Origin of the sequence: Granulicella sp. dw_53 (genome assembly GCF_018449545.1) — a bacterium.
GTDB lineage: Bacteria > Acidobacteriota > Terriglobia > Terriglobales > Acidobacteriaceae > Edaphobacter.
This window is the reverse complement of sequence record NZ_JAAVUR010000012.1, coordinates 1-115,343: the sequence shown is the minus strand read 5'-3', so window position 1 is coordinate 115,343 and position 115,343 is coordinate 1. Positions and strand designations below refer to the sequence as shown.

The following is a 115,343-nucleotide window of genomic DNA, read 5'->3' as shown; positions in this document are numbered from 1 at the left end:
AGCAATTTGATGAGCTACTCCAACGCGCCAAAGACCACTGGGAAGATTTCGAGAAGCGATCCAGCGTATTGGCTGTGCTCTACAAGAGTTCGCGGAAGAACGCAGAGCATACTCTGAGGAATGGAGCCTATCGTCGCGCGTTAGAGTTTGCACGCGCCGCCGAAGCGCTATCTCATGCGCGACAAGACGATCAACGAAAGCTCGGACTCGGCTTTAAGAAATTACAACTGGAAGGTGCCTGATTGTGATGTTCGCTTTGCTCCCTGCACAATACGCCATCGGGTGTGGGGATCAGAAGCCATTACAACGGGCCATCAGCATTCGCCATGGACATCAATTCCGACAAGAAGCAAAGCCTGCGCGCGCTGCAGGCAACAAACTTCTTTCTCGCTGACGTACAAACCGGGTTGGGACCTTTTCTTGCGGCATATCTGGCTGGAGCGGGATGGGAGCCCGGTCGCGTCGGAATGGCATTGACGCTCGGTGGCATCATCACGGTTCTGCTGCAAACTCCCGCGGGCGCCATCGTGGACCAGATGAAATCGAAACGTCTAATTCTCGTTATCGCGTGTGGCGTTTTGGTGGTTGGAGCGACTCTCCTGAGCATCACTGCCGCCCCCGTGGGCGGTGTACACATCCCAGGTTCTTATCGGGGGCGCCGGACCATTCCTCGCACCGACGTTGGCCGCAGTTACGATGGGAATAGTCGGCGTGAACCTCTTTGATCGCCAATTCGGAAAGAACCAATCGTTCAACTCAGCCGGAAACGTAGCATGTGCGCTCCTGATCGCTGGTGTCAGCCACCTGTTTGGCAACCGCGCGATTTTCATTACCGCTGCGGTACTAACCATTCCTACCGTCCTCGCCATCCGAGCGATCAAGGGCAGCGATATCGACTATGACCTCGCAAGAGGCGGAGCGAAGCTGGTCGGCGGAAAAGAGGTTCCAGCACGATCGTCTGCGATGCAAACCCTGTTGGGTGACAGAATACTGCTCGTCTTCCTGGCTTGCGCTTTTCTCTTCCACTTTGCCAATGCAGCGATGCTGCCACAACTTGGCGAGATGCTGTCGCACGGGGCACGGGCGACTGCGGCCCCATTCATGTCCGCCTGCATCATCGTAACCCAGGTAGTCATCATGTGTTCAGCCCCTGCTATTGGTCGATTTGCCAACTTGCACGGTAGGAAACCTCTTCTGCTTCTCGGCTTCGGCGTCCTGCCAATGCGAGCTGTTTTGTACACCCTCACCCACAACAGCGGAGGTCTGATTGCAATTCAACTCCTCGATGGAGTTGCAAACGCCATCTTCGGTGTCGTCTCCATCCTTGTAGTAGCTGACCGAACTCGGGCTACCGGCCGGTTCAATCTCGTCCAAGGCAGTCTTGCAACAGCAGTGGGACTTGGGGCCGCTCTCAGCACGACGTTTGGCGGAAAGCTAATTCAGCACTTCAGTTATCGCATCTCGTTTCTGTCGCTGGGAGCTATCGCTACGATTGCGTTCGTCCTGCTTTGGACCGCAATTCCCGAGACGCTCCCAGACCGACACGAATCCGGCACCGATATTTCTAGCCCGACCACTTCTCAGGAGTTTCCAGCATGAACACGTTTGCATCGAAGCGTTCTTTGAACCCCAATCGCCAGAAGTTGCCGGTGTGACTAGTTGGGTTCACTTTGGGCGATCTCCAAATGACTAAGGTCGTGAACAGAATCAACTTGACATCGCAAAGATTGTGAATGAAGTCAATGAAGCCTTTGGCGATTCTGTGAGCTTCGTCTTCCTGCCTGGAGACGTAGCCGATGATGGCAGCCGCTCGGCCGACGCAGTCGTGCGTGGCGAGCTGGACCGTCTGGGGGTGGTGGTGTCGGTGGTGACCTTGCGGCTCATGGTGTTGTCTCCTTTGGTCTGCTTTTGCACTTCCGCGTCGAACGCGGCATGTACATGCCGAACGCCACCTGGCGAAGGTGTAACGTGATGTTCATGTAAATGATAATAAAGGAGTTATCCACCGATTGAGTGGGTGAGAACCGGCGTTCTGGGCGTTGTTTGCTACCAAAATGCTACCAACTTCAAGAGTGGGCGGAGGGCTGACCGTGGCGGATCAGCCCTACTCATTTTGGGCAAGAATCTCATAGGTGAACGGGCCAGCATGCCAGTTCTTAGCGAACTTGCATTGGCATCAACCGGCGGAGCGCTCGTATGACCACCTCGGAGGGCGACGGCGGGACGGACGATCCTTATGGTCGAAGAACGGATCTGCCGCAAGAGGAAGGAAGTTGGACCAATTGACCGAGGCATCAGGATTCGAGGCGGAGACGTTGTGCGACGGAAAGGGAACGGAAACCGCTGTCCGTTGTCGACGCCTGTCGCAGCCGAAATAAATGGCTTGGCCAGCAGAGGCCGCCCAGGGCTGAGATAGTTAAAACCGAAGGGAGGAACAGCGTACATGATGCCCGCCGACAAACCCTGAAACGCAGTATAGAAGAGGCCGTAGCTCGCTCGGATGCTGCTTTGTCCGTTGCTTCCGAAGATTCTACTCAAGATTCCTTGTTCAAACCGTGGTGAATACGCCAGGCCGATTCTGGGCGCAAAGTTTGCGTAGTCGGTAGGCGCGACTGTCTTGGGCACACCGGGGTCGCCGGCGACAACCAGTCCTGAAGGTGCTCCGGGGTAGAGAGTCGACTGTGCGCCGGGTATATAGCTCTGGAGTTGGTTGAACTTTTCCCACCAAGGCATAATCAGGTCCCAACCAAGGCCGGCATTGATTGTCAGATCCTTTCGCGCGCGCCAAACGTCCTGCGCATACATGCCGAAGTAGCGATTCCGAAGATAGAACGGCTGACCAGAGGATTGTGTGTAATTGCTCGGAGTGCCCAACAGAAAGTCTGCGTACGGATTCCCCGTCTCGGTGCCGTTTGAAAAATAATTCAAATCATGGCCTATTGAAACTATAAAGTGGCCACCGCATCTCCTTTGCTGTGATGCCATTCTTCGGCGCCGCTAGCAATTTTTACGACTATAAGTTGGCCGAAACATTTCTAACGGACCATAACCTGGCACATTCGAAACCGAGTGGCGCTGATGGATTCCTGGATAGGCTTCGACTTTAGTTCAATGAGTGACTCGGCCCGTTTGTGTTAGTGGAGAATTATTTTCAATTCGGGAGCGATATCAGAACAGAAACCTCGGTTCGAAGCTACTTGCCGAATTGCATACGATTGTCGAGACTTGTGAGTTCGGGAAATGCGTCAGGGATGGCATACCGCAAGAACTCTGTCTTACTTGTCCCGTTCTGATCGAATGTATCTTGTCGCACGAATTTATTCCTCTGATAGTGGAGATAAATGACATCGAGATAGCTCAGCAGAGTAACGGACTTAGTTACGCTATGAATTTCACTAAGGTAATCGGAGAGTGGAAAGCTTTCTGGCAAACCGAAGTACTCTCTCGTTGCCGATCGATCCCCAATTGAAGTTCCCAATGCAATCCCCTTATAGAGTGGCAGTAGTTCATTTGTGTGCACTCAATTACCGCGCTTCGATCCGTTGACACTCAGTGTGAACAAGTGACCGTCTGGTCCATAAGTGGCGCATACCACCATAAATTCTGGCGGGGCACGAAAGACCCGAACAATAGTAATCGCGCTCAGTTCTCCCGGCCGATCTACTGCTCCAATCATCTTTACAGGTCCTGAAGCTGTCCCGTTAGACGATAATTCCACGTCGAAGGAGATAGGTTATCCGCGCATAAACCGTTCCATAGACGCCTTTCATGAGAACCTGCAGGCTACTTTTCGTCTTGACGAACGAAGCCGGATCGGTGAATAAGATCGGAGAATCGACTGTTTCATCTGGACTAAAGTGAAGAATCACGAAGCCGTTCACAGCATTCCTGCGTTGATAGAAATTTAGTCCATGCGGCGGAGACTGCTGAAGACGACCTTCAAAAGTGACCTTCAGAGTATCGGGGTTAATATGGACAATGCTGAAATTTTGGGTCGGCCCCGTACAGTCGACCAGACCAAGCAATGTCAGAAATACAGCCGTCACAATTGCTTCACGGGCGCTAGGCTTGTTCATTTCATGTCTTCCCGTATTCCTCAGCGACCGCCGTGTCTAAACAATCAGATTCTTGCACCGAAGCGGCTGCACGGACCCATTGCCTCAACACTGTTCATCTACGCTAACTCAACTCACAGATCTCTCCGCAATTGTCAGATTGACCCCGCTGGAGCTGGCTGATGCGCCACTTATCAGCATGATAGACAAAACGAACTGCAAACAATATGAGGCCCGGACAGCATAACGCGCGGGATGAATCTGTAAGCTGCCACCGGAGTCTCCAGGATTCACGAATCCGAGGTAGATTAGTAGAATTAGTACAGTGGAGTCCGTCCATCTGCTTTCGCAGCTCGAAGAGCTTTTGCGCTTTCCGGGGGAACGTATTTGTCGACGGTTTGCTGGGCAAGAGGATCATCAACATATGCAAGAGGTTGGGCCATCGTTCTTGCTACCGCCGCCGGAGCTTTTCTAATAGCCGCAGCTATCAATGCAATCGAATCTTTATCCTGAATATGAATTAGGCCGCGTGTCGCTGCAACCTCGATGAAATAGTTCGGCGACAAAAGGGCTTGCCTAAGCAATGGGATCGCTCTTGGATCTCCCGTCGCTCCCAACACGGAAACTTTTCCCGGAGAAATAGAAAGTGCCTCCTACAGCGCATCCTCCGGCGACAGTTTGTGTGACTCAACCCAAGCAGTAAATTCAGGCGAAAGCTCGTTCTTAGCTTCACCTTTCGTGTCGAAACTCATGGGACATGGCGTGTCGCTTTCGACTGCCGGTGTGACATATTGCACCAGTGAATTCCAATACGATTCGTCTGAATGTTTAAATCTCACCAGTACTTGAGCGATCTTCGCTTTATTGTCAGGATCCGGACTTTGCGCGAATTGATGTTGTAAATCAGGGATGGCTTCTGTAGCGCCTGCATGTGCGATCTGTTCAAGGTCGCGTATAGACTGCGTACCGGTTTTTACCTTCGCTAGTGCATCGGACACCCTCGCCTTGTCGACGGGCCTGGCCTGCGTGCCCGGCGAACTCTGGACTTGTCCATTGACGGTACTGGCTAACAGGGCGCACCACATGAATAAACGCACGACGTTGCTTGCGGTATTTCGGTCACGTACATTTCTCTTTGCTAACATTTGGATCTCCCTCCCATGTTGAAGTCCAGACTATATCAAGGTATTTGAGCAGGTACGATTTGATAGGACTGGTCAAGTTGAACGAAATCACTGACGTTGGCTTGAGGCACTACGGCGATCCGTTGCCCATTCTGATATATGGAGTAGGTTGGAAAAGTACCATGAAGACTCACGTCAGGGTTTCCCGCCGCATCGAAAGAGATCACACTCCAGATCCAAGGCACAGTCCTACCATTATTAATAGTTTGGCTTGCGGATTGACCATATGTGCCGAGTCTCCCCTCAACGAGCTGATAGGATCTTCCGGAAGGAGATGTACTGGAAATCCCATTGCTTGGGTGAGCCTGACCTGATCCTATTACGCGGCTTAGAATCCCTCCAAGAAAGTTACACGGGTCAGGAGTAATACCGAGCCTGTAAGATCTCCGAAGTGAAGGAGCCCAGAACTCCATCCATTCGTGCCACGAGGCAAATATTGAAACGACTCCAACCTAATGGCCATCAGCTCCGAACCTCGCTTTCACTCTTTCTTGGCTGATACGAAGCTGCCTCATTAATAGGCCGAGGTCGCTCTCTTCCCGCATACCACCGTCGATCTGCTTTTTCCCTCCGTCGGTCAATGCCACGGTACGATCCCGATCATCCGACACCGAAACGAGTTTTGAGGCTTCTAAGAAGGCGAGAGCGTCGGCGCATCTGCGCCGGAGGGTGATCGACGTCTCCAAGCCATGAGTAGACCGCCGCAACGCGGAGAAATGCTGCACGAGAAGTGCCGCGACGCAGCGCCCCAGTGCTACCGTACAAAATGGTGTTCGTCGCGCAATGATCATCACCGATATCGCGAGCAAGGGCATATAAAAGAGCGTCCATCGTCTCCGGTGCGTTGCGGCGTGGTGCGACGTCATTGGCTAAAGCCAAACGAACGTCCGACGTGGCAGCGCTCACTAGGAACTCATCTACGTTCATGCCGTACTCACGTTAACGTTGGTGATGGCCCCAGATTGGGCAGCAAGCGAGAAGAGCAGTCCCATTACGTGCTCTGGAGTTAAGGGCGTACCCGTAATTCCGGAGAATTGCTTCGCCACTTCCTTTGCTTCCTCCACCATCCGATCAATCGTTAGTCCTGCTTGCAAAAGTGTAGTAGTTTTCTGTTCCAGAAGGATGTAGTCCGTGCTCGCCAGGAAGTGCCGCTCGACCGTTCGCCAAATATCCCAACTTGTCTTGAAATCACAGATCGGGACGATGAGGTTGTCCAGGCCGTTCTTGGAGCAATACCGTTGCAACCGAGACAGCGTCTTCACGGTGTCTCTGGTTGTTCCCACCTTGAGTTGCTCATACGCCTGGGCGGACAGACTCAGGATGCCCAGCAATTCCGCAACGACGACGCCCTTGTCGCGTTGCAACTGTGCCCTCCGGGGTAGGAACGACGGTCGATGAGTGTGCCACTTTAGTCCATACTTTCCCCACGATTTCTCGCGCTATCTGCTTTGCCTGTCGTTGGAGAAGCTCGATTTCGCTGAACTCTACTACCACGTCGGCCAATTCAAGGAGTGCAAGCTCCACATTCTCCAAGTGCCCCTGATCGATATGGACTTTCAGTCCACGCAACCATTCGAACAATTCAGTTGCCGAAGACGCGATCTGTGGATCGGCAGCTGCGTATGCTCTCGCAATGTGCTCCAGGTCGAGACGCGCGGTGGCCGTGAGAGCACTTTCGACCGCCGAACGGCCAATCTCTTCGAGGAACTCGGAGAGTATTGGATCCAGGCCGGCGTTTGTGACGAAGGCCAATCCTGCACAAGCCGTGGAGAAATTCTTATGATGCAACAGCATCAACGGCAGGATCCCGTCGAGCCTAACTGCGACGGGCTTTTTGGGAAGGGTTTTCGCTTTGGTCTTCGACACTCCGAAGAACTCTCGGAACGACCACGGTCCCTGTGAGGATTTCCGCCCCTTTACCTGATGAAACTCGTAGCAGGTGGGCGGCTCGCCAATTTCGATCACGTAGTCGTCGTGCCAGTCACAATAAACGCAGACATGCTTCGGACCGTCGACCAAGAGACCGAGCGCGGCACGCGCCGTACGCTCATATTGATATTCGTATTTGCGTCCAGTTTGGGCACCGACGCGTTCTCGTGGTTCAATCTCGCCGAGTCGTGCAGCTCCGATCGCCATTTCCGCCATGCCTCCGTTGCCGCCACTGGGTACAAACGATGAAGCGATAAAAGCGCCGGGCTTCACCGCCTGAAACGAGAAGTTTTGATTGCGAAGTAATTGTAACGTTCGCTGCGACCCTGGAGAGGCCCGTTGCCGAACTGACGGGCGTTATAACGGCCGAGAGCCTCCAGTGACCTGACCTTCTAAAGGCCTAGTTCAAAGTTCCGATGCAAGCAGAAGGAAGGTATCGCCATGGATACGTCTCCCATTCGGCAGTAAGCTAGGCTCGCCGGAGGCGCTTACCGAATCGCGTCTACTCGAGGGACTCGCGCTCTGCGCCTGGTCGACTGAGAGCTTCCATAGTCGTGGCACGAACGTTTTTTGCCACTGTTGGAGTCAGCGAGTGGCCGCGCAGGATGTAATCACGATAGGGCTTGATGACGAGCTTTAACATCTTGGCTTGTGTCTTCGGTCAGCGAGGCTGCTTGGCTAACCTGATAGTTTCGCTAGAAAAATTTAGTCCGGACAATTTTCTGTGCTCAGCATTGAGATAGAACCTGTAAAATTCGGAATCAACATCCGCAGAAACTATTCAGAACGCCTCCATGACCATAAGGATGAGGTTCGTAATGAAATTGTCAATCATGGTGCTGCTAGCAATCGCCACTGTGACATGTTTCAGCTCCGCAAGCTACGCTCAGGTAACGGTGAAGCGGGCCGGAATCATTTTCGAGACTGGCGATGACGACAAGGATCAGGACTCCAGGCTCCAAATCTCGATTGCGGATGAACAGAACGCAGTTTTTGGAACGTATAACCTCCTTGAAAGTGCCGGGATCTTCAATGACCATTCCACTCGCACCTTCACGCTTCAACTGAGCAAGCATCCTCTCAAGAAAGCTCTCAAGAAGGGTCACCTATTTCTCAGCTATCTCCCCAGCGGCACTGATCAGTGGAAATTCAAGTGCACCATTGTCATCGATTGGTCTGACGGAACTGAGAGTAAACAGACCTTCGAAAATCTCCAGTTGAAAGACAAGCAGAAACTCGATCTCGTCTTCGACAAACTTAAGTGACGGCCTCTACCCATGAGAACGAAGCTCACAATTCTGGCGATTCTGCTGCTCGGGCTCTCGTGGCTCCTGTCCAAGAACATCGGGCCGACACTGACAGGAGTTTGGGCGAAAATCTTATGTCCGAACGTCCCGACGGGTCAGCCCGTCGGCATGACGATCGCTAAGGGACTTCGGCAAAACTCCGTCGACGGCCATGTGAAACCTGGCGCTGTTGTCCCGCTTATCAGTTTGGTTCGGGCGGACGGCGGGACCACCACGATAACGCTCCTCGAGGGAGATCTGCAGGATACAGGAATAGAACCATCCGACACATGGAGCAAATTATCCCGGCCGATGGCGATTTTCAATTCCGTCGACGAGAAACAGTCGCTGTCCGGCGGCATCAGCGGAAAAATCGGAACAGGGTGCGCCCTCGAATCTCAGGGCGACCTTGGAACCCTTCAGAAGGGACAGGTCAACTACCTTCCCTGCACGGGACCCTACACCAAGCTGGGTGTGACGACGGTGATCAACTCTGCCGTCGTCGTCTGGACGAACCCCGAGACAGAAGACCGCGCTTGCTGGAATACCGTTACGGATTCGAAGGATTCTTACGAAGAATGCATCCAGACGGCGGTTTCTGATTCGCTCAATGCGGCGTTCTCGGCTTCAGGAGCCCACAAGGACATACATGCTCTCGTAGTCCCCGCGCTGGGTACAGGCGTCGGGAAATTAAGCAAAGAGCGCTTTTACAAGACGTTGAGCTCAAACCTGCTCGACGTTCTCACGGCGAAAGATGGGCGCTCTCTCCCGCAGACGATTTACCTCCTGACCTGGCGAAATGAAGATGCCGCTACGTGGGGAGAAACGCGGACAGGGATATCCAAGAGCATCGCCACCATCTACAACACCTGGATTGAATCCGCACACACCACTGCGGGAGACGACCGACTTCAGCTTTGCGGTGTGTTCATCGGTATGGCTCTCCTGCTTTTGAGTGCGGCCTGGATACCTCACTCCACGCAGGTCTATGCTGACCTTCAGCAATTGCGCGGCCAGAACGCGATTACCTACTCGTTCGGATGGATCGCAGCCGCCTTGGGTCTGACAAGCGTCCTCAAGTACCTGTCAGCCGGCGTTGATGACCCCACAATTGCAGCTTGGATCACCCTCGGCATCGGATTCGCCGCCGTTTTCCTGTGCGGGCCTCTGCTCAGAATATTTAAGCAAACAAAGACGGCACTTGAAACACCAGCAGTCGACCCGCCTGCCCTCCCGGTCGATCCGCCCGGAATCATATAATTTCACCCATGCTGACTGACATACTTATGGGCGTCGAGATGGTCGCAAAGGCCGTGACGCAATTTTCGTCGCCCGATGCAAAGAGACAGCGAATTGCGCGGGAGCTTCTGCGTCTCTACATGGAACCGTTGTCTATCTCAACGAAAACTCGGAAGCTCCCTACGCGAAACTTGCCCAGGCGTGGGATGCGTATCGTCAAGCAAGCCTGTCGTCTGCAGCGGAGGTCATGTTGTCGCCAGACGCCGCTGCCGATATGGAAACCGTGCTGCAAGAGAAGAGGTCAACCCCTACCTACCCGTAATCCGTATGAGCGAAGGTGTCCTTCGCTACCGCGTGAGCGAAGTTGAAGAGTTCGTCAAAGAACGGGAACGCCTCTCCTTATTGGGCCGCAAACGTCGGTAAAATAGGAGCGGCCCACTGTTTCCCGCACAGAAACAGAGGAATTATGGGTAAATCGCAACAGGCAGGATGGGTCTCGATTCGCGGGAGGTACTGGTACGGGTATTACCGCGAGACTGTACTTGATCCGGAGACCAATGAAGAGCGGGTTAAGAAGATCCCGATCCGACTTGGTCTCAAAACACAACTGAACAAGCTCAAGGCACGTCTCGTGCTGCGAGAGGAAATTACCAAACGCAATGGGCAGATCCCCGAAGGTCGAGTTCTCAAAGATGGCTCTGTGACCTTCGAGTGGTTTGTCCGAAACCGCTATTTTCCGCTACGGAAGGGAGACTGGCGGCCAGAAACGGCGGTCACCAAGATGGACCAGATAGAAATCGACCTTATTGGCAAGTTCGGCGAGTATCCGTTGGATGCGCTCGATAAGTTCGTGCTGCAGACGCATCTGAACGCGCTTGCAGAACGCTATTGTCAGGACCGGGTCAAACAGGATCGGTCCTACTTGAAGTCGATTTTCGATGAGGCCATTGAGCAGGAGTATCTCACCAAGGACCCGACCCGCAAGCTGAAGACCCCAAAGAATCTTCGTCCCAAGGACAAACAGGTGCTGAGTTGGGAGCAACTTTGGTCGATTCTGGAGATCGCTTCCCGAAGAGACCGCCTCCTGCTGGCGCTGGATATGACGGAGGCGCTTCGGCCGAGCGAGTTGTTCGCTCTGCGCTGGCGTTCCTTCGATGACCAAAACACGCTGACTCTCACCGAAACCGTGTACCGGAGAACGCTCAGACCCTTTGGGAAGACTCCGGGAAGCCTCACAAAGGTTCATCTGCCGGACGGATTAGCCAACGAACTTCTCCTCTGGAAGGTGGAGTGCAAGAAGGCCTCTTGTAAGGCATCGTCCTGCCAAGAGGCCAAGCATCGGAAGAGTTCGCCGGATGCGTTCATCTTCCCGAACGCAGATGGCGGATTCATGGATGCGGACAACTACCGCTTCCGGGTCCTGAAGCCACTGGCCGAAGCTCTGGGCGTTCCGAAACTCAACTTTCAGGTGATGCGCCGAACAATGGCGACGCAGGCACAGAAGATGGGATCGGTGAAGGACATCCAGGCGCACTTGCGGCATTCACGACCGGATACCACGGCCAACGAATATATGCAGTCGTTGCCAGCAAGCGTCCAGGAGATGGTCGGCTCGGTGTACTTGATGTTGATGAAAGGAGGGGAGGAAAAACAGTCAATTACGGATTTGCCACAAAATGCCACAAACTTTTCTGAAACGTTGCCTGTAAGTTATTGATAAATATGGTGGGCACAGCAGGATTCGAACCTACGACTTCCACCGTGTGAAGGTGGCACTCTACCGCTGAGTTATGCGCCCATCTTCTTGCAGCTCCGCTCATCTGGTCATCTGACAACACCGGAGATAACGACAAACGAAAAACCTGCTCCCAAAGAATACCATCACTATCCCACTCCAACTAGCGCTCGTTTAGCAGCTTAAACCGTTCGCACAAGAGCATATCCCTACCCCGCCTGACCTTCGGACGGCATACAATCGTTTGGAAGAATGCCCTCCCCTCCCCCCAGTCCCCGCCGTCCCATCCCACCTCCGACGCCTGCTCGAGAGGAAGAGGACAATACGGCCGAATTTGACCCGGAAACGCAACCTGGGACCGAAGACGGTGTTATGGAGGATATGGCTTCGCTGGCATTCAACCCGACGCATTCCGGCCATGAGGCAGACAAAGCGCTCCTCGAAAACCTGGAGACTGTTGAGAAACTCCATCTCCAGGGCGACTTCGGAGAGATGGACGATGCCGCGATCATGCTGGAACTCAGCGCCGGGAACATGGCCGGCTTCGACTTTCTCATCCAAAAATATCGGAAGCCGATCATTCATTTCATGTACCGTATGGTTCGCAACCAGGCGGTAGCTGAAGAGTTAGCCCAGGAAGTCTTCCTTCGCGTCTACCGCTCACGCGAGACCTACCGCGCTGAAGCCCGCTTCAGTACTTGGCTCTACCGCATTGCCACTAATCTCGGCGTCAACCATGCTCGCGATAACCGTCACGAACGCAATGCATCGACCGTCTACCTTGACGAGGCTGACTCAGAGACCGGAACGACTCCAGACGTAGCCGATACTACCCCTGGAGCCGAGGCTAACCTCCTCCGACGCGAGCGTCTCAACGCGATTCGTCAGCACGTTCTCGCATTGCCGGAGCGGCAACGTGTTGCAGTACTTATGCATAAATACGAAGGCATGGACTACCGTCAGATTGGCGACGTGCTCAAATTAAGCGAGTCGGCCACAAAATCTTTGCTCTTTCGCGCCTATCAGACACTGCGCGAAAAGCTTAAACCATTTGTATAGTTTCGCCACGTCTCGGTTGAGCGACCTCGCTCCGACCTTGAGGACAAAAGACGGGTAATACGCGCTGGCTGCGCAAAAGGAAGGGACCATGATGAACTGCAAAGAATGCAAGACCTTGCTGCCGGATCTCCTGCTGGATCCTACCGCGCCCGGGAATGCTGTGGCACGCGCACACTTGCAATCCTGCCCGAACTGCGAGGAGGAGTTCCATTCCCTCCAGGCCACCTTCGATCTTCTCGACGTCTGGCAAGCACCTGAGCCCTCGCCTTACTTCGATCAGAAGCTTGCCGTCCGCCTCCGGGAGGCGCAGACAGCTCCGCCCGCTGGCTGGTTTGAGCGGCTCCGCGACCGCTTGCTTCTGAACACCGGTCGTCAGTTTCGCCCTGCTCTTACCGGAGCTCTTGCCCTTGTTCTCGTCCTCCTTGTTGGAGGCGGCACCGTCGCGGATCTCTCCAGCCACCATGCTCCGAAACCCTCTGCCACGATCAACGATCTTCAGATCCTCGATAAGGACGCACAGGCGTTACAGACTATGGATCAGCTTCTCCAGGAAGATAATTCGACCGACGATTCTGCTACTCCACCACTTACCTAGTGGAGAAGAAACTGCGATTCTCAGCAAATATTCTATGCAGAGAGGAGTCCACGAAGTAAGCTCGTAATCGGACCTATCATCTTCTTCCATTTCGGGACCCCTCGCTCGCGCCTTCGAAAACCCCATATGCAGCCAAACGTCCCATACCGGCGCATCAATTCCTCGGCACTTGTGTCTTCGGCCCTTGTGGTCCTGTTATTGCTTTGCTCCTCTGTTGGATTTGCAAGACAGCCCCAGCAGGGAGGACGATCCGGCGGGGCCAAAAACTACGGCGGACCCAGACCAAACATGGGTCCCCGGCAGAATCAGGAACATCTGGCACAGTGGATGGCCAGGCATAACAATATGCCCCTCGAGCGCCAGCAATCTGAGCTTCAGAAAGAGCCCGGATTTCGCCAGCTTCCCCGGCAGACCCAGCAGCGCATGTTGGACCGCCTCACTCAACTTAACAACATGCCCGACCAGCAGCGCCAACGCATCCTTGAGCGCAATGAAGCCATGGAGCGCCTCACCCCTCCACAGCGTCAGCAGTGGCGCGATGCAATGCAGCAATTCAGCGGTTTACCCCCCGACCGCCGTCGCCTTGTAGGCCGTACCTTCCGCGATCTGCGTGAATTGCCCGACCAACAGCGTCAGGCCGTTCTCGGCTCGGATCGCATTCGCAGCCAGTTCACGGACCAGGAGCGTTCCACCCTTGGCAGCCTCTTGGCTGTGGAGCCTTACCTCCCCGCCCCGCATTCGACTGACAACATTCCCCCCGGCAGGTAGATTTCCCTTTTCGCCCGCTTGACGTACACCGCTAACACGTTTACTATCACGCCTGTGACCCCTCTTATCCACTTCTGTTGTTGCAGCCGCCCTCAGCTGGCTCACACGGACGTGTGTCACACCCTCTAATTATTCCCTCTAAATAGAGCATTTCCAGGCCTCACCCCATCCAATAAGAAGTAAGAATCGAGTCCTTGTATGAAGCTCTTTGCCAGCTTTTTTCTGCTGTCCGTTCCCTTCTTGGCCCATGCCACCTCACCTACAATCGCTGGCACATGGCGAGGAACCGCTACAGTACACGGGCAGCAGGTTCCACTCACCCTGAGTATCGCCGGAAGCGGCAATAACCTCAAAGCCGCCCTGATTAACGGTCCCGAGCAGTCGCAGGCCTCCAGCGTTACATTGGAAGGCAATCATCTTGTCGTCGCCTTCAACTACTTCGCCCGCAAATTCGACGCGACCCTAATCGACGGAACGCTCTCCGGCACCTTCGGCACAGTGGCCGCCAACTACCCCGTCACAGCAAAGCAGGCTGCAAAACCCGTCGCTGCAAAACCCGCCCCCAACGCCCCGGACATCCACGGCGAATGGGAGATCGCAACCAAAAGCTCCAAAGGGGAGGCCGCCTGGCAACTCCGCGTAAGCGGCGATTCCAAATCTGAAATACACGCCGTCATCCAACGCATCGACGGCGACACCGGTTCGCTCTTTGGCACATGGGATGGGCAGACCTATGCAGTCTCGCACCTCAGCGCCGCCGGTCCCGCGCTTTACTCTTTAACGCCCCAGCCTGACGGCACGCTGCTCGTCTCCAACCTTCTGCGCGCCGACATCAAGCCCAAGCCCGAACAACAGAATCTCGTCGCCCGACGCCCCGCTGAAGCACGCAAACAGAATCTTCCCGCCCCCACCGACTCCGCGCAACAGACCTCCGTCAAGGACCCGTCCGTACCTTTCGCCTTCAGCTTTCCCGATGTCTCCGGCAAGATTGTCTCCAACACCGATCCCCAGTTCGACGGTAAGGTCGTCATCGTCGCCATCGGCGGCTCCTGGTGCCCCAACTGCCACGATGAAGCGCCCTTCCTCGTCAATCTCTACGAGCAGTTTCACTCCCGCGGTCTGGAGATCGTAAGCCTCTCCTTTGAGGAGGAAGAGCACCTCAAAGATCCAGAGCGCATCCACGCCTTCATCACCCGTTACGGCATCCCTTATAACGTCTTGCTCGCGGGACAGACCGACCAGCTCAACGAAAAGCTCCCCCAGGCAGTAAATCTCAACTGCTGGCCAACCACCTTCTTCCTGGGCCGTGATGGCTTAGTCAAAGAAGTCCACGCTGGATTCGCCGGTCCCGCCAATCCGCCTGCCCACGAGGCACTTAAGCAGGAGGTCACAGATCTCATCGAACACCTGCTCGCCGAGCCCGTCCCCGTCCGCACTGCAAGCGCGACGCAATAACTCGAAACGGGCTGAGTGCATCGACTCAGCCCGCCTCGTTCCCTCAATTTTTAAAGAAGTTCTTCGCCAGAAACAACACATTCGCAGGCCGTTCTGCCAGCCTTCGCATGAAGTACGGATACCACTCTGTCCCGAACGGAATATACACCCGCACCCCAAAACCCTCCGCTGCAAGCCTCCGCTGCAAGTCCCGCCGCACCCCGTACAACATCTGGAACTCGAAGGCTGCCTTGTCGACGCCCTGCTCCTGCACGAATCTCCTCATGGCATCGACAATCACTTCATCATGCGTCGCAATCCCGCAGAAGACCCCCGACGTCACCAGCCGCTTCATCAGCTCCACGTAGTTCGCGTCGACATCCGCCTTAGACGGATACGCATGATCCGGCCCTTCCTTGTAGGCCCCTTTGCAAAGTCGTATGCGAATCCCCTCGACGAGCAGCCTCTCAGCGTCCGCCGCCGTTCGATAGAGATACGCCTGCAACACCGTCCCAACTCGTTCCGGAAACCTCCCATACAGCCGTTCCGTCATTGCGATCGTAGCCTCGGTATACGGAGTCCCCTCCATATCGATCCGCACAAAGGAGTCCGCCTCTACCGCGTGAGCCACCATCTCTCCAACGATTTGCTCAGCCAGCAATGGATCAATATCCATTCCCACCTGGGAGAGCTTCACACTCACATTCGCATTCAACTTGCGCTCCGCAATCGCGTCCAGCAGCCGGTGATAAATATCCGCCGAAGCCCGTGCCTCCGCCTCAACGGTCACACTCTCGCCCAGGGAGTCCAGGCTCACCGCAATCCCTTCGCGGTTTACCTGTTCGCACGCAGAGAGCGCCTCCTCCACCGTCATCCCGGCAACAAAGCGGCCAGACATTCTCCGTCCCAACACGGACCGCTCCGAAAACGCACGCAACCTCTTATTTTGTGAAAGTGCAATAAACAACGAACGCAGCAAAAATACCTCCGAGCTCAGGAGCTTGGCCTCATTCATCCGAGGTCAACTCATAGACCAAGAGGTATTCTCCCACGCTGCTCTACCGTTCTAGATATCGAAATGCTAAAACCCAAAGCTGTGTGTCTTCCATGAGACCGCTGGCGGCATACCGTATCCATACCAACGTTTACGCCGCCACGAAGGAACGATCCTTACCGTCTGGCTTCGGCGCTCACCTTCACCACCTGCTCCACCTGCGGAGTCACCATCGCACTGGTGTCCTTCATCGCCGCAATGGCTGCATCGTAGCGTCCAGCGACCGAGTTGGCGCGAATGATTGCCATCTCCTCGAGCATCTTCATCCCATCCTTCAGATAGCTCATCCGGCTGCGCTCGTCGTGCCCCCAGGTCACCGGCACCTCACGGATCGTGTACTTCAACTTGCGGGCAATGAACAAAATCTCCGGATCAAATCCCCAGCGTTCGATCGTCTGGAGCCGAAAGATCACCTGCGCCGCCTCACGCTTGAAAGCCTTGAATCCGCACTGCGTATCCTTGAACGGCAATCCCATGATCGTTCGCGTGATCCAGTTGAAACATCGCCCGAAGAACTGACGATATAGCGGCTGGTGGATCGTTTGCCGCGTCCGGTCCATCCAGCGCGATCCAATCGCTACATCCGCCCCGGCTACAATCGCTGCGATCAACCGTTCCGCCTCTTCCATAGGAGCGGACAGGTCAGCATCAGTAAACATCACAATATCGCCCGCCGCCTGCAGCAGTCCGTTCCGTACCGAATAGCCTTTACCGCGATTTCCAGGATTTCTCACCAGGTGGAGCCGTGGATGCACACTCATCCATCGCTGCACAATCTTTACAGTATCGTCCTTGGATCCGTCGTCCACCACCAGGACTTCGGCATCCCACCCTTGCTCGGCAACGCAACCCATCACCCGCTCTAGAGTCTGCTCAATCCTTGCGCTTTCGTTGTAAGCGGGAATCACGATACTTAATCTTGGATGCGCCATAGGAATCGCCAAACCAAACCCTGCCGAAACTTCGTCGGACCTCTCTGAAACTCACAAGCAATGATAGGGGAATCGGCGTTGCGAGCCGAGCTTCATCATACTTTACCTATTGGACGATTCACCAATCTTTTAGAGACAATTTATTCTCTGTTGCTCTCTCGTCTAGCCGGAAAGACCTCAAGTCCCGCAGTCGAGCCAGTCTCCACACGAAACCCTGAACTGCTCAACCCTGTTCTCATCGCGCTTTTGCTACACTCCACACCATGGCCGAAGAGTTTACGCCCCAGCCCCCGCCACCTCCCCCCGCCCCCTATCCGGGGTCCGGTCCGGTCTACCCAGGACCATATGCGGTTCCTCCATCCGCGTACGCGCCCCCTCCCTACGCGCCGAATCCATACGCTCAGGCCGCCTACGGCCTCCCCCCTCGGCCTCGCCGATCCGCATGGTTCTACATCTCGGTCATCGGCGGCTCCGTCGCAGCCATCTTTCTCGTCATGACTCTCATGATCTGGGTGACCATGCGCTCCGTCTCAGGCTCCCCGACCACGCTAGGTCTCAGCGGAAGCCAGATCGCTGTGATGGATATCGACGGCGTCATCCTCGATGCCGAAAAAATCGACACCCAACTCCGCAAGTTCGGCGACGACTCCAACGTCAAGGCCATCATCCTTCACATCAACTCCCCCGGTGGCGGGGCCGCCGCCTCACAGGAGATCTACCACGAGGTCCTTCGCATCCGTCAGGAGAAGCATAAGAAGGTCATCGCCTCTGTAGAGTCCGTGGGAGCCTCGGGCGCCTACTATATCGCCAGCGCATGCGACAAGATCTACGCCAACGACGCCTCCGTCGTTGGCTCCATCGGCGTCATCATGGAATGGACCAACTACGGAGAGCTCTATCGCTGGGCCAAACTCAAAGCCATCGTCATCCACGCTGGAGAGCTGAAAGACGCCGGCGATCCCACGCACGACGTCACCCCCCAGGAGCAGGCCTACTTCCAGGGTCTCGTCGATAACATGTACGCCCAGTTCATCCACGACGTCGCAACCGGCCGGCACACCACCTACGAAAAAATTAAGCCGCTCGCCACAGGCCAGGTCTGGACCGGCCAGCAATCCCTGACGCTCGGACTAATCGATAAAGTAGGCGGTTTCCGTATCGCCCTCATCGACACCGCCCGGGACGTTGGAATCTCCGGCGAGCCCTCTATCCTTCGTCCGAATAAAGAAAAAAGAGGACTTATCGCCGCCCTCTCTGACAGCGAGGACCTCTTCCCCAACCCCAGTCAATTTCTCAACCACGCGCCGGGTTTTTATTTTATGTGGAAGTAAGTCTCTTCGCCTCTCCATTTAGCTATGATTCAAAAGGAGATGCTGTGGCCTATAGGAAGATTTTTTCCGCTTTCCGCATCCTTTTAGGGTCGCTGTCGCATCTCACCTTCTGACGAAAGGTCTGGTTTGACTTGACTCTTCCGTTTCCATAACCCGCGCATCCCGTCTACAATCAACATCATAGTCAAAACACGACGAGCCAGGCACACTGAAGTACTGAAACATTGCATCCCTCACCCTCCAATCTCCCAATTGCCCCGGCTTGCACGAAAGGACTCTTTATCATGACCAAAGCTGATCTTGTCGACAAAGTAACCGCACTCGGTGACCTCACCCGCCGCGACGGAGAAGTCATCGTCGACACTCTTTTCGAGTCCGTCATCGGCGCTCTACAGGCCGGAGACAAAATTGAGATTCGCGGCTTCGGTAGTTTTCGAACCCGTCAACGCAACGCCCGCATCGGCCGCAATCCCAAGACCGGGGAAAAGGTCGACGTCCCCGCTAAGCGTGTGCCCTTCTTCAAGCCAAGTAAAGAGCTCCGGGACACAGTGAACCCCTCCGGCGCAAAGTCTGCGCCGACTTCAAAAGCCTCTTCTTCAGAGGTCGACCCCCATCATCCGCCCGCCATGTAAGTAGCTTGACCGCAAACTGAATTCATCTTCACCATCGGTCCTTCCCGGCATTTCCGCTCTTGGAGGACCGTAACTTTCTTCGCCACATCGTCCTCTCAAACGACCCGTGCCCTAGCCCCTCTGAGGGACGTGAGCCCTTATTCTTCGACTACCCCCACCACGCTCAACATCCGTCCTGTAAAGCCCTTCTCCGCCCGGTGTGAGAAATATCTGCGCCTTCCCGAAGCATCCACCGCGCAAGCCGTACACTCCCCAACAACTGCGATTCTTTCTACCCCTGCCTCAGCCAACTGCCGCCGATTTGCCTCCCATAGATCGAGCCGCACCTCTCCATCCGCCTCTCGAAACAACGCTTCCGCATATCCAAACGCTGCGTCGAACTTCCCCCGAACCTCATCCCCTACCGCATAGCAGCAAACCCCAATGCTCGGTCCGACGGCTCCTACAAGATCCCCCACCTCACACCCGTACTGAGCTCGCATCGCCTCAACCCCTCGCTCGACGATCCCCGCAACCGTCCCCCGCCACCCCGCATGGATCGCCGCCACGACCCTCCGCTTCACATCTACCACCAGCACCGGAACACAATCTGCCGTCTGAATGCCCAACAGAATTCCCGGAACCCTCGTCCTCAGTCCATCTCCCTCCAAGACAGCTCTACCCTCCGCGGTCTGGAGCCTGCCCTCCGCCGCACCATCTCCCTCTCCGACCGGCACCGTGACCGCCCCATGCACCTGCCGCACCGTCACCAGATCCAGATGACCCTCGCCCTCCACTGCCCGCACCAACCGCCGGCGATTCTCTGCTACTCCAGCGTCGTCATCCTCCTTCGTCCATCCCAGATTCAGTTCGCCCGGCCCATAAACCATCGAGACTCCCCCACCGCGCGTACTGAACCCATGCCTGAGCCATCCGTACTGCGCCCATTCAGCTACCTGGACCAATTCAACCTCTTGGCTCACGAGAAACCCTTTCCTTTCAACACAAAATCTACAATTTGACTTTAATCAGAGGATTTTTGCGCTCCCAGTCCATTCTATTGTCAACTTTCCAGAGCTTTTTTTCTCCGAGCTCCCCTCTCAGGGGGAACGATCTGCAATAATGGCGCGTACTGCATAGGAAGTTGAGCTCTAAAAAGCTGAAAGAATGCCGAATACCGGGAATAAATCGACGAAGCGCTCTGCTAAGCACGTATTAGCCGTTTTTCCGACGATTTTGCTCGAAATCTCTAACTTTTCAGTATCTTCACACGTCTAGTCCAGATGCTACGGCGAAATTCGCCGCATCCAATACCAGAGCGATACGGGCCCCGCGCCGGAACCGACCGGCACGCCCACACACTGCTCATAGATTTGAATCCTAACCGGCGGGTCCGTACTATACCGCGACTGTACTCATGAGATCGAACGTGCCAACTGTTGTCCCCCAGTTTCTTCGTCCCCGTATCGGCAAAGTCTGTGTCGCGATCATTGGAACCACCCCCGCAGAGATGCTCGAAAAAGCCTCTGCCGTGATCAAGGACACCCCTTTCCTCGAGTTCCGTTTGGATTACCTCGAGAAACCCCTCCTTGCGTTGCCCAAAATCAAGCAGTTCCTGGCCGACAACACCGCCGTCACAGCCATCGCCACCTGTCGACGCACCGCCAACGGCGGCAAGTTTGATGGAGCTGTCGCCGCCCAGCTCGACGTCCTCACCAAAGCCGCCGCCTCCGGCTTCCAGATCGCCGACATCGAGATCGAGTCCGCCGAAGCCCTCAAAAAGGGCGACCTCCAGAAACTCCGCGAGACCGGTATCGCACTCATCCTCAGCTACCACGACTTCGCCGGCACTAAGGATCTGGACGCCACCTTCGCCCGCCTCCAGCCCTTCGAGCCTGACTTCTACAAGATCGTTCCCACCGCCAAGACCCTCTCCGATAACGTCACCCTCATCCGCTTCCTGGAGCGCATGAGCGACCACACCAACATCATCGGGATCTGCATGGGCGACGCCGGAGTCATCTCCCGCGTTCTTGGCGTCCGTGCCGGCTCAGCCTTCACCTTCGCCGCCGCCTCCCCAGGGGAGGAGACTGGCCCCGGCCAGATCGCCTCTCGCACCCTCCTCGACACCTACCGTATCGATCAGGTCGACACAGCCACCAAGGTCTACGGAGTCGCCGGAAATCCCATCCGCAGCTCCCTCTCGCCCATCATGATGAACACCGCCTTCCGCCGCGAGACCGTCAACGCCGTCTACCTCGCGCTCCAGGCCACCAAGCTGCCCGATCTTCTCAAGCTCGTTCACGAGATTCCCATCCAGGGCTTCAGCGTCACCATGCCCCTCAAGCAGGAGATCATGGCCCACCTGGAGAAGACCGATCCCCTCTCCGCCAAGATCGGAGCCTGCAACACCGTCCTCCGTCAGGAGGGCAAGCTCTACGGCTTCAATACCGACGTAGCCGGCATCACCGGCCCGCTCGAGAAGCGCCTCTCCCTTCGCGGAGCCAAGGTCCTCGTCCTCGGTGCCGGCGGAGCAGCCCGCGCCGCCGTCTTCGGCGTACGCGACAAGGGTGCCGACGTCTTCATCCTCAATCGCACCCCCGAGACCGCCCAGAAGCTGGCTCGGCAGTCCGGCTCCAAGACCATCAAGAAAGAAGCGCTGCCCAAAACCACCTTCGACGTCATCATCAACGCCACTCCCATCGGCATGGCCGGACAAAAGGGGGCGCAGATGCTGGAAGCCAAGGATCTCAACACCAAGCTGGTCTTCGACCTCGTCTACAACCCACTCGAAACCCCGCTCCTCCGCCTGGCCCGCCAGCAGAACATCCCCATCATCACCGGCATCGAGATGTTCGTGCAGCAGGGCGCTCGCCAGTTCGAGATCTTCACTGGAAAGCCAGCTCCTGAGGAAGAGATGCTCCGGGTGGTCATCCACGCCCTGCGCCAGCAGGCCGAATCCACCACCGAAGCCGCTCCCGCCGTAAAAGCCAAAAAGAAGGCGTAGCCTCCACCTTCAAGCACCACTGCGGATCATCCACCCTACGTCGCCTAACGGCGGAGGGTGGGATCTATCTGAGCACCTGCAACCTCATCCCCCTCCCGATAAAAACTTCGAAAAATCTATCGAATCACCTGACAGCGCTTCACCCTCACAAGTAAGCTGCCAGCAGCCGGACTTCGCTTGCCTCGTCCGGCCCGGGCCTCCCATACCTCCGATGTGAAAGGAAATACCATGGCAAACCCCTTCGTGCATCTCGAACTCAACACCCCCGACCTCGCCAAAGCCAAAGACTTCTACGCCCAGCTCCTCGGCTGGAAGTTTGAAGATATGGATATGGGACCGGCCGGAACCTACAGCACCTTCAAACCCGACAACGGCCCCGGCGGAGGCATCATGTCCATGCCTGCAGCTCCTACCGCCTGGCTCGCCTACGTCGGCGTCGAAGACATCCACACCGCGACCGACAAGGCTCGTTCCCTTGGGGCTCAGGTCATCCGCGAAGCTCAGGAGGTCCCCGGACACGGAGTCTTCAGCATCGTCATCGACCCTACCGGAGCCTCTATCGCCCTCTGGCAAGCGAAATCCGCCTAACCTCACCCAATTCACACAAGGTGTCCCACACTTCGCGGCTACTCACGGAGAGTTGGGACACCATGTTTTTATCGCGAAGAAGGCCTCAAACGAAGCAGCACCGCATGATACGCTGCGAGAATCATGGCTGAAATCGCAGTGCGGGAGGCAGTTGGGGCAGAGGAGATCGCTGCAGCCCGCAGACTGATGCAGGCCTACGCAGCCTATCTCGCAGCAAATCCGGCTGGAGCGGCGAACATCAATATCCAGAACTTCGAGCGGGAGTTGGCAGGTCTGCCAGGCCAATACCAGTCTCCCGAGGGAATCCTCCTGCTTGCCTGGGTCGATGGGGTAGCGGTGGGCTGCTGCGCAGTGCGGATCGTCCGCAAGCATCGAGTTCCGGAGCGGGGGTGCGAGATGAAGCGGCTCTGGATAGAACCCAGCGCTCGTGGTCTTGGGCTGGGACGGCGGTTAGTAGAGGCGGCGATAGCTTGGGCAACCACGGCAGGCTATGAGGCCATGTATCTCGACACCGTTCCCGCAGCGATGCCTCAGGCGAACGGAATGTATAAGGCGATGGGCTTTGAAAGCGTAGAACGATACAACGACAACCTGGCGGAGGATGTCGTCTTCTTTCGCCGGAAGCTCTAGCAGTCTGAAGCGGGTATCCGCATCTTCAGGCCACGGGGAATTCCTACGGCCAGAAGCTGTTTAGTCACTAATTATTAATCCACAAAGTATTGCTCTCTTTGGTTCAACGTCCCAATGGGGTTCAAGTAAAGGTTCAAGAAGGGAAGGGCGAAATCACTGAATCGAGGGGAGATGTACCTGCGCTGGTACAAGAATCGGTAGTCGCTTGAAGTTTCTCATTGACCCGGGCGTTGCGGGTAGTTACTTTGTGGTCAATGGCTGATACGCAAACAATCTCTTCTGTCCTGGCGAGTAGCACACCTATGGATAATGGCTCCATCTCAATGAACATCGGAACAACGATCCGAGGATACCGGCTACAGAAAGGGATGTCTCAGGGTGACATTGAGAAGAAGACCGGACTCCTCCGTTGTTACCTGTCCCGGGTAGAGAACGGCCACACCGTCCCCTCGCTGGAAACCCTGCAAAAGATCGCGCGAGCATTGGACCTCCAACTCTCGGAGTTCTTCGCCGAAGAGGTCGTGGGCAAGGAGATGTCCGGCCTCAACCTGAACGAGGATGAAATTAGGTTTCTAACCCAGGTACAGCGCTACTCCGCCCACCTGAGCGAGAGCGACCGCCGACTGCTGCTGGCGATGGTACGAAAGTTCGCCCAGACCTCCCTGAGCTAACCATCAAGGGAAGAGGCTGAAAAAACGCCGCCTCCAGGGCGGCGTCTTCGTGTGAGCTAAACTCTGGGTGCCTACTACTTGAGGTTGGAGATCCAGTACCCGAACAGAGCCAACAGAAAAGTCGACACGGCAAAGGTAAACTTCTGCCTGCGGAGATAACGCACACGCCCTGAGGTCATCCGCGGAACGAGGGGAACTCCCATCGCCAATCCCGAGAGAAAGCCTCCGAGGTGGGCGAAGTTGTCGATACGAATGATGTTCGTGAAGACCGTCGCCAAGCCGATCACCAGATTGAGACCAGCGAACTGCATCACCGAACGCCGAAGACGTTTAAGCTCAGTCCACGGAATGGGCAGCTTATGGTTTGAAAGCAGAACGATGAGAATTCCGGCGATACCGAAGACAGCTCCCGAGGCACCCGCACCCACCGACTCATGCTCGCGGAAGATGACGTTGATCGCGAGCGAGAGCAGATTACCGGCGACCCCGGTAAGGACATAGACAGCAGCCAGCCCGAACGGCCCCAGCAGCGGCTCACCAAGCAGCCCAAGGTTCCAGAGGCACCACATGTTGGTGGCGATGTGGATCAGGCCGACGTGAACGAAGATAGCCGTCAGAAGACGCCACCATTGGCCGCCAAGAATATAGTCAGGATTCGTCGCCCCGTATTGAAGCAACTGATTAGTAGTGGGCTCCTTGGGGGAGACGCCATGCAGAACCATCCAGACGAAGACGGCAACATTGATGCCCACCAGGATATAGGTCGCAGGAGCCGAGAGCAGATTGCGGCCCCGGGACTGAGTCCGCTCGACCGGACCAACGTTCCCCTGAGCGCCATAGGCGTCCGTCCCCTCACGAGGGGGAAGAACTTCGCCTTGAGGATAAGAGGAGGGAGACATCTTCGTTATTAGTACGCTAACGCGGTAGGCAGCGGATTACAAATTCCCAACCGGAACCAAAGCTTAGTGGGATACTTCTCCCGGATTTAAGCCGCAATCTGCGCCGGTCGGGTATCTCGTCCTAAGCCGCGTTCTTGTTGAAGCGATCGCGAAGGTCGGTGAGGATGTGAGGCGGAATCCGCTGCTGGACCAGTTGGCCCAGAAAACCGGGAAGCGGTGTAGCTACGGCGACCAGAACCCAAAGCAGCGTCGAAAAGACAAGACCGGTAATGGCGATGGCTTCCAGCGAGATGGCGACAACATGGGCCTGATGGAGCGGGATAGGAACATGCAGCGTTCCCCCATGCGTGACCAGCTCCACGCGATGGATAACCACAGCAGCAAGAAAGAACGCCAAGATGGAAAGGGTGCTTACACTGAGGAGCAGAACGTCGATCGTGCGTGCGACTCGCTGGCGGCGGCGGCAGGAACTGCACTCTGAGAGATGCAGCTCATAATCCCGACCCATGGCCGGAGAAAGACCCGAGATATCGTAACGCCAACCGGCGAGGATGTCACCGACTACAGGATCGGTGCAGGAGAGTGCGCGTGTACGCACAACGCGACTGTTCCCTTCGTACTTTTCCTCCCGATTTGGCTTAGGCTCGGGAAATGCTAGTGCGGATTTTCGCATCGTTGTAATGTCTCAATTCTATCTCTTTTGATAACGAGGAGGGAGGGAAAGATGCACTTCCTTGGGGGGTATCTTGAAGGATATAGGCAGAAAGATCGGCTCTAACCTACTCAATTAGAGGCAGATAGATTCAAGCGGAGCGCCCTGCTGTGCCAGCAGCACACGATTCCCTAAGAGGGAAGGATGCCCAGTAAGAGCCTGTTCCGCAGCAAGACGGGCCAACTCAGGGACATTATTGCTCTCCGAAAGATGGCCAAGCACGATATAAGCCGCTCCCCCGTCGTAGTCCTTCTGGAGAAACTCAGCTGTGGCGTCGTTGGAGAGGTGGCCAACGCGGGAGAGCACCCGCTGCTTCACCGACCAGGGGTAAGGGCCATCGCGCAGCATCTCCAGGTCATGGTTGGACTCCAACAGCAAAACATCGATGCCCTTGAGGGCAGCCTTGACGTTGGGAGGCATGTAGCCAAGGTCGGTAGCAACAGCCATGCGAATATGCTCAGTCCTCGACTCGAAGACGAAGCCGCAAGGGTCGGCAGCATCGTGGGGAATAGTGAAAGGGGTAATGTCCAGATCCCCGATGGAGAAGTTCGTCCCCGCGTGAAAGTACTCCACTGCGGGCAGAGCCGCAGGATTGGCCTTTACCTTCGGCGCGGAAACAGGATCACAGTCAGCATCCGCTTCGTCAGGATCGGGAGGAAGCTCCAGGGTAGGGTTGGGGTCGTCAGAGCGCAGCGAATCGCAGGCTACAGCAGCTTCGGCTGAGATCTGTGCGATAGCCTCTGCCTCCGCAGAGGCGGATTCGGCAGCCGCGGCACTGGACGCAACCAGCGCGGCGCGAGCCTCTTTTTCCTGCTGCAGATGATCGAGCCATTTGGCATACGTCATCGTAGTGCGTGGAGTCACCATGCGGACCCAGGCACGATGAGTAGGCTCAGTAAAGAAGACCGGAATATTGAGCCGGCGCGCCAGCACAGAGAGCCCGGTAACGTGGTCGATGTGCTCGTGAGTGATGAGGATGGCATCCAGCGTATCGGGATCCTCACCGACAAGAGCCATGCGGCGGAGAAGCTCCTTGCAGGAGAGGCCGGCATCGACCAGAACCCGTGTGCGAGCGCTGGAGATGACGGTGCTGTTGCCTTTGGAGCCCGAGGCTAGCACGGTCATGCGCATTTAGTTAACATACGCCCCGTCCTTGTGGGAATGGGGGCGTATCGGCAGGTGGGAATTTGGATGGGTACTGTCTACGCCTTCGGCCGGACCGGAGCCAGAAAGTTCACCGTGCTGCGCAGAACCACCTCATTGCGCTGATTGAAGGCCAGCGTGCGAGTCCGGACGATTCCATAGTCGGCACGCGAGCTGGACTGGCGTACGCCCAGAACCTCGATCTCGGTACGGATCGTGTCACCAGGCCGAACCGGCAGAGTCCAGCGCATCTCTTCAACGCCGGCGCCGATCATGCCGCCCGCAACGGTAATCGACTGCACCCGAAGGCGCATGACGATCGCGGCAGTCAGCCAGCCGGACGCGGCCAGGCCTTTGAAGAAGGAGTTCTCGCCGGCGGCCTCGTCGAGGTGAAAGGGCTGGGGATCGTACTTCTGGCCAAACTCCTTGATCTCCTCGGCGGTCACCTTCGCGCTGCCGATGGAGTTCATGGTCTGACCTACGTAGAAGTCTTCGAAGTAAAGCTCTTGCGGCATGATTTCTCCCTGAGACTGCTACCCAGTGTACCGATGCAGGTTAGTAGGTGTAAAAGCCGCGGCCCGATTTTCGGCCAAGCCATCCAGCGTCGACCATCCGTACCAGAAGTGGACAAGGGTTGTACTTCGCGCCTCCCAGGCCTTCGGCAAGCACGCGCATGATATCGACACAGACGTCCAACCCGATAAAATCCGCCAAAGTAAGCGGCCCCATCGGATGCGCCATCCCCTCACGAAAGATGGTGTCGATCGCCTCCGGAGTCGCAACCCCCTCCATCACCGCGTAGCAAGCCTCGTTGATCAGCGGCATCAGGACGCGATTAGAAACAAACCCCGCCGCATCGTTGACCTCCACCGGAATCTTGCCAAGCTGCTCGGAGAGCGCCTTGACGGCATCGAAGGTAGCCTGAGAGGTCTGGAGGCCTCGTATGATCTCGACCAGCTTCATCACAGGAACCGGATTGAAGAAGTGCATGCCGATGACCTGCATCGGACGCCGTGTCGCCGCGGCAAGCTTCGTGATCGAGATGGAGCTGGTATTTGACGCGAGAACAGCCCCAGGAGCGAGAAACGAGTCGAGAGTACGGAAGATCTGCGCCTTGACATCGAACTTTTCAGTCGCCGCCTCAATCACAAACTCGCAGGGCGCCAACGCCTCAAGGCTGCTCGCCGGAAGAATGCGAGCCTGCGCGTCAGCGGCCTCCTGAGAGGTGAGCTTCGATTTAGCCACCTCCCGGCCCAGATTACCGGCGATGGCAGCAAGACCACGCTCCAGCGCCGGCTGAGAGACCTCGCACAGAATTACATCGAAGCCGGCCCGAGCGCAGACGTGAGCGATGCCATTCCCCATCGTCCCCGCTCCGATGACACCGATGGTCTGCATGACGGCTGAGTGTACCAAAAGAGCGGCTTAGGACGAATGCAGCTTACGGCGGTCAGGCCCCGCAGGAAAGGCCAGAAGCAGCACCGTGATATTGTCCCGTCCGCCGTGCTGGTTGGCAGCCGCAATCAGAGTGCCGCAGGCGGCAGCAAGATCAGGCTCCGTCGCCGGCGAGGGGACATCGGCGAGAATCGTAGCAATCTCAGCATCGGTAAGCTCCCGATTAAGCCCATCCGAGGCCAGCAGGTACAGATCGCCGGGACGAACACGCAGACCCCGAATATCGGCATCGGCGGAGGACTGCGACCCGACCGCCCGCGTAATCAGGTTACGCATCGGAGAGCGGGCAGCCTCATCCGCCGTAATCTGACCCGCCCGCACCTGCTCCTCCACCAGAGAGTGATCCTCAGTGAGTTGCGCCAGCTCCCGGTTACGGTAGAGATAGCAGCGACTATCCCCGACGTTCGCAAGCCACAGAGTGGGAGGAGTCGGGCGAATGGTAATGCCAGCAGACTCCGGATCGACAGCAGAAGTGGCAGCAGTCGCCGCCGGGACATGCAGCAAAGCCACCAGAGTAGTCCCCATACCGGCCAGCTTCGGATCCTGCCGGGATTTTTGGAAGACAGCGTGATTGGCCGCCTGCACGGCAGCGTTCAACCGTGCCTGCGACGACTTGGCAGAGACAGACACAGGCTCCGCGGAAGAGACCGCAGCGATGAACGTCTCGACCGCGAGTTGACTGGCCACCTCTCCCGCCGCGGCTCCGCCCATACCGTCGCAGACGACGAATGCGCCGCTCTCCGGCGAGGCGGCACAAGCGTCCTCGTTGCCGTGGCGGACGCGGCCGGGGTGCGAGAGCATGGCGTAAATGGGATGGCTAACAGACAAGGTCAACAGAGATAAGGCTCGCAGAAAACAATACACGTTCCCGCGCCTGAGACAAAGGCTGGGTTAATGTTGAGAGGGGTCGAGGAGCAAAAATGGAACTGAGTACAAACCGAATCGTGCACGGAGACAACCTGCAGGTTCTACGCGAAATGGAGACGGGATCGGTCGATCTGATCTACGTCGACCCGCCCTTCAATACCGGGCGAAGACAAACGCGTCCGCAGATGAAGACCATTCAGGATGACGCCGGCGACCGTGTAGGCTTCGGCGGCAGACGCTACCGCACGGAGCTGGTAGCCGTCGCCGAGACAGGCACCGCCATGGAAGGCTACGGAGACCGCTTCGACGACTTCCTGGGCTTTCTGCGCCCGAGGCTGGAAGAGGCACATCGGATCCTGACCCCACACGGCAGCCTCTTCTTCCACATCGACTACCGCGAGGTGCACTACTGCAAGGTAATGCTCGACGAGATCTTCGGGCGCGCCTGCTTTCAGAACGAAATCATCTGGGCCTATGACTACGGCGCACGAGCCACCAAACGATGGCCCGCCAAGCACGACAACATCCTCTGGTACAGCAAGGACGCTGAACGCTACACCTTCAACCTCGAAGCCACCGACCGAATTCCCTATATGGCTCCCGGCCTGGTGGGAGCCGTAAAGGCGGAGAGGGGCAAAACCCCGACGGACGTCTGGTGGCACACCATCGTCTCCCCGACAGGCAAGGAGAAGACCGGCTACGCCACCCAGAAGCCTCTGGGAATCCTGGAGCGGATCGTGCGCGTGCACTCCAACCCCGGAGACCGTGTGCTGGACTTCTTCGCCGGAAGCGGAACCACCGCCGAGGCCGCAGCCAAAAACGGACGCTGCTTCTGCATGGTGGACGAGAGCGCGGAAGCGATCGCGGTAATGCAGAGGCGACTCGCTCAATGGCTATAGCCTCTCGCGTCTGCACGGGTAGAATTCTGATATGAAGTATTTGATCGCGTTACTGGCCTTTGCAGGAATGGTGGTGAGCGGATTGGCGCTGCGGGTGCACTACCAGGATCCAAGTCAGGCTCCCCCCTGCGCCGTAACCGAAAACTTCGACTGTGGTGCGGTCAACCATAGCCGCTTCGCGGTCTTCCCTCCCCGAACCTTCGACGAAGACCCCAAGGCCGGCAAACACATTCCCGTAGCCCTGATCGGCATCCTCGGCTACGCGCTGATGGCCGGCTTCGCCCTCTGGGGACGGCTCTGGATCGTGCTCGAACTCGCCCAGATCGGATTCTTCTGCGCCGCCCTGCTCACCTACCTCGAAGCCTATGTGCTGGAGAAGTGGTGCATCTACTGCCTCTGGTCGCAGGCCATCGTAACGGCGATCCTGCTCGTGACAGCAGCGACACTCCTCGTGCGCTGGCGGCAGCGTCGGGCGGCGGTCGTCTAGACTAGTTCCCTATGTGGCCAAAACTATTAGCGCAGTTGTTTGAATTGCTTCCGCATATCACACGGCTCGTGCCGATGGCGGACAAATACTTCTCCTCGAAGGCCGCAACCGAAAGAGCCAATGAGGCAGCCCTGGCGGCCATGGCCGAGGGAGTCCGCGGCGATCTCGGACAAGTCACCAAGGCCCACGTAGGCCTCTACCGGCAGTTGCAGGAGCTCAGCGCGCAACTGGCGGTCGTCGGCGAATCGGCGGAGCAGGCACGGAAGGCAGCGAGCGGGCAGGAAGACCGGGTTCAGGCCCTGGAACGTCAGGTAGCCTCCATCGGCATCTGGATAAAAACCGGAGTATCTCTCCTGATCGTGATGCTGGGAGTCGTGATCTATCTGCTGGCACGGCCGCACTAGCATTTCCGCTTCATGAAGAGGTGAGTGTACCAGGAACTCCGTTACAGTCCCTTGTGGATGTGGCTGGTCTTTGCCGTTGCTCCTAAACAACTAACCCACCGTCGAGGCCCTGGGAGCGGCATCAGAATGCGAAGGTTGCCGAAATCCCCGTTTTGCGGGAACTAGAGAAGGCCGCCATCAGGATGCTGAATGAGAAGACGTTCGATTGGAATTTGGGTGCTACAAATCACTTGATCACATGCAGCGTTCGATTCCAACGGGTCTCGTCGAAGATGTGGATGAGGATGTGACCCACGAAGCCGATGCGCTCGCCTATACTTTGCTTGTTCATCTGGTCGGCTGGGGTCTCGAAAGACCAGTAGACGAACATGGGGCGGCCAACGATGTTCTCGCGTGGAACGAAGCCCCAGTAGCGGGAGTCGGCGGACTCGGTGCGGTTGTCGCCCATGGCCCAGACCATGCCGGGGGGTACGACGATATCGCCGTCGATAATGTGGTTCGGGAGGTCGACGGCCCATTGTGCGGCGTGGTTTGCGGTGGCTACTTCAGCGATGCCTGCGATGTCGGCGGGAAAGTCGTCGCGGGAATGCTGGAAGGCGTGCTGGGGGTTGTCATCGTATACAGGCATTCCGGCGTACGGCTCGTTTTGTGCCACTCCGTTAAGGTAGACAACTCCGTTGCGAAGGTGAAGGTGATCGCCGGGGAGGCCGATGGCGCGTTTGACGAGGAAGAGGTTGGGGGTTTCGGGATTAGGCTTGAGGAAGACGATGATGTCGCCGTGATGCACGTCGCGATAGAAGGTGAAGGGTGCCCATTTGCTGGGCGGGGCCAGTGCGATGCGATCGACGAGAACGTGGTCGCCGATTAGCAGGGTCTTGACCATCGAGCCGGAGGGGATCTCGAAGTTCTGAAAGACGAAGGTCATGACAAAGAGGCCGATGGCGAGGACAGTGCAGATGGAGGCGAGGGATTCAAGGGCGGTCTCGTGCTGCTCTTCAGGTTGCGCAGTTCCGGTAGCAGCTTCGAGTTCCACTTGCGTGCTGTTCATCCATTTCTCCGGCGGCTGCTGGTAAGCCAAGTGTATCGCTGAATGGGTTTGCGGTTCTATTGTTGTACCCAAAAGATTGACTTTCGATCCACTTCCCCAAAAGTCACGTTTTCGGCAACATCTTTAGCTTGGATTGCCTGCGGCGGGATTTGAACCCGCATGACCGAGAATAGTCGGCGGCGGGAACCGCTGTGTCTGCCATTTCACCACGCAGGCCGTTCGAGTATATTCCGTTAGCAGTTCCCCGCAAGTCAGGTTTTCGGCAAGTTCGGTCTATACGATGTAACGCATGTCTTTCGTCTGTTTTGCACCAGAGGCATCGCCGTTGTGAGGCCGGCGGAACGGCCTTCAGCGTAGAATTATGAGATGGGAATCAGCCGGGAACAGGCGCTGGACTGCTTTGCGAGCGACGATCTGATCGGGATCGGGATGGAGGCCGACGCAGTACGGCGGCGTCTGCACCCCGAGGGCGTGGTCAGCTACATCATCGACCGCAACATCGACTACACGCACTTCTGTACCGAACACTGCACCTTCTGCGCGTTCGATCATCCCTTAACCGGAAAAATGACGGGCAAGCTGGCCGCTGAAGATTACATCCTCGAGTTCGACACCCTCTACGACAAGATCCGCGAGACCGTGGAGATGGGCGGCACCGGCATCCTGATGCAGGGCGGAATCCATCCCCACCTGAAGATCGAGTGGTTCGAGCAGCTCTTCACCGGCATTAAGCAGCGCTTCCCTTCCATCTGGCTCCACTGCCTCAGCGCCAGCGAGATCCTCGCAATCGCCGAATACTCCCAGCTTTCTGTGCTCGAGACGATCATGCGCCTGCGCGATGCCGGTCTGGACTCCATCCCCGGAGGCGGCGCGGAGATTCTGGACGACGACGTACACATCAAGATCGCACGCCTGAAGTGCCGCACCGAGGACTGGGTCAACGTCCATCGCACCGCGCATTCGCTCGGAATGCGCACCACCGCCACGATGATGTTCGGCGTAGGCGAGAACATGGAAAACCGCGTGAACCACTTCGAGGTGGTCCGGCGGCTCCAGGAAGAGACCGGCGGCTTCACCGCATTCATCCCCTGGAGCTTCCAGCCCCAAAACAACGCCCTTGGCGGCCAGGGCTTGGAAGAAGCCACCTCCGTGGAGTACCTGAAGACCCTGGCCATCAGCCGCATGTACCTCGACAACATCGAAAACGTGCAATCGAGCTGGGTGACCCAGGGTCTCAAAGTCCTTCAAATGGGCCTGCGCTTTGGGGGAAACGACGTAGGCAGCGTAATGCTCGAGGAGAACGTGGTGAAGGCCGCGGGAACCTCGAACGCCACCACCGAGGAAGAACTGCGGCGGATCATCCGGGACGCCGGCTTCAAGCCGGTGCAAAGGGATACCCTCTACCGGACGATGTTCCTCAACTAGCCATTGCATCGATAATTATGCTGCAAATTGTGAAACCCCGGGCAGCGCAACTCTATCGCGTAGAATCGTATGGATTCTGGATGTGATTTTCGGAGCCGTCTCCCTGTCCTCACTTATCTCCATATTGCCGGCCCTGGTCGGAATCTTCGCTGCCCCCAAGGGGTTCACGCACTATCTGAAGACCCACTACGGCGACCGCACGTTTGAGAACCTGTATCGCTGGAACGCCTTCGATACAGGACTCCTGATCCCCTACTTCATCGTCATGGTGATCCTGGCCTTCTACGGCATCCACCGCTACCAACTGGTGTGGCTCTACTACAAGAACAAGAAAAACGCCCCAAAATGGGACGAACCGCCCGCTACATTTCCCGAAGCCGATCTTCCCTTCGTCACCATCCAGCTCCCCATCTTCAACGAGCAGTTCGTAATCGGGCGTCTGATCGAGGCGATCTGCCGCCTGGACTACCCGCGCGATCGCTTCGAGATCCAGGTACTCGACGACTCCACCGACGAGACAATCAAGGTAGCCAGCGAGATCGTAGAGCGATACGCAGCCGGATTCGTAGGAATGCCGCCACAGCCCATCGTCTATCTGCACCGGACAAACCGCAGCGGCTACAAGGCCGGAGCCCTCGACAAAGGCCTGGACGTAGCCCGTGGCGATCTCATCGCCATCTTCGACGCCGACTTCGTCCCTCCACGCGAATGGGTGATGCAGGTCGTCCATCACTTCGCCGAGCCGCAGATCGGCATGGTGCAGACCCGCTGGACGCACCTCAACCGCGAGTACAGCTTCATGACCCAGGTCGAGGCCATCCTCCTCGACGGCCACTTCGTGCTGGAGCACGGCGGCCGCTCCCGCGCAGGCGTCTTCTTCAACTTCAACGGCACAGCCGGAATGTGGCGCCGGGAGACCATCTCCAGCGCCGGCGGCTGGCAGCACGACACCCTCACCGAAGACACCGACCTCAGCTACCGCGCCCAGATGGTCGGTTGGAAGTTCAAATACCTGCAAGACGTCGAGTGCCCCGCCGAGCTCCCCATCGAGATGACCGCCTTCAAGACCCAGCAGGCCCGCTGGGCAAAAGGCCTGATCCAGACCGGCAAGAAGATCCTGCCCCGCGTCATGAAGAGCGACCAGCCCTGGCGCACCAAGCTGGAGGCCTGGTATCACCTGACGGCAAACATCAGCTACCCCCTCATGATCGTGCTCAGCGTGCTGCTCATGCCCGCCATGATCATCCGTAGCTGGCAGGGCTACATCCAGATGCTCCTCATCGACCTGCCGCTCTTCATCGCAAGCACCATGTCGGTCTCGACCTTCTACCTAGTCAGCCAGAAAGAACTCCACCCAAAGACCTGGTACAAGACATTTCTGTATGTGCCCTTCCTCATGGCTCTCGGCGTCGGTCTGACGATCACCAACACCAAGGCCGTCCTGGAAGCTCTCTTCGGCATCAAGAGCGCCTTCGCCCGAACCCCCAAGTACAGCGTGCAAAAGAAGGGCGAGAAGAGTCAGGCGCAGAAGTACCGCAAGCGCCTGGGCATCGTGCCCTGGATCGAGCTCGCCATCGGCTGCTACTTCGCCTGGACGGTCTACTACGCCGTCTCCACCGAGAACTTCTTTACCGTACCCTTCCTCTTGCTGTTCGTCCTAGGCTACTGGTATACAGGCCTGCTGAGCCTGCTACAGGGCCGCTTCGAACGCAACGGCACCAGCGGTCAGGCCATGCACGAGAAGCCGTATCCGGTGGGGATCTAAGATGTCATGGCATGATCGACTCTATCTAACGCTCGGAATCTTTCTTGCAATATTTCCGCTCGTCGCGAACGTGTTCTTCCTGGAGAAGCGAAAGACCTACCTCCTCGTGGAAGGACGGCGCTACCGGGTCGCCCTCGCGGGACTCATCCTGGCGCTGATCGCCTCCATCCCTTCCCCGCTGTTCTTCATCGCGCTGGAACTCCCCTGGGGCCTCAAAGGCGAATGGCTGCCATTGGTAGCTGCCTTCTGCATGCCGCTCGGTCTCGTCTCAGGAGTGATTGCCATTGGAATGCTGGCATTCGCCAGCGGCAAACTGCGATGGATCGGAATTGCCACCTCCCTTATTAGCGTTGTTCTGCTATACGTGATTCTGCTGGGCCTAAGTAACTAATCTCGCAACACAACAAATCTAGCCCGCGTCGAAGGGATGTCTGCCTGTGCAAGTTCTTCTAGGAAGAGTCTGTGGTGGTCTGTTGGCGTTAGCTCTGGCGTCAGGAAACGCCGCCTCCGCATTGGAATCCGTACCTAAGCCTGAGTACCACGCACGCCGTCAGGCGCTGGCCGAAAGCCTGAAGGGCGGAGCCGCCATAGTCTTCGCAGCGACAGAGCCCGTCCTGGACTTCATGTCCTACCGCCAGGACTCCGACTTCTACTACCTCACCGGCTGGAACGAGCCTGGAGCAGCTCTGGTCGTCATCGGTCCCGGTCCCGAGACGAAGACGCGCCTGGGAGACGTAGTTCCCGCGCACGGATATCGCGAGATCCTCTTTCTTCCAGCGCGCAGCCTGGTCACAGAGAAGTACACCGGCATCAAGATGGACGAGGCCACACCAGGCGTCACCGGCGCAACCGGAGTAGCCGAAGTGATGGCCGTAGCCTCCCTCCCGACGGTGCTCACCAAATTCATCGGCGAAGATCGCCGCCGCGGGCAAAATCTTTGGACGCAACTGGACGTCACCGCATCCCGGGCCAGCATCGACTTCGTCGCGGCTTCGCTAGGCATCACAGCCTCCACCGTCAACGACGTGCGAACCCTGACCATGGGACTGCGTTCAGTAAAGTCCGAGGCAGAGATCGCCCTGCTGCGTAAAGCCGCCGACGCCTCGATCGCCGCGCAACGCGCCGGCATGAAGTCCATCCGCCCCGGCGTCCGGGAGCGCACCATCGCCGGAATCGAAATCGAGACCATGATGGCAGAGGGATGCGAGCGCCCAAGCTACGCTCCCATCGTAGGCTCCGGAATCAACTCGACCACCCTGCACTACGCCGCCAACGAAGACCTCATGAAGCCCGGCCAGGTAGTGACGATCGACGCAGCGGGCGAGTACAGCATGTACGCCAGCGACATCACTCGCACCATGCCCGTAAACGGAAAATTCACCGCCCGCCAAAAGGAGATCTACGACATCGTCCTGGGCGCGCACCGAGCCGCTGCCGCTGCCTTCGTCGCAGGCAAGATGAAGATGGGCAACGTAAGCGAACGAACTCCAGAAGTAACCGACACCTTGGACAAGGTGGCCTACGACTACATCAACACCCACGGCAAAGACCTGAAAGGCGAGCCGCTGGGCAAGTACTTCCTGCACGGCCTGGGTCACTCCGTTGGAATCGACGTACACGATCCCATGGACTACACCAAACCTCTCGACAAGGGAATGGTCTTCACCATCGAACCCGGAATCTACATCCCCGAAGAGCAGATCGGAGTGCGCATCGAAGACGTCTACTACGTCGATCAGACAGGCCATTTGGTGGACCTGATAGCCAAACTGCCTCACGAGCCGCAAGAGGTCGAAGCAGCCATGCACCACTAGAGCAATTCTCCTGTGGGTGTATTAGGAGAGGCGTCGAATCTATGGCCGTTTTTTATCAAGAAAAACGGCACTTCTAAGTTTCATCCACTCCACAGCAACAGGAGAATTGTTCTAAACAGCATGCCCGGCCTCACTAAGGCGAGGTCGAAGGCGGACTCGAAGGTGTACTGGGACTCGTAGTAGGAGATGTGCCGCTGGTAGGCGTCGTAGCCCCACCCAACCCCGGACTGACGTTGGACTGCGCCGACCCCAGGCTGCCGGCACTCGTCGAAGCTGGCCCGCCGCCAAACAGACTCGACTTCGCCTTCAACTGTTCGATCCGCGGATCGTAGATAAACTCCCAGGTCCCATAGGTCGTCTGCTCGTTCAGAACCAGAATCGAGTTCCCCGGCGCGGCACTTCCTATCCCCACAAAAGGCGCCCCGCTTCCTTTGAAATCCGTAGCCGATTGACTCGAGATTCCCGAGCCCCCAGTTGAGCTGGAAGACCCCGGCTGCGATGATCCCGGATTGGAACTCCCCAGCCCGGAGTTCCCAAACGCAGAAGGGGAACTTCCCGGATTCGATCCAAAGCTGGAAGACCCCGCACTACCCGAACCGAAAGCCGAAGACCCAGAGCCCGAAGAACTGCTCGAACTCGATCCCCCCAAACCACCCGTCGGATAACTCGACGACCCGCCGCTAGTGGAGCCCGTGGCTCCCGCCCCAATCGATCCACCGGAAGCCAGCCCCGCCGCACTCCCTAGCCCGGACGCCAGCCCCGACAGCGGCTGTCCAAAAAATCCCTTCACCGTAGTCTTTGCCTCGCCCACATGGATCAGCCGCCAATCCGACTTCCCCGTCATGGGGTCGAGATACTTCTGCCGCAAAAACCGGATATTGTTGCTCTTCTCCAACTGGTCGATCGAACCCGGATAATTTCCGAACTTCTTGTAATAAAGCTGCACCGCCCGCACATACTGGTTTCCGCGATGTACCGCCTCCACCTCGCGCTCCCGCCGCAACTGCTGCGCCACCCTCGGAGCCGCAACCCCTAGCGCCAGCAGTACCAGGAAGATCGCCACCACCAGTGCGATCAGCGCAAATCCATCCTCATTTCCATCTCGGCGCATCCTGCACCTCTCAATTCATCTGCAGTGGGAGCGTCTGCCGATTGTTGTTGGTCATATCTTCAACCACAATCGAGCTCGCCGCCACCGAGATCACCTTGTACCTGCGTTGCACGATATCTCCCGCCGAAGCGACAAACACATCCTCGCCATGCAGCAAAAACGCCTGCCGATTCCCGTTCCCCGACGTCGCCGTCCCAAAGAACTTCAGGTTGATCGGCGGTGGCGGAGGAGGTCCGCTCGGGGCGACATACACCGGAACCACCGGCCCCTTCGGACGCGCCGCCGCAATCGCCTTGGGAATCTCCATCGGCACCGACGTCGCCGAGAAGATATTCCTTCCGCCTCCCGAATACACCAACGCCTCCGTCACCAGCATCGGCCCCATCTTCAGCGTTGGATCGAGCTGCAACGACGCCGAAGCCACCTGCGGAACCTTCCCCGCCGTCTTCGCACCCGCGGCAGCCGGAGCCGAAATAACTACGGGAGCCGGAGCCGCCGTTGGCGCGGAAGACCCCAGCATGTCCCCCAACTCGTAGTACAAAATCCCTATCGCCAGCAGGGCAAACGCTCCACCCGCAATCGCCTTCTTCTTATCGTCTGGAGTCAGCTTCATCGTGCTCCGCCTCCCGCCGGTGCAGCATCGGAACCATCCGTAGCCGCCTCATCCCCCTGCTTCGCCACACCCTCGGTCCCAATGGGAGCCCGCAGATACGTCGTCAACCCCATACGCACCCCGACCGCTCCGCTCTGCTGTCCCGTCAGCGATACGCCCCGGATCAGGAAGAACATCTTGTCCCGCTCCAGTCCGTTGATAAACAGCACCAGCGACCGGTAATCTCCGGTAAGGCTCGCATCCATCCGAACCTCGGTCAGTGGGCCGATTCCCCCCGCCAGCACCGGAGCCTCCGCATATTGGCCGCGAGTCAGCTTCACATTTTGCTTCTTCGATAAAACTCCCAACTCTCCCGCAACCTCGCTGTAAGAGAAGGGCAGCCGATGACTGTAGAACTGATCCGCATCCAGCGTCGCCTGCTTCAACTTCTCATCCAGCCCAGCCAGCGGCTTCGCAGCGGTCTCGGCGGAATGCATCGCCGCGGTCTGCTGCGCCAGCGCCCCGGCATCCTGGCTCTTCGCCGCCTGCCACGCAAAACCCATGCGCACCAGCAGGTAGACGCAGATTACCCCCAACGCGGCAACCCCCGCGATATGCAGATTCTTGAGCGTCAACAGCTTCTTGGTACGCGCCGTCATTCGCTGCGTACTCGCCGCCGTCTTGTCCAGCGTCACCGTCATCGGCGCACTCCCTTCTGCTTCGGAGCCATCGGCGTCTTTACGGTGTTGCGCGACTTAGCCACAGTCATCTTCGTATCAGCCGCCTTCAACACCTTTGCAGATACAGTCGGCAGAGGGTTATAGCCGCTGAAGATCTCGAACTCCACAGATCCAGGAGCAGTCACCGTAGCCACGGAACTACGCCCGGTCTCAGCCGCCTGCGCAGCCTCACCCGCCAAACGCGCTGCAATAAATCGCTGCGAGGTCTCCAGGTTCCTCAACAACTGCACCGCCCGGTCGCGGTCGCCGCTCACCCTCAACCGGATATTCACCGTGCCGTCCTTCGCGATCTGCGGCTCCAGACTCGTCACCTGAACCCCGGTCGGCAGCACCTTCTCAAGGTCCATCATCACCGCCGTCCAACTAAAGCTCTTCCGCGCAAACACCGCATTCAAAAACTGCGATCGCTCCAAGACCCCTTGGTTCTGCGGCTGTCGCATCCGCGCCTCGTTGGCTTGCTTCTCCTGCTGAAAGGCGAGCGTCTTGGCCTTCAACGCATCCATCTGCGCCTGCGCCACCTTGGCCTTCGCTTTCAGCGCATGCAGCCCGAAGCCCATCCCGATGGCCAGCACCGCCAGCACACCCATCGTCAGCCGCAGCCGCGCAATCAGGGGACGTAGCTCGACAAACGGTCGTGTCGCGAGATTGACAGAGATCCGCATCAGCTCGTCAACGCTCCCCTCACCCCTGCCAACCAACCGCGTGGCACAGTCGCCGTAGCCGCGCCCGCCGCAAACATCCCCGGCTCCATCATCTCCCGCACTCGCAATCCTTCCAGTCCATGCGTCTCCAGCACCCGCTCCAAAGTCTCGGCGCTCCGTGTTCCCGCCGAGAGCAGCACCTGCGGCGCAAACGATAAAGTGTCCTCAAAATAAGCCGCCGCCACGCTGACCGCCTGCGCAATCTCCCCGGCAGCCGAAAGCTCAACCGCCACCGCAAGCATCCCGGCCTGCATCTCCGCCTCGACCTCAATCCGGTCGCGCTCTACACCCTCTACCTCAACAGCCTTCGTCTCCGTCGAAGCGCTCATCTCCAGCGTCCGGTGCAGCAGCAGCACGCCGCCTCGAACAATCGCCGTCGTCACCTGTTGCGTGCCGGCATTCACCAGCAGCGTAGCCGACTCCGCATCCTCCCCGGAGTTCGACCCAATGCCCAAACCAGCCAGCGCCGCCAACGTACTCGGGATTACCGCCCCAGGCAGATACCCCGCCGAAGTCACAACACCCTCATACTCCGCCAGCACCTCGCGCGGAATCGCCACTGCAACCACCGTAACCAATCCCTTCGCGGCCGACATCGTCTGATAGCTCACCACCGCGTCGTCCACCTCGAACGGCAGCAGCTTCTTCAATCGGAACCGTACCACCGGCAGCGCCTCCGCAATCTTTCCCGGCAACGAGTCGAAGTCCAGCAGCAGAACCCGTACCGCCGCATCCGGAACGATCACCGTCACATGCCTGCTTCGCCCCGCTCCCGGAGTCGTTCCACGTCCCGCGACCGCATCCAGCGCCAGTCGAACCGCGGCCGAAACCTCCGCCCGGTCGACGATATTTCCCGCCTTCAACCCCGGCGCCAGCGCACTCTCAGAGACATTCGCCCGCGAAACCGCCGTCAGCAGCCCCGCCGCATCCTCCGCGCGCGCAGCCACTACACCTTCCGTACGAACCTCGACCGCCAGACGCGGCCGCGTCCCCAATGCCTTCGGTAAAAAATCCATGCCGTCCTAGACTATCCTGTTCCGGAGCCCGTAAGCCCCGGACCTTCATTCCGCCAGTCGCCTCAAGTCATTCTCCTGTAGGTACACAAGAGAGCTGCTCTAGCGCCCCGCTTCGATAAACGTAACCTTGTTAATCTCCCGTAACGTGGTGATTCCCGCCCGGACCCTCTCCAGCGCAGAGTCTCGCAAGAACCCCATCCCCTTCTCCTTCGCCTTCTTCCGAATCTCCGATCCCGGCTTCTTAGCCAGCAGCATCTCGCGAATCTCGTCATCCAGCTCCAGCAGTTCATGGATCGCCGATCTTCCGCGATACCCCGTTCCGCCGCACTCGATGCATCCCGCTCCCTCGCGAAAATCGAAGCCTCGCCAATCCGCCGGCTCCAGTCCGCTTGCGATCAGCTCCTCATCGTTATATCGGACATTCTGAACACAAAAATCACACACCTGCCGCACCAACCGCTGCGCCAGGATGCAGTTCAACGCGGACACGAAGTTATACGGCTCCACACCCATGTTCAAAAAACGTCCCAGCACGTCGACCACGTTATTCGCGTGGACCGTCGTAAACACCAGGTGGCCCGTCAGCGCCGAGTTGATCGCAATCTGAGCCGTCTCCGCATCGCGGATCTCGCCCACCAGAATCTTGTCCGGGTCGTGACGCAGAATCGACCGCAGCCCCCTCGCAAACGTGAGCCCCTTCTTCTCATTCACCGGAATCTGCGTGATCCCGCGAATCTGGTACTCCACCGGATCTTCGATCGTGATGATCTTGTCCTCGTCGCTCTTGATCTCATTCAACGCCGCATACAGCGTCGTCGTCTTACCCGAACCCGTCGGCCCCGTCACCAGCACCATCCCGTACGGCTCCTTGATGTACCGCCGGAACCGCGTCAGATCCTTCTCCGCAAACCCCACCACATCCAGCGAGAGCTTCGTGAACTTCTCGCTCATCGACTCCTTATCCAGCACGCGAAGCACGGCGTTCTCGCCATGCACCGTCGGCATGATCGACACACGAAAGTCGATCAGCCGCCCCTTGTACCGCACCCGGAAACGCCCGTCCTGCGGCACGCGCCGCTCCGCGATATCCAGCTCGCTCATGACCTTGATACGCGAAAGAATCGTCTGATGATGCTCCCGCGCAATCGGAGCCATCGCCTGCTGCAGCACGCCGTCGATGCGGTACTTCACCAGCAGCGAGTCGTCGAACGTCTCCAGGTGAATATCCGAAGCCCGCCGCTCCAGCGCCGTAAAGATCGTCGTATCCACCAGCCGGATAATCGGCGAGATATCCTCATCCGCCGTCAGCCGTTCGATCGAAATATTGGCGTCGTCATTTTCATCGTTCGACAACACATCAAACGCCAGACCCTCGCTCGCCTCATCGAGAACCCGCTGACTCTGCTCCGTCTTCTTCAACAGATCCGTAATCTGCGAGAGCGTCGCCACCCGGGTCACCAGCCGCTTCCCCAGCAGCCCCGAGATCTCGTCCAGCACCATCAACTTCGACGGATCGCTCACCGCGATCGCGAGCCGCCCCTCCATCTGCTCCAGCGGCACGAAGTTGTACCGGAACATCATGTCCACCGGCACGCTCTTAAATAACTCGTGCTGAATCTTGAAGTTCTTCAGATCGACAAAGTCGGCATGATAGCGCCGCGCCAGCGCCTGAGCGCGCTCCACTTCATCACTTCCCGTCTCATGGATCGGTATCGCTAAAGGTGTGGCCATATCTCGTAAGACTCCCCGCCGTCCGCTTTGGACAGCAAAATATCACAGCAACCTACAGTCATACTCACCCTCGGCGGCCTCCCCGTCCATTCCCTCCGGCCCCGTATCCCCTTACGGAACATACTCAGGAGCGCCAATCGGGTGCAGCGCCGTCACTTGCGGCAGATAGATCATTGCATCGAATGCGTCCGCCGGAACCGTCCAGTTAGGCTTCGTCGCATCTCCCGCCTCATACGTAATCGCTGGATACAGATGCGTCGCCTGCATCGTCTCCAGCCACTCCGACCACGCAGACCCATCCTGCGGGTCCCGCAGATCCACCAGCAGCGGTCCCGCCTCCCCCAGCGCCGCCGCAATGCTCCCCGCCGCCGGAGCATCGAACTTCGCCGCATGCAAACGCCTCGTCGCCATCGGACCTGTCGTCGGCTCAAACGCCCGCATGTACCCCGTCCCATACTCTTCGCCCAGGAAGAAAGCCCTATCCCCCAGCGTCCGCGCCAGATGATACCCCACCGTCTGCACCTTATCGCCCGCCAGCCGCCCCGGCCTCAGATGAACCGTATGCGTCACGATCACGCTTGGCGCACTCGACTCCGCCACCGCCGCCAACGCCATACGTCCCATCTCGAACTCACGCAGCCGCTGCCCTGCCTCATTTCCATTCGGCCCCTCGCCACGCATCTCCGCGGCCCGCCGCCCGCTCCGTACCGACATCACCGACCGCCAGGCATCGTCCTTCGCCGTACCCGCCGGCAGACCCCTCAGCACCGCCAGCAGCTCCACCAACGCCTTGTCATAATCCGCCGAGGCCGCCTTCTCCTCCGCGCTGGACGTCGCCTTCGCCGGCCCCTTCATCTTCTCCGCCGCCTCAGCCCCGACCCTCAACCGTTCGACCAGCGCCGCATCGATCTTCATCCCCGCCATCAGCTTCGCCAGCGCCAACTCCCCCGAAGTACCCGGCTCCACATCCATCCCCACCACCCGCACCATCTCCTTCGGATGTGCCTTGTTCCACTCCGCGACCCATCGCATCATATCGGCCTCTTCGACCGTGTTCCACAGAATCCCCAAATGGCTCCCAACGATCTCGTTCACATCCCCCACCCCACGCCGGACATACGCATCCAGCTCCAAGCCCTCCGCATACCCCAGCTCCAGGATCAGCGTCCGCATTCCCGCCCGCTCCACCAGGAACCGCACCAGCTTCGCATTCTCCAGGCGGCACTCATGCGTCCCATGCGTCGGCTCACTCACCAGCACCAGCCTCTTGCCCTTCACCATCCCCAGCAGAGGCTCATAGTCCGCCGCGCGATACGGTCCATCCGCCGCCGTAATCGGCGTAGCATGCGCCATCAACAGGCCGCGCGCCTCCGCCTGCCGCGCTGCGATCTCCGCCTTCGCGGCAGACTCATCCGTCGGCACCTGCGCTCCAGCGCTCGCACCCGCCCAAACCACCGCCGCCACCATACACAACCGACGCATCGTCACTGGCTCACGCCTCCCGCACTCAAGCTGAAGATCGGCAAATACAGCGCAATCAAAATCGTCACCACCACAAAACCCATCACAATCAGGATCAGCGGTTCAATCAGGCTCATGGCAGCCGTAAGATTCGTCTGCACATCCTCCTCGAAGAACTCCGCCACCGAGTTCAGCATCTGCGGCAGCGCACCTGTGCTCTCGCCCACCTCGATCATCTCGATCGCCAGCTCCGGAAACACCTTCGTCGCCTGCAGGCTCTCCGAAAGGCCCTTCCCCTCCCGCACCGTCTCCACGCTCCGGTAAACCGCAATCCCGATCTGCCGCGAATCGATCGACTTCGCCGCCGTCTCCAGACTCGGTACCAGCGGCAAACCACCCGTCAACAGCGTCGAAAGCGTCCGCGAGAACAACCCCACCTGGTACTTTAGCCAAACATTTCCAAACACCGGCAACGCAATCCGAACCCGGTCCACCGCAATCGCTCCCGCATCCGTCTTCACCCACCGAAACAACAGATACCCCAACACCGCTGCCACCACCAGCACATACAGCCCATACTGCTGGGCCACCCGCCCAAGATCCAGCAAAAACATCGTCAAAGCCGGCAGCTTCGTCCCCAACTGGTCATAAAGCTGCGCAAACCGCGGCACCACAAACGTAATCAGAAAGATAAAGAGCCCGATCACCATCACGATCAGCAGCGCCGGATAGATCAAACTCGCCTTCAGCTTCTTCCGGAACGTCAGCGAAACCCGCTGAAAGTCCAGAAATCGCTGCAAGACCTCCTCCAGGTTTCCCGACCGCTCCCCCGCCAGCAGCGTCGTCGTATAAACCACCGGAAACCCGCCCTGCGCCTCGAACGCCTGCGAGATCGACTCGCCCGTCTTCACCCGCGCTCCCACATCCTCCAACTGCGCCCGAAAATCCAGATTCTTCTGCCGCCGCCCCAACAGCTCCAGCGACCCCAAAATCGGCAATCCAGCCTTAATAAGCGTCAAAAACTGCTGGTTGAAGACCAGGAAGGTGTCCAGCTTCACCTTCTTCTTCCGCCCCCCGCCCCCCATCACGCCCCGCGCCTTCACGCTATAGACGTAGTACCCCGCCTGCGTAAATCGAGCCCGCAGCTCCTCCGCAGTCGCCGCCGCATGGGTCTGCTCCTGCACCCGCCCCCGCTCATCCGCCAGCCGAACCACGAACTCTGTCATAAACCCCTAAGACCGGACCAACATACATAACTCCGTACATCTTAGACGCTTCAACCGTTGGTTCGCCCAAACACCACCTTATCCCTCCACCGTTACAGCTTCATGCTCCTCGACATCTTTCAGCCACGCATAGTCGTAAGCCTCATGATCCATTATGGGAACCCGGACAAAATTCTCCGCCAGCGGAGGCGACTGCGTCTGCCACTCCAACCCCGTCGCCTGCCACGGATTATTCCCCGCAATCGCCCCATACCGCAACGACCACACCAGGTAAAACACCGGCATCAGGTATCCCACCCCCAGCACGGTCGCCCCCGCCGTCGACATCACGTTCAACACCTGGAACTCCGGTGGATACATGTGATACCTGCGCGGCATTCCCAGGTAGCCCAGCACGAACTGCGGCAGAAACGTCAGGTTAAACCCAATAAACGTAGTCACCGCCGCCAGCCGCCCAAGACTCTCCGGATACATCCTCCCCGTCAGCTTCGGCCACCAGAAGTGCAGCCCGCCAAGAAACGCCATCAGCATCCCGCCCACCATCACGAAGTGAAAATGCGCCACCAGGAAGTACGTCTCGGTCAGATGAATATCCATCCCCAACGACCCGAGAAACACCCCCGTCATCCCTCCAATCGTGAACAATCCGAGAAAGCCGAAGGCATACAGCATCGGCGTCTCGAACGTGATCGAACCATTCTGCATCGTTAGAGCCCAGTTGAAGATCTTGATCGCCGAAGGGACCGCCACCAGCATCGTCAACAGGCTGAACACCAGCGTCGAGTAGTTCCCCACCCCCATGATGAACATGTGATGTTCCCAGACAAAGAACCCAAACATCGCAATCGCCACCGACGAGAAAGCCACCGCCGAATACCCAAACACCCGCTTTCTACTAAACGTACTGATGATCTCCGAGATCACCCCCATCCCCGGCAGGATCATGATGTACACCGCAGGGTGCGAATAAAACCAGAACAGATGCTCGAACAGCAGCGGATCGCCACCCGTCGTCGGGTCGAAGACGCCGATGTGAAACGCCCTCTCCAGCGCGATCAGTGTCAGCGCCACCGCCAGCACCGGCGTGGCCAGCACCATAATGATGGAAGTCGCATAGTGCGCCCAGATGAACAACGGCAACCGAAACCACGTCATCCCCGGCGCACGCATCCTGTGGATGGTCACAATGAAGTTCAGCCCGGTTAGGATCGAGCTGAAGCCCGCGACAAACACTCCCACCGCCGTAGAGATGACATTCGTATTCAGGTAGTGCGTCGACAGCGGCGCAACAAACGTCCATCCCGTATCCACACCCCCCATCACCATCGCGCCCAGCACGATCACTCCACCCAACAGATACAGATACCAGCTCAGCAGATTGATGCGTGGAAACGCCAGATCCTTCGCCCCAATCATCAGCGGAACCAGAAAGTTCCCCAGCGAAGCAGGCACCGAAGGCACCAGGAACAGAAACACCATGATGATGCCGTGCATCGAGAACAGCTTGTTATAAGTGTCCGACGCCACCAGATCCGGCATTGGCGTCAACAACTCCAGCCGGATCATCCCCGCGAAAAATCCCCCGATACAAAAGAAGAAGCTCAACGAGATCAGGTACAAAATACCGATGCGCTTATGATCCTTCGTCAGCAGCCAGCTAAGAACTCCCTGCTCGCTGTTCAGGTAGTTATATCGCGGCAAAACAGCCCGGTCCTGCGGCGGAAGTCTCAAGATCGTATCGGACACAAATCCCTCCAGCGGGCCGCTCACGCATCTGCGTTCCCAGCAAGCGGCGCCTTGAGATCAGGCTAAGGAAATGTCTTCATTCGTTCTTGGAAGTTATTGCTCTGCAAGAGTTACTGCAGCCGCGAAAAAGAACTCGCAGCTCCATCGAAATGAGTCCGAATGCGTCCCGGCGTAACACCCGTATACCGCCGCACGGCATTCGTCAGATGAGCCTGATCGTAAAAGCCCGTCTCCAACGCGACATCCTTTGTCTCCATCCCAGCGAAGATCAACTCCTTCGCATGGCCGACACGCAATTGCATCTGGTAGGCATGGGGCGGCAAGCCGAACTGAGCGCGGAACCTCCGCAGCAGATGGTACTTGCTCAACCCCGCAATCTTTGCCAACGCATCCAACGCCACCGGCTCGGCCCAGGTCTCATGAAGATACTCACGCACCGAATCGAGGCTAGAAGCGCCAACCCTCACCTCGGAGCGCGCCTTGGTTGTAACAGAAGCCACCTGCAGCAAATGCGCAAGCCCAACGGCAAAGTGCGACTCCCGCTCCAACCTCGAGACTGAATCTTCGAGTCTCTTGTGCAACTGTAAAAACTGATCCGCGCCCCACGCATCCACAACCAGCGGTCGTTCGAATTGAAGCTCCCCGCCTAAACCAAGCTCCCGAGCCGAGGCATGGATCGTCTCCGGCGACAGGTACAACACCCGGTAGTGCCACCCCAGCTTCGGATCCAGGGCCTCACAATCGTGAATCTCCCCCGGATTCACCATCGATAAAGTCCCCGGCTCCACTACGTGCTCCACCCGGTTGTGCCGCATCAGCTCCGGACCCTTCGCCGTGGCGGCAATCATGTAGGTATCGTGCCAGTGAGGAACGAACGCATGGTGCCGGAAATCGGCTCGCAGCAGTTCAACGCCTGCCAACTCCGGCCAGCGCAACAGAAGCAGGTTCTCCCCCGGCGCACGGCCATGCTGCACCCGCCGTTCCCCCGTCGCCTCCGCCCCATCGTTTGCCGCAACTCTCATCCCGTAGCCACTTCCCCCATTGTCTCCCGCGCTCGATCCCCTGTTTTGGAAGAAATTGCTCCCCCAAACCCAAATCGACGAAATTAAGCCCCCAAACGCAAAAAGGCCCCGCCTCATCAGCGGGGCCTTCTCCAGTCCACCTGCTCAATCTTAAACGCTGAAGCTGGAACCACATCCGCAGGTGCTCTTCACTGCGGCATTCTCGAACTTGAAGCCAGCCGCCTCAAGCGTCTCCACGTAATCCACCGTGCAGTTGCTCAGGTACATGGCCGAGGTCGCGTCCACAAAAACCTTTAGATCGTCGAACTTATAGACTTTGTCCATCATGCCGCTCTGGTTTTCGAAGCTCATCGAGTATTGGAAGCCTGAACAGCCGCCTCCAACCACACCAATCCGCAGACCGGCGGGAACCGGTTCCTGGGTCGCCATAATCTCCCGAACCTTGACGATCGCGGCGGGGGTCAGCGTCACCGGCGTCGTTGAGCTGGGCGCTCCGGTTACGACTTCGGGGGTAACGGTAGGGGTCACAGTTGCTGTCGACATTGGCAATTTCTCCTGGTTGTTTCAGTCCACTTATAAGTGTATGCGCCCACTCACGCCGCCGCAAGTACTCCTCGCGGCCTTGAACGCCTTCTAGAGGAGTAGATGCAGCCCCCCAACATCGGATGCACCCCACCCCCGGAATCCTTCGGGCAGGATCAAAAATCCAAATCCAACCCTATCCGCTACCATCAAATGACTATGAGACTCCTCCGCTACATCGCGGCCGGCTTTATTAACTTCTTCAGCATCACCCAGCCGCCTCCCGAAGCCGAAAACCGCGCCGCTCTATATATAGCCGCCATGCTTCTGGCCGTACTCGCCTTCGTTGCAATCGTGATCACCTTCGCCGCCCACATCTTCAGCAAATAGTTAATTTTCTCCTCAAAAACCCGCAATTTATCTGGAAAATTCTCTCTTTACAGGCGTATGATTCCGCCGGACCGCCCCTCTTGCCCTCCGAGCCCGCGAAGCGGACCCGCCCGGTACACCGGAACGGTCGACATCGGCTCCCCGCCTCAAAGAAAGAGGATCTCGCGATGAATCCCCTCCATGCCATCCCCACCATGCTAATCATCTGGGCGGTCGTCACCGTCGCCTTCCTGCTTCTGCTCGCATATCGCGGACAGATCACACGCTACGAAGAAGACCAACTCTTTCTCAACGGCAGCAGCTCCAACGAAGAACAGCAACAGAACGAGATCGTACGCAAGGTCAATCGCATCGCACCCTTCGTCCGTATCCTCGGCGGCGCCGCCAGTCTCGTCACCGTCAGCATCGTCGGGCTCTGGATGTACGATGCCTGGACACGCCTCCAATAACCGGTAAGCGCCAACCACTGGCCTGCTGCGCACCGCCGCGACAGGCCATTCCCTCCACTCTCACTGCTCCAAACCGGGCGTAACATCCTCGCAACCCGGTGTAACAAGAGAGGCATACCTCCAATTGGTCATTTGCAAGCCACTCGCAGGAAGATACTCTTATCTCGAAGTTACGAAACCCTGATCTTCCTTTGCATGCATCCTACCCAGAAGTAGGGTACAAGCTTCTATTGACCCAATGACTCTCGCCAGGCCCCTTCAACCGCTCCGAGCACTTTGCCCCGAGGGGGGAGGAAACTATGAACCTTACTGCCGCCATCAACGCTATTCCTCTCATGCTCACGATCTGGGCAGCCTTCACCGCCTGCTTCGTCGCAATCCTCACCTATCGCGGCCAGCTCACCCGCTACGAGCAGGACCGCCTCTTCCTCACCAACATCAATCCTGAGGGCGAGCGCCGCCAAAGCGAGATCGTTCGCCGCATCCAGCAGATCCAGCCTTACGTACGCATCCTCGGCGCCATCACCACCCTCATCACCATCGGCATCGTAACCATCTGGACCCTGGACGCCTGGCAGACTCTCAACTCCTAGGAATGGCAGCGTGGAGACCGAAGTCTCCAGATCGCTCAGAAGCTGATCTTCGCCGCAAGCTGCATACCTCGCGCATTGCTGTCGAACACCTTCTCCGGATGGTTAAAGAGAGGGCTGCTCACCGTCTGAAACTGCGTCGAGATATTTGCCGCATCGTTGTTCCTCTGCACACCGTTCAAAGATCCAGGCAGATACTGCGCATGGTTCAGAACGTTGAATGCCATCGCCTGGAACTCAAACGCCACGCCCTCGGTAAGATTCAGCCGCTTGCTCAACGTCACATCAATGTTGTCGATCGGTCGTATCGGCAGCGTATTGCGAGCCGCCGTAGGCAACGTCCCCGCACCCGCCTGGATATAAAACGCATTCGGATTATCGGCGACATACCCCACCAGATTCGCATCGCACTGCGCCACTCCCGCCGGACACCGTCCAGCAAGTGTAGTGCTATACACCCCACTCACGCCCGACCCCGTTCCCTTCACGCCATTCGGATTCACGATCGGTCGATCGATCGTAGGAGAATCCCCATTCAAATTGGAGTTCACCCCCGACAACACCGTCGCGTACTCCGGAGACTCATAGGTATAGATCGGCGAAATCACCCAGTTCCCCACTCCATTCTTCATCAGCCAGTTCGAATGCTTGAAGTAGGGCAGGTCATACACCGCTGCAATAGTAAGACGATGCGTACGGTCCAGCGCCGAACGGCTATAGTCCGCCGCAACGTTCTGTGAGTCCTGCGGACGCCGTGGAGTCAACGGAGTAGAAAAGAACTCCGCCGTCGCATCGTCCATCGTCTTACTCCAGGTGTAAGCAGCATTCAATAAAAACCCATGCTGAAACCGCCGTTGAAGCGAGAGCGAAAGCGCGTTGTAGTTCGACTTCGAAGAAGGCGTGTAAGCCGTAATCCGCGTCGTAAAACCGTTAGCCATATAAGCCGGAACAATATTCGGCAGATCCTCCAGATCGGCCAGCGTATTGGCGGTAGGACTGGTCGCAATACTAGTGCTCCCCGTCAAATTAGTCGGCAATTGATTCATCGCAGTAACCGGCGATTGAACATTAGGATTCACCTGCGTCGGCAGATGAACTCCCCGCGTCCCCATATAACGAATCTCAGCCGTGTAATCCGCGCCGAACACGCGCTGCACCCCCAGCGACCACGTCTCCGCATAGGGCACCTGCTGGTTCGGGATAAACCCCGCCGTAATCGCCCGCAGCCCTGCAGGATCGCTCGGCAACGGAACCACCGAGGGCAATCCGCCACGCGCAAGAAAGTTCGGATCGCCCGATTGAGGTTGCCCTGCATCCCCCACGGTGTTGGTGGCGGATAACTGCGGAGGCAGACTCAATACCCCGAAGTTATCGAACAGAACGTCATACACCATACCGAACGCGGCGCGGATCGAAGTCCTGTCGTCCGGCGCAAAGTTTACTCCAATGCGTGGCGCAAAGTTCGTGTACTGCGGCCGGGGCGCGTGGAACTCGATCAGCCCCGGAACGCTCGCCGCGGCGTTGAGTTCCTGCAGCCGCTCCCCCGTCGGCACCGAGGTGAACTCATACCGAAGGCCATAGTTGAAAGTAAGCCTTGGGGTAGCGCGCCAGGTATCGTTCGCATACCCATACAACGCCGTCTGATCCCCATAGTAGGTGGCGTTCCCTGTAGAGCGCTGGCCCGAGCTCGTCGGCGCCAGATCGTGCAGAAACTCCGTCAGGTAGTTGTACTCGTAGTCCCCATTCGACCGTTGTGTGAACCGCTGGGGTGAGATCGCCTTGCGGCCATCGAAGCCCACCGCAAAAGTATGTCTCCCTTTCGTCCACGAAAGATTGTCCGTGAACTGATAGAGATTTTGGACCGACAAATTGGGAGCGTCCCCGTCAGGTCCATAGGTAAGCTGCCCTTGATCCCCAAACAACAGGTTCGGAAAGGCATCCAGCCCCGGATAAGTATTGGTAGGCGTGGGAATCTGATCTCTGAAACGATGAAACCCGATACGAGCCTCATTCATCAGGTTCGGAGTAAAGGTATGAATCTCGCTCAGAGCGACGAGATGATTGATAAGTGGCTCCCGCTGATAGAAGAACGGCAGTTCGGCAGACGTGTCCGGCGACGAATCATCGCTGTAGAGATATCGCAGACGCAGACTATCCCTGGGCGAGATCGTCCAGTCCGCGCTCGTGGTCAGCGCCTTCGTCAGATCTTTTGAAGGTCCCGCCACCTGGTAGTTGCCTGCGGGAATATCGACCCGATTCTGCGATCCGAAGACCGGCCCCAGACTGTTCGCCGCATAAGGGATAACCCCCGTCTTAGCCGTGTCACTATAGATCGCAATCGTCTGCGGACCCGAAGCCTGGTTGAAGCAGGCCGCATCGTTCGCCGCGTTGATCTGGTTCGTCACCGCTGGGGTGTACATCGCAAGTTGAGCCAGATTGTTCGCATTCAGGTTGTAGGCACCGGCAATCGCGTTGAGTTGCGCCAGTCCTGCCACCGTCGGAACACAAATATTCTTCTGAAGAATCTTATTCGTCGTATGCCGCTCGAAATTAGCAAAGAAGAAGACCTTATCCTTCAGGATCGGACCACCCAACTGGCCGCCATAACGATTATCGTCAAAGCCCGTGTTTGGAATCTTCTGCCCCGCAGGCGCACTCTCCGCATTTAGATTGCGATTTTGAAAATACTCATAAATCTTTCCATGAAACTTGTTCGTCCCATGGACGACATCCACGTTGAACTGTCCTCCGGATGAGTGCCCAAACTCTGGCGAAAACTGATTTGTGATCAGGGAAAACTCGCCCACCGCATCGTTCGGAACATTCACATTCGGTCCCGTGGCCACCTTATCGTTGTTGTCGATGCCCTCGATGGTGAAGTTGTTATTGCGTTGCCGCTGCCCACCCACCGAAGGCCCGACGCCAGTTCCAAGCCCACCCGTCGACGCTACATTCGGGCTCAGCAAGGAGGCATTCAGCACGCTGTTCACTCCCATCGTCGTGCTCGGGAAGTTAGACAGCTCCTGTGTTCCAAAGCTCTGCGTCAGGTTCATCGAAGTCGTATCCAGGTTGGCCTTCGCCTCTGCCGATACATCGACGCTGAGGGTCGTCCCGCTCGGCGCAAGCGTAAGAGCCACGTTGGACCGCTTGTTCAAGTCGATGCGAACGTTCTTCAGCGTGTAGATCGCAAACCCCTTCGCCGAGGCGCTCACATCATAGTTACCCGGCAGAAGATTCGAGACGCGTATCTGTCCGCTCGACGTTCCTCGAACTGTCGTCTTGACTCCCGTATCCACATTGGTGACCACAACCGTTGCGTCTGCAATAAACGCACCTGTAGAGTCCACCACCTTGCCCGTCAAATCGCCGCTGGTAGCCTGCCCCAACGCGATACCTGCAACCAGCAACAGAACGCCAAACATACCTGGGAGGTATAAGTGCTTCATCTGAATTGAATGTCTCCTTCAAGTCCTGTGTTACGTCCATTCGGCGCAAGAGAACCTCTCAGCGGGCGGCAACTACAAAACATTGCTCGACTCGCACCGGTGGCGTGGGTGAATGATTGAGATCTGATTAAGGGGCAATCAAAATCGTGCAGAGTCAACCGCCGCACGAACTTGTAGCTCTCTGAGCCCCATACGGTCTAAGAAGAGAAGATGATTTGTTCCTGGCGGTAGACGCATCAGGCTTCGATCGAATCTGCTCCCTAACTCTCGGCCACTGGCTTGCGCCAGACCATCCATTGCAAGTTTCGAGGTCTATCCTAAAACACCGGCAGAGCTGACAGCGTCGTCTGTATAACCGACGGCAATACAGGCTTGGATTCACCTTCCTCTCAACTTCTTGCTTTTCCCCAGCAAAATCGCATGTCAAGCCCCCAAAAATCCTAAGCCGCTCAAAACAAAGTGAATAAACTTAAATAAAAGTGGCACTTTAGTTTTGGTCAAATGGATAAAATTGAAGTAGAAGGAAAGATCCAAGCAGTTAAGGCCCGGCCCAAAAAGCCGGGCCTTCGCATTTAACACGCCTGGCAGAGGGTTCTCGAAGTCCAAAGCCAAGCCTCATCATTCGAAGAATTTAAGCAAGAAACCCCGGGGGAGGGGGTCCACACCATGAACGACACCGCCGACCGCCACCAGTGCCGCCACATCTTCGCCGACGGCCGCCACTGCGGCAGCCCCAGCCTGCGCCAGCAGCACTTCTGCTACTTCCACCATCCCACCCGCCGACCCGTCCCAACCTCTGTACGAAACGACCGCCGCAGCCGCCGCGCCACCTTCGAAATCCCTCTGCCGATAGACCGCACCACTGTCCAGCAAGCGATCGACATCGTCATGCAGCGCATCGCCTCCAACGACCTCGACGCTCGTCGCGGCAGCGTCATCCTCTACGGCCTCCAGATCGCCAGCCTCAACCTCCCCAAACTCACCCCGGCCCCAAACCAAAATCCAGAGTGAGTCGCGGGTCGTCCACAACCAGCAGAAGAGGCCGGAGGCATCGCTGCCTCCGGCTCCTGGTGACCGCACTGCACTTGTGGATTGTGCACTTCTATCGTGTCGTAGCCGCCGTGTGATAGAAAGACAGTTCTGGCGATCCGATTGCCAGCCGCCGAATCACGGCGGAATTTATCAGAAAAGCGGCACCCCAGCGGTGTTGGCGTGGAGATGTGATGGCTGAAGCTACTTGCGATATTGGATTGATTGGGTTGGCGGTGATGGGACAGAATCTAGTCCTGAACATGAACGACCATGGATATAAGGTTGCCGTGTTTAACCGGACCGTCTCCAAGGTGGATGAATTTCTGAACGACGAAGCCAAGGGGACGCAGGTCGTCGGTGCCCACTCGGTGGAAGAGATGTGCTCGCTGCTGAAGACGCCGCGGCGAGTGATGATCATGGTGAAGGCCGGGGATGTAGTCGATCAGACCATCGAGCACGTCCTGCCCTACCTCGAAAAGGGCGACATCATCATCGATGGCGGAAACTCTCTGTTCACCGACTCCAACCGGCGGACGAAGGACCTCGCAGCCAAGGGAATTCTGTTCATCGGAACCGGAGTCTCCGGCGGAGAAGAAGGAGCTCGCTTCGGCCCTTCGATCATGCCTGGCGGCAACAAAGAGGCATGGCCGCATGTGAAGGAGATCTTCCAGGCGATCGCCGCGAAGGTAGAAGATGGAACACCGTGCTGCGACTGGGTCGGTCAGGATGGCGCGGGACACTATGTGAAGATGGTCCACAATGGCATCGAGTACGGCGATATCCAGTTGATCTGCGAGGCGTACCAACTGATGAAGGATGGACTGGGGATGACCGCGGACGAGTTCCACGATGTCTTCACGGAGTGGAACAAGGGTGAGTTGGATAGCTATCTAATCGAGATCTCAGCGACCATCTTCGCCAAGAAAGATGAAGATGGCACGCCCATGCTGGACAAGATCCTGGATACGGCTGGACAGAAAGGCACCGGAAAGTGGACGGCGATCTCCGCCCTCGATCTCGGCCAGCCCGTGACATTGATTGGCGAGAGCGTCTTCGCTCGCTGCCTCTCTGCATTGAAAGATGAGCGCGTGGCAGCTTCAAAGGTTCTGAATGGACCCAAGAAGGTGCTGACCATCTCCGAGAAGAAGGAGTTCATCGAGGATGTGCGGCGAGCGCTCTACTGCTCGAAGATCGTAAGCTACGCGCAGGGTTACATGCTGCTGCGAGCGGTCGAAAAAGAGCAGAACTGGGAGCTAAATATGGGCGGAATCGCGTTGATGTGGCGCGGCGGCTGCATCATTCGCAGCGCGTTCCTGGGCGACATCAAAGCCGCCTTCGACAAGAATCCCAAGCTGCAGAATCTGCTGCTCGATAACTTCTTCTCAGACGCGTTGAACAAGTATGGCTGGTCCTGGCGCAAGGCCATCATCCACGGAATCGAGATCGGCGTCCCGCTGCCGGCATTTTCCACCGCCTTGGCGTTCTACGACGGCTACCGCACGGAGCGTCTGCCCGCGAACCTGCTGCAGGCACAACGAGACTTCTTCGGCGCCCACACCTACGAGAGAGTCGACAAACCACGAGGCGAGTTCTTCCACACAAACTGGACCGGACGCGGCGGGCGAGTCTCTTCGTCAACGTATAACGCCTAGATTGCAGCAAAAAGCGAGGCGCGGAGATTCTCCGCGCCTCGCCTCGTTTAACCTTGCAGCATTAGAAGTGCAACCGCGCTCCAAGCTGAACCAACCGCGGGAAGCCCAGCGTGCCGGTGATCTTACCCGCAGTAGAGCTATCCGAAGCAAGGTTAGGCCCATTGAACTGCGGCGTATTGAAGGCATTCAAAGCTTCAGCACGAAACTCCGCACCGACCCGCTCCGTAAGATGGAAGTCCTTATTGAGTGAAAGATCGGAATTCAGGTAGCCCGGACCATAGCAGTTGCTCGTACGCGGCTCGTTACCATAACTTCCGGCTGGGGTAGCAGTGAAAGCCGCCGGATTGTAATAAGCGTTGATCCGCCCCTGAGGACTTCCGGAAAGGCAAGGAGACACGCCGGCAACCCTCGACGGACGCGTACCCTGATTGCCGAACGCTGAGTTAACATTCGTCGACTGCGAGATAGGAAGTGGAGCGCCATCTTGAATGATCATGATGTCGTTGAACTTCCATCCTCCCACAGCAAGATCCATCCAGCGATTCGCTCCACTTAGGAACTGCTTCCCGCGACCGAAAGGCAGCTCGTAGGTGACCGCCAGGGAGGTCCGCTTTGGAATGTCATTGATGGAGCGCGAGTACTCTGGGTTCAGATTGTAGATATCCTGCGCACCATTATTGTTTGAAGGCAAGGGATTCAAAGTGCTGCTGGCTCCCCATAGATTGTCCCAATTGGAAGACCAGGTGAAAGCCGCCAGTACTGTCAGTCCTTGATTGAAACGCTTCTGCACCTTCACAGCAAGCGAGTTGTAGTTGCTAACACCATCGCTCACCGAATCGGTGATGGTGGTGAACTGCGGGAAAGGTCGCACCGTCTGGTTATAGGCTTGGGTAGCAGAGCTCCAGGAACCCGTGCCGGCATACTTGAACGGCACCTTCGCGGTCAGTGCTGCATTGCCCAGCCCGAAGTAATTATCCGTCAATTGGTTGATGTTGATGTTGTTTGGCTGATTTCGTGAATGACCACCGACATAGCCAACCTTCAAGGCGAACCCATAAGGCAACTCTTGCTGAACGTCAGCAGAGTAAGACTGGTACAAAGGAGCCTTACGCGCTTGGTCGATGACCGTAAGTGAACTACCAATGCTGGTGCTCAGACCAAGTGCGTTGCCAGTCGGAGTCGTGCTAAGTGTTGGGAACGGATTGGACAAGCTGATCGAAGGAACTGCGCTTTGCGACGGGATCGTATTCGTCAACACGTAACCAGGAGCAAACGCAGCCGAATTGCTGTAAACCAGCGGCTGGTAGAAAAGCCCATATCCTCCTCGGACCACAGTCTTTGGAGTAATGGAGTAGGCGAATCCAGCACGAGGAGAGATCTTGTTGGGAACCTGTCCGGTCGTCGTCGAATAGCCACCTTGTCCCGCGAACTCGACGCCGCCAACTGCCGATACATTGGAGCCAGCAACAGTATAAGAAGCAGAGCGGTCAAAACCGACGGAGTAGCGATTGTTGCGCTCGTGGACTCCCGGCTCATGTTCATACCGAATGCCGAGGTTTAGCGTGAGCTTCGAGGTCGTCCGCCAATCGTCCTGCAGGTAGAACGCGTTGTAACCCGTCGTTATCGCGAGCTTCGTCGGCACGATCAGAGAACCCGTCAACGGATAACCGAGAAGCAAGGAAGCAGCAGTTGCACCTGTGCTTCCAGTCGTTGCCGAAACCCCGGAATTGGTCAAGGTGCTATCGAAGGTAAAAGCACCACTCGTGCTGCTCAAACTCGTAAACGTTAAGCTGATGGCACGATAGACATAACCAGCCTTCACGTTGTGCTTGCCCAGACTCTTGGCAATGCCCGCCACGAAGTTACGGGAGAAATAGACCGCCGGCCCTGAGTTCGACGTTCCTTCGTTCGACAGGCCCGAGTCACCCGTGATCGCTGGAAAGCCGGTCTTAGACAAAGCGGAGACGTAATTGGATGGAAAACCCAATGTCGCTTGATTGAAGCCCTTGCTAATATCCTGCGTGTCATTGGGGAATCGATTGAAACCAAACCCGATCGTAGCGACGGTAGTCGGATTGATTGTGATCGTATTCTGAATACCCATCGCATCAACCTTCCGGTAGAGAAGATACGACGTTGAGCTTCCGGCGAAGTTCTGTAACGCATTGCCGCCCGGTTCTTTGGAGCCGTAATGCATATAGTAGAAATCTGCATTCCAGCGTGTGCCGAACTGATGATCTAACTTGCCGATGAACTCGTCGGCCCGATCACCAAGAGTATCCCCACCGTTGAAGTTGAAAGACCCATAACCAGAGTAAGCAGTGTTTTGTTTCGGATAGGTGTTCAAGATCGCCTGTCCAATTGGGTTGATGCGGCTAGCAGGAATCTTGTTTCCATCGAAGATAGTTCTAGGGCTAGTTAATGGATCGTAGATGCAGCGTCCCGCCGCTCCTGCCGGAGTTAGCGGACCTGGACCGCAGGTACCGTTGGGAAGCTTCGTCCCAATCTCGGAGAAATCTCCAGTCAATTGCAGAGGAGTAGGAACTATGAACGAATTAGCAGCAGTGAGAGGAGAACGTTGTCGATAGCCTTCCTCTGTCACCCAGAAGAAAGTTTTATTCTTCCCGCCGAGAAACTTAGGCAAAGGAATCGGTCCTCCCAGCGACCCAACATAACTATAAAACTCCGCCGCGCCTCTAGGGGTAGTCGGCTGGGTTACTCCAGTGACAGGATCTTTGTACGCCGTCCGGTTGTTGAAGTATAAGTTCGCGCCCCAATTTGTCTGGCGTGTCTCCCCTTGGAGTACGCCATGAAGTGTGCTTGAGCCAGACCGCAGCGTGGTATTGAACATACCGCCGCTGGTGCGGCCGATCTCCGCATCGTAGGTGTTCTGTTGAACCTTCACCTCTTGGACCGATTCAAGCGAAGGAATGATCACCGCGCGGTTGCTCATATCGGTGATTGGGATGCCATCCACCGAGTAGTTGTTCGAGCTCAATGGTGCGCCAGCAATCGAGATGGTAGAAGATCCGCTCTGATCCTGAAAGCGCACGAAACGTGGGTCGCCGACTGGGGTTACGTTGTTATCGAGCTTCGAGAAGAGAAATGGATTACGGCCAGGGTTCGGAAGGTTCAGTAGCTTTTGAGAGTCGATAAGCTGTCCGTTATAAGAAGTTCCATTCTCAACGATTGGCTCGGCCGCGGTTACTTCAACGGTCTGCGAGGCGGATCCAAGCGCAAGCTTAAGATCCAACGCAATCGTATTGCCGGAGTCGACACGTATCGCCTTGTTCTCGGACTTCATGAATCCGTCTGAAGTCACGATGATCGAATAACTACCAGGATCGACGGCGCTGAACACATACTCTCCTGCGCCATTGCTTACAGTAGTCCTGGTTATCTTGGTCGAGTCAGATACCAGGCTCACAGTGGCCTTGGTGACACTAGCACCTTGGGAGTCGGTCACAGCTCCACGGATCGTTCCGTAGTTGGACTGAGCACTTGCACCCACTGCCAGCGAGAGCATCGCCAGCGCAATAAACAGATTGTGGAAGGTCCTCTTCAAACGAATCACGATAAGCCTCCGGCAAAATAAAAACGTCGTTGATAGTTCCAAATGCACCTCAGGGCGGCCATTTAAATCGGGCCTCTGGATGCAAGTGGCTGTATTAAAACCAAAATTTGGAGAGGATTATCAGGCGCAGCAAAGCCGAGTTGCCAAGGATGGCAGCTAAGTCGGGCGACAAAGACACCTTTGCGCCAACCTAAGTAAGGAGTTACGAAATACAGCCTGAATAAACTATTGAGTCTTGTATCTGCTCTCCGGCGACGTTGACGGAGTCAAGGCGAAAGCAAATTTGAACTACTCCCGGCGGGAGCCGGTACAGCTCCAGACCTGAATGATTAAGGTCTAGATACAGCTAAATACACTTCGGTTCTAAGGCCGTAAGAATCTTCGGGCCTCACTGATGTGAGAATTAGCCTTTTGGTGATGTGGTTGAGCCTAACGAAGTGTGTTGATGATGTCAACATAAAAATCGCCATTCCTAGACCTACTCCACATAGTCCTTCCTATCCTCTATTGTTTTCCTACTTTGAATATTTCTATTCTTCGGGCAGAAGATTCAGTTACAGTAATTGCACGTTGGCTCAGGCCCATCCACTTTCATCTAAATAGCCTCCCCCAACTGTCTCGAACTTCGCCTCAGTATTACCAAGGAGCTTTAATGACAATGTCTAACGCCTCCTCTTCCGTCTCTCGCCGCTCCTTCATGCGCATGGCAGGCATCGCCGCTTCTATCCCGGTATTATCTGAATCGCACTTTGCCTGGGCCGCTCAGCAACCCACAAAGCCTGCGTCTAAACCGGTGTCTCAGCAGCAGATGATGAAGCAAATGATGATGTCCATGCCCAAGGACGCCGTGCTCATCAACGCGAATGAAAACCCACTAGGACCCTGCGAGGCCGCGCGTAGCGCAATCGCCTCTGTCGCGTCCAAAGGAGGCCGCTATGACATTCTCGAGATGATGAATCTCGTCGACGTCTTCGCTAAACAAAATAACGTCGATCCCGACTACATCGCCGTCTACGCGGGCTCCAGCGAACCCCTCCACTACTCTGTTCTCACTTACACCAGCCCTACGCGCTCCTTTGTCGCCGGCAACCCCACGTACGAAGCCGGAGGACGCGCTGCCGAAATTGCAAAGGCCAAGGTCCTGCAAACACCGCTCACCAGCACTTACTCACACGACGTCAAAGCGCTGGCCGCAGCCGACTCCAGTGCGGGCGTCATCTATCTCTGTAATCCCAACAATCCCACCGGCACCATCACATCCCGCAAAGATATCCTTTGGCTCCTCGACAACAAGTCTAAAGACACGATGCTTCTCGTTGACGAAGCCTACATCCATCTCTCCGATGCTGAGTCAGTTACCGACCAAGTAGCCAACCGCAAGGACATCATCGTCCTCCGCACCTTCTCCAAGATCTATGGCATGGCAGGCATCCGTTGCGGCCTTGCGATCGCCCATCCGGACGTCCTTCGCAAACTGGAATCGTGTGGTCAGAATGCAATGCCCATCACCTCCTCTATCGCCGCACGCGTCTCGCTTGAGGACACTGCCCTTATCCCTGCCCGCAAGGCCTACATTGCGGAGGCGCGGAACGAGACTCTCAAATTCCTTGCCGCCAACAACTACAAGGTGATTCCTGGCTCACAGTCCAATTGCTTCATGATCGACACCGGCCGTAAGGGTCGCGACGTCATGGCGGCGATGGCTCAGAAGAAGGTCATCATCGGCCGTACCTGGGCCATTTGGCCGAACGTCGTCCGCATCTCTGTGGGCACCAAGGAAGACATGGCGAAGTTCCGCACGGCCTTCAAGGAAGTGATGGATACACCTCCCACGTCAGCCTATCTGCATACTCCCTTCGAAGATGTTTCCTTCCCTCAGCTTTCGTAATCAACTACCACTGAAGACCCCAGCGGCTTCCTCTGCCGGGGTCTTTTCCTTTAGCATCGAAGACTCGCCGCATTTCTATCCCTAAATATCTCGTCGTCAGAAAGGCTACAAATGCAGTGTCACCCCTGCGTCCTTGCCGTCACGGCAATCTGCTTCGCCTTGCCCCTCGCCGCACAATCCCGCACTCCTCCCGCCAAGCCCGTAACTCAAGCTCAGGTCGATCGAATTACCCGCGACGCGATTCTCATCGACACACACGACGACGTCACCTCTCTTACTGTCGCAGGCTATGACATCGCTACTCCAAACAAATCTGCCCAGACCGATTTACCCCGGATGAAGGGCTTTCTCGGAGCTGAATTCTTCGCCATCTATGTCGGGGCCGAATACGTCAAGGACAATCACTCCGCCAACCGCGCTCTCCAGATGATCGATACCACTCGCACCGACATCATCGCTGGCCACCCAAACGACTTCGTCTTTGCCACCACCGCGGACGGCATCGAGCGCGCCCATAAGCAACATAAGATCGCCGCCCTTATGGGCATCGAAGGCGGCCATGCCATTGAGGACTCCCTGCGCCTACTCCGCGACTACTATGCTCTCGGCGTCCGCTATATGACCCTTACTCACTTCAATACCAACAGTTGGGCCGACTCCCAGGGAGACATCGACAACCCCGAAGTAGCACACCACAACGGACTCACTTCATTCGGGAAAGATGTCGTCCGCGAGATGAACCGCCTCGGCATGATGGTCGACATCTCCCACGTCGCAGACAAAACTTTCTACGACGTCCTGGAGACGAGCACCGCACCTGTCATCGCCTCGCACTCATCCTGCCGCGCTATCTCCAGCCATACTCGCAATATGACCGATGACATGATCAAGGCCCTCGCAGCAAAAGGTGGCTCAATTCAGATCAGCTTTGGCTGCGACTTCCTCTCTGAGCGCTACCACGAAGCGTCGAAGCCCATCATGGCCGAACTTCGTCCGCGTATATCTGAAGCGATGAAGCTTGAAGATCCTACAGCACGCGCCGCAGCCATGGACCAACTCGAAGCCGAGGCCAACGCCAAGCTTCCTCCTGCTACCCTCGCCGATGTCGTAGCCCATATTGACCACGCCGTCCAGGTGGGTGGTATCGATCACGTAGGCATCGGGACAGACTTCGATGGAGTTGGCTGCGTCCCCAAGGATCTGGATTCCTATAACAAATTCCCTGCCCTTACCCGCGCCTTGCTCGAAAAAGGTTATACAGCCGCTGACATCAAGAAGATCTATGGCGGCAATCTTCTTCGCGTGATGCGCGCCGTCGAGCAAGAGGCCCGACGCGAGCAAGCCGCCAATATCAAGCCGCCTGCTCTCAACTCGCCGGTGAAGTAGCACTCATTGTGGCAAAAGAAAGAGGGCCACGAGGCCCTCTTTCTTTGCAGCAAATAAGCATGTTGATCCAGATTACTATCGACTCATACGGCAATCGTGTAGCTACTTTACTTGCCTTTTACAGCAATGACTTCGATCTCCACCAGAGCCCAGGGAGCGACCATTGCCGCCACTTGAACCGCTGAGCGCGCTGGCTTATTAGGCTGCTCTTTTGTCCCGAAGAACTGCGTGTAAGAAGCCTGTAGTCCTGCAAAGTCCAGCTTTCCGCCGTTTGCCGGATCGCCCGCCAGGAATACCGTCATCTTTACGACGTCCTTCATATCCAACCCCTGCTCCTTCAGCAGTGCCTGGATCTTCGTTAACGCGGAGAAGGATTGAGCCTTCGTATCTCCATAGACAGCCGCAGTTCCCTTTGCCGGGTCTGCGGGCGTCACTGGGGAAGCCAGCTGTCCGCTCAGGTACAGCGTATCGCCAGCCCATACTCCGTTCGCAATCGCCGCAGAGGCATTCGGCTGTAGATGTTTCACGACAACCTGTGCCTGCATCCCACATGGAACAGCCACTAAAGCCGCTCCCAGAACTACATTCAAAATCTTCATGCACACTCCTCCAAATAGCTCATCCGCAAACTGGCCTTTGGGCTCGAAGACCTAAGCCGATCCTAGGCCTTCGCAGCTTTTACCTTGTCGCTGATCATCTCGATGGCCCGTCGACCGCTGGTCGCCGCACCTTCCTGCCAGCCCACAACGTGACTGGTATGGTCGCCGGCGAAGTAGATCGGCCCATCCGGCGACGTAAGGATGTTGTAATCCTTCTGCGGAATGCCACCGATCCACGATCCTTCATTCCACTTCACCTGCCGCCAACCGCAAAAGACCGGTTTCTCCAGATCCTTACCGTGCCCTGGATGCAACTTCTCTACCTGCGCACGAGACTTTGCAAACTTCTCCTCCAAAGTGAGCGCCGCAAAGTTCTCGTAAGAATCGTCCTGATAACCCGAGACGATGATGCCGCGCTCCGCCATCAGATTGCACGATGGATACCACACTGGATTCGGCCCCTGCGCCATAAAGGAGAGGCCACCGTAGATGTTGTAGTCCGTCTCCCAGAACCGCTTCGATTCCCATGGGATCTTGTAGGAGCCACGATAGACAGCCGTATCTACAACACGTTTGTGATCGGCGTCCAAGTCGGCCTTGATCTTGCGCAGAATCGTCAGAGGCATCGCGCACACGGCATAATCGGCCTCGATCGTCTTGGTAGCGCCAGCCTTCGTATAGGTCACCTTCACGCCCTTGGGCGTCTTCGCTATCTCGGTTACTGGGGCGTCATACACCACGATCGGTCCCAGGGACTTCGCAAATGCATACGGGATCTGAGCCATTCCACCTACCGGCTCCATCATCGTTGCTTGCCAGTCCCACGCCTCTTCGTACAGCATCCCGGTCCAGAAGTTCGCATCCAGTAGCGTATGCATCGGGACCGTCTCAGCATCGATGATCATCTCCTGAGATCCAGCCCCCGGATACTGTTTGATCAGCGCGCGATCTGATCCCTTGTAAACATTGGTCCGGTCCAGCGGACCATAGATGCGTAGAAACGCGATCATTCGTTGACGGTCCTCGACCGTAATATCCTGGTCCAGCGCGCCGCCCTTGATCGCTTTGGAGAGCAGTTCGCTAACATGTCCACGGGTATCGTTGACCGCCTGTCGCTGCACATAAGGTTTGCCGCCATTCACCGCATCGTTCTGCAGGAATGAGGAACGCGACGTATTTACCTGCACCTCGAGTGGAACCTTGAGCTCCCGACAATAGCCCAGGATCGTCCCATGGACGGAAGGTAGCCGCGCCGGTCCCATGTTCTGGTACAAGCCTTCGCTCCAGGTTACGTTCTGCTTGGTTCCATCGATAAACTCCACCACGTCGCCGTTCTTCGCGCTCCAATTGCGACCGCCCGGGCGATGTCTCGCCTCCAACACCGTAACGTCATAGCCTAACTTGCGAGCTTCATAGGCCGTTACAAGTCCGGCGATTCCGCCTCCAAGCACTACTAGCTTCGTGCCCTTACCTACGCCCGCCGCAGCCGCGATCGGTGTCGCCGCAGAGGCCTTCATCGGCATTAATCCTAACGACTGCATGGTTGTAAATGCGGCGCTATAGCCGCCAGCTTGCCCTACGCGCATCAGAAAATCGCGTCTCGAGATTCCCATAATCTAAAACACCTCATTCGAAATGGAGTTGCTGAACCCGGTGAATCTACAAGGGCGCAAGTCGACGCGGACCCGCCTGAAATAAAGGTGAAGGTCTGCTCGCGAAACACTACGGCCAGTCAAAATCCTGCCGTTGTTACGTTGCAGTCCTTCAGTGGAGGGACAACAGAGGAGTGACAGTTTTAAAGCCAGAATCTGTAAATTTTTAGTGTGTTGTTCTGATGGTATCGCAAACACGGGTCTTCGTCTTGTCCTCGCACAAGGTAAAGCCGTATCTGCCTATCGAGGAAGCGAAGCGGCAGCTACTCATACCGTAGCGAAGTCATGGGAGTTACCCGTGAAGCCTCGCGCGCCGGATAGTACCCGAAGAAGATCCCGACAGCAGCCGAAATACCGAACGAAATCAGTACCGACGCGACCGAAACGCTCGTCGACCATTGCACAAAACTTGAGATTGAGTGCGCCGCCACTACTCCGATCAAAATCCCCAGGGCTCCTCCCGCAACGCTCAGCCCAATTGACTCGAACAAAAACTGCCGCATCACATCGCCAGACCGCGCACCCACGGCGCGCCGTATCCCGATCTCCCGTGTTCGCTCCGTCACGCTCAGCAGCATAATGTTCATGATGCCGATCCCTCCCACGATCAGGGAGACCGCCGCAATACTGGCCAGTAGCGCGCTCATCGTTCGGCTCGCCTGATCGAGCGTCTTGCCCAACTGATCCAGCGTCACCTTTTCCAAACCATCGACATTGCCGACCACCGCCTTCGCAATGTCCGTCCGCATCCCACCCTTGCCCAATGCCTTACGCGCCTGGCTACTCACGATAAAGTCATCGGGCATCGTCTTCGTAATTCCGTGCCGCTCACGCAGCAATACCGTCGTCGCCCTCAACACCTTCGTTACATCTCCCGTGGAAGCGGTCGTAATCGTGATCGTGCTCAAATTGTTTCTCTGTAGGAGCCGCTGCGCCGTCGTGATCGGGATATAGATTGCATCAAATTGGTCATCCCCAGCAGCAGCCGTCACCATCCACGTACTGCTCGCGGCCACTCCCACCACCTCGGCCTTTTGTCCGCCGAGGGTAATCGTCTCGCCTACTGGATTCTTATTGCCAAACAGTTTTTCGCTTGCGATCGAGCCCAGCACCGCAACGTTCTCACCTTTCCTCTGCTCCCGCTCGTTGAAGAACCTCCCATGCGGAAACACCCATGCCCGCTTGATCCCCGGCAACGAAGCATCATCCCCATGCAACCTGGTAAACCACTTCGCATCTCCCACCGCGGCGTGCACATTCTCGTGCATGCCCGCCGAGACATACTGCACACCTTTGACCTTCTTGATCTCTTCTGCATCCCCGAGTGTCAGCGTCGTCGCGCCACCCAATCCAGCCTCATTCTCTCCGGCATGCGCGGCTAGCTGGTTTGGATTGTCTTCCGGCGCAAAGATTCGCAGTAACCGAGCTCCTTCCCTCCGATCCCAGGCCGCAATCCGGAGGCGCGCGGCTTCCTGGCGCTGGGGATGATACGCCGCTGGCTCCTCAGCCTCACCATCCGAGGTCCACTGCTGCTGTGCCTTATAGTTCCCCGAGGTTACGACCACCACATTCATGCCAGCAGCTCGCACCTGGTCCTGAATCGCCCGCTGTGCCCCGCTCCCCAGGGCGATCATGGTTAATACAGTCGCGACCCCGATCGTCATCCCGGTCATGGTCAGAATGGTCTGGAGCTTATTGCGGCGTAGAGCGCGAATCGCAATAAAGATGCTTCTCTGCGCGGATCCCATCTGAAGGAACATAAATCAGTCTTCTCCTCATAACTCTCGCCTGCCGGTAGCGATCTGACCGCTGCGCGGAGGAAAACAGCACAGTCCCACCTCATCGCCAGATACCGGAGATGAGGGCTTAAACTGAGCTTCAAAAGAGAGACCACGGGGCTCTACGTCTGCTAGGAAGACAACACTGTCCTCGCATCGACAGGCTAAAACAGATTAGCTTAGATGCAAGAATTCTATTCGCTTTTCTTTATTTGTACACGCTCAAAGTTGGGCGGCCGCCCATTCCACACCCGACGACCTTGATTTCTTAATCTTTAGGTGAAGCAACCTCTGATAAATCAGACCGATTCCATACCGCCATAATCTTGGGCGATACATATTTCTCGAGGGGTTTGAAATGCGCCTGTTTCGCTAGATGAAAATTCTGAATGGCATTCTTTTGCAGGTCGTCATATCTGTTTTTATTTTGGGCGTCGGATAAAAACGCTTCGGACATGAAGGTCGCCCCCAGATAAAAATATGCTGGACCTTTGAGGACTCCTCCTTCTTTCAGATAAAGCGTGATAGCATCACGCGCTTCCTCGAAGTGAGATTGACCATAACTACGAACGCCCTTAATTAGCGTATCTTCCACTTCTTGTGGATCAGCCTGCATCGCGTCGAGCAAACGTTGTCTCGCTAAAACCGCATCCTCCTGCTGAGGGTCGATAGCCAATACCTGTTCGTAGGTCGAAACTGCAGCTTTGGCATCCCCACTCGTTTCGCTCTCATGTGCTTTTGCCATCAACTCCTTAACTTTTTTGGAGCTATCTAGAGCCACATTGGCAGCGGACTTCGCTTTATTCCTCTCAACTTGAGCCACCGGATTAGATGGAGCTTTAGCTTCTGTCTTATCCTTGCTTTCTGCCACCTGCGGTTTAGAGCTATCGGTAGAAGCAAGCATCGAGGAGATGCGCAGTAGCTTATCGCCAGGGTTGCCGGGGCCATTATTTTTGATGGCTAGTGCAAAGCTATACTTCTGCTTCGCAGCAGCCAAATTTCCACTTTGCATATAGGCATCCCCCTCCTGGATTGATTGGTTATAGATGCGAATATTTGTAACAATTTCCCGTGTGCCAGCCAGCAGATCTGCCTCCTTGATAGAAGAGGCGAGCTCTAATGCTGCAGCAAAGTTCCCATTTTCGTACGCCGCCTGTGCGGCCGCTAGAGTTCGTCCATCAGTATTCGCTGGCTGTGGTCCAAGATTAAGCGACTTCGATGCTTCCTGAATTATTCTTTGCGCTTCCTCATGGCGAGGTCCAAAGTAAATCTTCTTAAGATCGCGAATGGCACCGGCATAGTCTTTGTGATCGAGTTCAAACTTACTCGTATTAAAAATGCTTTCGTACTGCACCAATTGATCCGCAGTGTATCGCTGCATACTATCGCATTTTTTGCCGTACTTATGTGGATCCAGCTTCGCCGCTTGGCAGATATAAGCAGTGGCATGATCGAATTCTTTCTTCGCCATCGCCGCTTTATATTCGGAATTGAGATTTCCCGCATCGTCCCCTGCATAGAGGAAAGCCGACGTAAAAATAACAAGAATCAGCAAAAGCTTCTTAGATATATAGATCTGCTTCATGGCTGATCTCCCACAAGAAGCTGCTTGATATCCGGCTCTGGGAAGGTGCTCGTACACAGATGCTGCGACTGGGTAAGCTGACAGTGCTCCATCTGAACGATCTTATCTACACCCACAAAAGTGACTGTATAGTTTCCAACCGGAATTCCTTCCAGACGTAAAGGTGTATTGTGATCGCTGGAAGGCAGGGCCACGATATGCCCAGTTTCATCTGCGATCTGTTGAACAACCGCCCATGGTAATGCATTCAGCTCCAAATACGTGGATGCAAAAACAGGTTTTTCAGAAGAACGCACTCGATGCCGCCGCAACATAGAAGTAGCGATAATCACAACGAGCAAACCGGCGGTAATATATAGCCACCTGCGGAATCTCTCTTTCGTAATGAAAGAAAGTAAGGTACCAGTGGCATGTGAGCTTTGATTGGTGTTCTTGGCCGCCACCTTCAACAAGCGCTTTCTATCCGCACGCACTTCTGGACCCGCAAATGGTGCGGCACTCTCAGAACGGCGCAAAACTTCTCGGGCCTCCTGCCGATCATTTCGTGCCAGTGCTTCGTTTGCGCTATCGATAGAAGCGGTAAGCGATGCGTTCGCAGCTAGAAGCCGCTTGTTTTTCAACTCGCCAATAGATTGGCCTACTTTGTTTGAGTCGCCATATTTTCGGTGCACTGCTTCGAGCGCATCTAGACTGTGGGGCCAATCATTTTTCCCTAGAGCATCGTCAAAAGAAGCAACCGCTGCTTGGATCGCCCTGTCGATTTCAGCTTCTTGGGTCAACTCTCGCAGCAACGCACTGATCTGACTATTTGCAATTATCTCGGGTGGCTGGCTTTCCAAAAAGCGAAGCGCCTCCTGCAAGTCGGTGGCGGCTAAGGACCGAGTACGGGATGTTACTGCCTCGAGACGCTGCGAGGCCTCCCGTATCATCTGGCGGGCATGCTCGAGCAACGCTTTAAGCTCTGCGTCTCCTATGTTTGCTACGACCGGCTCAAGTTTCGCAATGGCGGCCTCATACTTCGAGGCGCTTATGAGCGCCTGCGCCTCCTCGCGCGCTTCACTACTCTGGCGTCGCCGCAATATTACTTGCTGTTCTGCTCTCGCAAATTCGAGCAGCAGCATAACGTCTTCCGACTCTCCACACCGAATCAGCGCGGATTCCAATGTCAGTACCGCATTATCAAACTGCATAGCGTCAATCTCGACATGCGCCTGCTTCAGACATTGAGCAAGTAATTCATCTCGCTTGAAACGCTGGATATGTTCCTCCAGCCGGGACTTGAGCTGGACTAGCCGCTCAGCACCGGGCACTTGCTCTAACGCCTTCTCAATGACTGCCAGCGCTTCCTTCGGAGCACTGGAAAAGAGGTCCTGAGCTTCTTGCGCTGCGGCGTGTGCAATTTGTTGAGCCTGAAAATCCCGTTTCTTCTTCTCTGTTTCTACCTTAAGGCGTAACAATGACGCTTCAGTAGGTAACTTCTCTAAGGCACGGTTTAACTGTCTGAGTGCTCGATCAAAATCGTCCCGATGAAGACAATCCTGTACCTCCGCTGCCACTTGCTCGCTGACCTTACGCCGAAGTTCTTGATCCTGTCGATTAAGTGCCTCATGTAAGAGCTTTTGTACTTCAGGATGGGTAGGGTCGAGCTCGGCTGCCTCTCGCAGACCCGAAATGGTCTCCGTATAGCGTCTGGAAGTGTAATCCTCGCGGGCAATCTGCAATAATTTCTGAAGCTTTCCTTCGTTCTTACTCCGCTCTACCTCCCGCAGTATGGCGGCGTATGCATTACGGAGTCCGGTATCTTTCTCATCGAGGGTGAGTGCTTGACTAAGAAAGTCTTGCGCGGAGATCAGATCGCCGCGTTCCCGAGCACTTCCAGCTTGTTGCTGGAGTAAATTTACCTTGTCCTGTCTATCCTTCAAGGATTGAGCATTATTCAACTGCTCAGCAAGCTGAAAGACGTTATCCGTATCAAGTTTGATCGCTTGTCGATAGAGCAGAACCGCTTCTTCGTACCGTCGGGAATGGATCGCCTCGTCTGCTTGCTCGACGAACTGCCGCAACTGTTCAGTTTTCTGGGTGCGATTAAGTTGATCCTGTACTTCCCGCATCATGCGCCGAACATCGATATCTTGAGAATCAATTCGCTGTAGGTCAAGAAGCACCATCCGTGCATTGGCGAACAGACCTTCCTCGATTAAACGTCTCGCGGAATTCGTTAGCTCACCCACCCGCTCTTTTTTCAAGCGGTCTAAGATAACTCGCAGGTCGAATGCCATCTCCTCCGCGGTGCTATAGCGGTCTTCGGCATTCTTCGCGAGCGCACGTTCGACAACAGCAATCAACTCATCGGGCAGATCGGGGCTGTAGTCTCTTAGTGGCGTGTAAGGCTCACTAATCACCTTGTATAGGGTAGAGACATTCGTTCCATCAAATGGAAGCTGTCCGGTAATCATCTGGTAGAGCATTACCCCCGCGGACCAGATGTCTGCGCGACCATCGCTTAGCTCACCCTTTAATCGCTCTGGAGCTATGTAGTGAAATGTTCCAATAAGGGCATCTGTCTTTGTGAGACGTGTCGTCTGGTCAGCCAATCGCGCGATGCCGAAGTCGACGATCTTTACCTTGCCGTCAGGCTGAATTATGAGGTTTGCTGGTTTGATATCGCGATGCAACACTCCATTTTGATGCGCATAACCAAGACCAGAACAGAGTTGCTCAATGGTCGACAGGGTTTCCACCAAAGAGGTTCTGCGACCAGAACGAAATATCTTTTCTAACGACTCGCCAGCAACAAACTCCATTGCGATGTATGGATTGCCTTCATGCTCTCCCAGCTCATAAATCGTTACAATATTCGCGTGATTCAGCATGCCGGAACGCGCTTCAACATAAAAGCGCTCACGCAGCTCGGGGGTGGTCTCTGTAAGGGTCTTAATGGCAATCTCACGACCGATGAGCTTGTCCTCTGCCTTATAGACGATGCCCATACCACCGCGCCCAAGCTCAGACACTATGTCGTATCTGCCAATGCGTGTAAGCGTGCTGGCTGACAGTGGATCACGACTCATACTCAACTGATGCCCTCAGACCTTCAGATATCCTGATTGGAGAAGTTGAAATCTAACCATCAAGCGGATGCCCTCATGCTTTTGCCCATAGAACAACACGAGAGGTCCTCGTCTTAACCACTCATCCTCCAATGAGATAACCCACGAGCGGCCAATATATTCCCGGACGATCGCAATATTCGGTTGCTAATCGATATCGCGCTCCACCAGAAACCGATTGGTAGCGTGTTGCCAACCAGTGCTTCGAAGCCCCAAGGCAGTCGGCCTGTGACTGGATTGTTCCATTGCTGGAAGTGCAATCGATACTGAAGACAATGTGGGAATCTAATCCCCCGCGTATCAGATTCCCACGCCCCCGCTCATGACGAGGCCCGCTACGAGCCCACCAAATCCAACCGATCCAGATGGGGGCAGTCCTATCTCGCCGATCTCGCAAGTAGGAGAACCGGTGAGAATCGCGCCGCCAAGGAGCGTCTGATCACCCATTCGAGCTGCAGGCAGGTTATAGATGAATACGCCGGTTGAACCTCTTATGATTGGATCGTCCCCAATAGCTGTGCATGTTACTTGGGCAGTGACCATAGCGGCGGGGAGGAAGTCGATAAGAACGGTGAGTTCTCCGGATGGGAGGATAGGACCGCCTCCACCTGGGCAAATATGGGTATCTGTCGCTCGAGCTGCAGGTGGCATATATCGATCTCCTCTCCCCGATCTTGTCTACGTTATTGGTTACAAACTTGCTCTCAAAGAACAACTTCTAGATCCCGTAGAAAGGCATCGTAGTCGGGACGCACTGCGCTTAGTGCAGCTTCAGGAGTTGTGAGTGTCGCGACGCCAACCCAGCGATTGAATCGGACATAGGTCTGCGCATGAACCATTGGCCCTATCTTGTCAGAAATATGCCGCACCAAGAAGAGAAATGCTTCGTCCGCCCTGTCAAAGGATATCGGCTGCGGACCGGCCATGGCTGGGGAACCGAGATAATATTTGACCAGCTTTGCTTGTTTTTCAATATAGGAGATAAGCGTATCTTCGCCTTCTAGCACGTCCTCTCGAAGACAGACATTTGCATTGGAGCGCGAGGAATCAGACGTGCTTTGGCAGATTCCAAAACCGACAATATAGGTCCACCCCTTTGGCAGCATTTTAATTTGCCAATGTCCGACCTTTTTCACGCCGGGGTCTGTCTCGAATTGTTCTACGGATCTCGTCAAGTTTCACCAAACCCTACATCTTACCGCCTCTTGTTCCATCGTCGGCTTCATCGGGAGCAGTAGGAGTTTCTGGACTACCGATCTCTACAGGACTGCCTGAGCTAGGAACTCCGCCGCTGTTGATCAATACCATTATTCCAGAGATGGCTACTCCCGTAGGGCCGATGGTGATAAAGCCCCCCAAACCTTTGAGGCAAATCTCCGTGCCGCTCTCGATCACGAGCTTTGTGCCAGACTTGATATAGACTTCTTCACCGACATCGAGAGAATAGTTTGTTCCCACCCTCTTTCCATAACTTTGTCCTATGTCCAACGAATAATTTTGTCCGACGCGCTCGGTCAATTCTGTCCCAATATCAAGATCAGCGCTCGCCGCTATCTTTTCAATACGATTTGCCCCAATGTTGCTATGTCGATCACCAGCAATCTCATCATACTGACCGCCTTTGACGATGAGTGAGTCCTTCCCCCCAACGAATCTGCGGTGATCCACTTCGATACGATGATCCATGTCTCTTTCGGCATTGATGAAGATCTGCTCGGATCCAATCTTGTCCTCAAAGCGAAGCTCGTTCGCATTCGCAGCGGAGCCATTTTTCGACGAACGCGTTAACACCCCTGAGCGCGTATACTCCGTCGCTGGATTGTACTTGGGCTTATTCACGCCGTTGTAAAGTGAGCCAACGACGATGGGAGAATCCGGATCACCTTCGATAAAGTCGATCAAGACCTCGTCGCCGATACGCGGCCAAAAATATGTGCCCCAGCCCGAGCCAGCCCACGCTTGTACAACCCGAAGCATTGTATTGTCGACTTGGTTCGGCGGTCTGGTGCGATCCCACCAGAACTGCACACAGACACGGCCATACTTGTCTACATAAGAATCTTCCCCGGCCGGAACAACAACCTTCCCCGTGACCACTCCATGGACGCGCGGCTTTGGAGTAATTCGCATTGGACGGTAGGCAAGCGAACCAGGCTGTGCCGTGAAGATATTGCGGTATGGCCCCTCCACTCCAATGGAATCCCCGCGAAACGGTGGCTGCTGCCGGGCGCTGTGTTCCACGCTTGTTACAAGATATTTGGCGTTTAACGCAGGATCTGGGTGCCTCGTCATCTGAAAGGCGAAGCCTGCCAAGAGACGACTTACATGGGATTCACCTGTGACTTCGACCGATCCACTATCGCTCCGATCGCGTGCGACATCCTGCAGTTGGCTCTGGAATGCTTGGATCTTTCCGTCGCTGTTGTCAGTCTTCGCCCACGCGGAAGGACCATCGGCATAGTCGTACCACTCATGGTTGTTATCGCCGGTATTTGCTCTACTCGAGGATGCATGGCTACTTGCTTGGCGAGCAAATTGAGTAAATCGGTACTCCCATAGCGTGTGCTTCCCCGTGACCAAAGCGGAACGCACCGCGAACTGATACACATACATGCCCTGAAAATCCCCACCTTCCCTATCCGTCTCAGGCAAGTAATCGAAGGTACTTTTCTCCGGACATGGTGCCAGTTGCGCGGAGTCATCTGCAAGCACCAGAATATGATCATTCTGGGTGTGCGTAAAAAAGAAGAAGATGCCGTGTTGTTCTAGAAGGCGTGTAAGAAAACTATAGTCAGACTCGCGATACTGGGTGCAATAGTCTAGTGGCTGATATGTAGCCTTGGTGTTATCAACGGGTGTAATGCTATAACTACCGAGCACTACTTTCGCAATTTCAATTACGGTTTTGTTCTGAAATACACGCGTTTGCGTATTGAGCGTCAACAGCCACAAGCTTGGCACAACTTCAGCCTTGTAGACCAAGACTACCTTCTCATTAGCCTCCAGTTGCGCATCGTGACTCACCAACTCCAAACTACGTACAATTCCGTTGAAATATCGCGGAGGATCGTTGCCATGGTTGATGCCGAGGGTAATACGTTTTCCTATCAGCGACGGTGGATCTATCGGGCGCTCCGGAAGGCTAAGTAGGTCAAGGGTCAACTCAGTAAGCAAGGAAATTGCTTCGCGCCCTTTAAATCCGTTTACCAAGACAGCGTCCTTTCCTAGAGGTGTGGTAAGGAAAAGAAGACGCCCATCATGTGTAAAGTTCGCCATAATTTATCGCTACTATCTTTCTTTCTAAAGCCTTTAGTAATACTCAATAAATCCAACTAATGGACATTTGACGAGGAACTACGTCGTTGTAAGGAGCTCGGATCCACCGAACTCCGTTGCGATGGCCTCACCTGAATCCCATCTGTAACCAAATGCTCCCCCTTCGCCCACATCTACAGCGACGCTGTTGCCACCATCCCCCGTAGCCATCCGCGTCAGCAACTCGCGAGAGATCTCTGGAAGCATGGTGTTTGAAAGAATGTTGTCCACATTGCGCGCGCCGCTTTCCACTTCAGTACAGCGCCGCGCAATCTCTTCCAATACCGCGTCACTATATTGCAGAGCGAGTTTGTGGTTCTCACGCAGGCGTCGTTCTATCTTGCCGAGCTTCAAGCGAATGATCTGCTTAAGAACTTCATCGCGAATCGGCAGATACGGAACAATTTGCATACGTCCAAGAAATGCCGGCTTAAATATCTTGTTTAACTGTGGTTTGATCGCATTCACCAACGCCTCGGGAAACGGCATCGTCTCTGGATCCGCGGTTAAACTCATCATAGTGTCGGTTGCGGCATTGCTGGTGAGTATCATCACCGTATTTTTGAAATTGATGGTGCGCCCTTCACCATCCTCCATACTGCCTTTGTCGAAGACCTGGAAGAACAACTCCAGTACGTCGGGATGTGCCTTCTCCACCTCATCGAGCAACACCACGGAGTAGGGCCGGCGGCGCACTGCTTCGGTCAGCACGCCTCCCTCGCCGTAGCCCACATATCCAGGAGGCGACCCCTTCAGCGTTGAGACCGTGTGAGCTTCTTGAAACTCAGACATGTTGATCGTGATGAGATTGCGTTCCCCGCCATATAACAGATCAGAGAGTGCTAGAGCCGTCTCTGTTTTGCCTACGCCACTAGGTCCGACAAGCATGAATACACCTACCGGCTTGCCTGGGTCGTCAAGACTGGCACGCGATGTAATGATGCGTTGTGCGATGACATCCATGGCATAGTCTTGACCAATTACACGTCTGCGTAGGTGAGTGGGAAGCGCCAGCACTGTCCCGAGCTCATCCTTCACCATCTTCCCAAGTGGAATTCCAGTCCAAGCCGAGACTACTTCTCCTACCATCTGAACATTCACTGCGACTCGCATCATTGGCTTTTCCCCTTGCACTTCAGCCAGTTCTTGTTCGAGGGCTGCGAGCGCCTCGCGGGAAGGAAGGGGTGAAGCTCCATCTGTCGCCGCAGAATTTTCACTAATCGAACCCACGTTTTCGTCTGCATTTTCCAACGCCGCGTGCATAGCGCGAATTCTTCCAACCAGTTCTACCTCTCGTTCCCACTGTGCGGAACTGGCCGCGAGCTGCGCCCGTTCGTCATTCAATGCGTCCGCGATCTCGCGCAGTCGCTCCCCATGATTTGCCCCGACTGTCTCCTCGCGTCGCAGCACGCGTGCCTGCGTCTCGAGGTCCGAAATCCTGCGTTGTGCATCTTCAATGGCCCCCGGCGTAGTGTTCTGGCCGAGTGAAAGACGTGCACAAGCCGTATCAAGCACACTAACAGCCTTATCCGGCAACTGCCTGCCCACCATATACCGATGCGACAAACGAACAGCCGCCGTCACCGATTCATCGAGAATGCGTAAGCCATGATGCTTCTCAAGTGCTGGGATGAGCCCGCGCAGCATCATTGCGCACTGCAACTCTCCAGGCTCTTCGACTTTGACAATTTGAAAACGTCGCGCCAGCGCTGCATCCTTCTCAAAATATCTTTTGTACTCCGACCACGTAGTAGCCGCGATAGTGCGGAGTTCCCCGCGTGCCAGAGCAGGTTTTAGTAGATTAGCTGCATCGTTCTGTCCAGCTTGACCGCCGGCGCCGATCATCGTATGCGCCTCGTCGATGAAAAGAATTATCGGATGAGGTGAAGATTTCACTTCTTCGATCAATCCCTTAAGCCTGTTTTCAAACTCACCCTTTACGCTTGCCCCAGCCTGCAGCAATGCGAGGTCCAGCGAATGAAGCTGTACATTGCGCAAAGGTGGTGGAACATCACCAGCAGCAATACGCAAGGCAAAACCTTCTACCACTGCGGTCTTGCCCACGCCGGCTTCTCCTGTGAGGATCGGATTATTTTGGCGGCGGCGCATGAGGATGTCGATCACCTGTCGAATCTCAACATCCCTCCCAAGTACGGAGTCGATCTTTCCCGCAGCGGCATTCGCTGTCATATTCACGGTGTACTGGTCGAGATGCGGAGTGCGAGGTTGCGCGCCCTCTGCATCCCTTCCAGACGTACGCGCGAAACCACCTGGGTCCACCGGCGAGGCACCCAGAGTCACCAACTCTTCGCGAGATGCGTCTACAATGTCAAAGAAATCTCGTCTCAAAGCTTCAAGTGAGATACGCTGCAACTCTTTACTGATCTCGCGAGTTGTTCGAGCGAGTTCGTCACTCGTAAATAGCGCCAATAGAGTAAAGCCTGAACGGATCTGTCCCGCCTCATAATCGAGCGTTGCGAGCGTCCATGCTTCAGTGAACATGTGTAATAACTGCGGGCTGAATGTGGGTGATCGAGCATTGCCAGTCTTGAGTTTGTCAAGCGAACGTTCGAGTTCGCGGGTCAGGCGCACGCGGTCCACACCATACTGTTTCAATATCAGAGCAATATCGGTGTCCGTACCATCGAGCATCTTCAGCAAATAGTGCTCGATCTCGATGTCATAGTGCGTACGCGCAACGCACAACCCCGCAGCCCCCTCCATGGCGCTCCGGCATGTGTCGTTCAGTTTCCCAATCAGCGATTTCAAGTTCAAGTTCGGCTCCTCTCTTGCCCATGGTTATGGGCAACCATCAATCAGTGCAGGCGATACACAGCGTCTTCTGCATCCTGCAGAAACGGTTTATTCTTCAACCAGCTTTCGAACCCGAGCCTGCCCATTCCCTCTTGCTCCGATGTAAGCAACATTCCTGGGACCTCATCACGGGCAAGCACCAAACGCACCGCAAAATCAAATTCGCCATGCCCGAAGAGCCTCAACCACGCCTCGAGTTGCTTAGCTGCCGCGCCTCCGGGAAGAAAATCTTGATATTTCTTAAGTGACATAGGCCCCAACCGAACTGTCACCGTGCCATGCTGGTCCCACACCGCGTCGCCGACAATCGTTCCAATGCCCAGACACTCCGACTGCAGGCCAGTATCGTAGAGATACGTCATATCCTCTTCGGGCAAGAAATTCCAGCTCCCGGTAAACTCTTCGATACGTACAGGCACCTCGAAGAAGTCATTCAATAACTGCTTCAGAGATTGCGCGGTCGGTACGTTACGTCCCAACAAGCCCGCATAGTAAAGCATCGCTTCATCGGGCACTGCAGTACGGTACAGCAATTCAGCCGTCCCAAAACCAAGCAGACTCTGAAGGCTCGTCGTGATCTGGTCTTCACTATCCCGCCCCCGTGACTTGTCCAGTTCGTATCCGATAAAAAAACGATACTTCTTCCAACTGCGGTAGAACAGTGCAACAAAGCGATGATTGAAGAGGTCAAAGAAGTCGCCCGGCGCGTGGTCTTTTGCACGTATCCGGTCTAAAAGATGTTCCGCATACGGATGAGGTAAAGGCCCATTGATGGTGGTCAGGCCCAGGAAGTTGACCTCCATACGAATGGGTTGCGCATCGGCCTCATGGAAACTGTGCACCTCGCTTGCAGGAAAGGTAAGCGAGGTGCGCGACGAAAAACGAACTACTTCACTTTGAGGAGAAACAAAGTAGCCTACCGGCATCCGCTCGGGAAACAACCGTTCGAGCATCCGCACAGCCTGGAAGAAGTGGACAGAGAACGGCTCCTCGCGCAGCATACGAAGGAGCCCATCGTTATTCTGTACACTTTGGTTCTCTACAGCAGCACTCGACTGCCCGCTCGCGGCATCCATGTCCCTAGTCCCTCCTTTCTCAGGTTGCTTTCTGCCCGCAGTTGGCAAAAACTGTTCATCGAAACATAAGAACCGAGAAATCTCTCAAGCACGCTTGCAAACAAGTACGCCCCGCCGTTAGCAAACTGTCTCTCATCGAGTTCTATCTCAACCCGTACACCGCGCGCTGGAGTATTGCCATAGTCCGCGCGCATGATGGCAAAGTGTCGCTTGCTGCGCATTGCAACAACTCCTGCCACCTGGGACTCAACCTGGGGAGACTGAGAGAAGTTATGAATACGGAGAATTTCTTGCAGCGCACCCAGACCTTCTTCACCAAGAGAAAGATAGTTGAGTGATAACTGCGAGATAAGCCGCCAGAGCTGTCCCTTTCCAGCGGGTGGATCGAGAGAGCCTGTGGGTCGATGTAGCGCGCGAATCCGCTGCACTCCAGCAAAATTTACCGCCTCGAAATCACCCTCGATAGCTCCAAAACTTAGTCGCGACGGCAAGTCGTGGTTGGAACAGGTACAGTGCACTGTTAGTACTTCTGCTGCCGGCTCAGTCAATAGACCATTGACATCGACAAGCGAAAGAAAGACAGAAGACGGCTCTCGCTCTTCAAACGATGTATAGCGTCGGTTCGCATGCCAGAAGATACCCTGCTCCATGGCAAGCGTGTTGTAGCGATAGGCATAGAGTGGAGCAAGCAATGTGGTCTGACGTTTACTCGGACTGGTTGCAAGTACATCGTCAATCGAGAAGATTTCCATCATGCGGGTATAGCGTGCATCGGCAGTAACACGATACTCATGCTGTGTCTGTGTCAGAAGAACGGGTTCAGCGGCCTGCGAAAACAAATTGATAGCAGGTGTGCAGCCAAGACGAAGCGTCTCTGTCGAGACACCGACTTCCAAGACCTGCTGGCGCTCTGGTCTGTCGAATCGGCCAAAGTGAAATAAAAGCTCGATCTCATCACCCGAGAATGCAGACATAGCCTCCAATCCGGTGATATCGAAGAACAGAAACTTCTGCGGAAATGCAAAATACTCCTGCAGCAATCGGTAACCGTCAAAAGAACGTCGCGGATACGGTAGAAGGCATTCGTCTTCCTCAAACCCTACAGGCTTGAGCATCGAGGGAGAGATAGAGATGACCCGCCCATCAACTACGCGAGGGTCACGCAATGAGATTGAGATACACTTGCTCGCCAACAATTCATACAACGTGAAGACTAAGTTGCTATCGCCTGCGAGGTAGAACCGTAGTGAAGAGATGCCGAGCGTTCCAGGTTTTACGTCTTTACCCCCGCGAATCACCATACGCAAAGCCGCCGCAGCTCCCGCAACTCTTACGGGGCGAGGCAGCTGTTCAGGAGTGCGCCAGACACACTCCGCCACTGTGATTGGCCATAGCTCAACGGGGTACGTGGTACGGAAACGGCAGGTCATACCGTCTATGGTTCGTCGTGTATTAAGTGCTGTGCCCGTCGGCAGTGTAAATGCGGCTCCCTGCTTTCCCGCGCTCTCGGATTCGACCTGGCACTCCACCACGGTCATCGCCGGGATAGGACGTAGATAGTGCGGATAAATCAGATTAAGGAGAGAAGAGGTAAGCTCCGGCAGATCGTCATCCAGCCGCAAGTGCAGCCGTGCCGCGAGAAAAGCAAATGACTCAATCAAACGCTCGACATGAGGGTCTTCGCATCGATCAGGTTCGAGCAGTAGCCTGCTCGCCACGCGCGGATACTTACGGCCAAACTCCGCACCCATATCGCGAAGGAAGGTAAGTTCTCGTTCGTAGGAGTCGAGCAGTTCGGGACGCATATCTTCAATCCACCTGATACTCGCCGGTGGCGAGGTCTAGCACTGTATCGAACACGATCTCTTCTGGCAGAGGCTTCATCTGCATAAGCGCTCCGATGTGGAACCGCAACTTCTTCCGCTCTAAGTCACCTTCCTGAAGACGCACCTCCACCTGCCTCAGCCTCGGCTCGGAGTGTTCTACCATCTCTGCGATTCTTTGCTGGAGGCGTTGCTGATCATTGCTGGAAGCAAGGCTCAACGAACCAAGATCAAGCAGCCCATAGTAGAGGACTGTATGCCGCGCCAGTGGGTAACCTTCGATGCCCGCTACGGGCGGTCGGCGCGTATTGAGCAGCCATTCGAGATTGCGTTTGATACTATCCCGCAGGAAACGAATGGACTGTATGCGCGTCACCGGCCAGTCTTCAACCGTGCTCAGCCGGTCAAGTATCGATTGTGCCACCAACAGTTCAGGTGCTCTTGCCATGGCTCATATCCTTCCTCAGCTCGCTATAGGTGGTGCAATGGAGAGAGCTACACTTGGATCGATCGCACATAAACGTTCGAAGATGTGCTGCGTGTCGAGCCTGCCGATAGGAGCACACTGCAGAAGCAGCAAATAAGGCCGTGCAGCCGTCCCAAGGGGTTCCCAACTTTCAAGCTTTCGCTCCTCTACTTCACGAACAAGGCTTTGCAGCACAGGCACAGCAACAGCGAAGTTCTCACTCTGGACACACAACTCAGCTATTTGAAGATTCCGGCCATATCGTAGACGTCCGACCGGTTGATGTGCGGCATCACGCGCTAACAGATGGATAGCAGTCTGTATCTCCCCTTTGGCTGTAAGAGTCTGAGCAGTGACAAATAAGTCTTCCTCTCCCGCAGTCTCGGAAGCTTCGACCTCAACTCCTGATGCGAGATCAAATACGGGCAAGGTAACAGGAGTCATTACTGCCTGATCATGATCCTGAGCCGTCCCTACAACGGGAGAAGGAGCAATCTCTTCGGTAATCCAACGCACAGTCTCCGCATTTGCAACCGGGGTGTCATCATTCAACATCCAGCCCGGAAAGTTTGGCTCATCGTGAAGCAGTTGCTGCACAACACCTGCTATGGATCGCTGCTGCAACTCCCAACCTAGCTCACGGCAACTAGTCCAAAGATAACGATAGAGGTCAAGCCACCCGCGGCCCCATGGAGAACCAAGCGCTTCTAGGGCTTGCCGGTGAACTTCCATCGAATCTCCTGAGCCGGCTGCACTTTTGAGTGACTGCCTGAGTTTCGTGGGAGGTGCGACAAGATCCTCGTGTTGAGAACTTGCGATAACTACACGCAACTCAGCGAGGCGCATTGAACTTCGCAGTAGAAACGGCAAAGGACTATCCGGCTCTTGAGTGTACATATAGGCCACGGCCGTCTCGATGCGACTCAAAGCATCACTCCAACTTTCAGGTGTCGCGGTCTGGCCGCCGCCTTTAGTCGATCGCTGTTTTGAGTCTGCCCTGGAGCGTACGATCGGAGACTCCTCACCCCTTTCCTCTTGGGTTGAGGTCGACTCCCATGCAACATAACCTTCTTCCTCGTCAGTTGCGGCACCTTCACTTACAACATCGTCGTCCGGCGTATTTTCATCGGAGCCCGGTTCCAACTGGCGTTTGTCTCGTAGCAGCGATCTGACAAGGTTCTGAACCTCCTCGATAGCGTCCCGCAGAGCGCGAAAAGAAGGTCCATCCTCTCCGTAATGCTCTTCACAATAGACATTCAACTCACGTTGTGCTTCCTCAGCTAAGGACAACGATGCTTCGAGTTCTACATAGAATGACTTGGGTGTTGCTGCAATCGCCTCGTCTAGCGCCTCGCTCGTCAACTTTCCACTCGAGATGGCTTGCTCCCGAAGCTCACGCTGCTGTTCGTTGTCGTTCGCATCTTCTTCCCTGCCGACAACGCGAGCCGCTTTATACTCATAAAAACTAATGGACTGTCTTGTGAGCCCTGCGGCATAAACAAGTGTTGCATATCGATTTGCGGCCCACTGAAGAGGAACTACGCGCAGCCCTAAGTCGCCTTCATCAATCTCTGGATATAAAACTTCCCAAAAATTCTGCTGTAGCTCGAGACAAAATTTCAACACTGGCGCAAGTTGAGAAATACCTTCCAACTTGATGAGTGCTTCCCCAAGCCAGGCCGCGAGTTGGAGATCTTTACTTTTAGTAGCCAAAGCGTCGCTAGCTAACTTCGCGACTAGTTTAAAGTCGGCGCGTTTGGCCTGCCGCTCCCAGGCACCAGCAGGAAGCGACTCGTCTTCTTCGGTGCGGGCCTCCTTGATTTGATCGTAGACCCGGTCATACCGAAGGCTCGAACCTGCCGGATTATCTCCTACGAGAGGTGCCAGCAAATCCTCACGCAGCGGCACTATTGATCCCCTCCAACGGAAGACACCCCATGCGTGAACCTGAGATCACGCACCGAAAGAAGGGGGTATTCTTCACCGTCAACAAGAAGACACTTCTGTCCAAGAGGAAATTCGCCCCCTTTATCCGAAGTCTGCCAAATTGTTGCGCGACCCAGTCGTACCTGATCATCGGTTGATGTTGAACTACCTGGAGCAAGTGTAGGAATCAATACTTCACCCAGATCCTGAAGACGAAAATCTGCTGTTGTAGTAAGCATGGCAGAAGCCCAAAATAGATCGCGGAGCCGCTTAGGAGGAGCAATCTCAATCCGATCGATATATCGAAAAGGGACCAACGTATAACTGCCCGCGATAAAGACCTCCAGGTTCGCTCCAAATCGCGGGTCTTCATCCTCTATAGAGGAAAATACACTCCCATTCAATGAGCCCAAAAACGAACCTTCTTCCTGATCTCTCTCGGGAAGTTGATTATTCCGTAAGAGATCCTCCCGAGTTCGTTGGGCATGGAGCGCGGCCCGATAAAGCATTGCACCTGCAAAGGCATCTTTATTCGCATCTGCAAGGACATTGAGCTGCTTTTCGGCACGGTCATATGCGCCAGCGAAACAAAGAAGCTCAAAGAGAAAGGTGCGGCGCCCGGCATCATCCGGCCTCATACGCAACTCAGTGTCCAGTGCTTTAATGGCTGCATCCAGCTCTCCTGCCTTATAAAAGGCGAATGCATCCATGGTTGCCATATCTAATCCTGTTTTTGCTTTGCAATCGTATATGTAATGGGCTCAGTCTGAACGAGATTATTACCTTGCTGCTTCCAGAACTGAAATTTGATCGTCGAGAAGTACATCTGGAATGGATTTATGTTGAGCTTTCCCGGATCGCCCATACTGGGATTTACTTGCGTGAGATAAATTCCTGTAAAGCTAAGCTGAACAAAAAGCTTAGGGCCCCCTCCGATAGTCTTCAGCCCAGATACAACGGCAGTAGTATATGGATTTCCATTGATGATGCCTTTGACTAACTGCGGGCCGCCAGAATCCCCTTGCATGGTGAGACTGGCAGGGGTGAACACAGGTTTCCCTGCAGCCGTTCCAGGTTGATTGGCCGTAGACATAACTGATAACGAAAAACTCGTCAATGTAATCTGCTTTGTAAAACCTTGGACGTCGGAGTCGCCTTGGACCCCAGCAAGATTAAGAAACCAATTAGTAACAATTTCTGACATGACTTCTCCTTGGTGGCCTCCTTGAGAAGAGGCATTCTCCAATAAGGATTCGCGATTAACTTCGTCGCGCATCTCTTTCTGCTCGACAACGTAACATCAATGCCCGTTCTATCCAATAGAACTATGGGGCGATGCGCTTCCACCTATAGCACTCACCTAAGAAACTTTCTGCGCTAGAAGATCATAATGAACGGGTCCTGTTGAGGAGAGATACCCATTCTTTTCTTCAAAGTACTCAAATCCGATTTGTTGAAAATTGAATGTACAAGAATCAACATTTAGTCCTTGGTCACCCATACTAAAAGAGAGGCCAGTCAAATATGCGTTTGTATAAGTAAACTGAACAAATGGGGCAGGGCCCTTTCCAATTGTCTTGAGTCCCGACACAAGGATAGATGGGATAAGTTGGCCATTCACAATCGTTTTGAAGAGCAGGGGTGCAGCTGAGTCTCCGACCATGTGCGCAAATGCATTCTGGAAGACTGGCTGTGCGGGGGCTGAGCCGGCTGAAGCTTCGGCCGAAATGGGTTGATCGAACGCATCTAATGCTACTTGCTTTTCATAACCTTGCGTGATGGCATCCCCTTGAATGCCATCCGCTTTCATATACCAATTAGTGTTCGTTGCCATAAATCTTCCTTATCTTTAATTAATTTGGTTCAAAATATTAAGTGAAAGTGTTGTGATCGTGCCTAACTTCGCGCCGACTCGGGGAGATCCGCAACAAGGCGAAGCGATATAGTCAGCTCATCCAACTGAAAATGCGGCTTAAGAAAGGCGACAGCGCGATAGGCACCAGCTTTGCCTGGGACTTCCGAAACTTGAATGGAAGCCTCGCGTAACGGCAAACTGGCTTTGGCTGCCTGAGATGCATTGTCGCTCGCAAGTACATAGTGGGAAACCCACTGGTTCAAGAACCTCTCGCATTCTTCACGCGACATAAAGCTGCCAAGCTTATCGCGCATAATCGCCTTGAGGTAATGTGCAAACCGCGACATAGCGAAGATGTAGGGGAGTTGTGCAGAGAGGCGCGCGTTAGCATTCGCTGCGTCTTTGTCGTAGAGCTTGGGCTTATTGCCCGACTGCACACTAAAGAACGCGGCATAGTCCGTACCCTTACAATGCACCAGAGGAATCAACCCTTGATCGGCAAGCTCCTTCTCACGACGGTCCGTAACCGCAATCTCCGTGGGGCACTTCAACGCGACGTCGCCTTCGTCAGTGCGGAACGTATGCGCGGGAAGCCCTTCCACCAACCCACCGCCCTCAACGCCGCGAATCGCAGCACACCAGCCATACTTTGCAAACGCGCTGGTCAAGCGAGCTCCCAAGGCGTAGGCGGCATTACCCCATAGATACTTTGAGTGGTCCGTACCATCTACTGCTTCTTCATAGTCGAATTCATCAACCGTCTTGGTCTCCTTACCGTACGGGAGACGCATGAGAATATGAGGAAGCGCCAGCCCTACATAGCGCGAGTCATCCGATTGACGGAAGCTCTTCCACTTAGCGTACTCAGTAGTGTCAAATATCTTTCCGATATCGCGAGGATTCCCAAGCTGGGTGAAATCTTCAAGGTTGAGCAATCCAGCAGAAGCCGCGGACAGAAAAGGCGCATGCGCAGCGGACGAAACCTGTGCAACTCGCTCCAGCAATTCGATATCTTCAGCCCCTCGCCCAAACTCATAGTCCCCTATAAGCGCAGCAAACGGCGCACCACCGAAGACCCCAAACTCCTCCTCATAGACCTTCTTGAACAGAGCGCTCTGATCGAACTCCGAGGCACGCTGAAGATCTCTAAGTAGATCCTTCTTCGAGACATTGAGCACCTTGATCTTGAGCATGTCATTCGTTTCGCTCTGATCCATCAGGTATTTAATGCCACGCCACGTTCCTTCCAGTTTCTGAAAAGAAGGATGATGAAGTACCTCATTGAGCTGAAGCGAGAGGAGCCGGTCAATCTGGGCGATACGCGCCTGAATCGTAGCTTCGGCATCTCGACTGATAGTCATGTGGCCTTCAAGCACTTGCGCCACGAATTCTTTGATCATGTCGCGGCCGCGCTCCTGACTCGCCGGATCCTTGCTAAAGCGGCCCTGGGCAACGATCTGATCGAGCAGGGATACTTCCTGCGCTGATACCTCAGGCGCTTCAACATTCACAGTGGAGCTAGCTCCCGTCTCTACAGTTGCCTGCTTAGTTGAACTCACTCGGTACCTCCCTTAGCATCGACCTCTTTGCGCAATTTTTCACGTATCTCGGTATTGGAAACAACATCCAGCAGCATCTCATCGAGCTTGTCATTACCCTGAAGACTTCCACGCAAATCCGAAAGCCGTTTACGCAGCTCTAACAGTTCGCGCAAAGGCCCAATCTGTTTCGCAACATTTTCCGGAGAAAAGTCGTCGAAAGATTCAAAGGTGAGATCCACCTTGAGTTGCGCTCCGTCGCCAGTATCACCCAGTTTATTCGCGACCGAGTAAGCCAAATGTGGCTCCAACCCCTTAAGAACCATGTCAAAGTTATCGGGATTGATCTCGACAAACTTTCGCTCCTTGAGCGCAGCAAGCGGCGTCTTTGGTTGCCCAGTCAGATCTCCGAGTACTCCCATGACGAATGGAAGCTCCTTTAATTCAATCGCATCGCCAACTTCAACATCGTAGGTAATCTGAACACGCGGCGAGCGAACGCGATCCAGTTTATGTTGAGTACTCTCTCTTGCCATAAACACCTCATCAAAATGAACTATTGGGCAATGCAATTACATTTTTTGAAATTGGGTGAAAATTAGGACTGCGATTTATAGAATCTTCCTTCGCACACTAACTGCCCGATCTCTACCCTGATTTCTCTGCCGTAGATCTGTTGGTAGATAAATCCATATGGTCGCGATTTATTCCCACAGGTATCACTTAATTCTTCCTCCCGAACTCTTTTGGAGTTAGACAACTCGACGAGGCACATGTCACGAACCTATTTGAGATTTATGATCAAAAGTGAATGGTATTTAGTTGACGCTCGTTTCATGAGATCACCGCCGTGTCGTATACAAATACCGCGCAGATTGTAATGCTCATTCCTTGACCACTACAGTGGTCAAGTTTTAAAAATGCGCAAGGAGCGCTCGTGATGTCTAAATTGCTTCCTGTAGTGTGGACGAAGGGCGTCTTTCTATCACCCCAGCACCTTCAGGCACAAGATCGCTTCTTTCAAGAACTACTGGCATTTCGGCTCGGCGGGCTCACCTTTTGTGGCTGGGGTTTCACAGAGCTCTCCATCGACGGCAGCGGCATCGCAAGCGGCATTTTAGCGATTACTTCCTGCAGCGGTCTTTTTCCTGATCACCTTGCGTTCGATACAGCGCAGGGTAGCCCTCTACCCCGAGCGCGATCTCTTGAAGAGTGCCTTCCGGAAGGGAAAAAGCAGTGTGCGTTCTTTCTAGCCGTACCACAACATCGTGAAGGCGGCTTGAATATCGGCTCGGAACGCGGAGGCCTGAGCACGCGCTTCTTCTCTGAGTTGCAATTGTTCAAAGATGAAACGGGGCAGGCCTCCGGCGAACGTCCTGTAGCACTTGCTCGCAACAATCTCACGATTCTGGCCGAAGGTGAAACGATGGAAGGCTCCGTACTTTTGCCGCTTGCGCTTGTGGAGCGATCCGAAGCAGGGCTTTATCAGCTAAGTTCTACATTCGTCCCACCGTTGCTCGACATCGCCTGCAGTAGTTACCTCCTCGACATTCTAAGAGGCATCGTAGAACTGCTCGTCGCACGCAGCAACCAACTCGCAGGAGCACGCCGGCAACGCAACGAAAGTCTGGCTGATTTCAGCGCATCCGACATCGCAAATTTCTGGCTCTTATACACCCTCAATACGGAATTGCCCGGACTGCGTCATCTGCTAGGACACACTAGAGTACATCCCGAAACGTTGTTTACAGCCATGCTTCGACTTGCTGGGTCTCTCACCACCTTTTCCAGCCAAATCGAGGCGCGCGACCTGCCACGTTATGACCACGAAAACCTTGGCACCTGCTTCTCTTTATTGGATTCACTATTACGCGATTTACTTAACACGGTTGTACCCAACAACTTCATAGCCGTCCCCCTAAAGACGATACATCCGACGGTATACGCCGCTGCAATTGATAAGGACGAGTATCTTCGCACGGCACGTTTTTACCTTGCGGTATCCTCCACGATAGGACGCGGTGAATTGATCACGCGCTTTCCCCTACTCGCGAAGGTCGGTTCAAGCACTCAGATTGAAGACTTGATTCGCCAGGCGCTTTCTGGTCTTCGCCTCGTCCATGTGCCCGTTCCACCTCGCGCCATTCCGGTACATCTCGACTACCAATATTTTTCAATCGAAGCGAGCGGATTGATTTGGGAGTCAGTCGTACGCGCACGCAACCTCGCCGTCTACGCTCCAGGCGAACTCGGCGATCCCAGAATGGAGCTAATCATACTTCCGCAATAAAGCATTCAAACCAATACTTTGGCAGAGTCGATGTTGCTGACGCCGACCATAAACCTAGCGAAATAAGAGTTAATGACTGTGACGCAAAAGCAATAATGAAGCTAAGATGACTAGCAACGCCAGCAACACTCCATTGATAATGAGCAACCACGGCGTAAGCTTCTCTAGTTTGGTACGAGCTGAAACTATAGGCGGAACAACCGAAGGAAGGTGTGGCACGGTCGCAGCCGGGACAACGGGCAATGCCGCCGCAACATGATTAGGTTGAGGCGCTGGTTGAGACACAGGGACCGGCAGAGGGGTATCGCTTGCTCGTACTGCGCTGCTTTGTATGATCCGCGTGAACTCACTTGGTCCTGCCGATGGAATATTACTAACTCCGGAGCTTCTTTCGGTAACAGGAGACTGGGAGGATGGCGCTGCTGCAGACGCAGATCTGTTCTCAGACGATTCCTGAAGGCTTCGGAGTAACTGAGTGAACTCCCCCGGACGCGGTACATCGACTGGAGAAGATTCACTCGGAGGCTTTGTGCCAGAGAAGTTGGGGAAGGCAATTCTTTCGTCCGAACCTTGGGTAGGCGGTTGAGAACGGTACGGACTCGCCGGTGAAAACGGTGCCTTAACAGGCGCATCCCTGGCCTCTACAGGCCTCTCACTTCCAAGTGCCTTGAGTAATTCAGTAAACCCTCCCCCCGCGGGTTGACTAAACGCCGAACCAGCAGGGGATGTGTCATTAGAAGATTCGCCAACATCAAAAGGGGACGGCGTAGCCCGCACCTCGTGCATCTCGACCGAACCGTGAGAAAACTTAGCGGACGACTCTGCGGCTGCAAACGGGGAAGTCGGAGGAGCAGCCTGTGTGCGCTTTGCTTCCGCAGAGAAGGAAGCCCCAGACGAATCTACCCGCGATCGATCACCTTCGCTCTCCATCGGTTTAGTTAGGTCCGATGTCTCGTAACCAGAAGGGCCCAGTCTCTCTGAACGAAGTTGAGATACAGCAGAAGATGATGATTGAGAAGAGTCCGCCCACGCAGAAGCAGAAGATGCCGTTCTATCTGAGATAGATGCGCCAGTAGGTTCAAGAGTCTGAAAAAATTGAGTAAAGTCCCCGGCCTTTACCGGAGATGTAGTTGATGAGTTCGAAACTTGCTTTTCATCAAGAAAGGCCGGCGGCAGAGTTCGTGGTGGAGGTAACTTCGTGAAGATACGGGTGAAGTCTCCAGGACCTTCGTTGCGAGGTTCCTGCTTCGAAGGAGGAGTCTCGAAGGAAGCCGGAGTCGAAACACTACCGTTATTAGTTTCAGGTTCCAAGGATGTTCGAGAGTCTTTCGCAGAAGCTCCCTCTATCCGGGAGAAGAGCTGGGTTATGCTTCCTTCTGCCGCCGGCGGTGCGTTTTGGATATCAAGCTGCTCCAATAACTGTTCGAAAGAGGCCTTCCCTCCCTCAGAGCTCGCGTTCTCGGAAAAACGTGTCTCATTCCGTTCGAGATCGAGTTTGGCATTTTTCTCACGCTCACCCATACTCATCAGCCCCCTTAGTTCATCCCCAGGAAAACTTGCCATCTGAAGATACCTATAACTACAACTACGTACGATCCGCGCGTAATGCTGCCGCACGTTAGGTATCAGTTTGCCACAAAATGGAATGGACGTAATTCCCGACAGTTCGCGCATGCATTTATAAGCCGCACCAAAAAGGGTAAAGTAGGTTTTGTATGAAGCGAAAGATAGCAAACCGAATTGGTATTACATTCAGTTTCACCTCATCAACTCCACATACGAGAAGAGATAGGAGCGCTATCTAAATGAAGTCTCTTTCCAAAGTGGTTTGGTCTGAGGGTATGTACATCAGCCCTCAACACTTCCAAGCGCAAAGCCGCTTCTACGAAGACACCATCGATTTCGTCACGCGCAGTCTGTGGGCTGAACCGTGGGGCTTACTTCACGCTCGCCTCGACGGCGATGCTCTGCGGAACGGCCGTGTTGTACTGCTTGAAGCCTCCGGTATCTTCGAGGATGGTCTCGCATTTGAAAGTAACGGCAGAACGCCAGTCGCGCCGCCGCGTAACGCCGATGAGCTGTTGCTCCCCACGGAGGCCTCTATCCTCTTGCACCTGGCGGTACCAGGCATAAGAGCATCCGGTCAGGTATACGGCTCACTCGACGCAACGAAGGAAGAGCGGAATGAAGATGCGATCAGGTTTCGCACAATAGCAAGAACTTTGCGCGACAATACAAATGGCATCGACGAACGTGAAGTAATTCTTGGCGAGGGAAATCTCACCTTGCTCACCGAACGTGAAATCACTCCACAGATGTCGACGATTCCATTCGCTCGTCTGCTCCGCGACGGCAATGGCGGATTACTATACGATCCCGAATACATCGCCCCTACACTGCGCATGGCCGCTAGCCCACCGTTGATGCTGATCGGCAAGCGTTTGATTGAAAGCCTCGCCGAAAAGTCTGGCCCTCTATCACGCTCCATGCAGCGGCGTGGCCGTTTTGAAGCCGGAACCGCCCCCCTTGATGTAGCCACATACTGGTTCCTCCACGCGCTATCAACTGCTGCGCCGGTATTGCGTCATCTGTACACAACACGTCATGCGCACCCCGAACAGCTTTATCTGGAACTATCACGATTGGCAGGTGCGCTATCCACCTTCGCGACCCAAACATCACTCGATGAGCTGCCCGCCTATAACCATCGCGATCCTGGACCAGCTTTTCGAGCTCTCGATGCATATATCAAAAAGCACCTCGAACTCATAGTGCCGACAAACACTGTAACTCTGACCTTCACCTCAGACAAACCATACTTTTACGAAGCCGACGTCTTGGATGAGCGATGCCTCCGGCGTGCGCGATGGGTGCTCGGAATTCGGGCCAATCTTGGGGAAGCGGATCTCATGGCCAGTGTGCCTCGACTTATCAAAGTTTGTTCCGCACGTTTTGTACCCGAGTTGGTGCGGCGCGCGCTCCCTGGGCTTGCGTTATTGCATATTCCCACGCCTCCCGCCGCCATTCGTGCTGAGGCCGACAAGCAATATTTTTCCATTGATCTGTCCGGACCTTGCTGGGACCATATTCTGCAAACTCGACGCGTCGGAATATACATTCCTGGTGAGATTGCTGAACCGGACTTCGATCTCACGGTGATAGTCGAACCCACACCCTGACTAAATTCTCTTCTGGCTAAAAAAGAGAAGAGTTGAAGACTCTCGCTAGAGGGAGATCTTCGTTCTCCCTCGCTGAAGTTAGCAATCTTGCCTCCTTCATATTTTCCCGGGAATAGAATGCCGGCCGAAGTGTTTTACCAATGCAGGGGATCTGATTGAGACAAAGATAAAAAATCAGTGAGCCTCATTCGCGTATAGCGACCTATCTTTCATCAGAAGTACTTAAAAAAATAATGCTTTCTGCGCCGACTTCGACATGTCGAATTCCATGGATTCATTCGGAAGCCTCTCCTTCCTCCAGCCGTCTGACTAGGGAATGAACGATGGAAAAGCAAAAAACATCTGCGTCGGTTAATTCTTCAGCTGTCGCTCCACCATCCGCATGGTCTTCTGCAACGACACCTACCATCGCGTCCCTATTCAGCGAAGCCCTCACTGCCATCCTGCGTGTGCGTTATGGCAAACAGACCGTTGGCGATGCGCAAGTCTTTCGTGACCACATGCGTAGGCTCCTGCAAAGTGCCATGCAGGAAGCACGCAGCCTCGGGTACTCAAGCCCACACATCCAAATGTCAGTCCTTGCGACCGTAGGCTTTCTTGACGAAAGTGTCCTGAATCTTGCCAATGCCGCGCCTGCGGATTGGGCACGTCGGCCGATGCAGGAAGAGCTCTTCGGCGGACACATCGCCGGTGAGACGTTCTTCCAAAACTTCTCTACATTGCTGCGTGAAGAAAACAGCGCGGAGGTAGCCGATGTGTTGGAGCTTCACTGCCATTGCCTGATGCTGGGCTACAAAGGGCGTTATGCCTTCGGCAATACAGGAGAATTAGCGCAGTTGCTTCGTGCCGCGCAGGAAAAGATAGCGCGGATTCGTGGAGGCTCAGGAACGCTGCTGCCGAATCCAGCCACACTGCCGTCGCCCACTTTGACTGGACGCGACCGTTGGAGCCGCCGCCTGATGATCACTGCTGTTGTGCTCGCGGCGGTGGTACTGGTCTTCTTCATATCGTTCGCTCTTCTACTCAGAACCGGAGCTACCCGAATCGCACAAGACGAAATAAAAGATCATGCACCTCAGAACGTGACCCAATGCAGTCCGGCCGCAAGCGTTCGGGTCGAGTGGCGAGGATAGCGAAAATGGGAAGCAAAACTGAGAGCATGAACGCACTCAACGCCTTGATGCACGAAGCCGAAAGTAAGCTTGCTGCTGCGGGCCGAAAGGGCGGAACCCTCCACACACTGCCCGTCCTCTATCTGCTGGGTGATGCGAACTCTGCAAAGACGACGAGCGTCCTGCGCACAGGTTGGAACGCTGAGTTACTCGCTGGTGAGACAGTACGCGACGGAGAGGTCTGCCCCACCGCCACGCTGAACCTATGGTATGCCGACGGCGTGATCCTCGCGGAACCAGGTGCAGCATTGAAGAATGACTCTGCGCAATTGCGACGCCTCTTCGCGAAGACTCGGCCTGGCTCCTTTCGAACGTCTTTTCGCGGCCAGGCGCCTCTGCGCGCGGCCGTGGTCTGCGTAAGCTCGGAACGATTGCTCGGTACGAATGCGAACGCGGAACTTACGACGCTGGCCACACAGACCGGTGAACAGTTGCGCGAGCTCGCAAAATTTATTGGTGTCACGATTCCCGTCTACGTGCTCTTCACCAAGGCGGATCGCGTTCCCTGCTTCGCCTCCTGGGTGCGCAACTTCTCGACGGACGAAGCAAGCCTGCTCCTAGGCGCGACGCCTCGAGACTTCACCATACTTGCAGGAAGCACCTGGGCTGAGACAGCCTCCGCATCTGTCCTGCAAAGCTATGATGGTCTACTATCGGACATTCAGGGAACGCGGCTACCTGTACTGGCGCGTGAGACCGATGGTCCCCTTGCAGCGGAAAGTTATGAGTTCCCGCGCGAGATGCGCAAGCTGCGCAGCTCTCTCGCCGCATTTCTGGTAGAACTCGTTCGACCAAGCCAACTTCATACCAGTCCACTCCTGCGCGGTTTTTACTTCACCGGTGTTCGTGCGCACGTAGTGGAGCAGGTGGTCTCGGAGGCCGCCGCGCCCCCTAAAGCCATGGCACAGCGGGATGCTGGCGCCACGCAGATATTCTCTGCACTCAGCCCTGCAGGACATGGCACGCTAACGCAGACGACCACTCCACGCACCATCTCCCAAAAGACAGCTCAGTGGACCTTTCTGCCGCGCTTCTTCCCGCAAGCTGTCCTTCGCGATGCGGCGGCACTCGCAGGCAGCGGAACGACAAGACAAGCATCCCTGCTCCAACGCATCGTCTATGGAACGACAGCCGCTCTGCTTCTTCTGTTCCTCGTGGCTCTCATCGTCTCTTATGCGAACAATCGCTCAATAGAACAGCAAATACTCGCCGCAGACCGTCAACTTGCTCACAGCGAGTCTGTAAGCGAACCGGCCGCTCTCGCGACGATGCCTCAACTTGAACAGCTCGATGCTCTCCGAAGACAGTTGGCACAGCTTGAGCAATGGAAGCGCGACGGCGCCCCTTGGAGCTACCGCTGGGGGCTATACCATGGCAATGTACTGCTTGCGCCCGCCCGCCGCCTGTACTTCGAGCACTTTCGTGCGCTGTTGCTCACTCGAACACAAAACAACCTCATCAAGGAACTTGGCGCCCTACCTGCAACTCCACTACCAAATGCAGACTACAACAGCACCTACGAAGCTCTGCGGGCATACCTGATTACAACCTCTTTCCCTCAGTACAGCACCGCCTCATTTCTCTCTCCTGTGCTCGTAAAACATTGGCAGAGTGACGCAGCCCTGACCTCTCCCGACCAACGCATCCTTGCTGACCACCAATTCGCCTTCTACGCGGAAGAGCTCACCTTGGCCAATCCCTACTCCATTCAACCTGCAAATGCAGCCGTAAGTCAGGCGCGTAACTACCTCGCCGGCTTCGGCGGGTTCGAGCGTATTTACCAAAGCATATTGACCGCAGCTAGCAGGCAAGCTCCATCGATCGACTTCAACACCCAGTTCCCTCATTCAGCGGAGACGGTATTGGAACCGCACATCGTATTAGGAGCATTTACCCCAACTGGCTACACCTTCATGCAAAATGCGCTCGCGCACCCCGAAGCATACTTCCGCGGAGAAGCCTGGGTGCTCGGCGACAAAACACCAACCACCATCGATGCGGCTTCACTGAAGCAGCAACTCGCCACTCGATACCTAACGGACTACCTGACGACATGGCGAGCGTTTTTGAGCCAGGCACGCGTCGTTCGCGGACGCAGTTTGGCGGACGCAGCGACAAAACTCGGAATCGTCTCCGGAACGAACTCTCCACTACTGGCGCTCATCCATACAAGCTCCTACAACACCGCCGTCCAAGATAAGGCGATCGCCGACGCCTTTCAGGCCCCGCAGACGCTTGTCCCCCCGGCAAATAAAGATCAATACATCACTCCTGGAAATAAGAGCTACGTAGACTCACTCCTTACACTGCGCGGCAGCATTCAACAAATATCGGCAAACCCCTCCGGCGCGATCGATCCTGTCGCTGCGGCGCCCGTCTCTGCTGCCGCCTCGAGCGCACACCTCGCGGCGCAACAAACGGCACAGGCCTTTCATATCGATGCACAGGCCCACACCGACTCCGTGACGCTTGCTCTCATGGAGGCCCCGATAACATCCGTGGAGGCGCTCCTCCACGGACTCGGACCCGCAGCCGCCAACGCAGGAAGCAAAAGCTTCTGCGCCACATTCAACGGTGTGTTCGCTAAATTTCCATTCAACTCCACCAGCTCTGTTCAGGCCACTCCCGCCGAAGTCACAGCGCTTCTCCAACCGAACTCAGGACAGCTATGGCAGTTCTACAGTGCAAACCTGAAATCGTTGATGGTACAACAAGGGACCCATTACAGCGCGGTGCCCAACGCGACGATGCAAGTGAACCCGGCCTTCCTCCGCTTCTTCAACCGCGCCGCGGATATCTCGTCCGCGTTCTTCCCTTCAGGGGCAACGGCGCCATCCCTCACCTTCACCCTCCACAACCTACCCAGCAACGGCGTCCAAAAATCAATGCTGAAGGTGGATGCCCAGGCTCTTTTATTGAAAGACCCTCCCAAGCAGTTCACCTGGCAGGCCGCAACAGCAGCGAACGCAGGCCTTACTGCAAACGATCTGCCACTCACATTCTCCGGTCCGTGGGCAGTGTTTGAGATGCTCGACAAGGGAAAAGTGGAACGGAGTCCCGCACCCAACGTCTACGACCTAAGCTTTGCATTGGAACTCGCCAACACACCCGTTCGCGCTCCAGACGGCACACCTATCGTCGTAGACTACGAGCTCTCCGGACCGGGCGCCGCAGTGCTTGCTCCAGGTGCTATGAATGGCTTGCGCTGTGTGGACACAGTCGCCCGCTAAGCATTCATTGAGAGCGCCTGCCTTCTACCCTTCCCACAAAAGAAGAAGGCAGGTAACGTTGTCGGCCCCTCCACGAGATCGCGCAAGCTCAATCAAAGCAGCACACGCAGCCTCTGGCGTCACAGGCGGTTTAGCAATCGCCGCAATCTCCTCGTCGCGCACATAGCGCGTTAGCCCGTCGCTCGTGAGCAGAACCCTGTCGCCCACCTCGAGCTGTGCCGCAAAAAGATCGGCTTCCACAACAGCTTCAATACCGATCGCACGCGTAATCGTCGACTGCAAGAGCGAGTTAGCCGCATCTTCGGCCCGCAAAGTACCCGCTCGCACCTGCTCTGCGACAAAGGAATGATCGAGAGTAATCTGTGTCGATGCACTCTCCCTCAACAAGTAAGCGCGGCTATCGCCGATGTTCGCGATCACTGCCGCCGATCCTTCCACCGCAATTGCTACGAGCGTTGCACCCATTCCAGCCAGGGAACTCTCGCGCCGGGCGCGCTCATACACCGCAGTATTGGCGCTGATAATCGCATGGTAAAGAGCATCGGAAATGCCCAGCGGGCTGATCGTTGAGTTACGCAGCAGACGATAGGCAACAATGAGCTGTTCAACCGCCAGTTGACTTGCGACCTCACCACCTGCACAACCACCCATCCCGTCGGACACCGCAAAAATACCAAGTGACAGATCGTATGCGAATCTGTCTTCGTTGTTCTTCCTGTAGCAGCCTATATCTGTCTGAGCTGCCATCTTGATTCGCTCGCCCATCCGCCGGCTCTCTCCGTGGCCCTCAAACCCCACTTCAACGATCAACATGTTTGTGGTCTAAGCCGCGCTGATCGACGATAGCTTTCGCGCGAATGGACCTATACTCGGTTCACAAAATCAACATTCAACTCTAAGACAATGGCTAAAGTCATGCTCTATGCATGAATCTCGCGATTGATCTGTAGTTACTCTAAATCCACTGAGAAGTCCGCACAAGTCGCGCAATATGAGCGAAATCTAAATCTTCGCCTCCGTGAGTAGGAACTAGCATGGAGCCGTTCTAACACTAAACAAAACTACCGAGAGAATATTCATCCGCTCAATCGTCCTTCAATCGAAATCGCGCTAAGAATTCTCCTCAGCGCCATAACATCCTCTGCTTCTATATGATAAGTTGCGATTATCCGAAGACATTAAATCGTCTCTGAAATGCAATCGATTCTTCGCCGTCATCGAGAAAGTTAGGTTCTGGCTTATATGAATGCATTGCTTCTCTCCGAGTACAACAAGCTTGAAATGATGGACCTTCCCATTCCTTCGCCCGGGCCGGACGAGCTTCTTATCCGTGTCGCGGCCTGCGGCATCTGTGGCAGTGATGTTCACGGCTACGACGGTTCTACAGGAAGACGAATTCCTCCCATCGTAATGGGCCATGAGGCAGCAGGCACGGTCGAAGCGGTAGGCTCTGAGGTAAGTGCCTATAAAGTAGGCGACCGGGTCACCTTCGACTCCACAATCTACTGCGGCCGCTGCAGCTACTGCGTCAAGGGCGATGTAAACCTATGCGATCAAAGACAAGTCATGGGTGTCTCGTGCGCAGAGTATCGTCGTGCAGGCGCCTTCGCTGAATTCCTCACGGTTCCGGCTCGCATCGCCTATCGGCTACCCGATACCTTTTCGTTCGCAGAAGCGGCGATGCTCGAAGCCGTAGCAGTAGCGCTACACGGCGTCGCCGTATCCGAGATGGCCGGCGGAGAGACAGTCCTAGTCATCGGAGCTGGCATGATCGGTCTGCTGCTCTTACAGGCCGCGCGAGCCGCTGGCAGCTCTTCCGTCATTGTGGCCGATGTAGACATCACGCGGTTGAAGCTTGCCAAGGATCTTGGTGCAGATCAAACCATCCAGTCCTCCAGTTCCTTAGTTGAGGAAGTCTTACGCCTGACGAATAACCGTGGAGTGGACATTGTTCTTGAAGCCGTAGGCCGCGACGAAACAATCTCGGCAGGCGTGGACTGCGTCCGCAAAGGGGGAACCGTAACCCTCGTCGGGAATATCTCGCCACAAGTAAATCTGCCTCTGCAGAAAGTGGTCTCTCGTCAGATCACGCTGCAAGGTTCCTGCGCCTCCGCAGGCGAATACCCACAAGCCATTGAGCTAATCTCGAACGGCAAGATAAAGGTTGCTCCGTTGATTACAGCCGTTGCCCCTTTGACGGACGGGCCAGCCTGGTTCGAACGGCTGCACTCACGCGAACCAAATTTGATGAAGGTCGTCCTGGATCCCCGCAACAAAGAAGCTGAACTCAACGTAGGCAATCCGCGATGACATCCCCTCTCTTCGATCTAACTGGACAAGTCGCACTCATTACAGGCGCGAGCAGGGGCTTAGGCCAATATCTAGGACGTGCTCTTGCCGGAGCAGGGGCCGATCTTATCGTTACCAGCCGTCACGCCAACGACCTGCTTCCATTCGTCGTCGAAATCGAGGCGATGGGCCGTCGTGCTATTCCACTCCAACTGGATGTACGGAATCAGCAGAGCATCGAAGCCATGTCCATCGCAGCGGAAAAGGCAGTCGGACAAATCCACATCCTGGTCAATAATGCTGGATGTAATGTAAGAAAACCTGCCTTCGACGTCACCTGGGATGATTGGAACCTAATCCTCGACACCAACCTCCGCGGCAGCTTCTTCGTCGCCCAACAGATCGCCAAGCGCATGGCGCCCAATGGATACGGGCGGATCGTCAACATCGGATCGGTCACAAGCGTCTTTGGCTACGCCGGACTGGCGCCTTACGGAGCAAGTCGCGGAGGAATCCGGCAACTCACCATGAGCCTCGCCGACGATTGGGGCAAGTACGGCATCACCGTGAACTGCCTGGCTCCAGGATGGTTCGAGACCGCCCAGAATAAGGTCTTATATGAGAACAAGGAATGGGTCGATTACTTGGTCGATCGCATCCCCTTGAAACGTCCCGGCGAGCCGCACGATCTCGATGGAGCTGTAGTCTTTCTGGCATCTGAAGCAAGCCGCTACATCACCGGCCAAACCCTCCTGGTAGATGGCGGCATCTCCACAGGTTCGATGCGCGCCACGGTACAACCTCCCCGCCGATAGGCTTTCTATACATCGGTTCTGTCTCGATCTATATAGATCGAGACAGAACCGCTGCTAACCAACCGGAGACGGCACCGGCTCAATCTTTCCTAATAGGAAAATATAACTAGCTATCCCGATCAAAAGATAAATCGCCGAGATAACAAAAGCGACAGTATAAGAGTGAGTTGCGGCCACGACATATCCAGTAACGATCGGAGCCGCAATACCCGAGAGTTGGTTGGAGAAATTTACGATGCCGCCAACCGTACCGACGCTCTCGCGTGGAGCGATCATCGATGGGATCGACCATCCCACTGGCGCCGCAGCCGAAAGTCCTCCGATCGAGACGCTGATCCAGATCAAAGCCCGCGTAGCAGTATGCGCATTCGCCGCGCCAAGAATACCCAACCCACACGCCGTGCCGCCAATAAGGATCGCCTTCCGCACGCGACTGGCATCCCATCCTCGGCGAATAAGACTGTCAGCAAGCCAGCCGCCGATCAGATCCGTCACGGTAGCGAACAGCCATGGCACCCCCGTATAGAGAAACGAGTGCAGCAGATCGATGTGCAGAGCAAAGGAGAGATAACTCGGCAACCATGTCAGTAGAAGATAGAAGACATAGTTATAGGAGCCAAAGCCGAGCGCCAAACCCACCACCTTACGCTGACGAATAAGGTAGCCAAGCGATACAGGCCGAGACTGTTCATTCTGCACAACAGGAGACTCGAGTTCACCGCCGATATAAGCTCTCTCTTCCTCGGTCAACTCCGGATCATCCTCTGGATCGCGATACACCTTCGAGAAGAGGAAAAAGTAGAGCAGGCTAATAACACCCGTCGCGGCGAAACTCCATCTCCAGCCAACCTTCAGCAGCAGAATGCCGATAAGAGGCACACCAATCGCGGAAGCAAACTTCGCCGCCGCATCGAAGATAGATGTCGCCAGCCCTCTCTCACTCTGCGGAAACCACTTCCCTATGGCTTTAGCGTTCGCCGGAAAGGTAGGCGCCTCACCCACGCCCAACAGGAACCGCGCAGCGAAAAGTCCGCCAATTCCGGGCGAGACAGCGGCCGCAAATGATGCCACACTCCACAGAAAAGTGCTGATGCGTCCGACACGCCTCACACCAAACCGGTCGAGAAGCACCCCAATCGGCAACTGACACATCGCATAGGTCCAGTTGTAGGCCCCGGAGAGATAGCCAAAGGTAATGTTTGAAACTCCGAAAGCGGCATACAGAGCGTTATGCGACACCGAAAGATTCACACGATCGAAGTAATTCACCAGGACCCCTAACCCAAGGAGCCATGTAATCCGCCATCGACGTGCGGGAGTCTGTCGCCTGATTAAGAAGAATGCTCCTCGCAGTGGATCGCTCCGATCTTGGTCTCGCGACCATGTTCCTATTCAACAATGAAATTAAGCGTGTTTGGTCGTGGCCCGTAAGGGTATCATCTGGGGTAGACCGCTCGAAACGGTATTAATTTGCAGGTATAAAAGGACCTGAGACGATGCTCTGATCCATCGTTCGATCAGAGCCGAACACCACCCGGACAAACACAGCACAATCTCCCTGGAAGACCGAATAGAAACGGCCGACTACAAATTACTTTCATGGGGCTAAAGACCACGACGAACGAAGTCTCATTTCCTGTAACGTAACGTACAGTACGAGTATGATCATCTCCTAGGTGGCCCTCACGTCCATAGCCACAAACCCCAACTACGAGACGCCTGCCATGAAACTTACTCCCACCTCGAACGTCGCAGCCTGCTCCGCTCTGCTCGCCGCCTTCAGCCTTCTTCCCACCCCGCTTCCCGCCCAGCAAACCATTACCGGCCAAGCCGCCTTCGCTGGCTATGGCCAGCAAAAGCCCGGCGTACGCCGCAAGATCACCGTCGCCGACCTGCCCGAGCCCAACCCCAGCGAGTCTGTCGATAACGGCCCAACCCTCGTCGTCCGGCCCAAGGGCGCGTTACCCATCGCACCAGCGGGCTTCAAGGTCCAGCTCTACGCCGGTGGAGACGCCGCCACCCCCATGCAGCGCTCCGAAGACAAGGAGCAGATCCACGCCCCCACCTCCGGAACCTTCGTCATGCCTCGCATCATCCGCACCGCACCCAACGGCGATCTCTTCGTCGCCGACTCCCAGGCCGGCTCCCTCCTCGTCCTGCGCGGCGTAACACCAGCGGGAAAACCGGTCTCCATAAGCACCTACGCCAACGGCCTCGACCACCCCTTCGGCATCGCCTTCTATCCTGCAGGCCCAAACCCGCAATGGATCTATATAGGCACCGCCACAACTGTCGTGCGCTTCCCCTATAAGTCCGGCGATCTCAAGGCATCCAGCAACACCCCCGAGACCATCGTGCCCGACCTGCCTGGCTACGCGCAGCTTCGTGGCGGTGGACACTGGACCCGCGACGTCGTCTTCACCGCTGACAGCAAGTACATGCTCGTCTCCGTCGGCAGCGGCTCCAACGCGGACGACCCCGATACCCACCCAGGCGAGTTCCACCGCGCCGACATCCTCGAGTACACACCCCAGGGCAAGTTCGTGAAGGTCTACGCCTACGGCATCCGCAACTGCGTCGGCGAAGCGATCAATCCCATCACCAGCCAGCTATGGTGCTCCACCAACGAGCGCGACGCCCTCGGAAACAACCTTGTGCCCGACTACGTGACATCCATCAAGGAAGACGGCTTCTACGGTTGGCCCTGGTACTACATGGGTGGACATCAGGACCCGCGCCTCAAGGGAACACACCCCGAGCTCAAGTCCAAAGTCATCACTCCCGACGTGCTCGTTCAACCCCACATGGCTTCCCTTGGAATGACCTTCTACCCTACCGCCAAGGTAAACTTCCCAGCCCAGTACGACGGCGACGGATTCGCCGCCGAGCACGGGTCGTGGAATCGCGCCAACCCCGGCGGCTATGAGGTCATCCGCATCCCCATGCACAACGGCAAGGCCACAGGAGAGTACGAAGATTTCCTCACCGGCTTCATCACTCCCGATGGAAAGATCTGGGGTCGCCCGGTAGGCGTCGCCGTCGGCAAAGACGGCGCGCTCTACGTCACGGACGATGGCTCTCGCAGCGTCTGGCGCGTAAGTTACACCGGAAAGTAACTCACAAGAGAAATGGCGTCACGACAACAGTCGTGGCGCCATTTCTGCCTAGGAAATCCCAGCCACCTCCTAACTAGGAGTCGGCGCATTTTGCTCGATAAGATTCTGACTCTTAAGCTCCGCCCAGAACTCCGTCGGAATCTTAGTCTGCATAGAAGTGTAGTCAGCCAGAATCTGTTGCTCATTGCTCACTCCAACCACCAGCGCAGCAGCAACATCCGGAGCCGCAGAAAACTGAAGCGCCGCCGTCCGCAGATCGACGCCATGGTTACCCGCAACCTCACGAAGCTTCTTACGCTTCTCAAGAAACGCAGGCGGAATCTTATACGACTCTTTTCCATAGTTGTATCGTGGACTGCCCGAAATAAACCCTGCATTCAGCGACGATCCAACGACAAACGAAACGTTCTTCGCTCTCGCAGCAGGAAACACCTGATTGAGCGCATTCTTATGATCGATCAGCGAATACTGAGAAGCCAAAAGACACACATCCGGATCGGCAACCTCGAGCAACCGCAGAATCGGCTCTGGCGTATTCACCCCAAGCCCCCATCCCTTGATGAGACCCTCCTCCCGCATCCTGGTCAGTTCCGGAAACGCACCCTTCCGTGCGATCTCGAACTGCTCCTGCCAATCGGTCGGCAGATACTTGTTATCGGAAGAAATATCGTGCACGAAGACCATATCGAGGCTGTCGATGCCAAGCCTCTGCAAGCTATCTTCAATCGAACGCCTTACACCAGCCGCCGTGTAATCGTAGACCACATCGTTCGGCGACGGAGAGAACGGATAATACTCTCGATTCTTAGCCGTCTTGGAAGCCTTGAGCAACTTCCCCACCTTCGAGGAAAGAATGAACTCACTTCTCTCTTTGTTATGGAGAAAGCCGCCGTACCTCCTCTCCGCCAGCCCGAGTCCATACCAAGGAGCGACATCGTAGTACCGAACGCCCGCACTCCACGCGGCCTCGAGAATGTTATAAGCATCCTTGTCCGTGACCACCCCAAACTCATTCCCGACTGCAACGCCTCCCATGCCAAACTTGAAAGGTGGCTTATAGTGCCTCTTATTTTCATTGCTCATAGTCTTCTCCACATTGCTGGTTCCATCCGTGTCTACACTCGCGGAGGCCGAGGCCATCTTAGGCATAAGCGCCATGAACGATCCTTTAACCGCCAAACTCAAAAAATCTCTCCTGCTGTTCATACGCACTCTCCAGCACTCTCGACATTCCACACCTCAACCGAGATCCTTCACATCTGATGCAACATTCCAACCTGCGGTAACGTAACGTACAGTACAGTCGCACTCGAAAAATGCTTGCTCTAGCACCTAGACGAAGCTTCTCGCGATAAACTTTCGTAATCCGGTAAAACAATGGTCCCCATCAAAAAGCGATCTGAAGTACGAAACTCCAAACTGAGCAAGGTAGCCGCTGATCTCTTCCTGAAACACGGATATGAAGGCGTCAGCATCGATAGAATCGTCGACCTCGCAGGCGGCTCTAAAAGCACCGTCTACACCGAGTTTGGTGGCAAGTGCGGCCTCTTCATCAGCAGCATCGAAAAACTCTGTGTTGAGATGAACGAACCTCTACGGGCGATCGACTACACCGGACTAGGCCTCGAAGCCAGCCTGAAGAAGCTCGCCTTTAGCATCCTGAAGCTGACCACCGCGAAGCGCTCAGTTGAACTTCATCGCCTCGCGATCAGCGAAGCAGCCAACTGCCCCGAGGTAGGCGAGGCCTGGTACACCCACGGCCCAGCGCGAACGGCCTCCTTCATACAAGCCCTGTTGGAAGATCCCCGGCAAGAACTGCCCGCCAGCCCAATCCCCATCGAACGCACCGCAGTCATCCTCCACGACGCACTCACCGGCGACGTCCTCTACCGCCTCCTCTCCGGAGTCGCAAAGCGCGAAAGCGAGGCTGAACTCCACCAGCGAGCCTCCACCATCGTCGATCTGGTGCTTAGAAACATACGGGACACCCCCACCAACGGAAAAAAGAAACGCCCTTCAGTCACAAAACGCCCAACCAAGTCTTAAAACCGCCACAGACACCCACAACAGACGGCATTGCACTCCGCACACCTTTGCCAGTAGGCTGTTGATGGCGAGCAGTCAACTTCTACAGCAGGGAAACTGCTCGGCTATAGATCTCCAGAAGCAGTTTCACAGCGAAGAAGTCGCAGCACCGAAGCGGGAGTGGCGAAATGGCAGACGCACTTGGTTTAGGTCCAAGCGGAGCAATCCATGGGGGTTCGAGTCCCTTCTCCCGCACCAACTCTTCAGTCGGAATTGTGCTGACGGACGAAGCAGATAGAAGCTTCCTCCCAGCCCGTAGCCCCATCACCAACGTTTGAGCTGCAGGCGGGGCAAGCGATGGGGCCTCTCATCCATCCCGTCGCATCAACCCTCCATCCCATCGGAAAGTGAAGTTGAATCACATGAGCCAGTCCCCCAAGCCCGAAGCCAGTCCGGCTCAGCCCGAAGTCAAGCTCACCCCCACCGCCGACTATCGCGACGGCTATGCCAACAGCGTCCAGGTCCGCATGAGCGTCTGGGACTTCTTCCTCGTCTTCGGAACCATGAGCCAGAGCACACCCGAAGAGGTCCAGCTCAATAACTTCCAGGGCATCTATCTCAGCCCCCAGCAGGCCAAGGCCCTCTGGAACGTCCTCGGCCACAACCTCGCCCAGTACGAACAGACCTTCGGCAACCTCGCCCTCGAGCCTCAGCTTCCTCCTCCCGCCGGCCCCGTCCACTAGAGGCGCGGCACTCCATTCAAGCGACGGACAGCGCATCGTCCGTCGCGCCAGCAAAGCCCCATACCAATCTCCTCTGCTCCAAGCCTCGCCTTCCCCTAAAATCAACACAACGTCGACCTACTGAACGTCGAGACGCCACGAGCCACCGCCTTCATGCCCGATTCAGCGCCGACTGCAACCCGTCTCCACGCTCGCAACGCCCCCCAGGACATCCCCATCTGGATGCTCTTTCCGCTCTTCTTTGTAGTCGTCTTCCTCTCCCACCTCACCCTCCTCCGCCTGCCCTACTTCTGGGACGAGGGCGGCTACTACATCCCCGCCGCCTGGGACCTCTTCCGAACCGGAACCCTCATCCCCCAGTCCACCGTTACCAACGCCCACCCTCCTCTGCCCTCCATCCTCCTCGCCGGATGGTGGCACCTCTCAGGCTTCTCCATCATCGGCACCCGAGTCCTCGTCTGCATGGTCAGCGCCGCGGCCCTCCTCGCTGTCTTCCGCCTGGCCCGCAACCTTAGCGGATCAGCAGTAGCCATCATCGCCACCCTCCTCACCGCCCTCTACCCCGTCTGGTTCGCCCAAAGCACCCTCGCCCACGCCGACATCTTCGCCGCCGCCTTCACCCTCTGGGCCCTCTCTTCCTACCTCACCCCCCAGCACCCCGAAGAAGATCCCAAAGCTCTCAAAGCCCCCATCTCCGCTACGTTTCCTACCCAACTCTGGACCGCCACCCTCTTCTCTCTCGCCGTCCTCTCCAAAGAGACCGCCATCGTCACTCCCCTCGCCTTGGCCACATGGGAGGTGTTCCAACTCGTCCGCACCCGCAAGCAGAAAGCCCAACGCATCACCCACCTCACCTGGGCCGTCACGCTCCTCATCCCCATCCTTCCCCTCGTAGCCTGGTACGCCTTCCACTACTCCCGCACCGGCTTCATCTTCGGCAACCCCGAATTCCTCCGCTACAACGCCACCGCCAACCTCGGCCCCTACCGAATCCTCCTCTGCCTCTGGCATCGTCTCCTCCACCTCACCACCCACATGAACCTCTTCGTCGCGTCCCTCTGCACCATCGCGGCCCTGCTGGTTCCTGTATCCAAATTGAAATACCCCGCACTTCCCCGCCCTGCCTTGCAAGCCATCGCTGTGGTCCTCCTAAGCAACTGGGTCGCCTTCTCCATCCTTGGCGGAGCGCTCCTCACCCGCTATCTCCTTCCCCTCTATCCCCTCATCCTCCTCTTCTGCGTCGCCACCTGGCGCCGCCACGTTCGCCGCTGGATCGCCCTCGCCGCCCTCACCGCCGTCGCCTTCCTCGCCGGAATCTGGATCAATCCCCCCTACGCCTTCGCCCCCGAGGACAACCTCACCTACCGCGACATGATCGTCCTCCACCAGCAGGCCATCAACGTCCTCAATCAACGCTTCCCCCAGGCCACCGTCCTCACCGCCTGGCCCGCGACCTCCGAGCTCTCCCGCCCTGAGATCGGCTATACCAGACGCCCCTTCAAAGTCACCTCCATCCAAAACTTCTCCATCGAGCAGATGCAGCTCGCCGCCGCCGAACCCGGCAACTACGACACCGCCCTCATCTTCTCCACCAAGTGGGAGCCCGCCCAATCCCTCAACCTCGGCAAACAGAACGAGCCCTCCGACGCCAAATACTTCGACTTCCACCACGACCTCCGCCCCGCCGAGGCCGCCGCTCTCCTGCACGGTGAGGTCGTCTGGCAGGCCCATCGTCACGGCGAGTGGGCTGCCGTCCTCCACTTTCCCCGCATCGTCAACGCCCGCCTCAACCCCTCGCACTAACCCTCTATACTCAATCTGTGCCGAGGACCTCTCAACCCCGCCCTATCCTGCAAGCATTCCTGCTCGCCCTCATCACCTTCACTGTTCTTCACCCGAGCCAGAGCCGAGCCCAGACCCCATCCCAAAGCCCCCAGGCAGTCCCCACCTCCGGCCGCCTCATCCTCGTCCTTCCCTTTGAGAACAAGTCCGGTCAGTCCGCCCTCTCCTGGATCGGCGACTCCTTCCCCGACACCCTCAACCAGCGCCTCAACTCCGCCGGCTTCCTCACCATCACCCGCGACGATCTCCAGTTCGCCCTCGACCACCTCGGCCTACCCGTAGACTTCAAACCCTCCCGCGCCACCACCATCCGCATCGCCCAGACCCTCGACGCCGACTACGTCATCGTAGGCAGCTTCAACGTCACCTCCTCCGCCAACAATCAGACCCGCATCTCCGTCCAGTCCCAGCTCCTCGAGGTCAATCGCCTCACCCTCTCCAATCCCCTAACAGACTCCAGCGAACTCTCTCGGCTCCTCGACATCGAGAACGCCGTCGCCTGGAAGATCGCCCGCCAGATCGACCCCCACTTCAACGTCGCCCTCCAGACCTTCCTCGCCGCCTCCACCGGCGTCAAGCTCAGCTCCTTTGAGAACTACATCCGCGGCATCGACGCCTCCGCCCCGCAGGAGCGCATCAAGCGCCTCCAGCTCGCCGTCCAGGAGACCCCCAACTACTCCGCCGCTATCCTCGCCCTCGGCAAAGCTCAGTACATCCAGCGCGACTACGAGCACGCCGCCATCACCCTCGCCAAGGTCCCCCCCACCGATCGTCTCGCCCTCGAAGCCAGCTTCTACCGCGGCCTAGCCCGCTTCAACGCCGCCAAGTACGCAGAGGCCGAGACCGCCTTCGCCTTCGTCGCCGCTCGCCTCCCGCTCCCGGAGGTCGTCAACAACCAGGCCGTCGCCGCCAGCCGCCAGGGCCACGACGCCGTCGCCCTCTTCCAGCGCGCCTCCACCGCCGACCCCAACGACGCCGACTACCACTACAACCTCTCCGTCTCCCTCCTCCGCCGCGGAGACTTCGCCGGAGCCCAACGCGAGATCGACCTCGCCCTCAAACTCCATCCCAACGACACCGAAGCCGCCAGCCTCCGCACCCGCATCTCCGCCGGCAGATCGTCCCCCAGCCCCCCCGCCGGCGCCACTCCCGCCACCAACACCTTCGAGCCCCTGGAGCGCATCCGCCGCACCTTCTCCGAAGCTCCCTTCCGTCAGGCAGCCTTCCAGCTCGACCAGCTCCGCTCCGCCCGCATCGCCACCCTGCCCGCAGCCGAGCAAGCCAACCATTACGTCCAGTCCGGCCAGGAATACCTCGCCCAGGGCCTCCTCCCCGAAGCCGAGCAGCAGTTCCAGACCGCCATCACCGCCGACGGCCACAACTCCGCCGCCCACGCCGGCCTCGCCCGCATCCGCGAGCTCAGCGCCAGCGCCGACGAAGCCCGCACCGAGGCCCAGACCTCCATCCGCCTCAAGCCCAACGCCGACGCCTACCTCGTCCTAGCCCGCCTCGACCTCAAGGAAGAAAAACTCCCCGCCGCAGCCTCCGACGTCTCCAACGCCCTCCACATCGAGCCGAAAAACAGCGCCGCCCTCGGCATGAAGCAAGCCCTCCAATCCCGCGGCCAATCCCTCCCATAACCTGCTATCCTCCCCCCTCATGAGCCGCTCTCTCGTCCCAACCACAACCGCTCAGGTGCCCCGTCCTTCACAGCACCCTCGCATAGCGTGGGACGACCAACATCCCAGCCACCTTCGCCCACTCGTCCCAGCCCCAACAACCCGGGTGCCCCATCCTTCACAGTCCCATCGTGAAGGATGGGATCGTAAACGCTTCGGCCACAAAGCAAGCACCGCCATCCTTAGCACCCTAGTAGTCCTCCTTCTCTGCGCCTTACCCCTCAAAGCCCAAACCCCGCTAGTCCTCCGCCTTACCCTCCACGACACCATCCAACCCATCACCGCCGCCTACCTCCAACGCGGCTTCGACGAAGCCGCCCGCCGCCACGCCGCTCTCGTCATCGTCTCCCTCGGAACCCCCGGAGGACTCCTCGACTCCACCCGCACCATCGTCCAGTCCATCGAGACCTCCGCCGTCCCCGTAGCCATCTACATCTCCCCTTCAGGCAGCCGCGCCGGCTCCGCAGGCTTCTTCCTCCTCGAAGCCGCAGACATCGCCGCCATGGCGCCCGGCACCAACGCCGGAGCCGCCCACCCCGTCCTCGAAGGCGGCTCCAAAGACAACCAGATGGATCCGATCCTCAAGCAGAAGATCGAGAACGACACCGCCGCCTTCCTCCGTTCCTACGTCACCCGCCGCAACCGCAACGCCGAAGCCGCCGAAGACGCCGTCCGCAACTCCAAGTCCTACAGCGACACCGAAGCCCTCTCCCTCCACCTCATCGACACCATCGCCCCCGACGAAGCCGCCCTCATCCGCTCCCTCGACGGCAAGGAAATCCACCGCTTCAACGGCAACACCTCTACCCTCCACCTCACCAACGCCACCGTTGAAATCTTCGCCCCCTCCCTCCGCGAAAAGCTCCTCACCCGCCTCGCCAATCCCAACTTCGCCGTCCTGCTCCTCGTCCTCGGCGGCCTCCTCATCTACCTCGAGTTCAACGTCCCCGGCACCATCGTTCCCGGAGCCCTCGGAACCCTCTCCGTCCTCCTCGCCCTCTTCGGACTCAACCTCTTGCCCGTCCGCCACACAGCCGTCCTGCTCCTCGTCGCCGCCCTGCTCCTCCTCATCCTGGAGCTCAAGTTCACCAGCCACGGCATCCTCGCCGCCGTCGGCATCGCCTCCCTCATCTTCGGCCTCGCCACCCTGGTCGACGCCCCCATCCCCGAGCTCCGCGTCCACCTCGCCATCGCCGTAGCCGCCGGCCTCGGCTTCGGCGTCATCTCCTTCGGACTTGCCTGGCTCGCCCTCCGCGCCCGCCGCAGCAAAGTCCTCCTCGGCCCCGAAGCCATGATCGGCCGCCTCGCCATCGCCCGCACTCCCCTCAACCCCACCGGACAAGTCGAAGTCCGCGGCGAGCTCTGGCAGGCCCACCTCCAGGGCTCAACCCACCTCCCCGCCGGCTCCCCCGTCCTCGTCACCGCCATCCACGACCTCACCCTCCTCGTGGAACCAAAACCCTGACCAAAAACCCGTCCCGCCCCGCCGCAGAGTAGACTGGAAACACTAAGTTTTCGCGTAAGGGAGTTCCGACGGAATGTTGAATGTGTCTCGCCCGTGGTCTGTAAGCAGCCTCTTTCTCTGTGTCATCACCTGCCTCGCCGCCCCAGCCGCTCGCGCCCAGGCAGCCCCCGAGACAACCTTGCAGCGCCACCTCTCCCGCCTCGACCTCGGGGTCACCGCCATCGGCCAGATCACCGGCGACGTCTCCGGCACCAACTACCTCAACCAGCCCCTCACCGAAAAGGCCAGCACCACGGTCGGCGTCCTCGTCAGCCTGCGTTACATCAAGTCGCCGCTCGTCGGCCTGGAAGCCAACTACTCCCAGGCCCGCTACACCGAAAACTTCTCCCAATACATCTTCGGCGGCGCACAGACCAAAGCCTCTGAGTACTCCCTCGGCTGGGTCTTCCACGCCCCCACCTTCTTCGGAGTCCAGCCCTTCGCCGCCGTCGGTGCTGGCTCTCTCGCCTTCCGCCCAACGGCTGGTGGCGGACAAGGCCTACCCACCCAGGCCCGCGCCGCCTACTACTACAACGTCGGCGTCGACAAATCCGTCTTCACCCATATCGGACTGCGTGCCTCCCTCCGCCAGGTCTTCTTCAAGGCCCCCGACTTCGGCCAGAACTACCTGACCATCAATCAGCGCACCAACACCCTCGAACCCACCATAGGCTTCTACCTCAAGTACTAACTGCACCCAGAAGCACCATCCCCCACAAAATAAAATCTCCATCCCTTCGCTCACCCAGCGAAAGGGATGGAGATCCACGCCCACAACCCTCGACCATCAATACCACTTCCCAAAACAGGAATCCCCAACCACACCACCACGCTGCCGACCTCCCGGCCCGTCTCAACTACCGCTCCACCTCCGTAACTCTCGTCCCCCGCACAGTTCGCCCTCCCCAAACAAATGCGTCTCGGAATCCTTGCGAGATGAGGAAGAGAAAACGCCTCTCCAATCCCGCGTCACGCCATCTTCCAACGCAAAAAATCGACGCGACTCCTCCATCGATCTCGTTGACAAACCAAAACCTCAAGGATACTTTTGTCCTCCTCTGAGGACATCTTCAGCACCCGGCCTGTAATACCCCGTGATAGTTAGCTTCGCTCAAGCCCACGACCACTTGCGCGAAAGAAATCGAGGACACATGGCCTACTGCACAAAATGCGGAAACCCCATAGCCGAGGGCGTGCACGCCTTCTGCGGTTCATGCGGCAATCCAACCTTGGACTCCTCCTCTCCCGCCCAGGATCTACCGCCCCACCAACAAACAACCAGCCAACAGGCAGCCAGCCAACCGGGAATCGGCACGCCCGAGCCAGCGCTCTCGAAGAAAGCCCGAGCAAAAAAATGGGTGAACGGATACTCCGTAACCGGCGCGGCGGTCGCAGCCGCCGCAATCATCCCCGGAGCCACCTCCCTTGCTCTCCTCACACTGGAGACCACTATGGTTCTGCACATCGGCCGAATCTACCGGGGAGAACAATTCAGCAAAGAGGACGCCATAGCCGTCGTCGGCGCGGCAGGCTTCATGGGAACCGTAGGTCTGGGAGCAAAGGTCGCCATGGAAGGGCTCACCTTCTTCCCCGTAATCGGATGGGCAATCAAAGGCGGCATCGCCGGATCAGTCATAAAAACCCTGGGCGAGCTCATCATCAAATACTTCGAAAGTATCGAACGCTCCTGACCACACAAACGAACCCAACGACCAGAGTCTCTTTGAGTGACACATCCTACATCCCGGCAGGAATAGCTTTGGATTGTTGGTTTGAAGTCCGATTCATCCAATAAAGCAGCCCGAGGTTGATCGCGGCAAATACAAAGGGTCCATACGCGCGACCGGGGTCGTGGAGACGCAAACCAATAATCCCATCGAACAATTGGACCAGGGTCATCGCTACTGCAAGCGTTGCCATACCGGCCCGCGAACGTCGTGCAATCGCATAGATTGTCGCCAACGGGAGTGCAACACTACGCGAAGCCGCATAAAGGGCATATTCATGTCCGCCCGCCATACGAAGCGACAGCAACGAAAAGCCTGCGCTCACGATCGCACTGAAAAGAGTGAAGCCAGCGCAAATCCAATATGCTCGTCCCAGACCATCGCCTGATTTCATAGGTAAATTGTAGCCCGGCGTCCAAGAAACAATTCATTCTGTTGGCAGGGATAGTTCACGCCCTTGAGCTCTCGTTAGTCCTCAAAAAGCGATGGCGCAAGCTGCCAACTTACCTCCAGTGGAGTTCGATGGATTCAAAGGACCACTACAGGATGCAGGCTCACATGCAGGAGCGGCGCGATTGCCGACTCATCGCGGTGATGCCGCCGAGAGCGGAGTAGCCGCCGTAGCAGTGCCCTGCTTGGACGGAGGAACAGCCCGGAGACTAAAGCTCGCAATAGCAGCAGGGCTGGAGTCCGGACGTACCTGCAAGGTGCCGAGAACCTCGATCGCCAGGGGAGTCTGATCGCGAAGCCGGAAGACGAGCACCCCGGGCTGGACCTCTTTGGCAGAGAGCAGGTTGAAGCCGCCAGTCTGCTGCCGCAGCTCGATCTGTGCAGCGGTCGCCGAAGCGAGCGCGACATTGGGCAGAGCGTTGCCAAGCGCGGGATAACTTGCCTGGTTGAAGGCGGCGAGCCAGCCGTAAAGGAGGCGGCCAGCCGGAGTGTCGGGGATAAGCCCCACCTGGTCACCGAAGCGGGGCAGGTGAACAAGGATGGTGGGATGAACGCTGCTGACATGGTCTCGACGGCGGCCGGGCACAGGAGCGTCGGCAGGATCACCCAGCACAATGGTATCGATCTGGGATGGATCGTCTTTATCGTCGGCAGCCGAGTCAACTGCGGATGTAGGGCTGGCCGAACGCGCAGCACCGGAGGTGAGAGATACATGTCCGGCATGACCCAGGGCATAGAGCACCGACGCGAGCACACCGACGGCAGCCACGATAGCCAGCAGAATAGCTCCGGGGCGCACCGGCTCGCGGCCCGTGAGATAGAACCTGGGAGCGGTGAGCGGAGGGACCTCGGTGCGGAGCGGCGGCATGGTTGATTGATCCTTGGACATTCCGAGCGGGCCGGGTCGGAGCAGGGACGGCAGACTGGCCGCCACTCGTAGTGTAGACGGGCTGACAAAGGGCGGTGTGAGCGGATGGCGGGATCGGCAAGAAAAGGAGAGAAGCTCTGCTTTGCTAGGAGTGACTCCGATTCCCGTAACTCATCTCGCGATAAAGTAGTCCGATTGAAGGAGGTGGAATTTCGTTACGAGCGCCTTTTTCTTCAGCCAGTAGAGCGCACGCCTTGAGGACAAACATGCTTCGGCGCATACGCAGTGGATCACCGCGCCTTCAGGACTAACAACGCAATACCCAGGCAAATGATCGACGCCGAGACCACTCTTCGCCCTGTAAAGGCCTCTCCGAGAAACACACGTCCCAGAACGATCGCCCAAAGGACGCTCGTCTCACGCAGTGCGGAAACGATCCCCACATCGACATAGCGTGTAGCCCATAAAACCAAGGTGTAGGCCGTCAGCGAGAAGAGGCCGGCTCCGGTAGCGCGTGGCAAGCCCCGAACGCTGATCAGCCGAACCGGGGCTCGCAGCAACAGCAGCACCACCGGCATCAGGAGATAGCTGGCAAAGACCCACGCAGTGTAGGAGAGCGTGTTCTGGGACCGCTGAACTCCCATGCCGTCAGTCACCGTGTACGCCGCGATGGTTGCTCCAGTAGCTAGAGCCGAGAGTGTGGCGCGCCTGCCAGACCGCGCTCTTCCGGTCGACAAAAAAACGATACCGGCAGAGATCATCGCCACACCACAGACGGCGAAGACATTGGGCCTCTGATGCATCAGGAGGAAAGCTCCCAAGGTGACCAGAAGTGGAGAAATTCCGCGAGCGATAGGATAGGCGCTGCTAAAGTCGCTCAGCCGGTAGTTCTGCAACAACAGCAAGTTGTAAGCAATATGCAGGATGGCGGACAACGCTATGCACACCCAGGCCGACCCAACTGGCAAAGGGACAAAGAAAACACAAATCAACGCCAGCGCACCCATGGAGAGGGACATGTTCGCCATGAACTGCGAGCGGTCGTCGTTGCCCTTGAGCTGTGCGTTCCAGGTAGCGTGAAGGATGGCGGAAAGTAGAACCAGAGCTACGGCGTAACCGTGCATGAAGCGACCTCGGAGATGGGTATAAGGCACACCTGCGGCCTTACAACCACCCCCTCTAGCCTTTTATGCCTCGGGTGCCAGCCGCTTCGCGGCTGCTGTAGCGCTCGGTCCTGACCCGTTCGGTTACGGCGGAACCCTAGCCACCTCAGGTTGATAAATCGATAGTACCGATACCGCGCCAGCTTCGCAAAATCAAGCCCGAAAGAAAGAAAGGAGATAACTTTCTTTCTTCATCTTCCCCAGCAAAAACGCATGTCAAGCCCCCAAACAGCCTAAGCGACTCAAAACAATCAAGATAAAAGTGGCACTGCAGTTATGCCCCAACCTCTAAAATAGAACTAGAAGATAAAAAACGCCCCACCGAATAGGTGGGGCGTCGCCACTTAAACATGAAAAGAAAGGAGCAAAACCGATAACCCGAGCCGATTCTGCATTTTGGCCATAACCCATTG

At 56.3% G+C, this 115,343-nt stretch carries 99 protein-coding genes and 3 tRNA genes (1 of these 102 running past the window's edge); 46 read left to right on the top strand and 56 right to left on the bottom strand.

The window, feature by feature from the left end:
* The 4 genes from HB393_RS18160 to HB393_RS18150 form a co-directional block, all read left to right on the top strand.
* Positions 1-242: the 3' end of a hypothetical protein gene (locus tag HB393_RS18160; protein ID WP_213806607.1), read on the top strand. 322 nt of this gene lie to the left of the window's left edge; 242 of the gene's 564 nt are visible here — the last part of the coding sequence; its start codon lies off the left edge, out of view; the stop codon is at positions 240-242.
* Positions 243-326: 84 nt separating this feature from the next.
* The gene (locus HB393_RS25345; RefSeq protein WP_255551304.1) at positions 327-725 is read left to right on the top strand and encodes a hypothetical protein; all 399 of its coding nucleotides are present in this window, start codon (positions 327-329) and stop codon (positions 723-725) included.
* Complete coding sequence (locus HB393_RS25710; protein WP_345945292.1) at positions 628-1,599, top strand: MFS transporter; 972 nt, start codon at positions 628-630, stop codon at positions 1,597-1,599. The genes HB393_RS25345 and HB393_RS25710 overlap by 98 nt, the downstream gene beginning before the upstream one ends.
* A gap of 130 nt (positions 1,600-1,729) precedes the next feature.
* Complete coding sequence (locus HB393_RS18150; protein WP_213806606.1) at positions 1,730-1,972, top strand: hypothetical protein; 243 nt, start codon at positions 1,730-1,732, stop codon at positions 1,970-1,972.
* Between the two features lie 74 nt (positions 1,973-2,046).
* Here the strand turns inward: HB393_RS18150 and HB393_RS18145 are convergent, their stop codons facing one another.
* The 7 genes from HB393_RS18145 to HB393_RS18115 all read right to left on the bottom strand — a co-directional run bounded on the left by HB393_RS18145 (position 2,047) and on the right by HB393_RS18115 (position 7,375).
* Complete coding sequence (locus tag HB393_RS18145) at positions 2,047-2,928, bottom strand: hypothetical protein (protein ID WP_255551303.1); 882 nt, start codon at positions 2,926-2,928, stop codon at positions 2,047-2,049.
* Between the two features lie 773 nt (positions 2,929-3,701).
* Positions 3,702-4,076, bottom strand: coding sequence for a hypothetical protein (locus HB393_RS18140; RefSeq protein WP_213806605.1), 375 nt, complete (start codon positions 4,074-4,076; stop codon positions 3,702-3,704).
* Positions 4,077-4,372: 296 nt separating this feature from the next.
* Positions 4,373-4,675, bottom strand: a complete 303-nt coding sequence (locus HB393_RS18135; protein WP_213806604.1) for a HEAT repeat domain-containing protein — start codon at positions 4,673-4,675, stop codon at positions 4,373-4,375.
* Between the two features lie 33 nt (positions 4,676-4,708).
* Positions 4,709-5,200, bottom strand: coding sequence for a hypothetical protein (locus tag HB393_RS18130; protein WP_213806603.1), 492 nt, complete (start codon positions 5,198-5,200; stop codon positions 4,709-4,711).
* Positions 5,201-5,691: 491 nt separating this feature from the next.
* Positions 5,692-6,054, bottom strand: coding sequence for a hypothetical protein (locus HB393_RS18125; RefSeq protein WP_213806602.1), 363 nt, complete (start codon positions 6,052-6,054; stop codon positions 5,692-5,694).
* 108 nt (positions 6,055-6,162) lie between these two features.
* Positions 6,163-6,501, bottom strand: a complete 339-nt coding sequence (locus HB393_RS18120; protein ID WP_213806601.1) for a hypothetical protein — start codon at positions 6,499-6,501, stop codon at positions 6,163-6,165.
* Between the two features lie 31 nt (positions 6,502-6,532).
* Positions 6,533-7,375, bottom strand: a complete 843-nt coding sequence (locus HB393_RS18115; protein ID WP_213806600.1) for a dsDNA nuclease domain-containing protein — start codon at positions 7,373-7,375, stop codon at positions 6,533-6,535.
* A gap of 611 nt (positions 7,376-7,986) precedes the next feature.
* On the opposite strand from HB393_RS18115, the gene HB393_RS18110 reads away from it, so the two are divergent.
* The 3 genes from HB393_RS18110 (at position 7,987) to HB393_RS18100 (ending at position 11,410) form a co-directional block, all read left to right on the top strand.
* Complete coding sequence (locus tag HB393_RS18110) at positions 7,987-8,433, top strand: hypothetical protein (protein ID WP_213806599.1); 447 nt, start codon at positions 7,987-7,989, stop codon at positions 8,431-8,433.
* Positions 8,434-8,445: 12 nt separating this feature from the next.
* Positions 8,446-9,714 (top strand): hypothetical protein, encoded by a 1,269-nt coding sequence (locus HB393_RS18105; protein WP_213806598.1) that lies wholly within the window; start codon positions 8,446-8,448, stop codon positions 9,712-9,714.
* A 445-nt stretch (positions 9,715-10,159) separates the two neighbouring features.
* Positions 10,160-11,410 carry a site-specific integrase gene (locus HB393_RS18100; RefSeq protein ID WP_213806597.1) on the top strand — a complete coding sequence of 417 codons (1,251 nt, stop codon included), beginning with the start codon at positions 10,160-10,162 and terminating at the stop codon, positions 11,408-11,410.
* Positions 11,411-11,416: 6 nt separating this feature from the next.
* Here the strand turns inward: HB393_RS18100 and HB393_RS18095 are convergent.
* Positions 11,417-11,491, bottom strand: a tRNA-Val gene (locus tag HB393_RS18095).
* Between the two features lie 189 nt (positions 11,492-11,680).
* On the opposite strand from HB393_RS18095, the gene HB393_RS18090 reads away from it, so the two are divergent.
* From HB393_RS18090 to HB393_RS18075, 4 genes are all read left to right on the top strand, one after another.
* Positions 11,681-12,487, top strand: coding sequence for a sigma-70 family RNA polymerase sigma factor (locus tag HB393_RS18090; protein WP_213806596.1), 807 nt, complete (start codon positions 11,681-11,683; stop codon positions 12,485-12,487).
* Positions 12,488-12,575: 88 nt separating this feature from the next.
* Positions 12,576-13,082 (top strand): hypothetical protein, encoded by a 507-nt coding sequence (locus tag HB393_RS18085; protein WP_255551301.1) that lies wholly within the window; start codon positions 12,576-12,578, stop codon positions 13,080-13,082.
* A 288-nt stretch (positions 13,083-13,370) separates the two neighbouring features.
* Positions 13,371-13,850 (top strand): DUF3106 domain-containing protein, encoded by a 480-nt coding sequence (locus HB393_RS18080; protein ID WP_213806595.1) that lies wholly within the window; start codon positions 13,371-13,373, stop codon positions 13,848-13,850.
* A gap of 198 nt (positions 13,851-14,048) precedes the next feature.
* On the top strand, positions 14,049-15,305 hold the full coding sequence (locus tag HB393_RS18075) for a TlpA disulfide reductase family protein (protein WP_213806594.1): 1,257 nt from the start codon (positions 14,049-14,051) through the stop codon (positions 15,303-15,305).
* A gap of 43 nt (positions 15,306-15,348) precedes the next feature.
* On the opposite strand, the gene HB393_RS18070 is transcribed toward HB393_RS18075, so the two are convergent.
* On the bottom strand, positions 15,349-16,263 hold the full coding sequence (locus HB393_RS18070; protein ID WP_213806659.1) for a proline dehydrogenase family protein: 915 nt from the start codon (positions 16,261-16,263) through the stop codon (positions 15,349-15,351).
* 191 nt (positions 16,264-16,454) lie between these two features.
* Positions 16,455-17,270 (bottom strand): dolichyl-phosphate beta-glucosyltransferase, encoded by an 816-nt coding sequence (locus HB393_RS18065; RefSeq protein ID WP_213806593.1) that lies wholly within the window; start codon positions 17,268-17,270, stop codon positions 16,455-16,457.
* 263 nt (positions 17,271-17,533) lie between these two features.
* On the opposite strand from HB393_RS18065, the gene sppA reads away from it, so the two are divergent.
* Together sppA and HB393_RS18055 are read left to right on the top strand one after the other, a co-directional pair.
* The gene (gene sppA / locus HB393_RS18060; RefSeq protein ID WP_213806592.1) at positions 17,534-18,601 is read left to right on the top strand and encodes a signal peptide peptidase SppA; all 1,068 of its coding nucleotides are present in this window, start codon (positions 17,534-17,536) and stop codon (positions 18,599-18,601) included.
* Positions 18,602-18,885: 284 nt separating this feature from the next.
* Positions 18,886-19,233, top strand: a complete 348-nt coding sequence (locus tag HB393_RS18055; RefSeq protein ID WP_213806591.1) for an HU family DNA-binding protein — start codon at positions 18,886-18,888, stop codon at positions 19,231-19,233.
* Between the two features lie 137 nt (positions 19,234-19,370).
* On the opposite strand, the gene pgeF is transcribed toward HB393_RS18055, so the two are convergent.
* Positions 19,371-20,195 (bottom strand): peptidoglycan editing factor PgeF, encoded by an 825-nt coding sequence (gene pgeF, locus HB393_RS18050; RefSeq protein ID WP_213806590.1) that lies wholly within the window; start codon positions 20,193-20,195, stop codon positions 19,371-19,373.
* A gap of 446 nt (positions 20,196-20,641) precedes the next feature.
* Here pgeF and aroE point away from each other — a divergent pair, with 446 nt between their 5' ends.
* From aroE to HB393_RS18030, 4 genes are all read left to right on the top strand, one after another.
* On the top strand, positions 20,642-22,219 hold the full coding sequence (aroE, locus tag HB393_RS18045) for a shikimate dehydrogenase (protein WP_345945288.1): 1,578 nt from the start codon (positions 20,642-20,644) through the stop codon (positions 22,217-22,219).
* 228 nt (positions 22,220-22,447) lie between these two features.
* A complete protein-coding gene (locus tag HB393_RS18040; protein WP_213806588.1) occupies positions 22,448-22,807 on the top strand; it encodes a VOC family protein in 360 nt (119 codons plus the stop codon).
* A gap of 123 nt (positions 22,808-22,930) precedes the next feature.
* On the top strand, positions 22,931-23,437 hold the full coding sequence (locus HB393_RS18035) for a GNAT family N-acetyltransferase (RefSeq protein ID WP_213806587.1): 507 nt from the start codon (positions 22,931-22,933) through the stop codon (positions 23,435-23,437).
* A 323-nt stretch (positions 23,438-23,760) separates the two neighbouring features.
* Positions 23,761-24,108 (top strand): helix-turn-helix transcriptional regulator, encoded by a 348-nt coding sequence (locus HB393_RS18030; RefSeq protein ID WP_213806586.1) that lies wholly within the window; start codon positions 23,761-23,763, stop codon positions 24,106-24,108.
* Positions 24,109-24,182: 74 nt separating this feature from the next.
* On the opposite strand, the gene HB393_RS18025 is transcribed toward HB393_RS18030, so the two are convergent.
* The 6 genes from HB393_RS18025 to HB393_RS18000 all read right to left on the bottom strand — a co-directional run bounded on the left by HB393_RS18025 (position 24,183) and on the right by HB393_RS18000 (position 29,151).
* Positions 24,183-25,007, bottom strand: a complete 825-nt coding sequence (locus HB393_RS18025; RefSeq protein WP_213806585.1) for a rhomboid family intramembrane serine protease — start codon at positions 25,005-25,007, stop codon at positions 24,183-24,185.
* A gap of 121 nt (positions 25,008-25,128) precedes the next feature.
* Positions 25,129-25,605, bottom strand: coding sequence for a hypothetical protein (locus HB393_RS18020; protein WP_213806584.1), 477 nt, complete (start codon positions 25,603-25,605; stop codon positions 25,129-25,131).
* 189 nt (positions 25,606-25,794) lie between these two features.
* Positions 25,795-26,850 carry an MBL fold metallo-hydrolase gene (locus HB393_RS18015; RefSeq protein WP_213806583.1) on the bottom strand — a complete coding sequence of 352 codons (1,056 nt, stop codon included), beginning with the start codon at positions 26,848-26,850 and terminating at the stop codon, positions 25,795-25,797.
* 71 nt (positions 26,851-26,921) lie between these two features.
* Positions 26,922-27,377, bottom strand: coding sequence for a MaoC family dehydratase (locus tag HB393_RS18010; RefSeq protein WP_213806582.1), 456 nt, complete (start codon positions 27,375-27,377; stop codon positions 26,922-26,924).
* A gap of 40 nt (positions 27,378-27,417) precedes the next feature.
* On the bottom strand, positions 27,418-28,260 hold the full coding sequence (locus HB393_RS18005; RefSeq protein ID WP_213806581.1) for a 3-hydroxybutyryl-CoA dehydrogenase: 843 nt from the start codon (positions 28,258-28,260) through the stop codon (positions 27,418-27,420).
* Between the two features lie 27 nt (positions 28,261-28,287).
* Positions 28,288-29,151, bottom strand: a complete 864-nt coding sequence (locus HB393_RS18000; protein WP_255551299.1) for a PP2C family serine/threonine-protein phosphatase — start codon at positions 29,149-29,151, stop codon at positions 28,288-28,290.
* Positions 29,152-29,237: 86 nt separating this feature from the next.
* On the opposite strand from HB393_RS18000, the gene HB393_RS17995 reads away from it, so the two are divergent.
* Genes HB393_RS17995 through HB393_RS17985 form a run of 3 tightly spaced genes read left to right on the top strand, consistent with a single transcriptional unit; the run spans position 29,238 to position 30,974 of the window.
* Complete coding sequence (locus HB393_RS17995; protein WP_213806580.1) at positions 29,238-30,083, top strand: site-specific DNA-methyltransferase; 846 nt, start codon at positions 29,238-29,240, stop codon at positions 30,081-30,083.
* Between the two features lie 31 nt (positions 30,084-30,114).
* Positions 30,115-30,570 carry a vitamin K epoxide reductase family protein gene (locus HB393_RS17990; RefSeq protein ID WP_213806579.1) on the top strand — a complete coding sequence of 152 codons (456 nt, stop codon included), beginning with the start codon at positions 30,115-30,117 and terminating at the stop codon, positions 30,568-30,570.
* 11 nt (positions 30,571-30,581) lie between these two features.
* A complete protein-coding gene (locus HB393_RS17985) occupies positions 30,582-30,974 on the top strand; it encodes a hypothetical protein (protein ID WP_213806578.1) in 393 nt (130 codons plus the stop codon).
* 226 nt (positions 30,975-31,200) lie between these two features.
* On the opposite strand, the gene lepB is transcribed toward HB393_RS17985, so the two are convergent.
* Both lepB and HB393_RS17975 read right to left on the bottom strand, forming a co-directional pair.
* A complete protein-coding gene (lepB, locus tag HB393_RS17980; RefSeq protein ID WP_213806577.1) occupies positions 31,201-32,022 on the bottom strand; it encodes a signal peptidase I in 822 nt (273 codons plus the stop codon).
* Positions 32,023-32,156: 134 nt separating this feature from the next.
* Positions 32,157-32,238: transfer RNA gene (locus HB393_RS17975), tRNA-OTHER, on the bottom strand.
* A gap of 150 nt (positions 32,239-32,388) precedes the next feature.
* Between HB393_RS17975 and mqnC the strand changes: the two genes are divergently transcribed.
* From mqnC to HB393_RS17955, 4 genes are all read left to right on the top strand, one after another.
* On the top strand, positions 32,389-33,447 hold the full coding sequence (mqnC, locus tag HB393_RS17970) for a cyclic dehypoxanthinyl futalosine synthase (RefSeq protein ID WP_213806576.1): 1,059 nt from the start codon (positions 32,389-32,391) through the stop codon (positions 33,445-33,447).
* A 124-nt stretch (positions 33,448-33,571) separates the two neighbouring features.
* Entirely contained in the window at positions 33,572-35,212 is a 1,641-nt protein-coding gene (locus HB393_RS17965; protein ID WP_218624018.1) for a cellulose synthase family protein, read from the top strand.
* A gap of 1 nt (position 35,213) precedes the next feature.
* Positions 35,214-35,603: a hypothetical protein gene (locus tag HB393_RS17960; RefSeq protein ID WP_213806575.1), complete on the top strand. Its 390-nt coding sequence runs from the start codon at positions 35,214-35,216 to the stop codon at positions 35,601-35,603.
* 46 nt (positions 35,604-35,649) lie between these two features.
* The gene (locus HB393_RS17955; protein ID WP_345945286.1) at positions 35,650-37,026 is read left to right on the top strand and encodes an aminopeptidase P N-terminal domain-containing protein; all 1,377 of its coding nucleotides are present in this window, start codon (positions 35,650-35,652) and stop codon (positions 37,024-37,026) included.
* 133 nt (positions 37,027-37,159) lie between these two features.
* Here the strand turns inward: HB393_RS17955 and HB393_RS17950 are convergent, their stop codons facing one another.
* From HB393_RS17950 to HB393_RS17900, 11 genes are all read right to left on the bottom strand, one after another.
* Positions 37,160-38,137 (bottom strand): type II secretion system protein, encoded by a 978-nt coding sequence (locus HB393_RS17950; RefSeq protein ID WP_213806574.1) that lies wholly within the window; start codon positions 38,135-38,137, stop codon positions 37,160-37,162.
* A 10-nt stretch (positions 38,138-38,147) separates the two neighbouring features.
* Positions 38,148-38,750, bottom strand: a complete 603-nt coding sequence (locus tag HB393_RS17945; RefSeq protein ID WP_213806573.1) for a hypothetical protein — start codon at positions 38,748-38,750, stop codon at positions 38,148-38,150.
* A complete protein-coding gene (locus HB393_RS17940; protein WP_255551297.1) occupies positions 38,747-39,430 on the bottom strand; it encodes a hypothetical protein in 684 nt (227 codons plus the stop codon). Before HB393_RS17940 ends, HB393_RS17945 begins: the two co-directional genes overlap by 4 nt.
* Complete coding sequence (locus HB393_RS17935; protein ID WP_213806572.1) at positions 39,427-40,131, bottom strand: PilN domain-containing protein; 705 nt, start codon at positions 40,129-40,131, stop codon at positions 39,427-39,429. The genes HB393_RS17940 and HB393_RS17935 overlap by 4 nt, the downstream gene beginning before the upstream one ends.
* The gene (locus HB393_RS17930; RefSeq protein WP_213806571.1) at positions 40,131-41,186 is read right to left on the bottom strand and encodes a hypothetical protein; all 1,056 of its coding nucleotides are present in this window, start codon (positions 41,184-41,186) and stop codon (positions 40,131-40,133) included. The genes HB393_RS17935 and HB393_RS17930 overlap by 1 nt, the downstream gene beginning before the upstream one ends.
* Before the next feature lie 99 nt (positions 41,187-41,285).
* Positions 41,286-42,917, bottom strand: a complete 1,632-nt coding sequence (locus HB393_RS17925; protein WP_213806570.1) for a GspE/PulE family protein — start codon at positions 42,915-42,917, stop codon at positions 41,286-41,288.
* A 111-nt stretch (positions 42,918-43,028) separates the two neighbouring features.
* The gene (locus HB393_RS17920) at positions 43,029-44,399 is read right to left on the bottom strand and encodes an erythromycin esterase family protein (RefSeq protein WP_213806569.1); all 1,371 of its coding nucleotides are present in this window, start codon (positions 44,397-44,399) and stop codon (positions 43,029-43,031) included.
* A gap of 2 nt (positions 44,400-44,401) precedes the next feature.
* Entirely contained in the window at positions 44,402-45,604 is a 1,203-nt protein-coding gene (locus HB393_RS17915) for a type II secretion system F family protein (protein WP_213806568.1), read from the bottom strand.
* Between the two features lie 78 nt (positions 45,605-45,682).
* Complete coding sequence (locus HB393_RS17910) at positions 45,683-47,350, bottom strand: cbb3-type cytochrome c oxidase subunit I (RefSeq protein WP_213806567.1); 1,668 nt, start codon at positions 47,348-47,350, stop codon at positions 45,683-45,685.
* 110 nt (positions 47,351-47,460) lie between these two features.
* Positions 47,461-48,372: an AraC family transcriptional regulator gene (locus HB393_RS17905; RefSeq protein WP_213806566.1), complete on the bottom strand. Its 912-nt coding sequence runs from the start codon at positions 48,370-48,372 to the stop codon at positions 47,461-47,463.
* A 150-nt stretch (positions 48,373-48,522) separates the two neighbouring features.
* Positions 48,523-48,915 carry an iron-sulfur cluster assembly accessory protein gene (locus HB393_RS17900; protein ID WP_213806565.1) on the bottom strand — a complete coding sequence of 131 codons (393 nt, stop codon included), beginning with the start codon at positions 48,913-48,915 and terminating at the stop codon, positions 48,523-48,525.
* Positions 48,916-49,017: 102 nt separating this feature from the next.
* Here HB393_RS17900 and HB393_RS17895 point away from each other — a divergent pair, with 102 nt between their 5' ends.
* The 3 genes from HB393_RS17895 (at position 49,018) to HB393_RS17885 (ending at position 50,326) form a co-directional block, all read left to right on the top strand.
* The gene (locus HB393_RS17895) at positions 49,018-49,284 is read left to right on the top strand and encodes a hypothetical protein (RefSeq protein WP_213806564.1); all 267 of its coding nucleotides are present in this window, start codon (positions 49,018-49,020) and stop codon (positions 49,282-49,284) included.
* 167 nt (positions 49,285-49,451) lie between these two features.
* Positions 49,452-49,733, top strand: coding sequence for an odorant receptor (locus HB393_RS17890; RefSeq protein ID WP_213806563.1), 282 nt, complete (start codon positions 49,452-49,454; stop codon positions 49,731-49,733).
* A 299-nt stretch (positions 49,734-50,032) separates the two neighbouring features.
* On the top strand, positions 50,033-50,326 hold the full coding sequence (locus HB393_RS17885) for a hypothetical protein (protein ID WP_213806562.1): 294 nt from the start codon (positions 50,033-50,035) through the stop codon (positions 50,324-50,326).
* Positions 50,327-50,361: 35 nt separating this feature from the next.
* On the opposite strand, the gene HB393_RS17880 is transcribed toward HB393_RS17885, so the two are convergent.
* Complete coding sequence (locus HB393_RS17880; protein ID WP_213806561.1) at positions 50,362-53,769, bottom strand: TonB-dependent receptor; 3,408 nt, start codon at positions 53,767-53,769, stop codon at positions 50,362-50,364.
* A 666-nt stretch (positions 53,770-54,435) separates the two neighbouring features.
* On the opposite strand from HB393_RS17880, the gene HB393_RS17875 reads away from it, so the two are divergent.
* Both HB393_RS17875 and gnd read left to right on the top strand, forming a co-directional pair.
* Positions 54,436-54,780, top strand: a complete 345-nt coding sequence (locus tag HB393_RS17875) for a hypothetical protein (RefSeq protein WP_213806560.1) — start codon at positions 54,436-54,438, stop codon at positions 54,778-54,780.
* A gap of 212 nt (positions 54,781-54,992) precedes the next feature.
* Positions 54,993-56,453: a decarboxylating NADP(+)-dependent phosphogluconate dehydrogenase gene (gene gnd, locus HB393_RS17870; protein ID WP_213806559.1), complete on the top strand. Its 1,461-nt coding sequence runs from the start codon at positions 54,993-54,995 to the stop codon at positions 56,451-56,453.
* 61 nt (positions 56,454-56,514) lie between these two features.
* On the opposite strand, the gene HB393_RS17865 is transcribed toward gnd, so the two are convergent.
* Positions 56,515-60,027 carry a TonB-dependent receptor gene (locus HB393_RS17865; protein WP_345945284.1) on the bottom strand — a complete coding sequence of 1,171 codons (3,513 nt, stop codon included), beginning with the start codon at positions 60,025-60,027 and terminating at the stop codon, positions 56,515-56,517.
* Between the two features lie 658 nt (positions 60,028-60,685).
* On the opposite strand from HB393_RS17865, the gene HB393_RS17860 reads away from it, so the two are divergent.
* Together HB393_RS17860 and HB393_RS17855 are read left to right on the top strand one after the other, a co-directional pair.
* Positions 60,686-61,915 (top strand): pyridoxal phosphate-dependent aminotransferase, encoded by a 1,230-nt coding sequence (locus HB393_RS17860; protein WP_255551295.1) that lies wholly within the window; start codon positions 60,686-60,688, stop codon positions 61,913-61,915.
* A gap of 111 nt (positions 61,916-62,026) precedes the next feature.
* Positions 62,027-63,301, top strand: coding sequence for a dipeptidase (locus tag HB393_RS17855; RefSeq protein WP_213806557.1), 1,275 nt, complete (start codon positions 62,027-62,029; stop codon positions 63,299-63,301).
* 107 nt (positions 63,302-63,408) lie between these two features.
* On the opposite strand, the gene HB393_RS17850 is transcribed toward HB393_RS17855, so the two are convergent.
* The 18 genes from HB393_RS17850 to tssB all read right to left on the bottom strand — a co-directional run bounded on the left by HB393_RS17850 (position 63,409) and on the right by tssB (position 87,374).
* Complete coding sequence (locus HB393_RS17850; RefSeq protein WP_213806556.1) at positions 63,409-63,900, bottom strand: RidA family protein; 492 nt, start codon at positions 63,898-63,900, stop codon at positions 63,409-63,411.
* Between the two features lie 62 nt (positions 63,901-63,962).
* Positions 63,963-65,513 (bottom strand): FAD-dependent oxidoreductase, encoded by a 1,551-nt coding sequence (locus tag HB393_RS17845; RefSeq protein ID WP_213806555.1) that lies wholly within the window; start codon positions 65,511-65,513, stop codon positions 63,963-63,965.
* Between the two features lie 302 nt (positions 65,514-65,815).
* Positions 65,816-67,312 carry an ABC transporter permease gene (locus HB393_RS17840; protein WP_213806554.1) on the bottom strand — a complete coding sequence of 499 codons (1,497 nt, stop codon included), beginning with the start codon at positions 67,310-67,312 and terminating at the stop codon, positions 65,816-65,818.
* Between the two features lie 286 nt (positions 67,313-67,598).
* Entirely contained in the window at positions 67,599-68,915 is a 1,317-nt protein-coding gene (locus tag HB393_RS17835; protein WP_213806553.1) for a hypothetical protein, read from the bottom strand.
* Positions 68,912-71,986: a serine/threonine-protein kinase gene (locus tag HB393_RS17830; RefSeq protein ID WP_255551294.1), complete on the bottom strand. Its 3,075-nt coding sequence runs from the start codon at positions 71,984-71,986 to the stop codon at positions 68,912-68,914. The genes HB393_RS17835 and HB393_RS17830 overlap by 4 nt, the downstream gene beginning before the upstream one ends.
* Before the next feature lie 339 nt (positions 71,987-72,325).
* Entirely contained in the window at positions 72,326-72,676 is a 351-nt protein-coding gene (locus HB393_RS17825; protein WP_213806551.1) for a PAAR domain-containing protein, read from the bottom strand.
* 53 nt (positions 72,677-72,729) lie between these two features.
* Positions 72,730-73,161: a hypothetical protein gene (locus HB393_RS17820; RefSeq protein ID WP_345945282.1), complete on the bottom strand. Its 432-nt coding sequence runs from the start codon at positions 73,159-73,161 to the stop codon at positions 72,730-72,732.
* 52 nt (positions 73,162-73,213) lie between these two features.
* The gene (gene tssI, locus HB393_RS17815) at positions 73,214-75,301 is read right to left on the bottom strand and encodes a type VI secretion system tip protein TssI/VgrG (protein ID WP_213806550.1); all 2,088 of its coding nucleotides are present in this window, start codon (positions 75,299-75,301) and stop codon (positions 73,214-73,216) included.
* Positions 75,302-75,379: 78 nt separating this feature from the next.
* Entirely contained in the window at positions 75,380-78,115 is a 2,736-nt protein-coding gene (gene tssH / locus HB393_RS17810; protein WP_213806549.1) for a type VI secretion system ATPase TssH, read from the bottom strand.
* A gap of 41 nt (positions 78,116-78,156) precedes the next feature.
* Complete coding sequence (gene tssG / locus HB393_RS17805; protein ID WP_213806548.1) at positions 78,157-79,230, bottom strand: type VI secretion system baseplate subunit TssG; 1,074 nt, start codon at positions 79,228-79,230, stop codon at positions 78,157-78,159.
* Positions 79,194-81,035 (bottom strand): type VI secretion system baseplate subunit TssF, encoded by a 1,842-nt coding sequence (gene tssF / locus HB393_RS17800; protein ID WP_213806547.1) that lies wholly within the window; start codon positions 81,033-81,035, stop codon positions 79,194-79,196. Before tssF ends, tssG begins: the two co-directional genes overlap by 37 nt.
* A gap of 4 nt (positions 81,036-81,039) precedes the next feature.
* Positions 81,040-81,501: a type VI secretion system baseplate subunit TssE gene (gene tssE / locus HB393_RS17795; protein ID WP_213806546.1), complete on the bottom strand. Its 462-nt coding sequence runs from the start codon at positions 81,499-81,501 to the stop codon at positions 81,040-81,042.
* Between the two features lie 15 nt (positions 81,502-81,516).
* Positions 81,517-83,427, bottom strand: coding sequence for a type VI secretion system protein TssA (gene tssA / locus HB393_RS17790; RefSeq protein WP_213806545.1), 1,911 nt, complete (start codon positions 83,425-83,427; stop codon positions 81,517-81,519).
* On the bottom strand, positions 83,427-84,164 hold the full coding sequence (locus HB393_RS17785; protein WP_255551291.1) for a type VI secretion system accessory protein TagJ: 738 nt from the start codon (positions 84,162-84,164) through the stop codon (positions 83,427-83,429). The genes tssA and HB393_RS17785 overlap by 1 nt, the downstream gene beginning before the upstream one ends.
* A gap of 2 nt (positions 84,165-84,166) precedes the next feature.
* Positions 84,167-84,721, bottom strand: coding sequence for a type VI secretion system tube protein Hcp (locus HB393_RS17780; protein ID WP_213806544.1), 555 nt, complete (start codon positions 84,719-84,721; stop codon positions 84,167-84,169).
* Between the two features lie 84 nt (positions 84,722-84,805).
* On the bottom strand, positions 84,806-85,279 hold the full coding sequence (locus HB393_RS17775) for a type VI secretion system tube protein Hcp (RefSeq protein ID WP_213806543.1): 474 nt from the start codon (positions 85,277-85,279) through the stop codon (positions 84,806-84,808).
* A 62-nt stretch (positions 85,280-85,341) separates the two neighbouring features.
* The gene (gene tssC, locus HB393_RS17770) at positions 85,342-86,859 is read right to left on the bottom strand and encodes a type VI secretion system contractile sheath large subunit (RefSeq protein WP_345945281.1); all 1,518 of its coding nucleotides are present in this window, start codon (positions 86,857-86,859) and stop codon (positions 85,342-85,344) included.
* Positions 86,856-87,374, bottom strand: a complete 519-nt coding sequence (gene tssB, locus HB393_RS17765; protein ID WP_213806542.1) for a type VI secretion system contractile sheath small subunit — start codon at positions 87,372-87,374, stop codon at positions 86,856-86,858. The genes tssC and tssB overlap by 4 nt, the downstream gene beginning before the upstream one ends.
* A 404-nt stretch (positions 87,375-87,778) precedes the next feature.
* Here tssB and tssK (HB393_RS17760) point away from each other — a divergent pair, with 404 nt between their 5' ends.
* From tssK (HB393_RS17760) to HB393_RS17745, 4 genes are all read left to right on the top strand, one after another.
* Positions 87,779-89,128: a type VI secretion system baseplate subunit TssK gene (gene tssK, locus HB393_RS17760; RefSeq protein ID WP_213806541.1), complete on the top strand. Its 1,350-nt coding sequence runs from the start codon at positions 87,779-87,781 to the stop codon at positions 89,126-89,128.
* A gap of 1,805 nt (positions 89,129-90,933) precedes the next feature.
* The gene (tssK, locus tag HB393_RS17755) at positions 90,934-92,307 is read left to right on the top strand and encodes a type VI secretion system baseplate subunit TssK (protein WP_213806540.1); all 1,374 of its coding nucleotides are present in this window, start codon (positions 90,934-90,936) and stop codon (positions 92,305-92,307) included.
* A 323-nt stretch (positions 92,308-92,630) separates the two neighbouring features.
* Positions 92,631-93,440 (top strand): DotU family type IV/VI secretion system protein, encoded by an 810-nt coding sequence (locus tag HB393_RS17750; protein ID WP_213806539.1) that lies wholly within the window; start codon positions 92,631-92,633, stop codon positions 93,438-93,440.
* Between the two features lie 5 nt (positions 93,441-93,445).
* Positions 93,446-96,709 carry an ImcF-related family protein gene (locus tag HB393_RS17745; RefSeq protein ID WP_213806538.1) on the top strand — a complete coding sequence of 1,088 codons (3,264 nt, stop codon included), beginning with the start codon at positions 93,446-93,448 and terminating at the stop codon, positions 96,707-96,709.
* A 24-nt stretch (positions 96,710-96,733) separates the two neighbouring features.
* On the opposite strand, the gene HB393_RS17740 is transcribed toward HB393_RS17745, so the two are convergent.
* Positions 96,734-97,474, bottom strand: coding sequence for a protein phosphatase 2C domain-containing protein (locus HB393_RS17740; RefSeq protein ID WP_213806537.1), 741 nt, complete (start codon positions 97,472-97,474; stop codon positions 96,734-96,736).
* A 477-nt stretch (positions 97,475-97,951) separates the two neighbouring features.
* Between HB393_RS17740 and HB393_RS17735 the strand changes: the two genes are divergently transcribed.
* Entirely contained in the window at positions 97,952-99,019 is a 1,068-nt protein-coding gene (locus HB393_RS17735) for a galactitol-1-phosphate 5-dehydrogenase (protein ID WP_213806536.1), read from the top strand.
* Positions 99,016-99,813: an SDR family oxidoreductase gene (locus tag HB393_RS17730; protein WP_213806535.1), complete on the top strand. Its 798-nt coding sequence runs from the start codon at positions 99,016-99,018 to the stop codon at positions 99,811-99,813. Before HB393_RS17735 ends, HB393_RS17730 begins: the two co-directional genes overlap by 4 nt.
* 54 nt (positions 99,814-99,867) lie before the next feature.
* On the opposite strand, the gene HB393_RS17725 is transcribed toward HB393_RS17730, so the two are convergent.
* Positions 99,868-101,145: an MFS transporter gene (locus HB393_RS17725; RefSeq protein WP_213806650.1), complete on the bottom strand. Its 1,278-nt coding sequence runs from the start codon at positions 101,143-101,145 to the stop codon at positions 99,868-99,870.
* A gap of 392 nt (positions 101,146-101,537) precedes the next feature.
* Between HB393_RS17725 and HB393_RS17720 the strand changes: the two genes are divergently transcribed.
* The gene (locus tag HB393_RS17720) at positions 101,538-102,929 is read left to right on the top strand and encodes a PQQ-dependent sugar dehydrogenase (RefSeq protein ID WP_213806534.1); all 1,392 of its coding nucleotides are present in this window, start codon (positions 101,538-101,540) and stop codon (positions 102,927-102,929) included.
* Positions 102,930-102,998: 69 nt separating this feature from the next.
* Here HB393_RS17720 and HB393_RS17715 read toward each other — a convergent pair whose 3' ends face one another.
* The gene (locus tag HB393_RS17715; protein WP_255551290.1) at positions 102,999-104,114 is read right to left on the bottom strand and encodes an aldo/keto reductase; all 1,116 of its coding nucleotides are present in this window, start codon (positions 104,112-104,114) and stop codon (positions 102,999-103,001) included.
* Positions 104,115-104,306: 192 nt separating this feature from the next.
* Here HB393_RS17715 and HB393_RS17710 point away from each other — a divergent pair, with 192 nt between their 5' ends.
* From HB393_RS17710 to HB393_RS17675, 8 genes are all read left to right on the top strand, one after another.
* On the top strand, positions 104,307-104,975 hold the full coding sequence (locus HB393_RS17710; protein WP_213806532.1) for a TetR/AcrR family transcriptional regulator: 669 nt from the start codon (positions 104,307-104,309) through the stop codon (positions 104,973-104,975).
* Positions 104,976-105,128: 153 nt separating this feature from the next.
* A tRNA-Leu gene (locus HB393_RS17705) sits at positions 105,129-105,212 on the top strand.
* A gap of 164 nt (positions 105,213-105,376) precedes the next feature.
* On the top strand, positions 105,377-105,697 hold the full coding sequence (locus HB393_RS17700; RefSeq protein WP_213806531.1) for a DUF3467 domain-containing protein: 321 nt from the start codon (positions 105,377-105,379) through the stop codon (positions 105,695-105,697).
* 153 nt (positions 105,698-105,850) lie between these two features.
* Positions 105,851-107,500, top strand: a complete 1,650-nt coding sequence (locus HB393_RS17695) for a glycosyltransferase family 39 protein (protein WP_255551289.1) — start codon at positions 105,851-105,853, stop codon at positions 107,498-107,500.
* 17 nt (positions 107,501-107,517) lie between these two features.
* A complete protein-coding gene (locus HB393_RS17690) occupies positions 107,518-109,179 on the top strand; it encodes a tetratricopeptide repeat protein (protein WP_213806530.1) in 1,662 nt (553 codons plus the stop codon).
* A gap of 145 nt (positions 109,180-109,324) precedes the next feature.
* The gene (locus HB393_RS25335) at positions 109,325-110,683 is read left to right on the top strand and encodes a nodulation protein NfeD (RefSeq protein WP_345945280.1); all 1,359 of its coding nucleotides are present in this window, start codon (positions 109,325-109,327) and stop codon (positions 110,681-110,683) included.
* Positions 110,684-110,756: 73 nt separating this feature from the next.
* The gene (locus tag HB393_RS17680; RefSeq protein ID WP_213806528.1) at positions 110,757-111,413 is read left to right on the top strand and encodes a hypothetical protein; all 657 of its coding nucleotides are present in this window, start codon (positions 110,757-110,759) and stop codon (positions 111,411-111,413) included.
* Positions 111,414-111,873: 460 nt separating this feature from the next.
* On the top strand, positions 111,874-112,413 hold the full coding sequence (locus tag HB393_RS17675; protein WP_213806527.1) for a DUF697 domain-containing protein: 540 nt from the start codon (positions 111,874-111,876) through the stop codon (positions 112,411-112,413).
* 46 nt (positions 112,414-112,459) lie between these two features.
* Here HB393_RS17675 and HB393_RS17670 read toward each other — a convergent pair whose 3' ends face one another.
* The 3 genes from HB393_RS17670 to HB393_RS17660 all read right to left on the bottom strand — a co-directional run bounded on the left by HB393_RS17670 (position 112,460) and on the right by HB393_RS17660 (position 114,891).
* Positions 112,460-112,843, bottom strand: coding sequence for a hypothetical protein (locus tag HB393_RS17670; RefSeq protein WP_213806526.1), 384 nt, complete (start codon positions 112,841-112,843; stop codon positions 112,460-112,462).
* Between the two features lie 189 nt (positions 112,844-113,032).
* Positions 113,033-113,767, bottom strand: coding sequence for a hypothetical protein (locus tag HB393_RS17665; RefSeq protein WP_213806525.1), 735 nt, complete (start codon positions 113,765-113,767; stop codon positions 113,033-113,035).
* A gap of 290 nt (positions 113,768-114,057) precedes the next feature.
* Positions 114,058-114,891: a DMT family transporter gene (locus HB393_RS17660; RefSeq protein ID WP_213806524.1), complete on the bottom strand. Its 834-nt coding sequence runs from the start codon at positions 114,889-114,891 to the stop codon at positions 114,058-114,060.
* Between the last annotated feature and the right edge of the window lie 452 nt (positions 114,892-115,343).

Excerpts from the sequence above, each read along its gene's own strand:
- HB393_RS25345 (WP_255551304.1), top strand. The coding sequence starts at position 327 with ATGGACATCAATTCCGACAAGAAGCAAAGCCTGCGCGCGCTGCAGGCA.
- HB393_RS18140 (WP_213806605.1), bottom strand. The coding sequence starts at position 4,076 with ATGAACAAGCCTAGCGCCCGTGAAGCAATTGTGACGGCTGTATTTCTG.
- HB393_RS18130 (WP_213806603.1), bottom strand. The coding sequence starts at position 5,200 with ATGTTAGCAAAGAGAAATGTACGTGACCGAAATACCGCAAGCAACGTC.
- HB393_RS18125 (WP_213806602.1), bottom strand. The coding sequence starts at position 6,054 with ATGCCCTTGCTCGCGATATCGGTGATGATCATTGCGCGACGAACACCA.
- HB393_RS18115 (WP_213806600.1), bottom strand. The coding sequence starts at position 7,375 with ATGGCGATCGGAGCTGCACGACTCGGCGAGATTGAACCACGAGAACGC.
- HB393_RS18110 (WP_213806599.1), top strand. The coding sequence starts at position 7,987 with ATGAAATTGTCAATCATGGTGCTGCTAGCAATCGCCACTGTGACATGT.
- HB393_RS18105 (WP_213806598.1), top strand. The coding sequence starts at position 8,446 with ATGAGAACGAAGCTCACAATTCTGGCGATTCTGCTGCTCGGGCTCTCG.
- HB393_RS18100 (WP_213806597.1), top strand. The coding sequence starts at position 10,160 with ATGGGTAAATCGCAACAGGCAGGATGGGTCTCGATTCGCGGGAGGTAC.
- HB393_RS18090 (WP_213806596.1), top strand. The coding sequence starts at position 11,681 with ATGCCCTCCCCTCCCCCCAGTCCCCGCCGTCCCATCCCACCTCCGACG.
- HB393_RS18085 (WP_255551301.1), top strand. The coding sequence starts at position 12,576 with ATGATGAACTGCAAAGAATGCAAGACCTTGCTGCCGGATCTCCTGCTG.
- HB393_RS18080 (WP_213806595.1), top strand. The coding sequence starts at position 13,371 with ATGGGTCCCCGGCAGAATCAGGAACATCTGGCACAGTGGATGGCCAGG.
- HB393_RS18075 (WP_213806594.1), top strand. The coding sequence starts at position 14,049 with ATGAAGCTCTTTGCCAGCTTTTTTCTGCTGTCCGTTCCCTTCTTGGCC.
- HB393_RS18065 (WP_213806593.1), bottom strand. The coding sequence starts at position 17,270 with ATGGCGCATCCAAGATTAAGTATCGTGATTCCCGCTTACAACGAAAGC.
- sppA (WP_213806592.1), top strand. The coding sequence starts at position 17,534 with ATGGCCGAAGAGTTTACGCCCCAGCCCCCGCCACCTCCCCCCGCCCCC.
- HB393_RS18055 (WP_213806591.1), top strand. The coding sequence starts at position 18,886 with ATGACCAAAGCTGATCTTGTCGACAAAGTAACCGCACTCGGTGACCTC.
- HB393_RS18040 (WP_213806588.1), top strand. The coding sequence starts at position 22,448 with ATGGCAAACCCCTTCGTGCATCTCGAACTCAACACCCCCGACCTCGCC.
- HB393_RS18035 (WP_213806587.1), top strand. The coding sequence starts at position 22,931 with ATGGCTGAAATCGCAGTGCGGGAGGCAGTTGGGGCAGAGGAGATCGCT.
- HB393_RS18030 (WP_213806586.1), top strand. The coding sequence starts at position 23,761 with ATGAACATCGGAACAACGATCCGAGGATACCGGCTACAGAAAGGGATG.
- HB393_RS18025 (WP_213806585.1), bottom strand. The coding sequence starts at position 25,007 with ATGTCTCCCTCCTCTTATCCTCAAGGCGAAGTTCTTCCCCCTCGTGAG.
- HB393_RS18015 (WP_213806583.1), bottom strand. The coding sequence starts at position 26,850 with ATGCGCATGACCGTGCTAGCCTCGGGCTCCAAAGGCAACAGCACCGTC.
- HB393_RS18010 (WP_213806582.1), bottom strand. The coding sequence starts at position 27,377 with ATGCCGCAAGAGCTTTACTTCGAAGACTTCTACGTAGGTCAGACCATG.
- HB393_RS18005 (WP_213806581.1), bottom strand. The coding sequence starts at position 28,260 with ATGCAGACCATCGGTGTCATCGGAGCGGGGACGATGGGGAATGGCATC.
- HB393_RS17995 (WP_213806580.1), top strand. The coding sequence starts at position 29,238 with ATGGAACTGAGTACAAACCGAATCGTGCACGGAGACAACCTGCAGGTT.
- HB393_RS17990 (WP_213806579.1), top strand. The coding sequence starts at position 30,115 with ATGAAGTATTTGATCGCGTTACTGGCCTTTGCAGGAATGGTGGTGAGC.
- HB393_RS17985 (WP_213806578.1), top strand. The coding sequence starts at position 30,582 with ATGTGGCCAAAACTATTAGCGCAGTTGTTTGAATTGCTTCCGCATATC.
- lepB (WP_213806577.1), bottom strand. The coding sequence starts at position 32,022 with ATGAACAGCACGCAAGTGGAACTCGAAGCTGCTACCGGAACTGCGCAA.
- mqnC (WP_213806576.1), top strand. The coding sequence starts at position 32,389 with ATGGGAATCAGCCGGGAACAGGCGCTGGACTGCTTTGCGAGCGACGAT.
- HB393_RS17960 (WP_213806575.1), top strand. The coding sequence starts at position 35,214 with ATGTCATGGCATGATCGACTCTATCTAACGCTCGGAATCTTTCTTGCA.
- HB393_RS17950 (WP_213806574.1), bottom strand. The coding sequence starts at position 38,137 with ATGCGCCGAGATGGAAATGAGGATGGATTTGCGCTGATCGCACTGGTG.
- HB393_RS17945 (WP_213806573.1), bottom strand. The coding sequence starts at position 38,750 with ATGAAGCTGACTCCAGACGATAAGAAGAAGGCGATTGCGGGTGGAGCG.
- HB393_RS17940 (WP_255551297.1), bottom strand. The coding sequence starts at position 39,430 with ATGACGGTGACGCTGGACAAGACGGCGGCGAGTACGCAGCGAATGACG.
- HB393_RS17935 (WP_213806572.1), bottom strand. The coding sequence starts at position 40,131 with ATGCGGATCTCTGTCAATCTCGCGACACGACCGTTTGTCGAGCTACGT.
- HB393_RS17930 (WP_213806571.1), bottom strand. The coding sequence starts at position 41,186 with ATGGATTTTTTACCGAAGGCATTGGGGACGCGGCCGCGTCTGGCGGTC.
- HB393_RS17925 (WP_213806570.1), bottom strand. The coding sequence starts at position 42,917 with ATGGCCACACCTTTAGCGATACCGATCCATGAGACGGGAAGTGATGAA.
- HB393_RS17920 (WP_213806569.1), bottom strand. The coding sequence starts at position 44,399 with ATGCGTCGGTTGTGTATGGTGGCGGCGGTGGTTTGGGCGGGTGCGAGC.
- HB393_RS17915 (WP_213806568.1), bottom strand. The coding sequence starts at position 45,604 with ATGACAGAGTTCGTGGTTCGGCTGGCGGATGAGCGGGGGCGGGTGCAG.
- HB393_RS17905 (WP_213806566.1), bottom strand. The coding sequence starts at position 48,372 with ATGAGAGTTGCGGCAAACGATGGGGCGGAGGCGACGGGGGAACGGCGG.
- HB393_RS17900 (WP_213806565.1), bottom strand. The coding sequence starts at position 48,915 with ATGTCGACAGCAACTGTGACCCCTACCGTTACCCCCGAAGTCGTAACC.
- HB393_RS17895 (WP_213806564.1), top strand. The coding sequence starts at position 49,018 with ATGCAGCCCCCCAACATCGGATGCACCCCACCCCCGGAATCCTTCGGG.
- HB393_RS17890 (WP_213806563.1), top strand. The coding sequence starts at position 49,452 with ATGAATCCCCTCCATGCCATCCCCACCATGCTAATCATCTGGGCGGTC.
- HB393_RS17885 (WP_213806562.1), top strand. The coding sequence starts at position 50,033 with ATGAACCTTACTGCCGCCATCAACGCTATTCCTCTCATGCTCACGATC.
- HB393_RS17880 (WP_213806561.1), bottom strand. The coding sequence starts at position 53,769 with ATGAAGCACTTATACCTCCCAGGTATGTTTGGCGTTCTGTTGCTGGTT.
- HB393_RS17875 (WP_213806560.1), top strand. The coding sequence starts at position 54,436 with ATGAACGACACCGCCGACCGCCACCAGTGCCGCCACATCTTCGCCGAC.
- gnd (WP_213806559.1), top strand. The coding sequence starts at position 54,993 with ATGGCTGAAGCTACTTGCGATATTGGATTGATTGGGTTGGCGGTGATG.
- HB393_RS17860 (WP_255551295.1), top strand. The coding sequence starts at position 60,686 with ATGTCTAACGCCTCCTCTTCCGTCTCTCGCCGCTCCTTCATGCGCATG.
- HB393_RS17855 (WP_213806557.1), top strand. The coding sequence starts at position 62,027 with ATGCAGTGTCACCCCTGCGTCCTTGCCGTCACGGCAATCTGCTTCGCC.
- HB393_RS17850 (WP_213806556.1), bottom strand. The coding sequence starts at position 63,900 with ATGAAGATTTTGAATGTAGTTCTGGGAGCGGCTTTAGTGGCTGTTCCA.
- HB393_RS17845 (WP_213806555.1), bottom strand. The coding sequence starts at position 65,513 with ATGGGAATCTCGAGACGCGATTTTCTGATGCGCGTAGGGCAAGCTGGC.
- HB393_RS17840 (WP_213806554.1), bottom strand. The coding sequence starts at position 67,312 with ATGTTCCTTCAGATGGGATCCGCGCAGAGAAGCATCTTTATTGCGATT.
- HB393_RS17835 (WP_213806553.1), bottom strand. The coding sequence starts at position 68,915 with ATGAAGCAGATCTATATATCTAAGAAGCTTTTGCTGATTCTTGTTATT.
- HB393_RS17830 (WP_255551294.1), bottom strand. The coding sequence starts at position 71,986 with ATGAGTCGTGATCCACTGTCAGCCAGCACGCTTACACGCATTGGCAGA.
- HB393_RS17825 (WP_213806551.1), bottom strand. The coding sequence starts at position 72,676 with ATGCCACCTGCAGCTCGAGCGACAGATACCCATATTTGCCCAGGTGGA.
- tssI (WP_213806550.1), bottom strand. The coding sequence starts at position 75,301 with ATGGCGAACTTTACACATGATGGGCGTCTTCTTTTCCTTACCACACCT.
- tssG (WP_213806548.1), bottom strand. The coding sequence starts at position 79,230 with ATGGATGCCGCGAGCGGGCAGTCGAGTGCTGCTGTAGAGAACCAAAGT.
- tssF (WP_213806547.1), bottom strand. The coding sequence starts at position 81,035 with ATGCGTCCCGAACTGCTCGACTCCTACGAACGAGAACTTACCTTCCTT.
- tssE (WP_213806546.1), bottom strand. The coding sequence starts at position 81,501 with ATGGCAAGAGCACCTGAACTGTTGGTGGCACAATCGATACTTGACCGG.
- HB393_RS17785 (WP_255551291.1), bottom strand. The coding sequence starts at position 84,164 with ATGGCAACCATGGATGCATTCGCCTTTTATAAGGCAGGAGAGCTGGAT.
- HB393_RS17780 (WP_213806544.1), bottom strand. The coding sequence starts at position 84,721 with ATGCGCGACGAAGTTAATCGCGAATCCTTATTGGAGAATGCCTCTTCT.
- HB393_RS17775 (WP_213806543.1), bottom strand. The coding sequence starts at position 85,279 with ATGGCAACGAACACTAATTGGTATATGAAAGCGGATGGCATTCAAGGG.
- tssB (WP_213806542.1), bottom strand. The coding sequence starts at position 87,374 with ATGGCAAGAGAGAGTACTCAACATAAACTGGATCGCGTTCGCTCGCCG.
- tssK (WP_213806541.1), top strand. The coding sequence starts at position 87,779 with ATGTCTAAATTGCTTCCTGTAGTGTGGACGAAGGGCGTCTTTCTATCA.
- tssK (WP_213806540.1), top strand. The coding sequence starts at position 90,934 with ATGAAGTCTCTTTCCAAAGTGGTTTGGTCTGAGGGTATGTACATCAGC.
- HB393_RS17750 (WP_213806539.1), top strand. The coding sequence starts at position 92,631 with ATGGAAAAGCAAAAAACATCTGCGTCGGTTAATTCTTCAGCTGTCGCT.
- HB393_RS17745 (WP_213806538.1), top strand. The coding sequence starts at position 93,446 with ATGGGAAGCAAAACTGAGAGCATGAACGCACTCAACGCCTTGATGCAC.
- HB393_RS17740 (WP_213806537.1), bottom strand. The coding sequence starts at position 97,474 with ATGGGCGAGCGAATCAAGATGGCAGCTCAGACAGATATAGGCTGCTAC.
- HB393_RS17735 (WP_213806536.1), top strand. The coding sequence starts at position 97,952 with ATGAATGCATTGCTTCTCTCCGAGTACAACAAGCTTGAAATGATGGAC.
- HB393_RS17730 (WP_213806535.1), top strand. The coding sequence starts at position 99,016 with ATGACATCCCCTCTCTTCGATCTAACTGGACAAGTCGCACTCATTACA.
- HB393_RS17720 (WP_213806534.1), top strand. The coding sequence starts at position 101,538 with ATGAAACTTACTCCCACCTCGAACGTCGCAGCCTGCTCCGCTCTGCTC.
- HB393_RS17710 (WP_213806532.1), top strand. The coding sequence starts at position 104,307 with ATGGTCCCCATCAAAAAGCGATCTGAAGTACGAAACTCCAAACTGAGC.
- HB393_RS17700 (WP_213806531.1), top strand. The coding sequence starts at position 105,377 with ATGAGCCAGTCCCCCAAGCCCGAAGCCAGTCCGGCTCAGCCCGAAGTC.
- HB393_RS17695 (WP_255551289.1), top strand. The coding sequence starts at position 105,851 with ATGCCCGATTCAGCGCCGACTGCAACCCGTCTCCACGCTCGCAACGCC.
- HB393_RS17680 (WP_213806528.1), top strand. The coding sequence starts at position 110,757 with ATGTTGAATGTGTCTCGCCCGTGGTCTGTAAGCAGCCTCTTTCTCTGT.
- HB393_RS17675 (WP_213806527.1), top strand. The coding sequence starts at position 111,874 with ATGGCCTACTGCACAAAATGCGGAAACCCCATAGCCGAGGGCGTGCAC.
- HB393_RS17670 (WP_213806526.1), bottom strand. The coding sequence starts at position 112,843 with ATGAAATCAGGCGATGGTCTGGGACGAGCATATTGGATTTGCGCTGGC.
- HB393_RS17665 (WP_213806525.1), bottom strand. The coding sequence starts at position 113,767 with ATGCCGCCGCTCCGCACCGAGGTCCCTCCGCTCACCGCTCCCAGGTTC.
- HB393_RS17660 (WP_213806524.1), bottom strand. The coding sequence starts at position 114,891 with ATGCACGGTTACGCCGTAGCTCTGGTTCTACTTTCCGCCATCCTTCAC.